This is a genomic window from Nannocystis exedens (assembly GCF_002343915.1).
In the GTDB taxonomy this organism is placed as follows: domain Bacteria; phylum Myxococcota_A; class Polyangia; order Nannocystales; family Nannocystaceae; genus Nannocystis; species Nannocystis exedens.
Genome location: NZ_NETK01000001.1, coordinates 8091466 through 8203493, shown reverse-complemented (window position 1 = coordinate 8203493; position 112028 = coordinate 8091466). Strand labels below are relative to the sequence as shown.

The window sequence follows — 112028 nt, the reverse complement described above, 5'->3', positions numbered from 1 at the left end:
GGTCGGGGCCGGCGGCGTCGAGGCGCTGGGAGAACTGCCTGCCGAGGTCGTCGATGGTGCGCTGGTACGCCTTGCGCAGACGCGCGCGGATCCGGTGCAGCGGATCCGCGATGCCGGGCACCTCGCGGAAGAGCAGCTCGCCGGCTCGCTCGAGGCGCCAGAGGTCGTGGGCGTAGGCGAGGATCATGTCGCGCGCGGTCGCCCACGAATGTTCGATGTCGCGGAAATGGGTCAGGGTGCAGGCGGCGTCGGCGAGCTCCTTGAGCTGACGCCAGGCGACCGGATGGGTCGCGCGGCTGCCCCAGAAGCCCTGCGCTCGCCCGGCGATGTCGCTGAAGCCAGCGGCCAGCTCGCGCGCGAGGAGGAAGACATCGTCGATCGACTCGAAGCGATCGATCTGGTGGCGCAGCAACGCCTCCTCGACTGCACGGGAGGCCGTGGTGCGCGGCGGGCTCGACTGACTGCGTGCCCAGGTGTCAAGGCCGAGGTGGCGCTCGGCCTCGTGGACGGCCCGCTCGAAGCCCGCGATCAGGCGGATGTCGTGCATGCACCGCTGCAAGAGCTTGAGGGCGTATTCGCGTACGCGGCCGGCGGGCAGCTCGCGCGCGCCAAGCGGCGGTGTTCCGCCGCTGTTGGCCGCTTCCATGAGCAGGAGCCGCCGCATGGACTCGATGCGCCAATCCGGCTCCGGGGTCTTGTCGGGGTCCGAAAGGCCGAGGTCTTCCATCACGCGACCGGCGAAGACGGCGAAGACACCCTCGGCGCGGAGGTCCGGGAACATGTCGCGCTCGGCGGTGAGGACTTCAAGGAGCCGGCCGTCGTCGAAGAGGGCGCCCTTGGCGGCGCTCGGGGTCAAGTCGTCCCAGGCCGAGCGCGGCTGGTCGAACAAATTGCGGGCCTGGAGATGGAGGATCGGCCGTAGCTCGGCCTCGTGACGGCGCGCGACCGGCACGCCGTAGTCCGAGAGGGCCTCGGCGAGGCCCCGGATCCACACGTCGGCCTCGAGCTCATAGACCTTGAAGTAGGTGATCTCGGCGCGAGTCCGGGGAAGCCAGACGATCCGTCGGCGGCGCGGTTCGCGGTGGAAGCGGTCGCGCAGGGCCAGCTCGTGCGGGTCGGGCTCACCGGGCGCGGGGGCCCAGAGCTCGACGCCGGCTGCGTCCGAGGCGATGCGCAGGAGTTCGATCCACTCGCGGTCGGGGTCGCACCAGATCATGAAACGGCCCGCGCCGCCCTTGGCCGGCAACGCGGACTTGATCTGGCCGATGAGCCACGCTCGAAGAGAGGTATCCTGCGACATGAGTGGGTTACTCCTCGTCGCCTTCCGAGAGTGGTTCTTTCAGGAAGACGCACTGTTTCTTACGAGATGTCAGCGACGATCTCGATCTGCGTAAATCCAGCGGCGAGGCGACGAAATGGTTTTGGTAGAAACTCGACGGGCCGCAGGCTTGTAGGCCAGATCACAAGAATTTCTGGTCGAGCGTAGCCGGGCCGGAGGCGTGTCCGGAGATTGGCGCCGCGTGGCGAGGCCGGGTAGCGGGGAGGCGCCGGAAAAAAAAACGGGGACGCCGGGATCAAGAGTTGGCGCTCTCCGGCGTCCCCCAACAACCTCCCCCAGCGACATTGTCGAAGAGACAGGTCGCGTGAAGGCTGCCACAGGACGGTGGGATCCGCAACGGGGACCGGCACGGAGGTGTCGTCGATCGAGAGCCGAACGAGCCGCGGGAGCCGAGGGGGATCCCGCTGCGCTGTGGAGCGTGCGGGAGCGCGACGTGGGTGTGCGACGCGTGCTGGTGCGGGCGGCGCTACTGCGGGCCGGGCTGCGCCAGGCAGGGGCGGCTGCGGAGGCAACGGGCGTCGAATCGACGGTATCAGCAGTCGAGGAAGGGTCGGCGCAAGCACGCTCAGCGACAGGCGAAGTATCGAACGGCGCAGCGGGCGAAGAAAGTGACGGAGCAGTGTCTCCCGCAGGACGGCGGAGACGGCGATGACTACCGGGACGCGGGATCGATCAGCGTGGAGCTGGTGACCGCGTCAGAAGGAGATTCATCGCATGAACATCGGGACATGGTCGATGAGGCTGAGGCCGCGACCGACGACGATCGAGCTGAGGCTGCAAGCGCGGGGGCAGGAGCTGCTGCGGGCGATCCTGCCGCGGCCCTCCCATCCGCGGGCGCTGGTGGCGCTGCTCGAGGGCCTCGCGCTGTGGCAGGGGGATGCGCTGCGCGTTGCTGTGTGTGTGGACGGCAGCTGCGATTCGTCTGGGCTCACGGGTCTGGGACTCTTCGGCGCGACTCTGGATGATCCCGGGAGCCCGCTGGTGCACGCTTACGAGCTCGCTCCCTTGCGTCTTGTCCTCCGTCTCCGACGACCACGGCCGCCGTCGACCGTGCAGTGGGATCTCGATCTGACCGGAGGTGAGAAGTGACGACGTCGGCCTTGACTCGGGCGAATGTCCTGCGGCTGTTTCACGCCGAGGGCTGGCGGATCGGCACGATCGCCGCGCAGCTCGGCCTGCACCACGGCACGGTGCGCAGGATCCTCCAGCACAACGGCGTGAAGCTGCCGGCGCCGAAGCGGCGGACGAAGGTGGATCCGTACCGCGCCTTCATCCGCGAGACGCTCGAGAAGTACCCGAAGCTGCGCGCGACGCGGATCCTGCAGATGGTCCGCACGCGCGGCTACACCGGCCAGATCTCGCGGCTGCGCGAGGTGGTCCGCGAGCTGCGACCCCGCCGGGCCGAGGCGTACCTGCGCCTTGCGACCTTGCCCGGAGAACAGGCCCAAGTGGACTGGGCCGACTTCGGCAAGGTCCAGGTCGGCCGGGCGACGCGCAAGCTGATGGCCTTCGTCATGGTGCTGAGCTGGTCGCGCGCGCTGTTCGTGCGCTTCTTCTACGACGCGCGGATGCCGAGCTTCCTCGCTGGCCATGTGCATGCATTCGCGTACTTCGGCGGCGCCGCGCGGGTCGTGCTCTACGACAACCTGAAGAGCGCGGTGCTCGAGCGACAGGGCGACGCGATCCGCCTCCACCCGACGCTCGTCGAGTTCGCGGGGCACTACCGCTATGAACCCAGGCCGGTCGCGCCGAGGAGGGGAAACGAGAAGGGTCGTGTCGAACGCGCGATTCGCTACCTGCGCGACGCATTCTTCGCCGGCCGCACTTTCGTCGGCCTCGACGACCTCAACGCGCAGGTGCTCGCATTCTGCCAGACCCTCGCCATGCAAAGACTGTGGCCCGACGACCGCGCCCGCACGGTCGAAAGCGCCTTCGCCGAGGAGCGCCCCTTGCTGCTGGTGGCGTCCGGCGAGCCGTTTCCGTGCGCCGAGCAGCAGCCCGTGCGCGCCGGCAAGACCCCGTACGTGCGCTTCGATCGCAACGACTACTCGATCCCGCACACCCACGTCTGCAAGGAGCTCGTCGTCGTCGCCGACGCCGAGCGCGTGCGCGTCGTCGACGGGACGCACGTGATCGCCGAGCACGCCCGCTGCTACGGCGCCGGCGAGGTCCTCGAGGACAGGTCGCACATCGACGCGCTGTGGTCCGAAAAGACCGGCGCCCGGACACATCGGGAGCTCGATCGCCTGCGGCGCGCGGTCCCGCGGAGCCAGGACTTCCTGCGCGCCCTCGCCGAGCGCGGCGAGCCGCTCGCCCGCGCCACCCGTCAGCTCGAGGAGCTCCTCGACGCCCACGGCGCCTGTCTCTTGGAGCAGGCCATCGACGACGCGCTCGCACGCGAGTTGCTATACATCCCGGCGCTGCGCAAGGCGATTGAGCAGCTCGCCCCGCCAGGACACCGGGAGGCGCCGGAGCTCCCGACGCGCCTGCGCGCGATCGTCGTGCGCCCGCACGACCTCCGCACCTACGACGCGCTCACCGCCGAGGAGAACGACGATGGCGACGAAGACACCTGACGCGACGCTGCGCGAGCGCGCCGCCGCGCTCGGGCTCTACGGCCTGCTCGCCCGCTGGCACGCCATCGAGGCCGAGCCGTGGCTGCGCCCGCTCATCGAGGCCGAAGAGGACGAACGCTGTCGACGCAGCCTCGCGCGTCGCCTCGAGGGCGCCAAGATCGGCGCCTTTAAGCCGATCGCCGACTTCGATTGGACGCACCCGCGGAAGATCGACCGCGAGGCGATCGAGGCTCTCTTCGAGCTCGACTTCCTCCGCGAGCACACCAACGTCGTCCTGATCGGCTCGGGCGGCGTCGGTAAGACGATGATCGCCCGCAACCTCGCCCACCGCGCGATCCGGGCCGGCCACACCGTCCGCGTCGTCGAGGCCGCCCAGATGCTCGGCGATCTCGCGGCCCAGCCCGACACCACGCGCCTGCGGAAGCGCCTCCGCCGCTACACCTCTCCCGCGCTCCTCGTCGTGGACGAGGTCGGCTACATGTCCTATGGGCAAGGCTACGCCGATCTGCTCTTCCAGGTGGTCAGCCAGCGATACCAACGACTCTCGACAATCGTAACCACCAACCGGATCTTCAGCGAGTGGCAGGAGGTGTTTCCGAGCGCGACCAGCATCGTCGCCGTCATCGACCGCCTGTGCCACAACGCCGAGGTCCTCACCATCGACGCCGAATCCTACCGGAACAAGGAGACCGTCGAACGCAACACGACCCGCAGAGCCGCCAGGCGCTCTCGTCGCAAATCCTGAGCCGCCACGGTCACCCTCGCTCGACGCCGGCCTCGCCGGCGTTTTCTGCCGCCGATTTTCGCCGCTGATTTCTGCCGCTGGATTTACGCGGATCTACGCCGTCGTCAACACGAGACACGGCGACAGGGAAAAGCTCATCCATGTCCTCGATAAAGAAGCCATCGCCCACTGGCCAAGCAGCGAAGATTCGGTGGCATTGCATCAAATATTCTCTCCATTCTTCTGGCACGGCTTTCGAGGCCAGAAAGAGCAGCTTGGCTTCGCGCATGTACAGCCACCTGTACTCATGTAGCTGGGCGACCGCCGCTCGAACATTGTCGCGCCAAGAGCGCTCATCCGCGATGGCTTTTGCTTGGACGATCAACGGCGGGCTCTCGAGTGCCAGGTTTATGGTCTTGCTGTTCTTCGGTGAATAGCCCAAACACTCCAGGAACCAGCAGAAACGGTTCAGCAGGTGCTCATGGGGTTTGCTGCGCACCTTGAGCTCTGCTTTGAGTTGCACTTGATAAGGGTTCTCAGATTTGGCGGAGAATGGGTGAAGCGGGGCTTCATCCCAACGAATCTCCTGGTGCTCTTGGGGGGGAGTCACTCGAAATACGTCGATCTCCGGGGTGCTCGATTCGAACGACAGACGTACCCAGAGTGCAAGATCAGTGCAGTCCGGGTGAATGCCGAGCCGTTGAAAAAGTGAGGAAACCCCGGACAGGAAACCGGTGTCGTAGTTGAGCTTCCCGCTGCTTATTCGATTGCCCTCGGCGAAGATCTTGATCCGACATGAGTATTCGCCAGGGGGCAGGAGGCCGTTCTCGTGCATCCAAGCTTGCACATCCTTCTTTGGGAGGCTTACATGGTGAGGTCCGCCTTTCACGAACCACGAGGACGTGAAATGTGTCTTCAGGACGATGGATGCCATGACGTTCTCACCTGGAAGGTGGCGAGTCCGGCCACCAGCCGGGATGCGGGAGGCGGCCGCTGCGGCACCAGCGGCGTTCGTCGCTGCGCCAGCGGGCGCGGTCCTTGAGGGCCTTTTCGAGGTCCTTCGCCGGGAGGACGTCGGCCGCGAGCAGGCGGGCGAGCTGGAGCGGGGCGATGTTGACGCGCACGCCGTCATTCAGGTCGGGGGCGTAGGACTGCTCCTGCCGGATGAAGGCGGGCAGGTCGCGCGGGGGCGCACGGCCGGGGGCGAGGGCGCTGAACTCGTCGTGGACGGCGAAGTCGCTGGCGAGGGCGTGGACGTAGTCCCAGGCCGCCGTGAGCCAGGCGCGGGCGATGGCGAGGAGCTCGGCCTCGTGGACATCGACGGCGCGTTGCTTCTTTACCGAGAAGTAGCGGCGCGGGATGTTGGTGAAGGCGGCTGCGCAGGGGTACATCGAGCGGCGCTGGGATGAGCCTCGTCACTCGCTCCGGGACCGCTCGCGGGGCGGGCGCCCCACCGAAGCCTTGACGATCGAGCCGCCGCATGTGGCTTAATCCTCGGATGCGGGGCGAACGTCACGGCGCACCACGACGCGGTAGTTCGGACGCTGACGGGCGAACGACGCCACGGACGCGTGCTCGAAAGCCGGTGATGTCGCCCGCGGGCCCGCGCCGCCGACGACCCCGGCGCTCGTCCGGACGCGGCACCAGTGCCCCGCGCCGCCCGCCGCCGTCGCCGAGGCCGCGCGCTGGCTGAGCCAGGCCCAGCGCCCGCTGATCGTCCTCGGCCGCGCCTGCCGCGGCCAGCCCGACGCGTTCCGTCGCCTGATCGAGGCCCTCGACGTCCCGTTCATGACGACCCCGCAGGCCAAGGGCGTGGTCAGCGAGGAGCACCCGCTGTCGCTGCGCAACGGCGGCCTCTCGGCGTCCTGGTGGGCGCGGCGGTACAGCCAGGCCGGCCCCGACGTCGCCCTCGCCCTCGGCACCGACCTCGACGCCTGCGCGATCGGGCCGACGCGCCCCGTGCCCGGAGACGCCGGCGCCCGCCTGATCCACGTCGACCTCGACCCGCAGGTCTTCCACCGCAACGTCCCGACCGCCCTGCCGATCGTCGCGGAGCTCGTCGACTTCGCCCGACAGCTCCGCGAGCACGTCGAGCGCGAGGGCCTGCGGAGCCCTCGCGGCCGCGCGCTGGCCGATCAGCTGCGCGCGACCAGCCCGTTCGACGTCCCCGAATTCGCCGACGACGACCGGCCCCAGCTCGCCCCGCACCGGGCGATCGCCGACCTCGAGCGCGCGGCCGGCCCGGACGCCCGGTTCGTCTGGGACATCGGCGAGCACATGCTGTTCGCGCTCCACTACCTCACCGCGCGCCGCCCGGACGCCTTCACGCTCCACCTCGGGTTCGGCAGCATGGCCTCCGGGATCGCCGGCGCGATCGGCCAGGCGATCGGCGATCCGTCGCGCCGGGTCGTGTGCATCTGCGGCGACGGCGGCATGCAAATGGCCGGCATGGAGCTCCTCGTCGCCGCCCGCGAGCGGCTGCCGATCGTCTACGCCGTGTTCAACGAAGCCCGCTACAACATGGTCCACCACGGGACCCAGCAGCTCTACGGCCGCGCGGTCGGCTGGGAGACGCCGTGGATCGACTTCGAGGCGTGGGCGCGGTCGTTCGGCGTCGCGGGCGCGGGGATCTTCATCGCCGCGATCTTGCCCTCGAGCCACGCCGAGGTGGCGAAGAAGAACCTGCGCGCCGCGCCCGGCGTACACCAGCTCCAGGCTGTCGAAGCGCAGGCCTCGATCTCTACCTGAGCGGAAACGAGGGCCGCGACGACTCGATCTGCCGCTGCGCCGTAGAACCATCGGCCCCACGCCGGTGTCGCGTCACTTCCGGGTCGCTCCTCCCCGCTCATTCGACGGCCAGGCTCGAGCGCGAGAACGAGAACACCAGCGAAGTCTCGATCCGGCTCACCTCGGGGCGGCTGGTGAACGAGCGGATGGTGAGGACGCGCAGGTGCTCGGTGTCGCGGCACGCGACGTGGACCAGGAAATCGGTCGCGCCACCGAGGCAATACACCGCGACCGTCTCGGGCAGCGAGCGCAGGTGATCGCCGATGCTGTTGAACGCCTCGCCGACGTGGAGGCGGAGCTGGACGGCGATCAGAGCCTGCAGGTCGAGGCCCAGCGAGCGCGGCGCGAGCTCGGCGCGGTAGCCCGTGATCACGCCCTCGGCCTCGAGCCGGCGCACGCGCGCGAGGCACGACGACGGCGCGAGGCCGACCGACGCGGCCAGCTCCTTGTTGGAGATCCGAGCATCCTTCTGCAGGAGGCCGAGAAGGGCGCGATCAATTCGGTCGAGGGTGGGCATCTCCGGCTCCGGTTCGAATTCTATTCGATAGAATATCGGGTAGTTCGAGAATATTCTTCGGCGTCGATGCTCATGAACCGACTTTTTGCCGGTCTGCTCGCCCTCGCCTCGCCCCCGGTGCCCCGGCCCGGGACGGTCTCGCTCGAACCCGCGGCGGTCACGACTGCCGCGGGGGAGAAGGTCCAGTTCGAGCTCGGCACCCTGCACGTGCTCGAGAATCGCGCCGCATCGAACAGCCGCGTGATCGACGTCGGGTTCGCGCGGCTGCGGGCCGCGCGACCGACCCGCGCGGCCCCGATCGTGTTCTTGCCCGGCGGGCCGGGCAACAGCTACCTCGACGCGTTCACCGAGACCGGCGAGAACGCGCGTCGCCGGCTCGAGAACTTCCGCCGCTACAGCGCGGTCGCGGACGTCATCGTGCTCGATCAGCGCGGGTTCTCGCGCCGCGGCACCACCCTGCGCGTGCCCGATGCCGTGCCCGCCCCGCTCGATCGCCCGAGCTCGGTGGAGGCGGAGAGCGCGGCCTATCGGGCCTTCGCGGCCGCGGCGATCGCCGCCAACCCGGACCACGATCTGTCCGGCTACCACGTGCGCGAGTGCGTCGAAGACGTCGCCGAGCTGCGCCGCGCCCTCGGCTACGCCAAGCTCAACCTGCTCGGCGGCAGCTTCGGCTCGCAGTGGAGCTTCGCGGTCCTGCGGCTGCACCCGGAGATCGTCGAGCGCGCCGTACTGTACGGCGTGGAGCCGCTCGACGACGGTATCGACATGCCGTCGTACCTGTTCGCCGCGCTGCAGCGGATCGCCTTCGACGGCGACCGCGCGCCGAACCTGCAGCCGTACCTGCCTCCCGGTGGATTGATGGCCGCGGTCCGCGAGCTCCGCGACCGCTTCGCCCGCGCTCCGGTCACCGTGAAGGTCCGCGTCCCCGAGACCGGCAAGACCGAATCGGTCGTGCTCGGCCTCGCCGACCTGCAAAACGCGCTGCTCCCCGACGACGCCGAAGCGTGGCCGGCGTTCATCCTGTCGCTGTATCACGGCCACTACGACGAGTGGGCGCGGGAGGAGCTGTCGCGCCGCCGCAGGTCGAAGTTCTCCTCGGTGATCCTGCCGCTGATCGATTCGGGGCTCGGCGTCAGCGCGACGCGATCACACCGCCTGCACACCGATCCGGCGACGCACTACCTCGGCACGTGGAGCTTCGAGCCTTACGAGAGCTCGCGCCCGGCCTGGCCGACCCCCGATTTCGGCGACGCGCTGCGCGCTCCGGCGCCGAGCGAGGTCCCGGTGCTGCTGGTCAACGGCGACTGGGACACCTCGACGCCGATCGAGAACATGCTGCAGATCGCGCCCTACTTCCCGCGCGGCCGCGTGATGATCGTGCACCGCGCCGTGCACGAGCAGCTGACCCGGATGACCCGCCACCATCCCGAGGTGTTCGACGCGATCCTCGAGTTCTATCGCTCGGGCGCGACCGCCAAGTTGCCGGCCGAGCTCTCGCTGCCGGCACCGACCTTCGCGACGCCGGCGTTCCCGCCGCCCGCGCGCCGCTGAGCGCCTCTGCAGGGTTCAAGCTCCCGTTCCAGCTCGCCCGGCGCCTGGCGCTGATTCGACATGTCCATCGAGACATGACGGATCGACGGGCTCTGGCTCATCGCCCACATCAGGGCGGCGGTCGCCACGGTGGGCAGGCGGCTGTAGGTGACCACCCGTCGGCCACGTCGTCCCCTGGTCTCCGCCGACGGCCGCGCGCCCGCAACCCTCGTCGATCCCTCGACCGTCCCCGTCCGCCTCGAGGTACCGCTCTCCGATTTGCCAAACCGATGCCGAGAAGGCGGCCGCCTTCTACGCTGCCATGGCCACCAAACGGCGACCGGCGGCCACAATTGAGCAGAAGCCCGGCTGCGGGCCCAACTGACGCGGAACTTCGATTCCGCGACAAAATCGAATTTTTCGCGACATCCGGGAGATCGCGCTGTCGCGCATCAGGGCCTTTAAAGCGTTCCTGACCCCCCGCTTGACCAAGCTTTTAGGCCGCCGGCCTCCGAACCGCCGAGACAAGCGGAACGTCCACGTCCGCCCAAACCGCGCTCGCGCGCGAGCTCGGCGCAGACCTTGAAGTCATGCACCGGATTAGCACCGCTGACGGCAAGTCGGCCTCGCCGTCGCGCCCCAACCGCCGCCCGAGCGAACCTCGCGTGCTGCTGCCACGAGGCCGGTGAGGTGCTCGCTCAGGAAGGCGCTGGCGGTGTTGTGAGGCAGCTCGAAGGTCGCCACTGTCCGAGCGGTGAACATGTCCGAGGATGGCGGTACGTCGAGATGCAATTCTACGCGGTCGGGCAGTCCCTCTCGCCAGCTGTGTGCGACGATCTTTTTGACGAGCACGCAGCGTGACGCGTAGTCCTTCCACGCGTCGCGCTCCAGGCAGCGCTTCGCTGCGTCGTCGACGGTGCCCAGAACGCGCCCTCGGTCGTCCTGAGCGGCCGAGGGCCCCGGGAGCCGCGCTCGAATTTCTCGTCGACCCGGAAATCGGCCGACCCGGTGACGCGTTGGCGGCCCAGGGTCACATGAGCCGCACGAACGAGCACATCCACGGGGACCGCCGCTGCGCTCTGGCTCTGGGCCTGAGCGGAGCGGCGCTGGCAGGGTTGATCTACTTCGAGGGTCTGCCCGCCCAGGCAGAGGCCGAGTCGGCCGTTTACTTCGAAACCGAGGCGGACGAGGCGGACGAGGCGATCGAGTCCATCTCTCTGCAGCCCGAACCCGTCGTCGCAGCGCCGGCCGAGTCCTCGATCCCGGCCCCGGCTCCGACCGACACACGCCTCGCCATGGCGACCGTCGCCGAGGCCGACGCCGCGGCGCTGCCCGTCGCCCCGCCCGCCCCCGCGCTCGTGATCGTGCCGTCCATCGAGGGCCTGAGCCTGCACAAGGCCAGGAAGCAGCTCGCGGCGGTCGGCCTCAAGCTCGCGGTGCGCGACGAGTACGGCGAGAAGATCGAGCGCGCGTACTGGAGCGAGTACGAGGTGCGCAAGCAGAAGGTCGACGCCGGCGCCGAGGTCGAGCCCGGCTCGACGGTGAAGGTGAAGGCGCGCGTGCGGCTCCGCTACGCGTCGGGGTACTGAGTCGATGGGCGACGCGATCGTACGGGTGCTCGTGTTCACGGCGCTGGCGGGTCTCGCCTTCGCGCCGCTCGAGCACCTGTTCGGTCGTCACCGCGGCCCCCGCCCCGGCCGCCTCGCCGACCTCGGCTTCGCCACCTTCGGCGGTCTGCTCGTCCATCTCGGCGTCGCCACGCTGGTCGGCGGCGCGCTCGCGAGTCTCGACGGCCTCTCGCTCGAGAGTCCGCTGTTCGCCGGCATCGGCAGCCGCACCGCTCGCACCGCGCTCGAGGTCGGCGTTGGGCTCGTGATCTTCGAGCTCGTCGGCTACGCGTACCACCGCCTCGCCCACGCGATCCCGTGGATGTGGCGGCTGCACGCCGTGCACCACAGCTCCGAGCGCATGGACTGGCTCGCGTCGTTCCGCCAGCACCCGCTCGAGATCGTGCTGGTCACCCTCGCCCAGAACGCGCCGCTGGTGCTGCTCGGCCTCCCGCTCGGCTCGCACGCGCTGGTGCTGCTCGCGCTGCGGCTCAACACCGTGTTCGTGCACGCCGACCTCGAGCTGCCGCGCGGCCGCGCGATGCAGTGGTTGAGCGAGCTGCTCGCCACCCCGGCGTTCCACCACCGGCACCACCAGCACGCCGGGACGCCGCGCAACTTCTCCACCCTTTTCCCGTGGATCGATCGGCTGTTCGGCACCCACGACGCCGCGCCCGCGGGCCCCGTGGGGCTGTCCAAGCCGACGCCGCGGAGCTTCCTCGGGCTGCTCGTGCTGCCGTTCCTGAGCCCGGCCGCGGCGCGCCGGATCGCAACGAAGTAAGCGAAGCTCAGCGGAGCGCGAGCGCGAAGCTCTCGGCGAGGCGAGCGACGAACGCCTGCTCGTCACTCGCGTCGATCTCCTCGGTGACCTCGTTCATCAGCGTGTAGAGCGTCGACACGAGGAACGCCATCGGCGGTGTCCGTCCTTTGGCCAGAATGCGGGTCCGTCCGGGGCATGCGGGACGGGATCCGAGCGACAAGTGGGAGTTGAGCCGGCGCGGGGAGCGCGCAAGACCTGGGACATGGAAGGCTCACTGAACTCGCCGTCCGTAGCCCATACGGGCCGCGCACGGAACCCCGATCGGCGAGGTTGACGCGTGGTCCTCGGCTCACCGGCGATCCATGGGCGATCGCGGGACCGCATTCCTCTGCCCGCATCTCCGAAAGAGCCCGCCGCATCGGTGCTCCACGCGGTCCGATCGCCGACGCGACCCGGCTCATCGACGGCGCGACACGCGAAGTCCGCTCGCTCGGGGCGCCTTCCGCGCTCCTCGCCGCCGCACTCTCCGCCAACTTCCCCATACCCGCGACTGACACCGCCTCGCGGCTGCCGCGCATCGGCTCCGTCCAACGATAGATTACGCGACCGGGTGCAGCCGCCTGGCCACCGGTTACGCCTCGGCCGCGCTCCCGCAATCTATTGGTTACGCAAACTCTTTGTAAGCAGGGCCATCGCCGCATGGTACTCGATGACGCAACGTATCGGCCGTACGTGGCGCGATGTATCGCCCGTGGCCGCGCGCCCCCATGAAACGGTGACACGTCAGGAGCAATGATGACTCACGACGAGATCGTCGAGCGCTTCCTCGACGGTGATGCCCGCGGCGATGTACCGGCACAGCTCGAGGAGCTGCTCGCGGAGCACTACCGCGACTATTGCCCGATGACGCCCGAGCTCAACGCAGCGTTGCACCGCCTGCCACCGGCGCGCTTCGAGCGGTTCGCCGAGCGCATGCGAGACGCGCTCGCGTATCGCGAGACGCAGCTCGCCGATTCCACGTCGGCGGACCTCGCCGAGTTCGCGCCGCCCGCCGTCGCGGAGGCGTTCCTCGAGAACCTCGTGCGCAACGGCAGGTGGGCGATCGAGCGCGATGACTTCGACGGCACGTACCAGACGTTGTCACGCGTGTGCGAGGGCGCGCTCGGCGGCGGTGCGCACACGGTGCAGTTGATCGAGCGTGCGCTCGGCGAGCTCGCCGGCGTCGACGGCTTCGCGACGAAACGCGCCGGCGCGCGGCTGCGCCTGCTGCTGCGGCGGGTCCGCTTCATGGCCCTGCGTGGGACGGAGCGCTCGCTCGAGCTCGTGCTGCCCGGCGACGACCTGCGCTGGGTGGATCGCATCGACGACGCCCTCGGCCGGCAGGAGCCGCTGAAGGGCCTCACGCCGGCGCAGCGCGACACGCTGTTCGCGGCGTGGAGCGCGCTCGACTGGGACGACACGCTCGGCGTGGCCGCGCTGTTCGAGCGCGACGCAGCCCAGCCCGCGATCGAGACGCGCCCATGGGCCGAGCTCGTCGCCGCGGCGGGCACGACGTCGCTGGTTCGCCTCGAACGCGGCGAGCGCGACGGCGGCAGCCTGACCAAGCTGTTCGCGCGCCCCGAGCCTCTCGCGGATCGCATCGCCCTCGCCGAGCAGCTCGCGGCGTTCGCGTCGAAGTACCCCGCTGCGGGCCGCGATGCGATGACGGCGTTGCTCGCGGCGCTCGTGCCGCAGCTCGGAGGCCGTGTCGCGCTCACCGGCGCGCTCGAGAAGGTCGCCGCGGAGCTGTATCGCAAGGGCGAGCTCGACGCGGTCGCGGACGGACTGGAGCCCGCACAGCGCGCCGCATGGGACAAGCCGGCTGCGAAGCCGAAGGCCAAGTCATCGAGCCGCACGCGGTGACGGAGCCAGGCCGGCCACGCCGAGGCCACGCGAATCACCTACAAAGAGTTTACGAAACGCCTCTTATCGGACGCGGCCCGGGCCGCCGTCAGCCCTGGGAGCGCCAAGACGTCCCAGCAAAACGCAGTTTGTTCTTCCTATCCTCCCCCCATTAACCACGTCCTGCCGATGCAGATGGTTCACGCGCAACCTCGGGGCCTCCACTCGCGGTCGTTGCACGACCTCTCCATCGGAGAAGGAGCCCGAGCCATAGAGGAAGAGCGCGAACTGAGCAGCGTCCCGGCAGCGTCCCGAGTCCACATAACCGACGTTCAACTGTGATCGATTAAGGAGTCGATTTCTTCTCCGAGTTAAAGACACCAGCGACGGCGCGATGAGGAAGCAGGCGGCGGCGGTTGGGGTCTGGCGCCTCTCGACGAAGGACGGTGAAGGCGGCGCGTTCGAACAGGGCGCGGAGACGGCGCTCCGCCCCGTATGCGGCGGCGTTTTGGATGGCGAAGGCGTTGGTGACGGCGAGGTCGAGCTCGCCGTCGGCGTCGAGGTCGGCGGCGAGGAGCGGGCACTCTCGGCAAACACGCCGGCGCCGTCGCCGAGGAAGACCGATACGTCGCGGGTGGCCGAGTTCGCGGTCGCGACGTCGAGCCGGCCATCGCTGTCGAAGTCGCCGAGCGCGACCGCGGTCGGAGGCGATCGAGGCGTTCTGGAGCTACCAGATCCCCGGCCTCGACGGGTTCGCCCGGTGGGTGGGCGCGCCGAAGGATCGCTGACGCCGCGCGTCCGGAGGACCCGAGCGCCCTCGCTTCGCCGTGAGCGCTTACACTACGTGCATTCCGCGAGCTGACGGATCAGCGCGGCGGGCGGCAGCTGCTCGTCGAGGCGCGTCAGCACGGCGTCGAGGATCGCGTCGGCGTCGTGCGGGCCGCCGCTGATCGCGTGATGCCGCAGCGAGCAGTGCAGGGCGGCGCAGAGGATCTTCAGCATCTCCTTGCGCCCGTAGTCGAGTTGGACGTTCGCGCGGATCGCTTGGAGCGCAGCGACGCCGACCCGTCGCTGTCGCGCCGCCGTGATCTGCTCGTACATCGCATAGATCGTGGCGCGGTCGATCGTCCTGTGCAGCTCCTGCTCGCGATCGAAGGCGCGGGCGGGCATCGTCAGGTCGAGCAGATGGTTGGCGGGTCCGAGCCAGTCGAGGCCGCCCTCGATCGGGACCGTGATGTCCGCCAGCACGCCCGCCTCGGCCGGGCAGAGCGGCGCGATCAGGGCGTGCCAGCGGCGCAGGGCCCAGGTGGCGACGAGCGCGAGACGAGCGAGCTGTCGCGGCCGGGCCCGCCGGCGGTTGCGCGGGGGCGCGAACGCGGCCGCGTACGTGCGCGCCAGCGCCTGGGTGGCCTCGTCGAGCCCGGACAGCAGCCAGTTGGTGACGGGGCAGGCGTCGGCGCCGAGCGGAAGGGCTGCACGGGCTGCGAGCTCGGCCGGATCGGCGACGCGAAACCGCCGGGGGTCGACGCCCGGGCCGGCGACCAGCACGCTGACGGCGCCGTCGACGTCCTTGCCGGCGACGGCCGCGAACCACCCGTCGCCGGTCTCGAGCGCCATGACGGGGCGGCCCAGCAGCCCGCCGAAGCCGGTCGACGCGTGGCTGGAGTTTCCGGGCCCGGGCGGCCGGGCCGCGTCCCACACGCCGAAGATGCCCGAGTCGACGCCGGCGGTCGGAACGGAGACCCAGGTGACCACCCGCGTCGCACGCACGCCGACCAGGATGACGGCGCCGCCTTCGTCGTAATTGTCGTCGTGCTCGTAGCCCCGCCGCGGCACGTCGTGCAGGTCGACCCGGACCGCGGGTACGCCGAGTTGCACGTGGCCCGCCGTACCGGTCAGCACGTCGCCGATCGCCAGCGCGCCGGTCGACAGCGCCAATTCATGGCCGTGAGCGTCGCCGCTTCCACGCACCAGGTCGTTGCCCGCGCGGGCGATCGCCCCCATCGGTGGTGGCCTCGGCATCGTCCTTGCCTATCAGAACCGCGGGCCGCGGGCCAGTAACCCGCCGACACCGGCCCCGGGCCCACCCGCATCGGCGGCGACGGAGCTTTCACCATCCTGCTCACCGGCTTCTTCCCCTACACCGGCGGCATGAGGCCCGTCCTGCTCGCGCGCGTCCCCCAGGCCGTGGTCCTGTCCACCTCCGGCGCTGCTCCGCGGCTGGGGAGCGCAGCCACCATCGACCTCATGCTCGCCGAGATGCCTCTCCCGGCCCCGCCAGCACCCTCATCCTCCAGCGCCTCGTCGACGTCCTGTTCGTCCAGGTGCTCCGCTACCTCCCGACCCACGAGGGCTGCGGCCTGGTCGAGGCCCTCTCCGACCCCCCCGTGCATCACGCCTTGAACCTCATGCACGCCCGCGTGAGCGAGCCCTGGACCGTCGCCAAGCTCGCCGCGCTCGTCCGCCTCTCCCGCTCCGGCTTCGCCCAACGCTTCACCCAGCTCGTCGGCGACCCGCCGCGCCCTCTTTGACGCGGCCGATCGCCCGGTCGCCGGATGGTCACGTGCGTCTGCCATAGTTCACGGCAAGTGGGACGAGCACCGCCTCGTGCGCGAGCAGCCACTGCTTGGCCGCGAGGCCGCCAGCGTAGCCGGTCAGCGAGTTGCCGGTGCAGCCGATGTCGGCGAGCGCGCGCTAGCCGGCGCGCTGGAAGGCGGTGCCGCGCGGCTCGAGTGCCACGGTGAATCCGCGGCGACGGCCGGCGGCGGTCGCGGGCGCGGGCGCGTCGTAACAGGCGTCGCGATCGAGCTGCACGCGATGGATCTAGCTCGGCGTCGGGCGGTCGCTACCACGGACTGCTACGACAAGCTCCAGGTCATCGGCGTCGGCGCCAGCGCGATCGTCCATCGCGCCTCGGATCGCCGGCTATCACGCGAGGTTGCCCTCAAGGTGCTGCGCAGCGCAGATCCGGGCGAGGACGACGTGATCCGGTTCCTGCGCGCGGCCAAGATCCTGTCGGCGCTGAACCACCCCAACATCCCGCGGATCTTCCACTGCGGCGAGGCGGTCATGCGCGCTGGCGTCGGCGGGTCTGCATGCAGGAAGCGCATGCCCTCGCCGAGGTCCTCGAAGACGCCGTCCGTGACCAGGCCGTGCAGGTGGACGTAGAGACCGAGGTCGCTGCGGAATCGCTGCACCGCGACCATGACGCCGGCGCGCAGCGGCGTGACCGAGGCGAGGCTGTGCAGCTGCTTCACGGCGCGCCGCATGTCCTGCACCACCGCCCGCGCCAGCTTCTCGCAGACCGCGGCGAGCAGGTCGGTGTCGTAGCCGAGCCGCACCGCCAGCGGGCCCTGGAACGAGAGGACCCACTGTCGGTACCCGACGGCGGGCAGCACATGGTCGACCAAGAGCGCCGCGCCCTCGGCCATCCGCCGGCCCATGCAGGACGGGCAGAAGCCGCGTCCTCGACGCGCGAACGGCACCCGCAGCTCGTCTCCGCAGGTGCGGCAGGCTGTCCGCACGAGCGACCAGTCGCGCTGGCGCACGGTCCCGTCCGCCTCGAAGTCGAGGCGCACGACGAGCGGGACGACCCGGTCGCTCTCATGCCCCTTCAGGTCGAGCTGCAGCTCGCGCCACGGCTCGCCGGCCGTCGCGGTGCCCCCGGTCAACACGCGCAGCGAGTACTTGCCGGGACCCCAGTGCCAGGTGTCGAACTGGCTGGTCCCGTTCTGATACGCCAACCGCCACTCCCCGGGGACCCTGCGCGCGAAGCTGGCCATCCGTCGGCCGTTCTGGTAACGATGGTCGATGCTCGGTCTTGAGATCTTACTCGTCGGCGGTGTCGTGTACCTGGCGCGCAGGGCCTACGAACACCTTGCCGCGGATCCCGCGAAACCCGACTCTGGCGCCGCGCCGCCGGAGGACGACATTGATGCTGCGAACGCGGCGGCGATCGCCGAGGCCGAGGGGGTACGCGAAAGTCATGCCCTGGCGGTGACCGGGCTCGGTTTGGCGGCGACCGGCGCCCTCGTGTGGGCGCCGGCGACGATCCTCGGGATCGGATGCATCGTCTACAACACGGTCGACGTGCTGCGCACGGGGTGGCGCAAGTGGCAGGTGGAGCGGCGAGTCGGCGCCGAGTTCGTGGACACCTCGGCGGTGATGATCGCGCTCGGCGCCGGACTGTGCGTGCTCGCAGGGTTCGCGCAGTGGGTCTACTTCGTGGCGATCCGGCTGCGCCTCGCGGCGAAGGGTCGCCTGCGCGGCACCATCGAGGGGGTCTTCACGGAGGCGCCGGCGATCGCCTGGCGTCTCGTCGACGGGTCCGAGGTCGCCACGCCGCTCGACCGCTTGCAGGTCGGCGACTTCGTCGTCGTCGGGGCCGGCGAGCTCATGCCGGTCGACGGCGTCGTCGAGCGCGGCGAGGCCGCCATCGACCAGCAGTTCCTCACCGGCGAGGCCCAGCCGGCCGAGAAGACGCCGGGCGACGAAGTGCACGCGGGCACCGTGATACTCCGCGGGCGGCTCGTCGTCCGTGTCGCTCGCACGGGGTCGGATACCGCGGCGGCCCGCATCGAGGCCGCGCTCCGGCGCACGGTCGCCTACGAACAGCAGCTCGAGCTGCGCAGCGAACGCGTGTCGGACAGCACGACCGTACCGACGTTCGCCGTCGCGGCGGCGGCCGGCGTCCTGCAGGGGGCGCCGGCCATGCTCGGGATCCTGTCGTCGAACTTCTCCTCGATTCTGCGGCTGCTGAGCCCGTGGTCGATGCTCAACTACATCGAGACCGCCGCGGGCCGCGGCGTGCTCGTCAAGGACGGTCGCTCGCTCGAGACGCTGCCGCGGGTCGACACCGTCGTGTTCGACAAGACGGGCACGCTGACGCTCGGCGAGCTGAAGGTCGTGGCGATCGACCCGCTCGGCGACGCGGATGAACGGACCGTCCTCTCGTACGCGGGATCCGTCGAGCAGCGCCAGACCCACGCGATCGCACAGGCGATCGCGGCCGCTGCGGCCGCTCGCGGAGTGGAGCTCGCGCCCACGACCGAGGTCGAGTACACGCTCGGGCACGGTGTCCGCGCCGCGGTCGGCGGCGCGGTGGTGTTGACCGGGAGCCGACGTTTCATACAGCAGCAGGGAATCGCGGTGCCCGACGCCGACGACACCGGCGCGGGGATCCATTCGCGGGTGTGGGTCGCGGTCGGTGCCGCAGTGATCGGGAGCCTCGTCCTCGCGCCGGTCGTCCGGCCCGAGGCCCGGGCGCTGATCGACCGCCTGCGCGCGCGGGGCCTCGCTGTCCATGTCCTGTCGGGCGATCGCGAGGCCCCGACCCGCGCCCTCGCGGACGCGCTGGGGATCCCGAACGTCCACGCCGAGCAGCTGCCAGAGGACAAGGCGCGGCTCATCGACACGATGCAGGTCGCGGGGCGGACCGTCTGCTTCGTCGGCGACGGCATCAACGACGCGATCGCGCTCAAAAAGGCGGCCCTGTCGGTGTCGCTGCGCAACGCGGCGGCTCCGGCGGTCGACAGCGCCCAGGTCGTCCTCATGGACGGGACGCTGCGACGACTCGCCGACGTGTTCGACCTCGGCGACGCCTTCGCCCGCGACCAGCGCCACAACCTGATCATCACGATGGGCTCGTCGGTCGCGTGCGTGGCCGGCGTGTTCATCGCCCACATCAGCCTGGCCACGATCAACCTGGCGTTCGCCGCCAGCGCGGGGCTCGGCATCGCCGTCAACACCCTGCCGACGTGGTCACGTCGAAGCCCGGCCGACGGCGAGCGCGCCGCCGACGGGCCGCGACTGGAGGGGGCGTCGCCTTGACCGGCATGATCGGCGTGATCGGCACATTCGCCGGCTTCACGATCCGGACCGCCACGCCGGCGGACGTGCCCCTCCTGGCGGCGCTGGACCGCGCAAAGTTCGGCGGCGCCGGAATGGAGGTCTACGGCGAGGAGCACTTCCGGTGCTGGCTGGACGTGAACCCCTCCGGGTTGCTCGTCGCGACCCATGCCGGCCACGTCGTCGGGTACCGCTATTCGCAGTACCTCGACTTCGACCTCGGAGACATCGCCGGGCTCACGACCAACGCGGCATTCACGGACCACGGGTTCACGCGGCGGACGCACCGGGCCGCCGGCAACTCCATCAACGGGATGAGCGTGTGCTCGTCGATGCCCGGGGCCGGCCGCGCCCTGTTCGAGGTGATCTTCGAGCAGTTGCGGCGCGAGGGTCGTCGGTACTACTTCGGCTTCGCGCGCATCCCCGGCTTCGCGGCCTACTGCGAGCGCCTGGGGACCGACGCGTCCGGGATCGATCGCAGGCAGCTGGCGACCTGGTACGCGCTCGGTTGCGCGCGTCGGGTCGGGGGACTCGTGCACGACGGCGTGGCATTTACGGCGAACCTTCGCCCGCGCGAACCGGAGGCTCCCGATCCGGTGCTCAGCAAGTACCTGAAGCATCCGGGGTTCGGGATCGCGGCCGTCTTGCCCGACTGGATCGAGGATCCGGCGAGCCTGAACGTCGGCGTCATGGTGCTGTACAAGAATCCGGACCTCGCCGGCGGCGGTGCCTCCGGGGCCGGCGGGCTCCGGCGGTGACGGAACCGCCCTGTCGCTGCGCTCGCCGGCGGTCGTCAGCGAGCTCGGGTAGGCCCTCCGGCCGGCTGTCTCCATCCCTACGCCCGGTCGCGGAGCCGGATCGCGGAGTCGCCCTTCGTGGTCGCCCTCCGTGGTCGTCTTCCGTATCGTGGGCGCGACTCGAGGGAGCCTTGTCATGAGCATTCGCATTCCCGCGGATATCCAATCCTTGGTCGAGGCGGAGCAGCTGCAGCGAGCCACTGCCCTGCCCTCGCTTGTGCGGACGGCGGTGATTCTCGGGGGCTGCGTCACGGCGTCGCTCGTCGCCCTGTGGGCCTCCCATCCCGTGGTGTGGGTCGTGGTCTGGGGGGCGGAGGCGGTCGTCCTCAACGGCGCGCTATCTGCCTCGCACGAGGGGGTGCACGGCAACCTGGCCCGGCACAAGGGTCTCAACCGCGCGCTGGCCGAGCTGTGGTGCCTCTTGCTCCCGCTCAATTTCTCCCTGTACAAGGCGTTTCATCTGGAGCACCACCGCTGGACGCGACTCGCGGGCGACCCCGAGCCGCAGGCCGAATTCCATTCCGTGTGGGAATACCTCGCCGCCGCGCCCTTCACCGGCCTGGTCATGTTGTTTCAAATGTGGAAGCTGTCGCTCTTCGCCCTCGTCGGCCGCTTCCCCGGGTTCGTCCGTACCCGTCGCCAGCGCCGCGCCGTCCGCCTCGACGCCCTGTTGGTGCTGACGGTGACGGCGGGCCTGGTCGCCGCGGCCGTGGCCGCGCCCCGGTTGGTGCTGCTGCTGTGGGGCGTGCCCGTGCTGCTGATGTCGCCGGTCTTCACGCTCACCGCCCTGCCCGAGCACTACGGCTGCCCCCGGGTGCCCGAGCCCCTCGGCGCCTCCCGGTCCACCGTGTCCAACCGGCTCTTCAGCTACCTCTACTGGGAGAACAACTTCCATGCCGAGCACCACCTCCTCCCGGGCGTCCCGTACCACCGCCAGCACCGGATCCGGGCCGCGCTGGGCGACCGCGTGGTCAACTCGTCGCCGTCGTACCTGCGCTGGCATCTCGCCCTGATCAAGGAGCTGTGGCGGACGCCGCCGGAGCGTCGCGCAGGCCGATGACGGTGGGGCGAGCGCTGGCACTTGCGGGTCGACACGCCGATGAGCAGCGGCTCCACCGCTCGCGCTCGCCGGCGTTCGTCAACGGGCCCGCAAGCGGGCCCGTACGGGGCCGCTCGGGCGGAGCGTGATCGAGAACAGCGGCGTCGGCTGGTCGCGCGGCGCGATCTCCGGGCGCCAGCGCTGGACCAGCGTCGCCAGGACCAGCACGGCCTCGAGCATCGCAAAGCCGCTGCCGATGCACTGCCGCGGCCCGCCGCCGAACGGGAAGTAGGCGAACCGCGGCAGCCCGGCCTTGAGATCGCCCTTCCAGCGCTCGGGCAGGAACGCGAGCGGCTGCGGGAAATAGCGCGGGTTGCGGTGCGCCGCCCATTGCACGATCCACACCTGCGTCCCGCGGGCCAGCGTCAGTCCGTCGAGCGCGACGTCCTCGAGCGCCTCGCGGCCGATCGTCCACACCGGCGGGTACAGGCGCATCGACTCGAGGATCACCGACTCGGTGTACACGAGCTTCGGTACGTCCTCGGCGGTGGCGTCGCGCGTGCCGAGCACCGCGTCCACCTCGCGCGTCAGCAGGTCCCACGCGTCCGGCCGCCGCGACAGCAGCGCGAACGCCCACGACAACGCCATCGCAACGGTCTCGTGCCCGGCGAGGTAGAAGATCAGAACCTCGGCGCGCAGCTGCTCGTCGCTCATCTGCGCGGGATCCTCGTCGCGCGCCGCCATCAACATCCCGAGCAGGTCGCCGCGGTCGTCGCACCCGCTGCGCCGCCGTTCGGCGATGACGGCGTCGATCTGCGCGTACAGCCGCTGGCGCGCCGCCGCGAACCGGCGGTTCTCCGGCAGCGGGAGCCGGGCCAGCCAGGGAAACACCGCGTGGCGCCAGTCGGCGTAGCGGGCCATCAGCGTCTCGAGGGCTTCGCCGAACTCGTCGGCGTCCTGCACGGGACTGCCGCGGAGCAGGGTCGCGGTGACGACGTCGCGGGTCAGTCGCATCAACAGCGCGAATAGGTCCACGGCCTGTCCTTCGCGCCATGTGGCCGCATGACGCCGCGCCGTCTCGACCATCTGCCCGGCATAACCGGCGATCCGCTCGCGGTGAAACGCCGGCTGGGCGAGCCGGCGGTGACGGCGCCAGGGCTCGCCGTCGCTGACCAGCAGCCCCTCGCCGAGCAGCGCGGCGAGGTCGCGGGTGATACGGTCCTTCATGAAGCTGCGGCCGTGACTCACGAGCACCTGCTCGGTCAGCTCCGGCGACCGCACGAGGACGACCTGGTCACCGCCGAACCGCGCTCGCACCGCATCACCGCGGGCGAATGCGCGGGTCATGAACCGGTCCGTGTCGAGCATCAACGCCAGGGTGTTGCCGTGGCGCGTCAGACCGCGGAGCTCGGGCACGAAAGAGGGTGACACCTGGTCGATCGTACCTTCTTTTCCGCGCGCAGCGGAAGCGACCGGTGAGACGCGCGAGACCCGTGGACTCCGTGCGTGCGGACCCCGCGCACGGCTGGTGCGCCGACGGCACGTGGCAGCAGATCGCCGCCGTCCTCGCGCTTCCCTCGACCGAGGTCGGGCGCGAGCCCGGCCACCGGCCCGGTCGGTCGAGGTGGTGGCCCGGATGTAGCCGACGAGCGGCCGCCCGCCGGTGTCGCCGCCGGCGGCGGTGTCGGCAGCTACACGATTTGTCCTGCACCCGTTGCCCAAAACTCCCAGTGCCACGGCTCGCCGGGGACCGTGTTGTAGAACCCGTGCTCGGCGGCGTGCGCCGACAGCCACGCGAAGACGCCGGGCGCCCTCGCGTTGAGATCGAGCGCGCGGCCGGACTGGTGCTGACTGTGGCCGGGCGCCTCGGCGTAGTTGCAGTTGTTGCAGCTGCACGTCACGTAGCACTCGCGGAGGCGTGATTGCTCCTCCATCGTGCGGAAGCCGCCGACGTTCTCCAGCTGCACGCCGTCTCTCGCCGCCGCCTCGCGCATGCGTCCCAACGCCGCGGCGGTCGTCACCTCGACCGGCTTGCCGTCGAGCTCGACGACCTGTAGCGCGATCGGCTTGCCGTCAACGTAGCCGACCGCCGGGCGCGGGTGGGTCGCTTCCCACCGGCGCACCAGTCGGTGAAGACCGACGCCTGCCGCGCCAACAAGCACAACAGCCCCCGTGGCGCGGATCCATCGTGATGGACGCGTGGCGCTCATGTTCGCGACGAGCGGGCCGAGACGAGGGCGAGCCTGACGAGCGCCCCCGCCGTGGTTCCCATGGCGAGGCCCCGTCCTTGGCGGCGAACGAGAAGCAGGCCGAGGAGGCCGCCAACGAGCGCGCCCCCGCCGATGAGGATCTGCGGCGCATCGTGCTGGAGGTGCCCGAGCGGATCGCAGGCGGGATGGACGCGATCGACGTGCGCCTCCCAGCGGTCGGCGTACTCGTGGACATGCAGTCCCCGACACCCCGGCGTCGGCGGGAAGCGCCAGTCCGCAATCTGTCCCCGGGGCCATCCGAGACTGCGCACCGCGCCCTCCATGTGCGGGTGAACGATCGACGCCCGGGCCAGTCTGATCCACGCGCCCGCCGGTTCACGCTCGAGCATCAGCCTCACATCCATCCAGCCCCCCATCGCGCCAGGGCGGACCGTCGGGTCCGTGCGCGGGCGATCGCTCGCGAACGCGCGGGCCGGGGCGGCGCGAAGATTTTTTCGGCGCGGTGACGGACCGCCGGCGAGCCGGGGAATGGAGGCTGTAAGGAGCTCACGACATGCACTTCGAGCACCTGGCTTGTCTTCCCTGCTCGCTCGTCCTCGCGGCGTGCATCGCCTCGAAGCCCGTCGGCGAGGACCCGACCGCGGGCGCGACCGAGAGCGCGACGACCGAGAGCGCGACGACCGAGGCCGCGACGACCGAGGCCGCGACGACCGAGGCCGCGACGACCGAGGTCACCACGACCAAGCCCGTCGATCCGGGAGAGACGGGCCGGGGGAGACGGGCCCGGGGCCGGGAAACTGCCCGGCGAACGGTTCGTTCTTCTGCAGCGAGCCCTTCGATTGTCCCGACGACAGCGAGTTCTGCGGCGGCCTGTTCAGCGCCTTCGACGCGTCGGGCTGCCTGCGGGCGACGTGCCGCGACGACAGCGACTGCGCGCCCGACGAGCGCTGCTTCGCGGCGAGCGACTGGGGCGGCTGCGTGTCGAGCAACTTCGAGTGCGAGGAGTTCGATCGCGGCGAGTGCGGGTGCAGCTCGACCGACGACTGCGAGGGCCGCTATTGCGTGCCGCGGGCCGACTCCCCGCCGGCGCTCTGCCCGGCGTTCGACACCGTGGAGGCGTGCCTCGCGGCGCAGTGCCACGCCTTCGAGTTCGACGGCGTGCTGCTGACGCTCACGGGCGACACCTGCACCTGCACCCCGGGGCAGCAGCTCTGCGTGTGGCAGCCGAACGACGCGACGGGCGCAGGCGGGGACCCGAGCGCGATGTTCAAGGTCGAGACCGGTGAGGTCATGGTCTTCAGCGCGACCTACACCGAGCCGCCGCTCGGCTGGGAGTCTTGCAGCGACCCGTCGGCGCCGCCGGCGTGCGCGTGCTTCACGCCGGGTGAGACGCCCTGCGAGTGAGCGCCGGCGCGGAGGTCACTGCGGGATCGTGCAGGCGCACGCGTCCTTGTCGCCGTCCATCGGCACGTAGTCGTGGCACAGGGTGCCGTACTCGTCGCACAGCCAGGCGTGGCCGTTGCCGCAGACGGTCAGGACCGCGTCGGGGTTGGTGATCCCGCCGCCGATCATCGGCGGCAGGCCCTGACCCGTCGGGGCCGGGCCGACGATGACCTCGCCCTTCGGCGTGAGGATCGCGGACTGGATCCCCGTCGTGCTGAGGACCAGGAAGTTGTCGCTGCCCGCGATCAGACTGATGCCGTCGGGGCGCGGCAGGCCGACGGCCGCGAGGTCGATGCGGTCGAGCTCGGTCTGGCCGTCGCGGGTCATCACGACGACCTCGTCGGTGAAGAAGCTGGTCACATACATGCTGCCGTCGACGCCGATCGCGACCCCGGCGCAGGTCTGGAGGCCGAACTTGACCACGTCGAGCTGGAGGACCTCGAGCGTCTCCATCGTCACCGGGTCGATGTCGACGACCGCGCAGCCCTGGGTGATGAGCATGCCGACGCGCTTGATCTGGTCGAAGCTGGCGCCGTCGAGGGCGGGCAGGGCCTCGGGCGGGGCCATGACGTCGCCGAGCGGCGTGCCGTCGAGGCTGTAGCGGCGGCCCGGCCCGAAGTACGAGAAGAACACGATCTCCTGGGCGTCCTGGTTGTAGAACGAGGCCTGGATCGTGTCGATCGGCGCGAGGTCGATCGACTTGGTGTACGTGAAGGCGAGCGTGTCCTCGACGTCGCCGATGACGCACCCGTGTTCGCCGGTGTCGCTCGATCCGCTCGACTCGCCGGCGCTCACCGGCCCGGTGCTGCTCGTCGCGGGCTCGGGCGTCGTGCTCGCGGCGGTCGGCTCGTCGACGCTGCCGGTGGTCGAGGTCGAGGCGTCGCCCCCCTGGCCGACGGTCGAGCCGTCGGAGGTCGTGGGCGTGGGGCCGGTCGAGCCGCCAGGGGCGGCCGTCGAGACGCCGGGCCCGTCCGTGGCCCCGGCGCTGTCCATCGCGCGGCCGCTGTCGCCGCACGCACCGATCAGGGCAGCGATCAGACAGACCGAGAATTTCAAATCACGCATGCGGCGACGGTGCCCGCGGCTGCACGCCCGGTCAAGCGCTCGCTCGCGCGGCGCTCGTCTCGCTCGCGCCGGGCGCGCGGACCGTCGCGCGCCCGGCCGGGTTTCGGCGCGCCGCGAATCATTCGATCTGCAGGGTCGCGCCCGCGCCGGCGGAGACGACCGCAGGCACGTCCTCCGCGGGGATCGGCGAGTAGGAATACGGCGGGGTGAAGTCCCCGGGCGGCGTCTCGAATCAGGGGCTCCACCGTCTTGACGAAGATGTTGCTCTCGGCGTTGGTGACGACCCCCGGCCCGCCGACCGCGCTCGAGTATCCGGTGATGGTCGGGATCGACGGGCTCATCCCCTCGCCCTCGAGCAGGCTGTGATCGAAGTAGCAATGGCCGATCCGGACCTGCGCGTTGTCCCGCAGCGAGATGCCGTTGCCGATGTGACCGGTCCGCGCGGTGACCCGCGTGTAGTCGTTGAAGACGTGCGCCTGGGTCATCCCGACGTAGGGCCCGCGCTCGCGAAGGGCGGTCTTGATTTTCGCCCAGGCGAGCTCGATGGGGTTGAGGTCGGGCGAGTACGGCGGCTGGTAGACGACCGTCGCGCCGCGCGCCTCGATGCGCTCACGGACGCCCGTTGCGTGATGGGCTCCGAGGTTGTCCATCACCACGATGTCGCCCAGACGGAGCTTGGGCGCCAGGTGCTTGTCGATGAACTCGAGGAAGACTCTGGCCGTCGTGCCGCCCTTGACGGTCATCAGCGATTTTTTTTCTCGTGAAGCCGAGCTCCGTAAGCTCGCGGCACATGTGGACCGGCTGACCTGGACCCCGGCCCGCACTTGCAGCGCGAAGCACAACTCGGCGAGCGTCGCGTCAGGCCGCGCCCGGCACCGAGGTCGGTGGCGCCGCGGAACTGCCCGACGATGGCGATGCGGCCGCTGGCCGGGTCGAGGGCGAGGCCGCCGAAGGCCAGGGCTGCAGCACTGTGGTCCTCCGCGATCTCGCCGACGACCCCGAGCTCGTGCCGTCTGACCGGCCAGGGGTTCGTCCCGGTGCCGCTGATCGAGCGCTACCTCGTGCAGCTCGACTGGCGCGGCGATCCGCTCTCTCCCGGGTCCGCGAATCATCGGTCGGCGGATGCGGCTCGTGCCGACCATGAGTCAGGCCCACGAAGCGGCGACCGGCCGCGTCTCCCGTGGTGCATCTGAACGCAGGTCCTCGCATTGTCGTCCACCGGAGCGTGGCGGCGCGCTTGCGCGGCCGTCTGCGCCCTTCTATGCTGTTCAATCGCGAGAATGTCGTGACGTGCCACGGTGGTGCGCCGCGATGGGGTGTATCGCGGCATTGTTTCCACGTGGGGGTATCATGGAAATACGCACATTCCTGAAAATCGGCGTCATCGTCCTCATGGCCGCATTCGTGGCCTGTATGGAAGATGCGGACCCGACTGAATTGCGCGGGGCCTCGGGGTCTCACGGATCGCCGGCCGCGAAGAAGGACTGGGCGATGGCCCTCCACGACGCGCGCGGCAGCGGCTACAACGACGGCGAGAAGCTGCTGCGCCCGAGCACTGTCGGCGCGCTCGAGGTGAAGTGGCGGTTCGACGCCGCCGACGCCGGCCACGAGGTCGGGCCGATCCACGCCTCGCCGGTGGTCCTCGACGATCGGGTCTACGTCGGCTCGAACCTCGGCCGCTTCTACGCCATCGACCGTGACGGCGACATGTCGTGGACCTACCTGCCGCTGCAGCCGAACCCGCTGCTCGCGTCCCTGGTCGTGCCGTCGCCGATCGGCTCGCCGATCGAGGCCGTCGCCACGCCGATCGTCGGCGCCGCCGTGCTCCCGAGCCACAAGCCCTACGTCATCTTCGGCGACATGGACGGCAACCTGTACGCGCTGCACCGCCAGACCGGCGCGCCCGTGTGGGTGAAGCCGAACGTCGACGGCCACGACCTCGGCGGCGTGATCGGCAATTCGATGGTGCTCGCCGGCGACACCCTGATCGTCGGCTTCTCGTCGATCGAGAATTATGGGCTGATCCTGGCCCAGCAGGGTTACCCTTGTTGCACGTTCCGCGGCATGGTCGCCGCGTTCGACGTCGCCACCGGCGCGGAGAAGTGGCGGTTTCGTACCATCCCCGACGGCGAGCAGCAGGCGCTCCCCGCCTCGCTCGCGCCGTTCACCTTCGGTCCGTCGGGCGCCGACGTGTGGGGCCAGCCCACCTACGACGAGCACACCGACACGGTGTACTTCGGCACCGGCCAGAACTTCTCCCCGCGGCCCGACGGCGGCGGCGGCGACTACAGCGATTCGATCGTCGCCCTCGACGCGCACACCGGTGAGCTCCGCTGGTCGTATCAGGCGACCGCCGACGACGTCTGGGCCGAGGGCCTGCCCAACCCGGACCCCGAGGGCCGCTACCACGACCTCGACTTCGGCGACTCGCCGAAGCTCTACAAGCTCCCGGGGCTCGGCCGGGTCGTCGGTGCGGGCGACAAGGCCGGCGCCTACCACGTGCTCGACGCCGAGACGGGCGAGCTCGTCCTCCGCACCCAGCACCTCGCCACCGCCAGCGCGCTGGGCGGTTTTCAGAACCTCGGGGCGACGGCCCACGGCCTCGTCTATCAGCACGGCCTGGACCGCATCGGCCCGGTCGGCAGCACCGCGTTCAAGGGCAAGGTCCTGGCGCTCACGCCCGACGGGAGCGACGTGGTGTGGAGCGTGTCCCGCCCGGGCTCCGAGATCGTCGGCGGCCTCGCCGTGGCCCATGACGTGCTGTACTTCCAGTCGCCGCGCGAAGAGAAGGCTCCGGGCGATCCGCCGGCGTGGGCGCTCTACGCGGTGCACGCGAAGACCGGCGCCGTGCTGAAGCGCGTCGAGCTCCCCGGCCGCGCGGTCTCGAGTCCGGTGGTCTCGCGCGGCCGGGTCTACATCGGCGACGGCAACTCGGCCGTGGCGATGCTCGGCGTCGTCGAGAACGGCGGCCTCTTGTGCCTCGGTCTGCCCGGCAATCCGTGAGCCGTCCGGCCGCCGCGAGCGTCCGCAGCTCGCCACGAACGGGGCCCCTGCATGTCACGCCGGTGTCCATGTCCCCGGTCGAATTCGTCGGACTCGAAGCGCTGGCCGAGCTGGCCGAGCCGTCGTCGCCGCCGCACGCCAGTCGATGAGTCCGACGAGTGCGGAGGTGCATGCGCGCGGCGCGATCGTCAACCACCTCGCCTCGCGATGACGGCGCGAACGGCGACGGAAACCTCAGTTCCCGCATGACGGCGGACAAGAACATGATCGGTCCAAGCGCTGACGCGACCCTGACGAGATCAATCCGTGCTCGGCCCACCCTCGGCTTCGGGAACGAACCGACCGATCTTCGCCAGGAGCCGCGGGAACTCGATCGGCTTGGTGTCGTAGTCGTCGCAGCCGGCCTCGAGGGCACTCTCGCGGTAGCTCCAACTCACATGTGCCGTGAGCGCAATAACAGGAATCCTGGCGGTCGTCTCGGTGTTCTTGAGGATCCGTGTGGCCGCGCAGCCGTCCATGTCCGGGAGGCTAAGATCCATAAGCACGACATCTGGCCTGTCCCTCTTGGCGAGAGCGATCGCCTGAGAGGCGTCGATCGCAATGAGCACCTCATAGCCCCGCCGACGCAGCCGGCGTGAGAGCATGTCGCGGCTGAGTTCGTTGTCCTCGACGATCAAGAGCTTAGCCAATACAACCATTGTATCACCTCGGAAGACGGATGAGCGGCTTGCCGCGGAGGCAGCGGCATGGCGGTGCTCGGTGTTCTGACGACCATGACATCCTCCAACGTGAACTGTCCGCAACATCTCCGTAGCGCGCGGCGTCTTGCGCGTGAAGATTGTAGCAGCCTAGGTGCTGCCCGGGGTGCAATTGGTGTCGATCGGATCACGAGCGAGCCAGCGCGCTCAGGACCCTGCACGGGTCGTAGAAGGTGCCGGCGAGGTTGATGTAGGCGATGTCGACGTGCCAGTGCCGATGCGGGCCTTCGGCGCTTGCATACTATGCCGTGTGGAAGGGCGCTGGCGCTGTTCGAGACATGCGGCAACTGCAGACACATACGCGTCGCGCGGGTTGGCGAACACGCGCACGCGGGCAAGGTCGACGCCGATGGCGACGATCCTCCGGGCGATGTTGGGTGGATGCCGGTGAGGACGCCCTCGCCGCCGAGCAGGCGGATCGCCCGGGTCAAGCCGATCAAGTGGCTGGCGGTGCCGGTGTCGACGACCTGCACGCCGGTGAGATCTGCTGGGCTCGTCGTCCGCCGCGATTCGTTCTTCGACCCACTCCCGGTCCTCGCGCAAGCACGGGCCCGGCTCGTCCCAAGCTGGCCGGACCGCGACGTCGCGCTGCGGCCAATTCGGGGGCTCGACCGTGTGGTCCAGCGCGCGGCCATCGACCGCTTCAAAAGCGGAACCCCGTGACGAGCATCCCGCCGCCGAGCTGCGGCGCGAGCGCCACGTTGAACCGGCGCAGCGCGGTCTTGCCATCGTCGCACTGACGGCGGAGGCGGACCCCGATCACCACGCCGAGCACGATCACCACGCTGGCGAGCAGGCCCGCGGTGATCCCCGTGCCGATCACCGCGCGACGGCGGACCTCGCCGAGGTCGCACAGGCCCGTGACCGCGGAGTTGTTACCGCTGCGGGCCTGAGCGCAGATATCGCCGTTGATGTCGATGTCGTTGTTCGGATCGGCGTCGGTCAGCGTCAGTTTGGCCTTCGCGACCAAATTGTCGCGCATCGCCCCGCGCAGGTTGCCGAGCAGGCCCATCGAGGTGCCGAACAGGATGGCCGTGGCGCCCGCCGTGAGCCCGAGCCCGGCCCACATCCACTTGCCGACGGGTCTGGATAGCTGGGGTCGCTCGGCGCCGCCCCGGAGCCGCCCGTCGGCGTCCGCCCGCGCGCCTGCGTCGACGTCCGGCAGCTTCCCGTCGACCGAGACGCCGACGTCGCCCGTCGCGCCCTCGATCCGTCCGTCGACGTCGCCCTCGATCCGCCCGCCGACCTCGCCCGCCACGTCCCCGCTCCGTCCGCCGACGTCGCGGGCCGTGCCCTCGATCCGTCCGCCGACATCGCCGGCCACGCCCCCGATCCGTCCCCTGGCGTCGACGTTGGCGTCGGCGTCGGCGTCGACGTCGACATTGCCCCTGCCGCCGGCGTCGACCGATGGCGCCTCCGCTCTCACCGCCGTCTTCGGGCACGGGACCGCCATGGCGGGCAGCGAGATGGAGGCGCACGACATGACGACGACGAACTGTGTCGAAAGGCTGGTGCGGATTCGTGTTGGCATTGTCAGCTCTTCACTTTATCGGCAAGGAGGCGTAGGTGTTGAACGCACGTTCATTCCGTGCGCCGACGCGCCGCGCCGCGCGAGGGAGCAGGGTTATGACAGGCGACGAGGTCACGATTCCGACTCGGCGTCATCACTATCGCGGCGCGCGTTCGCCGAAGTCTTTCGCCGGCAGGCGACGCCCCCTACGGGCCCACACCACACGCCGTGGCGCACTCGCCGGTGACCATGTGCTCGGACACCCGACATGCACAATCGTGGGTATAGTCGGCCATGTGGATGCAGTCGCCGTCCAGACATTCGCCGGCGCGGAAGCGACCCCCGCCGAACCAGAGGCCCGGCGGTGCGTCGCGCCCACGCCCGGGTGCGCGTCATCGAGATGTGCGAGCCGGACTCGTCGAGGAAGCAGGCGCTCCGGGTCGCAAGACTGCATCTGCGCGGCGAAGGCGTCGCGCATCGCAACGACACCGGCGGTACATCGCTCCCTGGCCACCAGCGATTTTTTCCGCGTGAGGCCGAGAAGCCGGAGATCACGGCTCATCGTCGAACGGCTGATCCGCAAGCCCGCCCGCAGCTCCAGCGCGATGCACGAACCGCGGCGCACTTGCTGTGAGCCCGGACCCTCGATGAGGTCCACCGCGACGATCGCCGTCCGCCGTTGGGTGTCGGGGCGGATGGGGGGTCGGTGGCGCGAACGGATAGTAAATTGACACCCGTTGCGAGTGTGGACACGCTCCGCGACGCCTACATTGGGTCGCAGGAGATTCACCGCATGACCAAGACGATTCTCATTACCGGAGGTTCGAGCGGTATCGGCCGCGCCACGGCCACGCATTTTCACGCAAGGAGGTGGAACGTCGTCGCTACGATGCGCAACCCCGAAGGCGAGGAGGAGCTCATTCGGCTCGACCGGGTGCTCGTCACCCGTCTCGACGTGCAGGCCTTTGCCTCCATCCAAGCCGCCGTCGACGCGGGCATCTCGGAGTTCGGGCGCATCGACGCGCTCATGAACAGCGCGGGCTACGGCGCGTACGGACCGCTCGAGGCGACTTCGCTCGACAAGGTCCGTCGCCAGTTCGACGTGAACGTCCTCGGGGTCCTCGCCACGACGAAGGCGACCCGCGAACCCGTGCGTCCGATCGAGGTGACGACCACGGTGCTGCCGTCGCCGATCGGGGCCTACGAGCAGTTCCTCGGCGCGCGCATGAGAAGGAACATCAAGCACCGTGTGTCGTGCACGGCCGCTGATGCGCTTCGGCCTTTTCTGACCTCGGACGACAGCCTGTGGCGGATGTTCGAGTCGACGTTGCGCCACCGTCTCGCCGACCTTGACTCATCTGCGCCGATTTCGGAGCGTGTGAGCGCCGCCAGACCAGGCCCGGCGCCCTGTTTGATCGGCGAGGCTGGTGACGACAGAACTTGTCTTGCTTGCCGGCGTAGTTCTCCTGCCGGACCGCGACGAACGCGCGAAACACCGGATCTTTCATCGCATAGGCGTGCGCCGACATGGCCCACTCGGCGTAATGGGCCTGGTGGCACAGACCGCAATCCTCCGCCGAGGCGAAGCTGTCGAGCGCGACCGTGGGGGCCCGGGGCATCGACAGCTCGTCCGACGGCGGATCGTCCGAGCCGCTCCAGGCGTCGCCGCAGCCGCAGACGAACGGAATCAGAGTCAGGCTCAAGCGGAGCGGTTTCACGCGGCCTTGGGGGCCCGACGCCGATCCGCGCCGAGCTGCCAGAATGCTCGCGCCCAGACGTAGCACTCGCACTCTTGCGGGCAACGGACGCGCCAGCCGCCGGTGAGGGCCGGCACGGCGCGCCATTCGCCAGATCACGCAGGATGTCCCAAAGGACATACAAAAGAAACGGTGGGCTCCGGGGAGACATGTCCATCAAGACGTGCCATTTGCGCGCGCGACAATACGCCGACCCCAATGCCCTGGGTGGGGCCAGCGCGCCGCGCGTGCCGCTCCGGGGCGCGTCGGCGTGATGCGCTCGTCGCTCCGGGACGGTCGCTGCGCCGCAGCTGCGCCGAATCATCCGACCCGCTCCGTGATCGCTTGCGCCGCCCCGGCGCCGAGTGACCAAAGGTAGACCGAAGGGTTTGAGCGCCGCCCCGTCATACCTTCCGCCGCCGCACCGCACTCGCGCTCGGAGCGAAGGTACGTGTTCCAGAGGACATATGACTATTCGGCGCCGCGGCGCCCTTGAGCGCGTGTGCCCGAGGACTGTGACCTCGGCCGCCCGCCATCTGCACGCGCTTGCCACGCCGAGGCGGGACGGCGATGGGCTGCTACTACCATTGATGTGCCTGCTAGGAGCTGTCGCCCGTGAGTCCGATTTCGCCACTGTCCGCCCGCGCGTCCGAAGCCGAGCCCGCCGAACTCGACGGCTGGTCCCCGACCTCCTGGCAGTCCCGGCTGGCGCTCCAACAGCCCGAGTACCCCTCGGCCGCGGCGCTCGAGGCCGTGCTGCGCCAGCTCGGCCGCCTGCCGCCGCTCGTCACCTCCGGGGAGATCGAGGCGCTGCGCAGCCAACTAGCGGAGGCCGCTCGCGGCGACCGCTTCCTCCTCCAGGGTGGCGACTGCGCCGAGCAGTTCGCGGAGTGCGACCCCGTGGTCATCGCGGGCAAGCTCAAGATCCTCCTGCAGATGAGCCTGGTGCTGGTGCACGGCGCCAAGAAGCGGGTCATCCGCGTGGGGCGCTTCGCCGGACAGTACGCGAAGCCGCGCAGCGAGCAGGTGGAGGCGCGCGACGGCGTCGATCTGCCGGTCTACCGCGGCGACCTCATCAACGGAATCGCTTTCGAGCCTGCGGCGCGCACCCCCGACCCCGAGCGCCTGCTGCGGGGCTACGAGCGCGCCGCGCTCACGCTCAACTTCATCCGCGCGCTCATCGACGGCGGATTCGCCGACCTCCACCATCCCGAGTATTGGGACCTCGAATGGGTGCAGCATTCGCCGCTCGCCGCCGAGTACCAGCGACTCGTGGAGTCGATCGGCGACTCGCTGCGCTTCATGGAGACGCTCTCCGGCGAGCCGGTCGGGCAGACGACCCGCGTCGACTTCTTCACCTCCCACGAGGGGCTCCACCTGCTCTACGAGCAGGCGCAGACGCGGCAGGTGCCGCAGCGCGACGGCTGGTACAACCTCTCGACCCACCTGCCCTGGATCGGCCTGCGGACCTCGCAGATCGGCGGCGCCCACGTCGAGTACTTCCGCGGCATCGCCAACCCGATCGCGGTGAAGGTCGGCCCGGGCACGACGCCCGAGGGGCTGCTCGAGCTCGCCGCCGTGCTCGACCCGCGCAACGAGCCCGGTCGCCTGACGCTGATTCACCGCTTCGGGGCGCGTGCCATCGCCCGCGGGCTGCCGCCGCTCGTGCAGGCGGTCGAGCAGGCGGGTCGCCGGGTGCTCTGGGTCTGCGACCCCATGCACGGCAACATCGAGCGCACCGCCGAGGGGTTCAAGACGCGCAAGTTCGAGCACATCCTCAGCGAGCTCGAGCAGGCCTTCGAAATCCATCAGCGCGCCGGGACCTACCTCGGTGGGGTCCACGTCGAGCTGACCGGCGAGAACGTCACCGAGTGCACGGGAGGCGCCCGCAACCTCTCCGAGGGAGACCTCGCGCGCGCCTACCGCTCCTGCGTCGACCCGCGGCTCAATTACGAGCAGGCGCTCGAGCTGGCGATGCTGATCGCCCGGCGTATGCGCCATTGAGACGCTGACAGCGCGACGCAGCGGCGTCGTCGGTGCATTGCCGGACGCGGGTCGCCGCGCGCGCTCAGCCAGCCGGTGCGCGTCCGGAAGCGGCGCGCGAGCGGGGCTCGGCGGATTGCTCGGTCGACGGGACCCCGGAGCTCGTTCGGAGGAGTGAGCGCCTCGACGTCCCTGCCCGAGGTGGTCGAGCTCGTCCACGCCGATCTCACGCGAGACGAGCGCTCCGATGTCGGACGATCGGGATCGTCGGTGGATCAGGCGCTTCGAGCTCTGGTCATCGAGCAGATGAACGGGTTCGGCTACGAGGAGCTCGAGCCTCATCGTGCGGGCTCGAGCTCCTACCGGGCTTTCCGCGGTTTCGAGGAGCACGACGCGCCGGTCGAGCGCTCGACGCTGCAGGAGAACATCGAGAGGATCACGCCGGAGACGCTGGTGCGCGTCGACCGGGCCTTGATGGAGTACGCGAGCGCCAGGTTCTACGGCGCCGCGGTCCGCGGCCCGGATGGACCGGATTAGCGCTTGTCATCGTGTGGATAGCATCACCTGCCGGACCTCGCCGGCAGCCGCGCTGCCGGACCCGCGTTATGCTATGCGTCGAGGGCCAGCGCCCGGATCTTCTCTTGGATGAAGCTCTTGAGCGCCTCTCGAAAGGGCCTACACATGAGCACCATGCCTCAAACCGACGTGCGCCAATCCAATCGTCAGATCGTCCGACAGTACATGGAGACTCGCGGACAGGCCCGCCTGAAGCGCCACGAGCTGTTCACCGCGGACGGCTGCGGCGGCCTGTGGACCAGCGATACGGGCGAGCCGATCATGATCCGCGGCAAGGACCGCCTCGCCGCGCACGCCGTGTGGTCGCTGAAGTGCTTCCCGGATTGGCAGTGGTACAACGTCTCGATCTTCGACACCCAAGACCCGAACGTGTTCTGGGTCGAGTGCGATGGCAAAGGCGCCATCCGCTTCGAGGGCTACCCCGAAGGCTACTACGAGAACCATTTCATTCATTACTTCCAGTTCGAGAACGGCAAGATCAAGCTCCAACGCGAATTCATGAACCCGGTCCAGCAGTTCAAGGCGCTGGGCCTCCCGGTCCCGAAGATCGTCCGCACGGGGATCCCGCTATGATGCACACGGTAAAGCCTCGCACTGAGGACTACGAGCTGCACGCGCCCGAGCTCAGCGCGACGAACATCGTCACCTGGGCGCAAGACGACCGCCGCAGCCTCCTGCTCGTCCACGACATGCAAAAGTACTTCCTCGATCTGCTCCCGCAGTCGGTGCGCCGGAGCCTGGTCGAGGGCTGCAGGAAGCTCGTCGCGTACGCGCGCGCGCACGACATCCCGATCTTCTACACCGCGCAGCGCGGCGACATGTCGCCGAAGGAGCGCGGCCTGCTCTACGACATTTGGGGCAAGGGGATGAGCAGCGCGACCACGCACACCGCGATCCCCGAGGAGATCGCGCCGCTGCCCCAAGAGACGGTGCTGGCGAAGTGGCGATACAGCGCCTTCTTCGCCACGACGCTCGGCGAGGCGTTCCGCGAGCACGAGCGCGACCAAATCATCATCTGCGGCGTCTACGCCCACATCGGCGTGCTGGCGAGCGCCATCGACGCCTACTCGCGCGACATTCAGGTCTTTCTCGTCCAGGATGCCATCGCCGACTTCTCGAAGCAGGCGCACGCGCAGGCGTTGAAATACGCGGCTGAATGCTGTGCGAAGGTTCTGCCCGTGAGCGAGGTGTGCAAACAATGACGATCCTGCAAAGAGCTATCGAGGGGCGGCTCGACGCCTACGCGCTGGTCTTTCGCCCCGACCGGTTCAAGGTGTCCACGCTCGAGGTGATGGCGGGAGCGGAGCGCATCCTGGCCGAGTTCGACGAGCTGGACCAGATCCAGGCCGAACAGCGCGCAAAAGGTCGTTGGGGGACGCTCGTCGTCGCGCCCTACCGCCAGATCGCCGAGCGCGGCTTCACGGTGAAGGACGACCAGAAGCCGACTCTGGCGCTTTGCGTCGAGGAGTATGAAACCCTTCCGCTCGAGGCGGCGCTGGCGGTGCTCCCCGACGCCCAGGTCAATCTCCGCGACTGCGCGTTCACGCCGGACGACGCCGCCTACGCGGACATCGTCGAACGGGTCATCCGCCAGGAGATCGGCGCCGGCGAAGGGTCGAACTTCGTCATCAAGCGTACGCTCACCGGCGGCCTCGACGCATACGACGACCGCGTCGGGCTGACGATCTTCCGCAACCTCCTGCGGCAGGAACGCGGCGCGTACTGGACCTTCTTCATCCGCATGCGCGGCATCACGTTCGTCGGCGCCTCGCCCGAGCTGCACATCAAGCTCGCGGCGAAGAACGTCGCCATGACGCCGATCAGCGGCACCTACAGGTTCCCCGCGCTCGGTCCGACGCAGGAAGGCGTCCTCGAGTTCCTACAGAACGGGAAGGAGGAGGACGAGCTGTCGATGGTCCTCGACGAAGAGCTGAAGATGATGACCGACATCTGCTGTTCGGATGTTCGGGCCCACGGGCCCTACCTGATCCAGATGTCGCGGCTGGCGCACGTCGGCTATCGCATCGAGGGCACCACCGAGCTGCCCGTCGCCGAGATCCTGAAGCGCTCGATGTTCGCGCCGACCGTCGTCGGCAGCCCGCTGGAGAACGCGACGCGCGTCATCGCCCGCTACGAGACCTGCGGGCGCTCATACTACAGCGGGCTCGCGGCGATCGTCGAGGACGACGAGCGGGGCCCTCTGCTCGACTCGGCGATCCTGATCCGCACAGCCGAGATCGAGAACGACGGCAAGCTCGCGATCGGCGTCGGAGCGACCTTGGTCCGCGAGTCGGATCCCCAGTCCGAGACGAAAGAGACTGCGGCGAAAGCGGCCGCGCTCCAGAATGCCATCGGCGGCAACTCGCTCGGCGACCTGACCCGGAAGGACGCGGTCGCGCAGGCGCTCGGCAGGTGGAGCGGGCGCCTGTCGAGCTTCTGGCTCGGGAAGGAAGCGCGGGCCCATCGTCCGCGCTCGCGTCGCAGCGACGCGCCCGCCATCGTCATCCTCGACAACGAGGATTCATTCACCTCGATGCTGCAGTATCTGCTGCGCGAGCTCAGCTTGAACGTAAGGGTCGAGTCGTACGCGACCATCGGCGAGGTCCGGGACTCCGAGCTGCTCGTCGTCGGGCCGGGCCCCGGAGACCCGTGCAAGCTGACGGACCCGCGGATCGCGACCAGCCGGCGGTTGATGTTCGCCGCGATGGAGGCGGCCCGGCCGTTCATCGCGATCTGCCTCGGGCACCAGATGCTGAGCTCGCTCCTGGGGCTGCCTATCCAGCGGCTCCCTGCCCCGAACCAGGGCCTCCAGAAGCAGATCTCGATCTTCGGCAAGCTCGAGACGGCCGGCTTCTACAACACCTTCGCGGCCATCTCCGAGGCCGATCACCTCGACAGCCCGTGGGGCACGGTGAGCGTCTATCGCGACCCCGTGTCGAATCAGGTCCACGGGCTGAAAGGGCCGAGCTTCTGCTCCATGCAGTTCCACCCCGAGTCCGTGCTGACGAAAGACGGGCCCCGGATCCTGCGCGACGCCGTGTTCTCGCTGGGAGGCTTGGCGCATGCGGATTGAAGTGGCGTGGTGGGACCTCGGCGCCGGCGATCCCGACGCCGACGAATTGGCCGCGAGCCCGGCGATTCAGCAGGCGTTCGCCGAATGGGAGCGCGTCCCGAACCTGACGACGAAGCTCTGGCTCGTCTCCAAGGACGCGCGCCGCTGGGGGGCCTTGATGCTCTGGCACGGCGAGAAGCCGGACCGGGCGAGCCTGCCGCGCAACGTCTCCGCCGAGCTCATCGGTAGGCCGCCCGACCATCGCATCGCATTCGAAGTCGTGGAGAGAGCACGATGCACCGATACACCGTAGTCAACGCCTTCGGCCAGGAGCGCTTCACCGGCAACCCCGTCGCCGTGTTCTTCGCCTGCGACGATCTGGACGACGGTGACATGCAGAGCCTCGCCGCCGAGCTCAACCTGTCGGAGACGACCTTCATCCGCGCTCCGCGGAAGGGCGGGACGGTCGAGGTCAGGGTCTTCACTCCCGTCAACGAGCTGGGCTTCGCGGGTCATCCGCTGCTCGGCACCGCCGTGGCGCTGGCGGAGGCACGCGGCCTGACGGAGATGCAGTTCGAGACGCGAAAGGGCACGTTTCGGTTCGCCGTCGAGCGCGTCAAGGAGCAGCCGTTCACCGCCTACGTGCAGATGGAGCAGCCGAGCCCCATCGTCTCCCGGTATGAACGCGAGCTCGAGCTCCTCGAGGCCTTGGGCCTGGACGAGAGCACGTTGCCGGTCGAGATGTACGACGTGGGACCGCGGCACGTGTTCGTAGGGGTGAAAGACGTCGCCGCGCTCGCAGATGTACGGCCGGACCTCAAGAGGCTGGCGAGCCACCCGGACATGGCGGCCCTGTGCTTTTGCCCGGACGGCGCCGGCGGCTGGCGCATGCGCATGTTCTCGCCCGCTTACGGCGTGAACGAGGACGCCGCCACAGGCTCGGCGGCAGGCCCGCTGGCGCTGCACCTGGTACGGCACGGTCGGGCGGCGTTCGGCGACAAGATCAGGATCACGCAGGGCGTGGAGATGGGCCGAGCGTCGCGCATGGATGCGACCGCCCGCATGGAGCGGGACGGACCGCGCCTCGAGGCGGGAGGCTACGGCTATCGTATCGCCGTCGGCAGCTACTTCATTTGAGGAGCGCTCATGAGCAGCAAGCTCGAAAGCATGACGGGGAAGGCGGACCTCGCCTTTCCCGAGTACGACGACCCACCGGACGACCCGATCGCGCTGGGCCAGCGTTGGCTGCGCGAGGCGATCGAGGAGAAGGTCTGCGAGCCGCGCGCAATGGTGCTCGTCACGGCGAACGGCTCGGGGCTGATGTCGTCGCGCGTCATGGCCATCCTGGAGTTCGCCGGCGTCGGCATCGTCTTCGCGACCCATGCCACGAGCCGCAAGATCAAGGACTCCATGGAGGTCCCGTATGCGTGCGGCCACTTCTACTGGCGCGAGCTGAGCCGCCAGCTCTCGGTGAGCGGCAAGATCGTGGCGCTATCGCGGGAACGGGCCGTGGCGGAGTGGAACAAGCGGCCGGTTCCTTTGCACTCGATGTCGACGGCTTCGCGCCAGAGCGAGCCCCTGGTCTCCTCCGAGGTGCTCCTCAACGAGGCGCAGCGGCTCGCCGAAGCGGGCGCGCTGCCGTGTCCGGAGCGCTTCATGGTCTATGCTCTCCAGCCGCTCGCGCTCGAGTTCTGGGCGTCGAGCTCCAACCGACTGCATCGCAGGCTGCGCTTCGACCTCGCGCCAGAGGGCTGGAAGAGCGCTCGCCTGCAGCCTTGATCCAACCCGAGGGAGTACGACACATGGCCCTGCATGCCGCCAGGAGCAACGACACCATCGCCGACATCGTGATCGCAGGGGCTGGGATCGGAGGCCTGACCGCCGCCCTTGCCCTGCACGCCCGCGGCATCACCACGACCATCCTGGAGGCCGCCGTCGAGCTCCGCCCGCTCGGCGTCGGGATCAACATCCAGCCGGCCGCCGTCGCCGAGCTGACCGCCCTCGGGCTGGGGGACGCGATGGCGGCGACCGGCATCCCCACCCGCGAACACCGCTACGTCGACCACACCGGCGTCACCCTGTGGACCGAGCCGCGCGGCATCGCCGCAGGCTACCCGTGCCCGCAGTACTCCATCCACCGCGGCGAACTGCAGACGCTGCTGCTGAACGCGGTCCGCGAACGGCTCGGCGCCCACGCCATCCGCACCGGGGTGCGGCTGCACGACCTCCGGCAGACCCGCGGCGGCGTCCGCGTCCACGCCCACGACCGGGTCCGCGGCACCGACGTCATGTTCGAGGCCGCTGCCCTGGTCGGCGCCGACGGGCTGCACTCGGTCGTCCGCTCCTGCCTCCACCCCGAACGCGGAGCGCTCCACGGGGCCGGGGTGGTCATGTGGCGCGGCCTGACCGAACTGGACGGCTTCCTCGACGGCCACACGATGATCCTGGCCAACGACGAGCGGGCCACGCGCCTGGTCGCGTACCCGATCTCCGCCCAGCACTCCGCTCGCGGCAAGGCGCTGCTCAATTGGGTCCTGCTCGCCCGCACCGGCACGCCGGGGCCGGTCGGCAGCGCGGGCTGGGACGTTCCCGGCCTGCTCGCCGACATTTTGCCCCACGTCGCCGACTGGGAATTGGGGTGGCTCGACGTCCGCGACGTCTTCGAGCGCAGCGCGCAGATCCTGCGTTACCCCATGATCGACCGCGAGCCGTTGGACCGATGGGGCCAGGGCCGCGTCACCCTGCTCGGCGACGCCGCTCACCTCATGTACCCGATCGGCGCCAACGGCGCATCTCAGGCCATCCTCGACGCCGTCGCCCTCGCCGCCGAACTCTCCCGCGGAGGCGACGTGCCCGCTGCTCTGGAGCGGTACGAGAACGACCGGCGCCCGGCCACCACCGCGATCATCCTCGCGAACCGGCAGATGGATCACGCCGAGCGGGCGACATCCACCCGCCCTGCCGACGACAAGGCCGCCGAATTGGCCACCATCACCGCCGAGTACCGCGCCGTCGTGGAACAACGCCGCCCCACCTCCTGACGCCCTGCCGGGACGTCGACGGGCTTTTCGTGGGTCTGTCACGCAGGTCACGCCACCGAGGGCGCCCGGAACCGGTGGAGCTCTGACCCCGCGGCCCGAAGCGAGGCTGGACCCACCATGGCTCGAGCGTAGGCGATACGCGACAGCGCCGCGGGTGCCCCCGCGGGCGCCGCCCAGGACCATCCTTGGAGCTTCTGGAGCGGCGGGCTGCGGTCGCTCGGGGCCCGCGTGGACGAGTCCGACGCTCCCGGACATGCCGCGATGGAGCGATTCCGTCGTACGAGGTCTGCGACCGGCTCGAGCTCCGTCACGTCGCCGCCGCGGCTCCAGATTTTTGTGACGCACGAATGACCGCACGAGCCCCGATTCATCGATCGGAGCCCTGGCGGAGCGCATTGCCAATGCGATCGTGCCGGGAGGCGCCTCGGCGTCGGCGCACAGCCGTGCGACGGCCGTGATCTGCGGTCGAGCGATCGGGCGGAGTTAACGAGGCCTTGCGGCGGTCTCGTGCCGCCCGGGGGTGGCTGTGCGGGTGATAGCCAGCACCCCCACTGCTTGCCGGGGTGGTGGAGTCCCCGCATCGTCGGGGGAGCCGGTAGATCGGGGCCAGAGTTGCACGGAGGTAGATCCTGACATGTCCATTCATACGAACGCGATCGTGATCGGCTCGCTATTGGCGAGCCCGATCGCAGGTTTTTTACAGTGTGATAGCGTCGAGCCCGAAGACGAGCCGGAGCTCATCGCCGACACCGGCGTCAGCGCCGAATTCGCGGCCGACGACGCGCCGGAGGAGGAGGTGCCGCTCGAATCGCTGTTCGACGGCGAGGCCCCGACGGCCCGCTCCTTCAACTTGCGGGAGCTGAGCCTGAAGCAGCTGGGCAAGTTCGTCTTTTTCGACAAGATCTCGGTGCCGGCGAAGAAGCAAGGCTGCATCAGCTGCCATGACCCGGCCACCGGCTGGACGTTCCCCAACGACAAGATCAACAAGGGGCAAGTGGCGGCCCCGGGTGCGGTCCTGGGCGCGGTGGGCACGATCAGGCCCCCCAGCAACGCCTACGCGCGCAACATCCCGCTGCAGACCGGGTGTGGTCCGCTCGGCTTGCCCTGCGGCGGCGTCTTCTGGGACGGCCGCGCCGAGGGCAACGTGGGGCCGGTGTTCGCCGGGGCGACGACCCACATCGACGACGAGGTGTTCAAGGGCAAGTCCCTCCTCGAGGACCTGTTCGCGGAGTTCCTGGGTCCAGTGGCCGATCAGGCGCTGCAGCCGTTCCCGAACCCGTTCGAGCAAAACATCAGCGCGAAAGCGGTATGCACCCACGTCTCGCGGGCCCCGTACGCGTTGCTCTACCGGCTGGCCTGGGGCGAGAAGATCGACTGCACCAACGCCGGCTTCATGCTCAGCTTCAAGCGGATCGCGGTGGCGCTCGCGGCCTGGCAAGCCTCGGACGAGGTCAACCAGTTCAGCTCGAAGCGGGACAAGGCCCTCGCGGCCGAGGTCAAGCTGGAAGGCGCGAATGTGGCGTTCCCGCTCAAGGGCCTGACGGCCCAGGAGAACCTCGGGCACGAGCTGTTCTACGGCAGGGCCAACTGCGCGCTCTGTCACAGCAACGAGCCGGTGCTCGCCGTCGCCGATCCCAACAAGGCCGGCCTCGATCCGGACGAGCTCTACACCGACGCCACCTTCCACAACATCGGCGTGCCGCGCAATGCCAAGATCCCGGGCCCGGAGGGCAGCGCGGGCCTCGGCGCTCGCCCCCTCGTGATCCCGGACCCGGACGACGATCCGACCCGGAGGCTCGGGCAGCACAAGACCCCGACCCTGCGCAACGTGGACAAGCGCCCGTACAAGGGCTTCGTCAAGGCCTACACCCACAACGGATGGTTCAAGAGCCTCGAGAGCCTCGTCCACTTCTACAACACCGCGGACGTCGACGGAGCCACCGCCGCCGCATTCGGAGTCACCCGGTGCGACACGACCAAGACGGACTGGACCGAAGCGGAGGCGCTGGCGGCGAATTGCTGGCCCGAGCCGGAGGAGCAGGGCACGCTCGCCATCGGCTTCGTGATGGGCGACCTCGGTCTGACCCTCGCGGAGGAGGCCGCGATCGTCGCGTACCTCAAGACGCTGACGGACACCAAGACGGTCAAGCCGCCGCCGCTGCTCGAGTGAGGCCGCCGACCCGAAGGATGAGCGCCGGCCTCGTGCTGCGCGAGCGCGGGCGAGTCGTGCCCGACGGTGTGCGCCGAGGTGTCGATAGGGGTTTTGCGGTGCTCGGTGCCGACGGCGAGCATCGCCCCGGTCCACGGGTCCCCGATGGACGCGCCGGCGCTCGCGCACCGCGGGCATCGGCTGTGAGCATTGGACCGGGCCGATGTTGACAGGCGATCGGGGGCGTACCGACCCGAACGGTTGCGGTCCTGGCCTGCCGGGCGGGGAGTCGCTATCCTCGGCCGGCATGATGCTCGCTCGGGACGCCCTCCGCGAGTCGACGACGCGCACGCTGCTCGTCGGGCTGCTCCTGTCGTGCACCGCCACCGCGCCGACGGGCGATCGCCCGGCCGAGGTCCCGGCGCCGCCCGTCTTGCCCGCGGCGTCTCCCGCCGTCGAGGTCCCCGAGGCCCCGACGAGGGCGTCGACGGTGCTGTTCGTGAGCGGGAAGGACGGCGCGTTGGTGCCGGTCGCCTGCCACCTCGGCGACGCGCTCGAGAGCGACCCGGAGCGGTGCCTCGCGGGCGTGGCGGTCGGGGACGAGGTCGCCTCGGAGGGCCTCCTGAACGCCCCTGGCGGCCAGACGGCGACGGTGCTCGGCCGCGTCGTCGCGCGCACCTGCGAGCCGGCGCCGGCGCTCACGGTCGCGGTCCCGGCGACGCGCTGGGGGCGGTTCCAGATCTGGCCGGCGGCGCGTTCGGGCGCGATCCGCCCGCTCGCCGATCATGCGCCGTCCGACGCCGAGCGGGCGCAGGTGCTCGCGTTGATCCCCGCGGAGGCGCGCCGGATCGCGGTCGAGAACGCGTCGAGGTACGATCCCATCACCGCCGGGCGGGTCGACCTCGACGGCGACGGCCGTGACGAGCAGCTCTACAGCATCGACGTCGCCTCGACCTTCGACGCGCAGGAAGAGGGCCTCCCCGGCGGCTTCGTATTCGACGCACTCGCCGTGCGGTGGAGCGCGACCGGCGAGCTCGCGCTGTCCCTGACTTTCGACGGCTCGATCCGCATCGATCGGGTCACCGACCTCGACCACGACGGCCGCGCCGAGCTCCTCTTCATGGACGCCGGGCGCTATCAGCTGATCGTGTCGGAGGGCCGGACGCTGCGCCGGCTCGGGACGCCGCGCTGCGTGTTTTGACCGGCCCCGGCGTTGCGCCAGATCGCCGGGCTCTCGGCGATGGGCCATGCGGCCCCGCTCGCTCGTCCTCGCGTCCTCGTCCTCGCGTGCAGGCCGACGCCGCAGCAGACCGCGGCGGTCACGCTTGAACGTCCTCGGCCGGCCTCAGGAACCGGGCGGCCGATAACGGCGAGCGTCACGACGCGCCGTCTCGGCACGAGCCTGCACCTCGGCATCCGCGCTGCCGGCCACGACCTCGGCGCCGACGCGCATCTTCGTCGTATGCCCGGGTGGTCCGGGCGGAGGCAGCACCCGATCGAAGCCGGCCCAGATGCGGGTCATCAGCCCCGGCGCGGCGCCCTGAGCCCGCGCCGCGAGCCACGAGCCGGGGGAGATCGCGCGCTGGCGGTCGCCGTGGATCGCCGCGTCGACGACGATCCGCGCGGCGCGGTCCGTGCTGCTCGCCGACCACCTCGAGGTCAGGCCGCGCGCGAACCACTTGAACTCCTCCTCCTCGCGGCCGTTGAAGTGGGTGTACAGCGGCGCGCCGTTGGCGAGCGGCGGCGGCGTGATCGTGCTGACGAGGATGCCGTCCTTGCGCAGCTCGACCGTCAGCACCTCCGACCAGCCGGTCGCGGCGTACTTGCCGACGACATAGGCCGCGTGATGGGGGATCGGGATCTTGCCGGCGACCGACGTGATGTTGACGATGCGGCCGAAGCCGCGGGCGCGCATGTGGGGCAGCACCGCCATCGTCGGCCGGTAATGCACCCAAAGGATGTTGCGAATCGCCGCCTCGAGATCGTCCGGGTGCAGCTCGGCGACGGGGCCGAAGAACATCTGCCCCGCGTTGTTGACGAGGACGTCGAGCGCGCCGAATGTATCGAGCACGCCCTTGATGAATGCCTCGACCTGGACCGGGTCGCTGGCGTCGCAGGCCATGCCGAACACGTCGGCGCCTCGCCGGCGGAGCTCGGCGACCGCGCGGGCGATCTCTTCGCCGTCGCGGCCGCAGATCGCCAGCTTGCAGCCGTGGCGCAGGAACTCGCGCGCGATCGCGTAGCCGAAGCCACGGCCGCCGCCAGTGACGACGACGACGCGGCCCTGCAAGGTGATGCGTCGCCGTCGACGCGAGATCATCCACGCCCCCGCTGCGACGCCGAGCGCCCCTCCTGCGATCGCCGAGATCTGCCGGAACATCCCCAGTCCGTGGCCGAGGAACGCGGCCTCGCAAGCGAGGGCCCGTCCGGGCCGCGAGGATCGGGCGAGCTCGCCCGGCGGCGATCGGGTGAACGATCCGGGGGGAGTCCGCGGCGGAGAGAGCGCGGTGCGTCCCCACGAGGAAAAGGCGCGAGAGACGCCCGCCGTCGGGCGTGGCGCAGCAGGCGGGGGGTGCATCACCGGGTCATGCCAGCGCGTACGCGTGCCCGTCCTCGGCGGCACCGAGGCGCCCGGTGCGAGTTCTACCGCGCCGGCCTGCCGCTCGTCGGCTGGCAGCTTTACGACGGGTACGAGCCGAACGACGACGCTCCTCCTCGCGGAGATCGAGCGTCGTCGGCACGGACGCCATCGCCGACGTCGCGGCGAACGACGTGTCCTCTCCGCGAGGGCGCCGGGCCAGCGCTTCGTGCTGTTCGATGGAATGGGCCCGCGCGGCGTCCTCGAGACGACCGGCGAGCGGTGCCCACCGGGGCGCGACGACTGCATCGTCTGCGGCGACGACGATCCCGAGCGACGCCATTGGGCGCATGGTTCCTTCCGCGCCGCGGCTCCTGTCCTCTGCATCCACGCAACGACGCGGGCGCCGGCCCGGTGCGCGGCAGCGCGATCCGCACCGCCTGGCTGACCAGGGACCTGGAGACGCCGAGCGCACGCGCTGCGCTGCTGAAGTTGCCCAGCGGCGCCAAGGTCCGCCATTCCTGGAGCGCGGAAGTTCCGGTGCGGCAGAAAAAACGAGCGGATGGTCGCAACGTGAACCGCTCGTTCCGCTTGGCCTGGACGCTCCTTGCCACAGCCAGGCCTGCTGGCGCAGACATTGCCCTCTTATGCTATGAGAGGGCATGGACCGGCTGGACGCCATGTTCGTTTTCCTCGCTGTCGTCGACGCGGGCAGCCTGTCGGCAGCGGCCCGGCGCCTGGGTGCGCCGTTGCCTACGGTCAGCCGCAAGGTCGCAGACCTTGAGCGTCACCTCGGCACGCAGCTTCTGATCCGCACCAGCCGCCGCGTCGAGCTGACGGAGGCGGGACGCGACTACGCGATCGCGGTCCGGCAGATCGTCGAACAGCTGCAAGAAGCGGAGTTGACCGCGGCAGGCGAATATCAGGAGCCCCGCGGCGAGCTGACCGTCACGGCCCCGACGATGTTCGGCGAGTCGCACGTGCTGCCGATCGCCAGCGAGTTCCTGGCGGCGCATCCGAAGATCGACCTGCGCCTCCTCCTGACGGACGTCATGGTGAACCTCGTCGAGGCGCATGTGCACGTGGCGGTGCGAATCGGCGAGCTCGAGGACAGCGGGTTGATCGCGCGGCGCGTCGGGGTCACCCGCTCCATGACGTGCGCGAGCCCCAGCTATCTGCGGACCTTCGGCACGCCTGAGGCGCCGGAGGACCTCACCGAAAGGGATGGCGTGACCTATCGTGGATTCATCGCCGTCCCATGGCGGTATGTGCGCCACGGCGTTCACCTGAGCGCCGAGCCCCGCGCCCGCGTCGCCGTGAACTCGCCCGCCGCGGCCGTCGTGGCGGCGAAGGCGGGGTTGGGGATCACGCGGGTCCTGGACTATCAGATCGCCCCGGACCTTCGGAGCGGAGCTCTGACCCCGCTCCTCGAACGCTTCGAATTGCCCCCGCTCCCGATCAACCTCGTCTTCTCCGGTCAGGGCCGCCTGCCGCTGAAGCTGCGGGCCTTCCTCGACTGGATGGCGCCCCGGCTGCAGGCGCGGCTGGCGGCGGAAGGGGTCGGCGCGCCGCCCGAAAAGAACGGGAACCGCGGAGCCGGCCCTCGCTGAGATGCCAGCAGCCTCCCGTTTTTCGAGAGGCTGCATTGCGACCTGTCCCTCTGCAGCCCCGTCCAGAGAGCCGCTAAATCTTTGCAGCGATGAATGACCGTCGATGTGAAGGAGGCGCGACATGACAGGTACAGCCCCTAAGACACTGGAGCGTTCCGAGGCCCCTCAGGCGCCGCTCAACGCGCGCATGCTGCGATGGGAGCTCGAAGCGCCGGGCGTTCGGAACCTGGCGCTCCGGGAGGCCGCCAGGCCCGAACCTGGGCCCGGCGAAGTCCTGGTCCGGGTCCACGCTGTGTCGCTCAACTACCGCGACCTGCTGATCTGGGAGGGCCGGATGGGCGAGCTCGCGAAACCATTCATTCCGGGAAGCGACTTCTCCGGGGAGGTCGTCGAGGTCGGGCCGCTCGTCACACGGTTTGGCGTAGGGGATCGGGTGATCGGCCTGGACGTCGAGGACTGGGTCGACGGCGCGGCCCCAGGACTCCGCACCAACACCGTCGCGGTCTCAGGGCGACTGGCCGAGTTCGCGGTGGTGCGAGAAGACATGCTGGTGGCGGCGCCCCTGACCCTGGGTTGGGGCGAGGCGAGCACCCTGCCGACCGCCGGCCTGACCGCCTGGATGGCGGTCGTCGAGATCGGAGGGGTCCGCGCCGGACAGACGTGGGTTGTGCAGGGCACGGGCGGCGTCTCGCTCTTCGCCGTGCAGTTCGCGGCAGCGCACGGAGCGAAGGTTATTTTGACCTCCAGCAGCGACGAGAAGCTCGCGCGCGGGCTGGAGCTGGGCGCAAGCGCCGGCGTCAACTACCGCACACATCCTGACTGGGACCGCCAGGTGATGGCGCTTACGAAGGGGCGGGGCGCGGACGCGGTGATCGAAATGGCCGCCGGCGAAAACCTCGCCACCTCGGTCGAGGCCCTCACCTACGGCGGGAGGATCCTGCTCGTCGGGCTGCTGGGCAGCGATCGCGTGACGACCCCGGTCGGCCCGCTGCTCCTGCGTCGGGCGACCCTCTCGGCCATCGGCGTCGGGCCCCGGCGCGCGCTCGAGGACATGATCCGGGCCATCGACAGCCTCGGGATCCGCCCTGTCGTGGCCGCCGCGTATGACTTCGCCGATCTTCCAGCCGCCGTGGCGCACCTGCAGACCGGCGCCGTCGGGAAGGTGGTCGTGCAAGTCCAAGCTTCGCCCGGGGTCCCGCGACGCCTCCATGGAGGCACTCTCGCTCTTCGTCACTGAACTCAAGGTTCCATTTGCCCACCGTTGATTCCGAAGGAGCAAGAAAATGAACGCCATGACCTGGTTTATCACCGGAGCGTCGAGCGGCCTGGGAGCCGCCCTCGCGAACGCCGCCTTGGGGGTCGGCCATCATGTGGTCGTCACGGCGCGGGACAACGCCCGCCTCAGAACGCTCGCCGACGCGCATCCGGACGCTGTCCTGCCCCTATCGATGGATCTGAGCCGGCCCCACGAAATCGAGGCGGCCGTGGCCGCCGCCGAGGCGTGGGGCGGGGGCATCGACGTGCTCGTGAACAACGCGGCGGTCGGCTATCTCGCCGCCGTCGAGGAAGGAGAGGATCAGAAGATCCGGACGCTGTTCGAGACCAATGTCTTCGGCGTAGCGAAGACCATACGGTCGGCCCTGCCCGGCATGCGCGCGCGGGGGCGCGGGGCCATCATCAACATCACGTCCATGAACGGCGTCGTCGCCATGCCCGCGCTCGGCTACTACAGCGCGTCCAAGTTCGCGCTGGAAGGCCTCACCGAGGCGCTCTCGCAGGAGGTGGCGCCGCTCGGCATCAAGGTGATGTCCGTCGAGCCGGGCGGGTTCCGTACGGGCATCGTCGAACGCAACCTCCGCAGCCCGAAGATCGACGCCTATGGCGCGACCGCGCATGCCATCATTGACCTCCTGGTGAACGACAAGGAGGGCGCGCTCGCCCCGGGTGATCCCGACCGGATGGCGAAGATCCTCGTTCGACTGGCGACGTCGGGCGACACGCCTCAGCGCCTCAGCCTCGGCGCCGACAGCTGGACCGCGATCATGGCGAAGCTCGACGCCCAGCGGGCGGAGTACGAGGCGTGGAAGGACGTCTCGCACAGCACGTACTTCGAGTGACGGATCGGGCGTCGGGGCCGTCGTCGTCGCCCTCGTCTGTCCGCGGCGGCCCGACCCGTGGGTGGCCCGCGCTCGCCTCATGGACGATCGGCGCGGAGAGGACTGGCCGACGCGCTTGTTGCCGGTGCCGGCGAGACCGACGAGTCCCGGCACCGCGCCGACGCGGGCGAGTGGCCCGGCTCGCGTCAGCCGTGGCGGCCCCTGCGCTGCTCGAAACATGCCGCTGCCCCGCTTCGGGTGATGGAGCAGTCGGCCGAACGGTGCGGCTGTCCCTTGGGATCGCTTTCCTCAGCCGTCGTCGACGGTGGCGGGCAGACCGCGGTGCGACCGACGAGCTTGCCCTCCGTCGCGCTGCCGCCCACAGAAAATTCATGCTGCCCGTGGCGGAAGATCCAGCGCCAGCGGCGCCGTTCGTCGGTCGAGATCCCGTCTGTGGCCTCGCCGTCGAGGCGAACGGCCGGTATCGGGCCTACCTGGGCGAGCATACGTATCAGTTCTGCAGCGCCGCATGTCGCGCCAAATTCGAGGCGGCGCCCGGGCGGTATGTCAATACTTCGCCGGGGACGGCCAGCACCGTGGTCATGCCGGCGTACACCTGCCCCGTCCACCCCGAGGTGCAGCAGCCGGGCCCGGGGACGTGCCCGAAGTGTGGCATGTCTCTCGCGCCACTCGGGACCTCGGCGGCGATGCGTCGCCTCGAATGGACGTGCCCGACGCATCCGCAGATGGTCCGCAGCGAACCCGGGCCCTGCTCGATCTGCGGCAGGGCGCTCGAGCCTCGCGGCATCCCGCGCCCGGGGGCCGAGGAGAGCCCCGAGCTGCGCGCGATGAAGCGACGATTCTGGATCGCCGCGCTGTCGACCGTTCCTCTGCTCATCCTCGCCGTCAACGATTTCCTGCCCAGACGCGGGGCGTTCCTGTCGATGCGCACCAGCGTCCTGGCCCAGCTCGTCCTCGCCTCTCCCGTGTGCCTGTGGGCTGCGTGGCCGCTGCATGCCTGCGCGGTGTCGTCGTTGCGGAGCCGTCGCGTCGGCGTGTTCACGTTGATCGGGCTCGGCGTCGCGGTGGCCTATGGCTATAGCCTGGTCGCCGCGCTCGCGCCGCAGCTCTTTCCGCCCCCGTTCAAAATGGGCGACGGACAGGCTGGTGTCTACTTCGGCGCCGCGGCCGTCATCGTCACGCTCGGCTTGCTCGGTCAGGTGCTGGAGTTGCTGGCGCGTCACCGGCCCGCGGCAGCCGTTTCCAGGATGCTCGACGTGACCGCAGCATCGGCGCGCCGGCTCGTCGCGGGCGACCGCGAGGAAGAGATCCCGCTCGAGACGGTCCAGGTCGGCGATCGCCTGCGGGTGAGGCCCGGCGACAAGATCCCGGTCGACGGCGTGGTGCTCGCGGGCCACAGCTTCGTCGACGAGTCGATGGTGACGGGCGAACCGAACTTCGCCGAGAAACGTGCCGGCGACTTCATCATCGGCTCCACCGTCAACATCGACGAAGCGCTGGTCGTCCGCGCCGAGAAGGTCGGCGCAGACGAGCTGCTCGCGCGGATCACGACCACGGTCGACCAGGCCCAGCGCAGCCGCGCGCCGATTCAGCGGCTGGCCGACGGCGTCGCGGCGTACTGGGTGCTGAGCACGGCGGTCGTGGCAACGCTGACCTTCGTCGTCTGGGCGGTGTGGGGCCCCGAGCCGCGGATGACCTACGCGCTGATCAACGCCGCGTCCGTGCTGATCATCGCCTGTCCGTGCGCGCTGGCGCTGGCGACGCCGATGTCGCTCATGGTCGCGACCGGTCAGGCGGCGAACTTCGGCGTGCTGTTCAAGAACACCGAAGCGATCGAGGCGATGCGGAGCGTGGACACCCTCGTCGTCGACAAGACGGGCACCTTGACCGAGGGCCGGCCCAGGCTCGTCGCAATGGTGCCGACGACGATCCTCGGGGAGACGGAGGTCCTGCGCCTCGCCGCGAGCCTCGAGCGCGGCAGCGAGCACCCGGCGGCGGCGGCGATCTTCGAGGCGGCGGCGTCCAGAGGGCTCGAGCTCGCGACCGCCGAGGAATTGTCGGCGGTCCCAGGCGAGGGCGTCACCGGCCTCGTCGAAGGCCGTCGCGTCGCGGTCGGCAACCCGGCGCTGATGCAGCACCTCGACGTCGCCCCGGGAGCGAGCGTCGAGCTCGCCGAGGCACTACGGGCCGAGGGGCACTCCGTCATGCTCGTCGCCGTCGACGGGGCGGTCGTCGGCCTCGCCGGCGTGAGCGACCCGATCAAGGCCAACACCCCGGAGGCGATGGCCGCCCTGCGCGCCGAGGGCCTCCGGGTCGTGATGCTCACCGGTGACGACCCGACGACCGCGGACGAGCTGGCGCGCAAGGTCGGCATCGACGAGGTCCTGGCAGGAGTGCCGCCAGCTCGAAAGCCCGGGGCGATCGCGGGGCTGCAGGCGCAGGGCCGAGGCGTCGCGATGGCCGGGGACGGCATCGACGACGCGCCGGCCCTGGCTCGTGCGAACGTCGGCATCGCCATGGGGACAGGCGCCGACATCGCGGTGGAGAGCGCCGACATCACCCTCGTCAAGGGCGACCTCCGCGGCATCGCGCGCGCGCGCAGGCTCAGCCGCGCGGCGATCGCCAACATCAAGCAGAGCTTGCTCTTCGCGCTCCTCTACCATGCCGCGGGCGTGCCGATCGCTGCAGGCGTGCTCTACCCGGCGTTCGGGATCCTGCTTCACCCGCTCGTCGCCGTGGCGGCGCTCTCGCTGAGCTCGGTCTCGGTGATCGCCAGCGTGCTCCGGCTTCGACGGCTGCAGGTGTGACGCAGAGGCGAATTCGCTGCGCTGATGGGCTTGTCGGCGAAAACCAGCCTCTCCATGATGTCGCCTGGAGGAGGAGTCAATGTCAGGACAGGACGATTCGAAGGATCGCGTCGAGCAACCCCAGCGTCCGAGCCGGAGCCCCGAGGACCGCGAACGCGACCAGCGGCGGAACCGGCGCCATCAGCACGAGACCGACGAGCGCGACGATCCGGGCGGGCAAGTTCAGGACGGGCGCAAGCGCGTGAAGTCCCCGTTCTTGCCGCGGACATGAGCGCGCCCCACGAGCCGGCGGGCGCCGCGATTCGGGATCACCGTCCTCGAGCACCTCGGGCGCGGCCACGTTGACGACGGGGTGATCGAACCCTGCGCCTGTGGCGCGAGCGGCATTGCGGAGCAGGTTTGCGCAGACCCGGGCCGGCCGGACGATGTCGGCGACCACGAACACGGGCTCAGGCAGGGCGCTCCATGGTGAGCTCGTGGCGGCCCTCGATCCGCGGATGGACCTGCGCTCGCCCGCTCGGTCGTGGGCCCCTGCAGGTCTATCCGCTCATGAGCACCGGACCTCCCCAGACTTCTGTCGTGGTGCCTTGACCTGGAAGGACCTCCCAGTGACCCTCGAGGGTCACGCGGTACAGCTTGCTGTCCCGGACGATATAAAGGTTATCGTCTCCCCGAGTGGTGGTGATCCCGGTCGCTCCGCCCCAGACGGCGACATTGCCGTACTGATCCGGGAGCACGACGTAGTCGCCGTCGAGGTCCACGCGATGCAACCGTGAGTGTTGCACGATGTACAGATGGTCCTCCCGGGCGGTCATCACGACCGGCCCTCCCCAGACGGCCTCATGACCGTTCTGGTCGGCCAGGACCTCCCAGCGGCCGTCGAGATCCACGCGGTGCAGGCGGTCGTTCTGCACGATGTACAGGTCGTTGCTGTCCCAGGGGACAGCCATGGCCTTGGTGCCGTGCCACCGCGCTGTCAGGCCCTGCTGGTCCGGGAGAACCTGCCAGCGGCCGTCGAGATTCACCCGGTGCAGGCGGCTGTTCTGCACGATGTACAGATGGTCCCCCACTGCGGCCATGGAGGTCGGTCCTCCCCACACGTTCGGCGTGCCGGTCTGATCCGGAAGTACCTTGTAGCTCCCGTCCGCCGGGCTCACCTCGTGCAGCCGATCGTTCTGAATGATGTACAGCGCCTTCAGATCGGGCGCCCATCGGGCCGTCATCGATGTCGCATCGGGCCACACGGGACCGCCGAGCACGGTCCAGAAGCCGTTTTCGGGGTTCACCAGGTGCAATCGGTCCCACTGAACGATCCACAGCGGCTCATCGACGGGCGGCGGCTGGTCCGACGGCTCGGCGCAGAGCGGCGAGTTCGCCTGGTAGAGCCGATTCGTGCGCTCCCCGACGATGTTCGGACCGTCACAAATTTTCTGCTCGATGGGCCCGAGCTCGTACTCGCAGCTCACGTTCCCCGTGCTCAGGTGCCCGCCGGACCCCTTGATGATGACCTTCGTGCTCCTGGCGAGGTTGTCGATGGTGAAGTACTCGATGATGTTTCCTTCGCCCATCCTCACCTCGAGCGGCGTCTTCGCCGTCGCGTTGACCGTATCCCACTCGAGGTCGAGTGTTAGGGGCAAAATCGGGTTCGTGCGCGTGTATTCGACGTAAAACGTCAACCCCTCCTCGTCGGCACTCATGCGGCCGTAACAATCGAGGATCGTCGTCTCGTCCGCGCTTTCGACGCACTTGAGCCATGCCTGGACGATCCCTTGATCGGCCGTCCGGATGACCTCCGTGCGGGCGGTCTGGAGCCCGTGAGACTCGACGCCGCTCCAGCAATTGCTCTTGTAGAATTCCTCGCGCCGGGCTCTCCGCGAAGACTCTGTCGTGCACCAAGAGTCGACGTCCGTCGTCTGCCAACTGCCGCTACCACCGACCGGAATCATCCCGAAGACGAAGTTGACGCCGGCGTCGACGGTCTTCGTGTCGGCGTCGCTACCGCAGTCCTTCTTGAAGGCGCTCTGGTCGGTGCTGTTCCACGTGTGGAGGACCGCGCATGCCGAGGCGATCACGACCTTGTATTGGTCGTAATTGAACGTCCTGTCCGCTTTGTTGAAGATGCCCTGGCTGAGGATCTGGTCGCAGTGAGCGTAGCGGTCGCCGGGGGCCCACGAGGGCGAGGCCGGCGCGGCGAGCTCGAGCGTCCCCGCGTCGATGCCCTCCCCCTGTCCAGGGACAACGTCGTCGGACTCGTCATGGACGTCGTGCAGAGGCTCCTCGGCCTGGATGGGCTCGCCACAACCGCCGTGCACGCCGCCAGCGCTACAGAGAAACACCGACGCGCTCGCAACGCCGAGCGGACGCCACGACTTCTTGAAGCTTGAGACAGACATGCTCCCCACCGCACTCCTTCGCTGTGGCGAGTGGATTAAAGGTCGGGATCTGCAATCCCACCACGAGCGGCTGACCGCGTAACTCGCGGCGGAGCGGTTCGGCCTGGATGCACCGGCAGCCCGCGGGCCCGCCGCGGGTGCAGCTCGTCGAAGCGGGAGCGCCACCCCGGAAGTCAACAGACTGGCGAAGCATGGCCAGACACGGCCATTGTCACGTCGAGCGATGGCAGCGCCGCCTTGACCCGGTTCGTGTCGCCCCGGCGCCCGCGACCTCAATACGCCGCGCCCCTGGTCCTGAAGGGGCTCTGGTGCCAGCTCAGCGGGGGCGCGGGCGCGGCACCGGCCGCGACCGGTCGCGACGACGCCGATTCGCCTGGGCGTGACGACCACGGCCCGCGGTGCGCGCTGCTACTCGTAGGAAGCGAACACCGTGTCGTACGCGAGCCAGCCGCCGTGACCCACCTCGACCGGCCCGGCCCAGCGGTGCGTGCCGTCCCTCCACCCGTCGTGCCTGTACCACTGCAGGTTGCCGCTCCCATCGACACCGTAGATGACGCCCTCGCCGCTGGCGAAGAGACGCTTGTACTCGAGCCATCCGCCGTGACCCACCTGGATCGGGCCGGACCACTGGTCCGTACCGTCCTGCCAGCCGTCGTGACGGTACCACTGCAGGTTGCCGCTCCCATCGACTGCATACAGGATGCCGCCGCTGGTGGCGATGACCCGCTCGAAGCCCAGCCAGCCGCCGTGCCCCACCTCGACCGGGCCGGACCACTGGTCCGTACCGTTTTGCCAGCCGTCGTGCCGATACCACTGCAGGTTGCCGCTCCCGTCGATCCCGTAGAGGATGCCCTCGCTGCTGGCGAACGTCCGCTTGAAACCGAGCCAGCCGCCGTGCCCGACCTCGACCGGGCCGGACCAGAGGTGCTCGCCGTCCTGGCGCCCGTCGTGTCGGTACCACTGCAGGTCACCGTTCCCGTCGATCCCGTAGATGACACCTCCGCTGCTGGCAAAGATGCGTCGATAGCCGAGCCAGCCGCCGTGACCCACCTGAATCGGGCCGGCCCAGCGTTCACTGCCGTCGCGCCACCCGTCGTGTCGGTACCACTGCAAATTGCCGCTCGTGTCGACTCCGTAAATGTACATGTTCGTCCTCCGCCGGGTGCCTGGGCTCAACGGCCTGAACTTCGGTTCTATCACGCGGCCCCGGCGCAGCTACCTCCATTGGCTTCTCATGTGATCGGGTCGACACGGCGGACGTAGACCGCGACGCCCCGCGCGTGGAGACGCGCACGATGGTGACGCAGCGCAGCGGCTCCCGGCCACGGTCTCGCGCGCGCGATACCGCGAATGGACCCGCGTGCGGCGCGGTTTCGGGGCCCATGGGCGCATGCTCGCCCCTTCGCTAATTGTCGCGTGCGCCGAGCAATCGCGTCATGCCATGGACCATCCGGGTGCGATGAATCGTTCGATCGACGCCAGCCCCGGCGGCGGATCGGCGGCGAACTCGCTGCGGAGGATCTGCGGGCTCGTGAAGAGCTTGAAGCCGTGGATCCACATCGGCTGCTCGCGGTCGAGCTCGTGCGCCGGCGGATCGACGGCGAGACCGAGCGCCGCGTCGATCTCCCGCAGGCAACGCTCGAGGCGGGGCCCGTTGCGGTCGGCGAGCTCGACTTGCCACTCGAAGCCGAAGCTGCGGTCGAGCGCGATCGGCGTCCACAGGCTCTTGCGCGTGCCCACCGAGTACGTGCGCTCGTGCAGGCGGAGGTCTTGCAGGAAGATCAGGCCGTCCTGTCGCACGCGGGTGCCGTCTGGGCGCTCGACCCGGCCGTGGCCTGCGATCTCGTCGAGGTAGGGGCCGAGTTCGCCGGTCTCGAGCAGGGCCGAGAGTCGGTCGATGAACTCCTCGGCAGAGTCGGCCTGCAGCGCGATCCGCCGCCCGCGATCTTGCACCTGGGACGGGATCAGGAGCTCGTGTCGCGCGGTGATGGCGAGGATCGCCCGCAGATCGCCGAGCAGCGGCGGTGGCGCCTGCGCGGGCCGGGCCGGATCGGGCTCGAAGCGCCAGCCGACCGAGAAGAAGCTGTCGGGATAGGGTTCATGCGTCGGATCGACGGTGAGATCGACGGCCATGCCGCGAGCGAGGGTACCGCAGATGCGACCACGCCGACGACGAGGTGGGATGCACAGGTCCGCATGTGGGCCGGCGTCGAGCCGAGGTCGGTGTGCGACACTCGTCGGCATGTCGTCCGTCGACGGGCGCCCGCACGCCGAGCATGCCGGCTTCTACCGCGGCCTGTTCCTGATCGCCGCGGTCGCGGTGCCGACGTTCGGCCTGGTCGAGTGGCCCGAGGCTTACGACTCCTTCCCCGTGCGCCTGCTCTTCTCGGGCGTCGCCCTCGCCGTCGTCGCCGCCTCGTTCCGCTCGGCGGCGCTGCGTCGCCGGCTCCGGCTCGCCGCGCTGCTGTACTGCTACGCCCTGTTCGCGTGGTTCTGCTACGTCGGCTACCGCCACGCGATGACCCTCGAGGACATCCTCGGCCTCTTGCCGGTGGTCGTCGGCGTCGTGGTCAACCTCCGCCGCGCGCGGGAGCTCGTCCTCTTCCTCGGCTACATCGCCGCCGTGCTCGCCCTCGTCTACCGGGGGCTCGATGCGCCGGCGGTCCCCTTCAGCGTGCCCCTGTCGATGTTCGCGGTGTTCGCCGGCGTGGTCGGGTGGATGAGCATCTGGCGGACCCGGCTCGAGGAGGCGCTGCAGGTCGCCAACGCCACGCTCGAGGCGCGGGTCGCCGAGCGCACCGCGCTGCTGGAGCGCGAGGTCGCCGAGCGGGTCGTCGCCGAGCGCCGGGCCAACGCCGCCAGCGAGGCCAAGTCGCGCTTCCTCGCCAACATGAGCCACGAGCTGCGCACGCCGCTCAACGCGGTGATCGGTTACGCCGAGATCGTCGAGGAGGAGCTCGCGGCCTCCGACCGGGCGCACCTGTGCGCGGACCTCGACAAGGTCGGCCGCGCCGCCAGGCACCTGTTGACGATCATCGACGACGTCCTCGACCTGTCGCGCATCGAGGCCGGCTCGCTGGAGCTGCGGCGCGAGCGGGTGGCCGTCGCCGCGGCCCTCGACGACGCGCTCGTGCTGGTGCGGCCGCGGATCGACGCCCGCCGCGACCGACTCGCGGTCGCGGTCGCGCCCGCGCTGGCGATCGTCGGCGACCACGACGCGCTGGTCCGCGTGTTCGCCCACCTGCTCGGCAACGCGGCCAAGTTCACCGAGGGCGGGACGATCACGGTCGCGGCGACCCGCGTGGGCGACGAGATCGAGGTCCTCGTGCGCGACACGGGGATCGGCATCCCCGCGGCGGCCCTCCCGCAGATCTTCGAGCGCTTCACCCAGGCCGACGACAGCTCGACGCGCCTCCACGGCGGCGCAGGCCTCGGCCTCGCGCTGTGCAAGGAGCTGGTCGAGATGATGCACGGCGCGATCGCGGTCGCCAGCGTGATCGGCGAGGGCAGCTCGTTCACCGTCCGCCTGCCCGCGGCTTGACTCGACGACCGCGATTCATGGCGCATCGGTCCACGCGCGCAGCGTCGCGCCGAGCCGGGCCACCGCCTCGGCGATCGGCCCCGGGGCCTGATTCGAGAACGACAGCCGCAGGTGGTTGCGCGGCGCGTCGGTCGGGAAGAACGCGGCCCCCGGCTCGAACGCCACCCCCTCGTCGATCGCCCGGGCGAGCAGCGCGTCGGCTGCCAGCGCCTCCGGCAGCGTCACCCACACCGAGAAGCCGCACGTCGGCCGGGTCCACCGCACGCCCCCGGGCATGTGCTCCGCGAGCGACTGCAGCATCACGTCGCGTCGCTCGCGGTAGCGCGGCAGGCAGCGGGCGACGTGCGAGCCGAGGTCGTGCCGGTCGAGGTAGCTCGACAGCGCCATCTGCCCGAGCGTGTTGGTCTGCAGATCGGCGATGCCCTTGAGCAGCACCAGCTGGGCCGTGACCGCGGGCGGCGCGACGATCCACCCGACCCGCAGCCCGGGCGTCAACACCTTCGAGAACGTGCCGACGAGGATCACCCGCTCCTCCGCGCCGGGGTAGCTGCGCAGCGGCCGGCGTGCCCCTTCGAACTGGATCCGCCCGTACGCGTCGTCCTCGACGATGAGGGCGTCGTGCTCACGGCAGAGCGCGACCAGCTCTTCGCAGGCCTCCGCGGTCAGCGACGAGCCGCTCGGATTGTGGCCGGCGGGCGCGAGATACAGCAGGCTCTTCTCGCCGCCGCGCACCAGCTCGCGCACCGCCGCCATGTCGAGTCCGTCCTCGCCGCGCGCCAGCGGGACCATCCGCGGCCGCTGCAGCCCGAACACCTCGATCGCCGCGACGTAGGTCGGGGACTCGATGCCGAGCACGTCGCCCGGGCGCAGCAGCAGCCGCGCCAGCAGGTCGAGCGCTTGCTGGGCGCCGCTCGTGATCAGAAGCTCGTCCTGCGCGACCTCGACGCCGCGGTCCCGCAGCATCGCCGCGACCTGCTCGCGCAGCGGCCCGTAGCCCTCGCTCCACTGGTACTGCAGCGCCTCGCGGCCGTGCTCCCGCATGACCTCCTCGAGCGCCTCGGCCAGCGCCGCGCGCGGGAACAGGTCTTCGCCCGGCAGACCGCCCGCCAGCGAGAGCACTTCTTTTCGCGTCGCCGCCGACTTCAGCAGCCGCTCGACCTCCGGCGGTTGACGCGGCGAGATCCACTGCTTGAACGGGAACCGGACGGCCACGCCCGGGGTTTTGGGGCAGCCCCACGAACTGTCAAGTCGCAGCCGGGAGCCGACGGCGCCGGCGCCCGCCGCGACGACCCGGGCTCGACCACCGCGAGTCCGCAGGTCCGAACGACCCGGCGCCCGAGCTCGCGGCGCAACTCGCGGCGAGGGGCCGGATCCGCGTCGCGGCCGGCGATCGCGAATCCGGCGAACCCGAGCGAGGCGTCATCGGGCTGTCCTGCCTGTCAGCGCGAAGCGGAGCTTCAGCAAATGGGTGAACAGCCGGAACTGCGCGCGGAACCTCAGCCGCGCTCGCTCGTCCGTGTCGCCGCGGGCCGCAGCGGGCCCCGTAGATCATGCCCTGAAGTCGAGCACCAGCCGGCCGCGGACGCCCCCGGCCTCGAGCAACCGGTGCGCCTCCGCGGCCTCCGCGGCCGGGAGCACTCTGGCGACGCGCAGGGTCAGCTTGCCCTCCTCGGCTTGCTGCCGCAGGTGTTCGAGCTTCGCCGTGTCGGTGAGCCCCGTGCCGACGAAGACCGGGTGCGCGACGATCCCTCGCTCCGTCGGACCCTTCCATCCGCGCACTGTCACGATCCCGCCGCCGTCGACGATCGCCGGCAAGATCCGCTCGTGGAGCATCGCCGCGTCGATCACCGCGTCGACCCCCTGCGGGACGACCTCGCGGATCCGCCGCGCCAGGTCGTCGCCCCGCTCGAGGATGACATCGGCCCCGAGTCGCTCGACCAGCCCGTGATCGGCCGGCGATGCGTCGGCGATCACTCGCAGGCCGTCGGTCTTGGCCAGCTCGATCGCGTAGCCACCGACCGCCCCGGCCGCGCCCGTCACGGCGATTGTCTGTCCGGGCTGCAGGCCGAGCGCGTCGAGCCCGAGCCGCACCGTGAGCGCGTTCATCAGCAGCGTCGACGCGGCCGCCAGGTCGCTGCCTTTCGGCGCGCGGACGACCGAGGCCGCGGGCGCCACGACCTGCTCGGCGTACGCGCCCTTGTGGGGACCGTAGGGCGTGACGATGGCGATGACCTCGTCTCCGATTTTCAGGCGATCGTCGCTGCCCGGCCCGACCGCGTCGATGACCCCTGCCGCGTCCATCCCCGGGATGTACGGCGGCGGCGGGATCTGCGGGATCAACCGCGCGATCTCCCCCGAGCGCAGCAACACGTCGGTCGGATTGACCGCGGCCGCGTGCACGCGGATCCGGACCTCGCCCGGGCCGGGCTGCGGCTCCGGCAACTCGATGATTTTCAGGACCTCCGGCCCACCGAACTCTTCGACTGCGATGGCTCTCATGCGACCGGTCATAGTCCGCCGCTCGCGTCCCGGCAAGGCGCACACCCTCGGGCGATTCGCGCATGGCCCGTTCGCGCGTGATCCTCACGCTTCGAATCGACGACGTCCGACCTGGGACCCGCGCTCCGTGCATGAATCCCCGCGACGCGGCGGACTCGTCCGTCGAGCGCCGCCCCAGGCCAGAATCGTGGACCGCCGGCATCGCCGACGCCGCGGAAGGCGCGCGAGGCCGTGCGACGGCGAGCGCCGGGCCGCCGCCGGATCATCGGCGAAGGCGCCGCCGATTCGTGGTCGCTCGCGACGATCGCACGCCGCTCGTCGGGAATGGACAAGATCGGCGAAACGACGTGCCTTCATTGATCATACTGCTTATTTCCTCGGACATCAGCGCTCACGGCAATCAGCCGCGCGCTGTGATGATTCGATCGCCGTCGCATCGTTCTCTGCGAGACGCAGCCGAGGAGCGCCGCGCCGGGTCGTCGCCGCGCGACGAGCGGCCTCGAGTCGCGTGCCGATCCCGCAGAGCCCCTCGGCCCGAGGACACGCTCGATCGAGAGGAAGCGGGACCCCTCGCCGCTGACGACGAGCTCTTCGGGCGCGCCGTCCTCGCGCCGGACGGGAGCCATGTCGCCCCGCCGCGGGGCGTTGCGGCTCCATGAGCGCTGCGCCATCCTCCCCCGGTGTCTCGCCCCCTGTCCCGCGCGCCCGCGGTGCTCGTGCTCGCCGGGTTCGCTTCGACCGCCCAGGCGGCGAGCGACCGCGTCGCGCTGCGCTGGGACGGGCCCGACGACTGCCCCGAGGACAGCTTTCGCGCCACCGTCGATCGCTACCTGGGCCCGCGCGCCGGCGACGGTCCGCCGCTGTCCGTGCGCGTGCGGGTCCGCGAGCACGCGCCCGGGCGCTGGTCGCTCGACCTGGACGCGGCCAGCGCGGCGACCACCGGCACCCGTCACCTCGAGGCCGAGAGCTGCGAGACCGTGCTCGACGCGGCCGCCTTCGTCGTCGCCCAGGCGATCGCGGCCGCCGGCGCCGAGGCGGAGCCGCCGGCCACGACCGGCGAAGCGCGCGACCGCGCGCTCGTGCCCGAGCCCGGCGCCGCGGAGCAGCCCGCGTCGTCGCCCCCCGGCGACGCGTCCGCGCCGCTCACGGGCGCCGGGGCGTCGCCGGGGACCTTCGAGCCCGCCGAGGCGCCGCCGCCGGACGACCCGCGGGCGAGCGACGGCCCCGAACCGACCCCGACGGGCGACATCGCGCCGGTCGGGCCCCGGCCACCGCGCCTGCGCGCCGCGATCCGCGTGACCGGCGGCATCAGCGGGGTCGCCCTCCCCTCGCTCGGCGGCGACTTCGGGCTCGCCGTCGGCCTGCTCGGCGCGCGCTGGCGCGCCGAGGTCGTGGGCCACGGGCGCCTGCCCGCGCGGGTGCGCGCCCCGGCCGAGCCCTCGGTCGGCGCCGACCTCTCGCTGTGGGCCGTGGGTCTGCGCGGCTGCGCGGTTCCGCGCATCTCACGCCCGGCGCCGTCGTTGCGGACCGTCGAGTTCCCGCTGTGTGCCGGCGCCGAGCTCGGCCAGGCCATCGGCCGGAGCGTCGGCCTGACCCCGCGCGGCCGGGCCAGCGTGGTCTGGGCGGCGCTCACCGCCGCGCCGGGCGTGCTGTGGGTGCCCCGCCCGTGGCTCGCCGTGGGCGTGCAGGTCGAGCTCGCGGTGGCGCTGCTGCGCCACGACTTCGTGATCCGCGGCCTCCCGCCGCTCCACAGCCTCGGCCCGGTCGAGGTCCGCGGCGTGGTCGGCATCGAGTTCCGCCTCGCGCGCGGGGGCGCCTCCGCGCGCGGGCGTGGGTCGTGACGGATCCGGGCGTCGGTGGGAAATCCGAGCATGCCGCCGCCCCGCGAGCCCGCCGTCAGCCCTGCAGGGGCGCACGAGGACGCGCGGGCCCGGCTGGGTGCCTTGTACCAGGCCCACGCCGACTTCGTGGTCCGCATCAGCCGCCAGCTCGGGGCTCCGGCGGCGCAGCTCGAGGACGTCGTCCACGACGTATTCCTCGTCGTGCACCGGCGCCTGGGCGAGTACGACGCCGGCCGCGGCTCGCTGCGCGCGTGGCTGTACGGGATCACCCGCAACGTCGTGCTGCACCGCATCCGCGGCCAGGCCCGCGCCGAGCGGCGGCTTCGCCTGCTGCCGGATCCGGAGCCGCGGCCCGAGCCCGACGAGCGGCTGGCTCGCAGCCACGCCGCCTCGCTGGTGCAGCGCTTCCTCGACCAGCTCGACGAGGATCGGCGCCTGGTCTTCGCCCTGATCGAGATCGAGGGCATGAGCGCGCCGGAGGTCGCCGAGGCGCTCGGCGTCAAGCTCAACACCGTCTATTCGCGGTTGCGTCTGGCCCGGCAACAGTTCAAGGCGATTGTCGACCGCCTGCATCACGGGCGAGGAGGATCCCATGGAGGAGCTTGACCGGAGCGCTCACGAGCTGCTGCGCGAGTACCGGGTCGGCGCCGGCCTCGACGCCCCGGCGCGGGCGCGCGTGTGGCAGCGCCTCGAGGATTCGATCGAGGCCTGCCCGCTCGCGGATGTCCCGCCGGCTCGCCGCCCGCGCGACCGCAAGGTGATCGCCGTCCTCGTCGGCTCACTGGCCGCGGCGCTCCTCCTCTTCGTGTGCGACCGACGGGGGCTGCGCGAGGCCGGGCGAGGGACCGACGCCGAGGCGGCCGCCTACGCGGCCGAGCGCGCGGCCGGCGAGGCGCGCGAGCGCGGGTCCTCGAACCGACCGGCGCAGGAAGAGGCCGGCCCGACCCCGGCGGCCACGGACACCGAGGCTGCCGCCCCTGCGCCTGCCGCCCCCGCGGACGACGACGGCGCGGCCCGGCTCCGTGGCGGGCGCGGAGGCCCCCGCGCCCGCGGCGCTGCCGAGTCGCCCGATCGAAAGGACATGCCGGAAGAGACAGGTCCTCGGGGCCAGTCCGGGCTCGCCGCCGAGATGGCGCTGCTGCGCCGCGCGCGGGCGGCCCTGGACGGCGGCGATCCGGGCGCCGCGTTGCACGACCTCGCGGCCCACGAGCGCGCCTTCGCGGCCGGGCAGATGCTGCAGGACCGCCTGCTGCTGCGCATGGAGGCCCTGTGCGCGCTCGGCAAGGGCCGCCAGGCGCGGGCCGAGGCGGCGGTGTTCCTGCGCACCTACCCCGAGTCGACGCATACCGCCCGGGTGCAGACGATTTGCCCGGAGTCGCCGAATGGCGTGACGGATTGAGGGGGGCTCGGGAAACCAGCGCACCATGATTGATCGACTTCGACTTCGTCCCCACGCGCTGACGCGCGCCCTCGTGCCTTGCCTGCTGCTGTCCGCCTGCCCCGGCGAGGAGGGCCTGCTGACCGACTACGACCCCTCGACCACGAGCACCACCACGGAAAATGCGACCGGCGACGCCTCGAACTCCGGCGATGGCCCGAGCACCGCGGACGCCGAGACCGAGACCGCGACGACGGGCGAGACCACGGACCTCGGGACGACCACCGCGACCACCGGCGACACCGTCGACCCCCTGCCGGAGACCGTCACGTCCTTCACCGGCGGCGAGGAGAGCGACACCGACGGCACCGACGGCGACACCGGCGTCGGTCCCGGCGAGAGCGACTGCACCGAGGAGTCCGGGCCGTTCGGGGCCGATCTGAGCAGCATCTACCTCGACGAGCTCCAGGGGGCCGGCACCTACGATTGCGCGGTCGTCTCGGCCGACAACGCCACCCCCACCCACCTCTATCTCGAGTTCGACTGCCAGGGCGCGAACGCCTTCTTCAACATCAACGGGCTGCCCGACGACTTCAAGACGGACTTCGACGGGGTCACCGAGATCTCCCTCGATCTCGAGGTCGACGGGTTCGAGGGCGATTACGGGCTCACGGTCCGCGACAAGGCCGACGGCGCGCTCGTCCTCGGCGTGTTCGCAGCCGACGACTCCGGGGTCGTCGAGCCCGACTTCACCCCGCTGAGCTACGACTGGGTGGCGAGCTGCGGGAACTCGTGCGAGACGTTCAGCACGGTGAAGTTCGCCCACGAGGAAGGCGCGTCGATCGAGCTGTACCCCGGCCAGCGCGGCCTCGTGACCGGCGGCGGGCGCGACTACGACATCGTCCTGATCACCGCCTACACGAACCTGTGCGAGGACCACAGCGACTACCACGCGTGGGTGATCGGCGCGGCCCCGGCCGGTTGAACCGACCGTCGCGCCGCGAGCGCGCGGCTCGTACGATGAACGAAAGGCCATGTCCTCACGGACATGGCCTTTCAAACCTATGGCCTTAGCGCTCACAGCGCGTCGGACCGCTCGAGCCGGGCCCCGGCCGCGCGCGCCAGCGCCACCGCCAGCGGCAGCGCGAGCAGCAGGCTCAGCGGCCCCAGCCAGCCCAGCGTCCCCTCGTGCCACAACAGGCTCGGCATCGCCAGGCCGTGGAGGGCCGCCGGGCGCCCGACGAACGCGTCCGGCCGGTACAGCAGCACCGCCGTCGGCATCATCGTCCCGAACCACGCCCCGCAGGCCACCAGCAGACCGGTGAAGGGGTCGCTGATCCGCACGAACGCGACCTGCAGCGCGGCCAGCAGCACCACCGTCAGCGCGGTCAGAAACAGCCCGCCGCCGAGGGCGCCGAGCGCCGACACGCTGGTGCCTATCCCGGCGTGCGCGGCCATGGCCACGGCCATCGCCGCCGACGTCACCGCCCCCACGCCCGCCGTCCACGCCAGCACCGGCACCGCCCGCGCCGCCACCAAGTCGGCCGTGCGCACCGGCTTGGCCAGCAGCAGCTCGAGGCGGTGCTCCTCGCGGGCCAGCAGCACCACCCCGAGCGAGCCGGCCAGGCCGACGAAGAAGGTCGGGAAGTACACCCCCATCAGGTCGTTGAGCGCCAGCACCCCGGCCAGGTCGTCGAGGCGGAACCCGACGCGCATGAACGCGATCGCGCGCTCGGGGAACAAGGGCAGCACCAGGTGATTGAACACCACGCAGAGGACCCCGACCAGCATCATGATCAAGGGCCCGCGCCGCGGGGCGAAGCGCCACTCGCGGCGCAGGTGTTGCGAGAATTCGAGCGATGCAGCCGACATGATCACGCCTCCACCTTTCGTACCACCCACGCCCCGATCGCGATCGTCACCGCCGTCAGTCCGGCCAGCGCCAGCATCGGCGGCAGCAGCAGCGACGGGCTCAGGTGCTCGAGGTCCCGCATCGCCAGCGCGCCGAGGGTCAGCGGGTTGGCCAGCGTCATCGCGTACCAGTCGGGCTGGTAGAACCCGACCAGCGCCAGGCCGACCAGCAACCCGAGCAGCATCAGCGCCACCAGGGCGCCCGCCCCGCGCCGGCCCACCGCCACGGTCACCGTCGCCGCCAGCGCCGTGGCGAACACCGCCGCGAACGCGTGCAGGCTCATCGCCGCCAGGAACGTCCCCGGCCGGAAGCCCGCGACCCGCCCGGGGAACCACGCCGCCCCCAGCAATTGCGTCGCCGCGTACAGCGTCAGCATCACCGCGCACGTCGAGGCCGTGCGGACCACGAAGTAGCGCGACAGCGTCAGCGGCTTGGCCGCCAGCAGCCCCAGCACCCCGGTGTCGCGCTCGCGCAGCACCACCCCGCTGGCGAGGATCACCGGCACGAACGCCACCACCTTGTTCATCACCAGGTCGATCCACACGAACATGAACACCGCGAACGGGTCGGCGTCGTGAAACCACGCCGCGATCGCCTCGCGCACGTGCGGCGGCGGGTCGGCCAGCAGCAGCGGGATCGCCAGCACCGCGTAGACCAGCATCGCCGCCGCGATCCACGTCTTGCGCTCGCGCAGCGCCGCCAGGTAGTCGAGCCACAACAGCCGCGTCATGACGCCTGCCTCCGCACGAGGTTGAGATACAGCTCGTCCATCGTCGCCGCCCCGTGCTCGCGCTTGAGCGCCGCGATCTCGCCGCACGCGATCAGCCGCGCGTGGTGCATCGCCGCCACCCGGCGGCACAGCGTCTCGACGTCCGACAGGATGTGCGACGAGAACACGATCGTGACGCCCTGCTGCGACAGCCCGCGCAGGTGCTCCAGCAGCTCGTGGCGGCCGAGCGGGTCGAGGCCCGAGGTCGGCTCGTCGAGGAACAGCACCTGCGGCTCGTTGATCAGCGCCTGCGCCAGCCCGACCTTCTGCGTCATCCCGGTCGAGAACCCGCGCAGCTTGCGGTCGGCCGCGCCTTCGAGGCCGAACCGGCGCAGCAGGTCCTCGCCGCGGGCCCGCGCCGTCGCCGGGGGGATGGCGAACATCGCCGCCACGTACTGCAGGAACTCGCGCGCCGTCATGTCCGGCGGCAGCGCGTACGAGGCCGGCAGGTAGCCGGCTGCGCGGCGCACCTCGAGCGTCGCAAGGGTGACGTCGTGCCCGAGCACCGTCGCCTTGCCGCGGGTCGGGCGCGTCAGCCCGAGCAGCATCCGCAGCGTCGTCGTCTTGCCCGCCCCGTTGTGGCCCATGAAGCCGAAGATCTCGCCTCGCTCGACGGAGAAGTTGACGTCGTCGACCGCCTGCACCGCGCCGAAGCGCTTGCCCAGCCCCTCGACGGTGATCGCACTCGCACTCATGACTGCCTCCTCACCTGTTTACGTGTGGTCTTCTTCTTGCTCGCGGCCCGCCGCGGCGCCGGTTTCGGCGGCGCGGCCAGGCCCGCGAGGAACAGCTGCACCAGACCCTCGAGCACGCGCTCCTGCGACACCGCCACCAGCCCGCTGGTCAGCGCGAGCTGCTGGGGCGCCGTGCGCAGCACGCCGATTGCGAACGGCACGACGTAGCGGTCGACGTCGGGGCGGATCTCCCCGAGCGCGACCCCCTCGTCGACCCAGCCCGCCAGCTGCTCGATCTGCGCCCGCGCGGCCCGCCCGTCGTCCTCCTGCGAACCGAGGCCGAGCGCCTTCAGCTCCGGGTCCTCGCGCAACAGCCGGCCGAACAGCGGCTCGCGCGCGTACTGGCGGTAGGCGAACCGCAGCGTCTCGCCGAGCCGCGCGAGCGGCGACGCGATCGCCATCACCTCGGCCGTGAAGCTGCTGCGGATCGCCGCGAACGTCTCCTCGACGACCGCGCGCAGCAGCGTCTCCTTGTCGGCGAACTCGAGGTAGAGCGCCCCCTTGGCGCAGCGCGCCTCCTCGGCGACCGCGTCGAGCGTGGTGCCCTTGAAGCCCCGCTCGGTGAAGTGGCGCTTGGCCACGTCCAGGATCCTCCGCCGCCTCGTCGGGTCTCGCGCTGCCATGAAAAGGAGCGTGGCTTAAATGACTGCCAGAGTCAAACCAGTCATTTTGAGGACGTCCGCATCGCTCGCAATCGCGCCGCCGAACCGCCCCGTCGAGCCATTCACGGCACGGGCAATTGCCGCGAATTCATGCGGCGGATCGGCCATACGTCATTTGCTCGCGCTCGCCCGGGTGCGACCCATCCCCGGTGAGCACGACCCGGATCCACCGTCACATTCAGGCCCCGCGCGCGGCCGTCTATCGCGCGCTGCTCGACGCCGACGCGATTGCGAAGTGGCGGGTGCCCCCCGGCATGACCTGCGAGGTCCACCGATTCGAGCCGCGCGAGGGCGGGGCGTTCCGCGTCTCGCTCACCTACGACGCCCCCGACCGGGCCGGCAAGACGTCGGCCCACACCGACACGTACCACGGCCGCTTCGTCGCGCTCGTGCCCGACGAGAAGGTCGTCGAATCGCTCGAGTTCGAGACCGACGATCCGGCGCTGCGCGGCACCATGACGATCACCACCACCCTCGCCGACGCCGCCGGCGGCGGCACCGACCTCCTCGGCGTCCACGACGGCCTGCCGCCCGGCGTGCCGCCGGCCGACAACGAGGCCGGCTGGCGCGAGTCGCTCGACCGCCTGGCCCGGCTCGTCGAGGCCGGCAGCGCCGCGTAGCGGCCGCGCGCCCGCGACCGCACTTTCGGCCTTGAATTCCGGCCGCCGAGGCTTTATCGTCATTTCACGATGAACTCGGACGACCCGGCGGTCTGCTGTCCGCCCGCCGACGACCGCCCCGACCTGCGACCGGTCGAGGGCGACGAGGCGGATCACGAGCTCGCCGCGCTGGCGAAGGCGGTCGGTCACCCCGCGCGGGTCCAGATCCTCCGCCTGCTGTCGCGCCGCGCCTCGTGCGTCTGCGGCGAGATCGTCGACGTCCTGCCGCTCGCGCAGTCGACGGTGTCGCAGCACCTCAAGGTGCTCAAGGACGCCGGCCTCGTCCGCGGCGAGATCGACGGCCCGCGGACCTGCTACTGCCTCGACCCCCGCACGATGCGTCGCTTCAAGGCCCTGCTCGGCGGCCTCTAGCCCGCTAAATCGTAATATCACGAGAACCAGGCTTCCGCCCATGCGCACCTCGAACCCTCTCGGCATTTTCGAGCGCTACCTCAGCCTCTGGGTCGCGCTCGCCATCGCCGCCGGCGTGGCGCTCGGCAACCTCGCGCCCGGCGCCTTCGCGTTCGTCAGCGGCCTCGAGCTGGCCAGCGTCAACCTCGTCGTCGCCGCGCTGATCTGGGTGATGATCTATCCGATGATGATCCAGATCGACTTCGGCTCGCTGCGCGACGTCGGCCGGCGGCCGCGGGGGCTCGTCGTCACTCTGGTCACCAACTGGCTGATCAAGCCCTTCACCATGGCGGGGCTCGCCAGCCTGTTCTTCCTCCACCTGTTCGCCGATCTCCTGCCCGCCGCCGAGGCCCGCGAATACGTCGCCGGCGCGATCCTCCTGGGCGTCGCCCCCTGCACGGCGATGGTGTTCGTGTGGAGCCAGCTGACCCGCGGCGACGCCAACTACACCCTCGTCCAGGTCGCGGTGAACGACCTCGTCATGGTCGTCGCGTTCGCGCCGCTCACCGCGCTGTTGCTCGGCGTCAGCGACATCGCCGTGCCCTGGACGACCCTGCTGCTGTCGGTCGGCCTCTACGTCGTCGTCCCGCTGGTCGCCGGCGCCGCGACCCGCCGCGCGCTGGCCGGGCGCACCCGCGACCGCGCCGCGATCGCGCGCTTCGTCGCCGCCCTCAAGCCCGTCTCGGTGCTGGGGCTGCTCGGCACCGTGGTCCTGCTGTTCGGCTTCCAGGCGACCACGCTGGTCGAACGGCCGCTGACGATCGCGCTGATCGCCGTGCCGCTGCTGCTCCAGTCGTACGGCATCTTCGCCCTGGCCTACCTGTGGGCGTGGGCCTGGCGCCTGCCGCACGCCGTCGCGGCCCCGGCGGCGCTGATCGGCACCTCCAACTTCTTCGAGCTCGCCGTCGCGGTCGCCATCGGGCTGTTCGGCCTGCAGTCCGGCGCCGCCCTGGCCACCGTCGTCGGCGTGCTGGTCGAGGTACCGGTGATGCTGTCCCTGTGCGCCCTCGCCAACCGCACGGCCCACCGCTTCCCCGCGTGAATGTCATGAGCGTCCCCGCCTTCACCAGCGTCCTGTTTCTCTGTGTCGCCAACTCGGCCCGCAGTCAGATGGCCGAGGCCCTCGCGCGCGCCCGCTGGGGCGACCGCGTGCGGGTCGCCAGCGCCGGGTCGCAGCCCACGCGCGTGCATCCGTACGCGATCGAGGTGATGCGCGAGCGCGGCCTCGACCTCGGCTCGCATCATTCCAAGCCGGTCCTCGAGATCGATCCGTCCGCGGTCGACCTCGTGATCACCCTGTGCGCCGACGAAGTCTGCCCGCTGTTCCTCGCCGACGTCCCGCGGCTGCACTGGCCGCTCCCCGATCCGGCCGGCGCCGATCCGTCGCTCGCGCGCGACGATCTGCTGGCCCGCTTCCGCCGCACCGCCGACGCCATCGAGGCCCGCCTCGCCGAGCTCGACCGCGAGCGCGCCGGCGTCCGGGAGGACCGCGAATGAACGCCCCCAGCCTCTACCGCCGGCCCTTGCCGCCGCAGTTGGTCGCCTTCGCCTCGCCCGAGGGCCGCGCCCTGTTCGACGCGGCGCGGGCGGCCGGCGGCCTCGAGTCGTTCTTCCCGCTGATCGAGCAGTTCCACACCCAGGCCGATCCGGCCTTCTGCGGCCTCGGCACCCTCGTCGTCGCCCTCAACGCGCTGGGCGTCGATCCCGGGCGCTTGTGGAAGGGCCCGTGGCGGTGGTTCAGCGAGGAGCTGCTCGACTGCTGCAGCCCGCTCGAGCGCGTGCGGGCCCAGGGCATCACCCTCGACGAATTCGCCTGCCTTGCCCGCTGCAACGGCGCCAGCGCCGACGTGTACCGGCCCGACGCCTTCGGCCTCACCGACTTTCGCGCCGCCGTCGCCGCGGCCGCGCGCGCGAGCGTCGACCCGGCGCTGGTCGTCAGCTACGACCGAGGCTCGCTCGGCCAGACCGGCTCGGGTCACTTCTCGCCGATCGGCGGCTACGACCCCGCCAGCGATCACGTCCTCGTGCTCGACGTGGCCCGCTTCAAGTACCCGCCGCACTGGGTCGCCCTGCCGGCCCTCTACGCCGCCACCCAGCCGGCCGACCCGGCCACCGGTCGCCCGCGCGGGTGGGTCGCGCTGCGCCGCCACAGCCGCCCGCCGAGCCTCCTCTTCACCGCCCGCTGCCTCGGCGACGGCGGCTTCGAGGCCCTCGTCGCCGCGCTCGACGACCTCGCCGCCGCGCTCGCCCGCGTCTCGTTCGCCGGCCTCGACGACGCCCTGCGCGCGCTGTTCTCGGTCCTCCCCGGGCTGCCGCTGACGATCGAGCGGCGCCCGCTGGCCCTGTCCGAACAGACAGGCGCCGCCGAGGCCCTGCTCGCGGCCCTCCGCGGCCTCCCGCTGCACGCCCGCGTCGCGGCCCTGGGCCCGCCCTGGCCGTCCGACGCGGTGACCCTGTTGCTGCTCGCGCTGCCCGCCCGGGCGTGGTCGGGGCTCGGCGCCGACGCGCGCGCCGAGCTCTCGCCCCTGCTCGACCCCGACCGGCTGCCGCCGCCCGTGCGGGTCGAGGCCGACCACGTGCGCCGCCAGCTCGCCGACCTGTGCGCCCTGGCCCGCGGCCCCGCGTGCGACCGCTGCGAGCCCGGCTGCGATTGAGTGCATGGCCTTTCGGACATGCCCAAGGCGGCATGCCCGATTGGACATGACCTCAAGGCCATTCCCGAAGGAACACCCGCTGCGAGCGCCCGCGACCGCAGCGCGGACCTCGTCCCTCGCACGCCCCGTCGAACATGCCTTTCGGGACATGTTTAGAAAAATAACACCTGCCCGAGCCGCCGCGAGCAGGGCGCGGACCTCGTCTCCCGCGACCCGCCGGCCCTGCCCGGCAGCCGACCCGCGGGGCCCTTGCACGGCCTTCGCGCGCTCCGGAGACCGAGCGAAGCGTCCATCCCGGCCGATCCTCGACCAGGTCGGCCGCCTGAGCTGCAGCCCCGGGCCGCGCCGGCCGACACCTTAGGGCGGCGCCGAGGAGCCTCGCGCTCCGACGCGGACGCCCGCGCCCTGCCCGTCCGCCGGCGACGCGTGACCGGACGCGCGCTCGCGCGGCCGCGTCGACGCGCGCCCTGCGATATCCTGCCCACGTGACCGCCGGCAACCCGCTCCTGTCCGACCGCGACGTCGCCTTCTTGCTGTACGAGGTGCATGACGCCGCCGCGCTGCTGCGCCTGCCGGCCTTCGCCGACCACGACCGCGACACCTTCGACCTCTTCCTCGCCAACGCGCGGAGCTTCGCCCGCGAGGTGCTGTACCCGGCCTACCGGCCGATGGACGAGGCCGCGCCGACCTTCGAGGGCGGGCGGATCCAGGTCCACCCGCGCATGCGCGCGATCTGGCCGCGGCTGCGCGAGCTCGGCGTGATCACGGCCTCGCGGCCGGTCGAGGTCGGCGGCCAGCAGCTCCCGCGCACCGTCGCCGTGCTGGCCGAGGCCTACCTGATGGCCGCCAACCTCGGCGCCTACTGCTACGCCGGCCTGACCGCCGGCGCCGCCCATTTGATCGAGGCGTTCGGCTCGGATGACCTGAAGGACAGGTACATGCGGCGCATGTACGCCGGCGAGTGGACCGGGACGATGGCGCTGACCGAGCCGCAGGCCGGCAGCAGCCTGGCCGACCTCCGCACCCGCGCGGTCCCCCGCGAGGACGGCACCTACGCGATCCAGGGCGGCAAGATCTTCATCTCCGGCGGCGACCACGACCTCGCCGACAACATCGTCCACCTGACGCTCGCGCGCATCGACGGCGCCCCGGCCGGGATCAAGGGCATCTCGCTGTTCGCGATCCCCCGCCTCTGGCCCGGACCCGACGGCCTGGTCGACAACGACGTCAGCACCGCCGGCATGATCCACAAGATCGGCTGGCGCGGCCTGCCGAGCCTCGTCATCAACTTCGGCGAGCGCGGCGCCTGCCGCGGCGAGCTCGTCGGTGCTCCGGGACATGGCCTTTCGTACATGTTCCAGATGATGAACGAGGCCCGCCTGATGGTCGGCCTCAACGGCGTGGCGACCGCGGCGGTCGCCTACCACGAATCGCTGGCCTACGCCCGCGAGCGCCGCCAGGGCCGCTTGCCCGGCCGCCGCGACCCGCACAGCCCGCCGGTGCCGATCATCGAGCACGCCGACGTGCGGCGCATGCTGCTGCGGCAGAAGGCGATCGTCGAGGGCGGCCTGTCGCTGCTGGTCGAGACGGCGCGGCTGACCGACCTGGCCCACCACGCCGACGACGAGGAGCTGCGCCGCCGCTCGGCCTTGCTGCTCGATCTGCTGACGCCGATCGCCAAGAGCTTCGCCGCCGAGCGCGGCTACGACAGCAACGCGCTGGCGCTGCAGATCCACGGCGGCTACGGCTATTCGAGCGAGTACCTGCCGGAGGCGTGGCTGCGCGACCAGAAGCTGAACAGCATCCACGAGGGCACGACGACGATCCACGGGCTCGACCTGCTCGGGCGCCGCGCGCTGGCTCCTGGAGCCCTGCAGGCGCTGGGCCGGGAGATCTTGCAAACCTGTTCGCAAGCGCAGGCGGCGGGCGTCGACCTCGGCGACGTCGCCGCGCTGCAGGAGGCCGCCGGCGCCGCGGGAGCGCTGATCGCAGAGCTCGCCGGACATCACCTCGCCGACCCGGAGCGCATGCTCCGCCACAGTCATGACGTCCTCGACATCTTCATGACGATCACCGTGGCCTGGCAGTGGTTGCGCCAGGCCACGGCGGCTCGTACGGCCCTGTCCCGGGGGACATTGTCGACAGGCGACGACGCGTTCTACCGCGGCAAGCTCCAGGCCGCGCAGTACTGGCTGCGAACCGAGCTGCCCCGCGTGGCCCCGCTCGTGCGCCTGTGTCGCGACGAGGAGGACTCGTACGCGAACACCCGTCCGGAGTGGTTCTGAGCGCGTCCCCGCGCGACGCAACGCCTGAGGGTCGGCCCGACGCGCCGTTTGCATATGCGCGCCGACTCACGCGCCTGCGCGGGCCGTGACAACCCCGGTCGCCCGCGGCACACTGCCGTCACGATCGGACTCGAGCATGCCCACCGTCCAGGAACTCGAGGCCGAGATCGCAGCGCTGCGGGCGACCACCGCCGCGCTGCAGCAGGCCCACGAGGAGCAGCGACGGCAGCTCAGCCAGACCGCCTCGCTGCTGCGCGCGATCGCCGAGTACGCGCCGATGGTGCTGTACGCCAAGGACCTCGAGGGCCGCTTCACCCTCAGCAATCGCCTGCACGCGACCCTGCTCGGGCGCACCCCTGACCAGGTGGTCGGCAAGCTCGAGTCCGACCTGCTCGACACCGAGGTGGCGGCGGAGATCCAGGCGGTGATGGACAGGGTCCTCCGCACCGGCACGCCGAGCGTCAGCGAGTTCGAGATCCCGATCGACGACCGCGAGCGCGTGTTCCTCGAGCACATCTTCCCGCTCGGCGGCAGCAACGGCATCGGCGGCGTGGCGATCGACGTCACCGAACGCAAGCGCGCCGAGGAGGCGGTGCGCGTGTTCGAGGCGCTGGTCCACCACTCGCCCGACGGCGTGCTCGTGCGCCCCAACACCCCGACCGCGCCGATGTTCTGCAACCCGGCGCTGCGGCGGATCCTCGCCCTCCCGCCCGACGCCGCCGCCGAGGACGCGGCGGCGATGCTCGCGGACATCGTCCCCGGCACCACCGAGTTCATGCGCATCGACGGCGTGCGCGTCGACCTCGAGCTGACCACCTTCGCGATCCCCGGCGCGGCCGGCGGACGCGGCGCCGTGGCCACGCAGATCCGCGACGTCACCCGCCTGCACAACGCGATCCGGGAGCGCGAGCGGCAGGACAAGATCATCCGCCAGCAGCAGGCCGAGCTGATCGCCGAGATGTCGGCCCAGATGCTGCCGATCGCCCACGGCGTCTTGATGCTGCCGCTGATCGGCACGCTCGACGAGTCACGCTCGCTGCACGTGCGCGAGGCGGTGCTCGACGCGATCGTCCGCCACCAGGCCCGCGTCATCATCCTCGACCTCACCGGCCTGCGCGCCGTCGACACCACCCCGGCCGGTCACATCATTCAGCTCGTCGAGGCGGTCAAGATGATCGGGGCCCGCACCGTGCTCACCGGCATCCAGCCGGCCGCCGCCGTCGCCCTCGCCGAGCACGGCATGCAGCTCGACGGCTCGCTCATGGTCCTGGGCACCCTGCAGGACGCCGTCCAGCTCACCCTCGCCATGGCCCGCAAGCGCCGCCGCTGAGCCGCCGCGGCCGGCGATTCACCGGACCTGTCCCTCGGGTCATATGCTCGGTCCCCGTCACTTGGCGCACCAGAACTCGTACTCGACCAGCTGATGGTCGAACGCCAGCGCCTCGACCACCCGCAGCGTGCCCGCCGTCGGCTTCACCACCTCGGCCGCCAGGAACTCGGCGATCACCGCGAAGATGGCGTTGAACGAGCCGCGCGGGACCTCGCGCGTGAACGTGTACTCGATGCGCACGATGTCGGCGACCTCGTAGCCGGCCTCGGCGAGGAAGCCCGGGACCTGCTGCAGGACGTAGCGCGTCTGCGCGACCGCGTCGCCGGGGAACTGAATCACGCCCCTGGCGTCGTGGGCGCCGATGCCCGACGCGATGTACAGGTCGGAGACGTTCTTGAGGCTCATGCCCCAGCTGAACAGTCGGCTGAAGTCGGGGCCCTTGGCGTACGGATACACTGTCTTTTGCAGCGCCATGACGGTCTCGCCCCCCGCGGTCCGGGAGGACCGCACTCTTCATAGCAAGAACGTACCCCGGGACAAAGTCCACATCGGCGCCGGGGGACAATCATCATCGATGCCGACATCGACGCACGTCGGCACCAATGACAGCTGTCCGCAAATCACAACGACAGCTGTCCGCGAGTCACGGCGCGCCGCTCTTCACCCAATTGACGAGGACGCACTTCTGCGCGTCGGTCAGCGTGCTGCCGAGCGGCATCGCCGAGCCGCCGCCGCCGGGCACGTTATTTTGCTGACCGAGGATCTTGAAGAGTAGATAGCTCTGGTCGACGTCGCCGGCGGTGACCAGGTCCATGTCGGCGTTCGCGGCCGCGACGCCGACGGTGTTGCTCTTGAGGGTCGCGGCGCTGTTCAGCGTCAGGCCGCCCGCGCCGTTGCCGTGGCAGCCGCACTTCGGCTGCACCACCTCGGTGAACGCCTGCGCGGCGTCGACGTTCGCCTCCGCGCAAGCGGGCAGCATCAGCTTCACCGCGCCGCACGTGCCCGCCTCGCAGTTGCCGGACTGGCAGTCGGCGCCGACCATGCACGCCTGTCCTTCCGAACAGGGCATGCACGTCGGGCCGCCGCAGTCGACCGCGGTCTCGCCCCCGTTCGCCACCTCGTCGGAGCAGGTCGCCGCCTGGCAGGTGTTCGAGCAGGCGTCGAGGTCCTCGTCGTTGCCGTCGTCGCAGGCCTCCACGCCGGCGTGGACGACGCCGTCGCCGCAGCTCGCGAGCAGGCAGCTGTTGAGGCAGGCGTCGCCGTCGACCTGGTTGCCGTCGTCGCACTCCTCGATGCTCTCGAAGACCACGCCGTCGCCGCAGGCCGCGACCTTGCAGGCGCTGGTACACTCGTCGTTGTCCTGGTTGTTGCCGTCGTCGCAGAACTCGCCGTCCTGCACCACCCCGTCGCCGCAGAACTCGACCAGACAGTTGCCGGCGCAGCCGTCCCCGTCCTCGTTGTTGCCGTCGTCGCAGTTCTCGCCGGGCCCGGTCAAGCCGTCGCCGCACGCCGCCGGCTGACACACCACGCACTCGTCGTTGTTGTCGCGGTTGCCGTCGTCGCACCCCTCGACCCCGACCTGCACCAGCCCGTCGCCGCACACGGCCACGGCGCACGCGCTGGTACACGCGTCGCTGTCGTCGAGGTTGCCGTCGTCGCAGGCCTCGCCGCCCTCGACGATCCCGTCGCCGCAGATCGGCGCCCCGGTGGTCGTCGGCTCGACGGTCGTCGGCTCGACGGTCGTCGGCTCGATCGTCGTCTCGGTCGTCGGCCCCGGCGTGGTCGGGTCGGTCGTCGTCGATTCGTCGCTGGTGTCGGTCCCCGCGGTGCCGTCGGTCGTGTCCATGCCGTCGGTGGTCATGGCGGGACGGGTGGGCCCGCAACCGACGGCGAGCAGCGACAGCGAGACGGACAGCGCAAGGGAAGCACGAATCATGGCAAGCAGCTCCGGAGGCGGGCCGAGGATGCCCGCCCGCGAGCGCCGCGCCAAGCCGGAAGATCGATGCCGTCGCCGGCCCCCATCGGCCGACCTGCCGGCGCTCCGCGGCGCGCGGGCGCGACGGTTCCCCTGCCATCAATCACCACTCCGGGCCACGACAATGAGCAACGACGACTATGCACAATCCCGATCTTTGCCAGCGATCGCCGCCGCACCCGCGACGCGACCTTCGCCGCCATCGACACCGCTCGCGCTCGCCTCGGCCGGCGCCCGCCTGTCGCGCGCATGCGCCCGCCATCGCTCCCCGCTCTTTGAAAAAACGAGCCGCTGGATCGGGTTTCAGCCGCGCACGGGCCGCCGGCGCTGCGCGTCACGAGCCCGTCGCCCGCGCTCCGCCGATCGATCGCCCTCCGTCGCCCCGATCGGGGTCGATCGTCCGCGCGTGACCTCCGGGCCGTGCAGGGGGGCCTCCGCTTGCAAGCGCTTGCCGCCTGGGCGTACCGTGCTGCTTGATGCGCGTCCTCGCCCTCACCCTCATCACGCTCGGCGTCCCCTGCCTGTCCGCCTGCAGCGACGACGGCCGCGGCGGAGACACCGATCCGACCGCCGCGCCGACCCTGGGCGGGCTCAGCAACTTGACGTTGCCGGGCGACAGCTCGAGCACCGGCGGCACCGACACCGTCCCGACCGGCAGCGGCAGCACCGACGCGAGCACCAGCGAGCCCGCCACCAGCAACGCCGACAGCGGCCCGGCGCCGAAGTTCGACATCGGCCTGACGCCGGACGGCGGCCTGCCCGAGCCCGACACCGGCTGCAAGAAGGTCGACCTGCTGTTCGTCATCGACAATAGCGGCAGCATGGCCGACGAGCAGATCAACCTCGTCAACAGCTTCCCCGACTTCGTGTCGGAGATGCAGACCCAGCTGTCGAACACCGAGAGCTACCACGTCGGCGTGATCAGCAGCGACAGCAACATCTACAACGGCGCCGGCTGTCAGATGTACGGCGGCCTCGTCAACAGCACCGGCGGCGCCAACTCGAGCAACGCCACCTGCACCCCCTACGCCGGCGGCAAGAACTGGATGAGCGAGGCCGACGACCTCGGCACCAAGTTCGCCTGCGCCGGCCAGGTCGGCACCGGCGGCGACGGCAACGAGCAGCCGATGTACGCCATGCTGCAGGCGGTCCAGCCGCAGCACAACGCCCCCGGCGCCTGCAACGACGGCTTCATCCGTGACGACGCCCTGCTGGTCGTCGTCCTCATCACCGACGAGGAGGACGACCACGAGGTCGCCGCCTGCCAGCAATTGCCGCAGTCCGGCTCGCCCGGCGAGCCCGGCGACTGGTACAACGGCCTCGTCGCCGCCAAGGGCGACGTCGAGACCAACATCGTCGTCCTGTCGCTGATCGGTCCCGTCGATCCGATGTGCCCCGCCCTCGACAAGTGTAACGGCGGCATCACCGGCGCCGAGCTGTCGCCGCGGATCGTCCAGTTCACCGAGATGTTCACCAACGGCTTCATCGGCCAGATCTGCGCGCCCTCGTACAAGCAATTCTTCTCTCAGGCGATCGGCCTCATCGACGAGGCCTGCGAGAACTTCATGCCCCCGGGCTGACCCGGCGACGAGCACCGCTCGCCGCCGGGCCCCGCGCGCTCAGCCCATCGCGGTGCCGGCGAGGCCGTAGCCCATCTCGCACAGGTCGCTGGCCAGGATCGCCACCGCGCAGCTGGTCGTCAGCGCGTTGGCGGCCTTGATCTTGCTGTTGTCGACGCCGTCGAGCAGGCGGTAGAGCCCGCGCAGGCTCCAATTCGCCATGCGGTAGCTGAACTGCGCCCAGAACTCGTCGTCGCCGAGCTCGCCCTGGGCGAACACGACGATCGCCGTCGCCAGCTCGCCGCAGCCGATCACGACCTCGATCACCCCGTCGACGATCGCAATCACCCCCTCGCCCTCGGGCCAGGAGATCGCCCAGGCGGTCGACCCGACCATCCACAGCCCGCCGCACAGCGCCAGCACCCCGTGCGTGATGCCGAACCACCGCGTCTCCTCGTCGTCGAACGCCGCCGCGGCCCCGATGTCGAACGCCGCCGCGACCGCCGACGTCGCCCCGCCGATCGCGCTGAACGTCCACACGCCGACGAAGTTGCCCTTCCACTCGCTCGCGCTGCGGGCGATGAACATCGCGGAGTTGACGAGGCTGATGCCGAATTGCGTCCAGCGGACCGCCTCCTCCGCCTGCGACTTGGCCGACTTCTGCAGCGACCCGGTCGACTTGTTGCCGCCGCTCGCCAGCACCGCCGGCACCGCCCCGAGCAGCGCGATCAGGCGCAGCATGTCGAGCTTGCGCCCGCGCAGGATCGCCACCTCGATCACGGCGGTCAGGTACGGGATCGTCAGCCGCGTCGTCAGCGTGCGCTTGGCCTGCTCGGCCAGGTCTTCCGTGCGGTCGGCGATCCAGCCCGTCAGCTCCGTCGTCACCGAGCGGCCGGCCGCCCACGTCTTCTTCGGCAGGTCGAGCAGCGCGTCCATCGACGTGTCGAGCACGTCGCTCGCGTCCAGCAGCGCCTTCGGCAGCGCCGCCGTCGTCGCCTCGTTCTCGGCCTCGGTCGCGCTCTTGTCGAGCTGCGTCGGCCCCTGCTTGCCCTTCGGGTCGTCCTCGAGCTTCGGCGGCGAGCCGGTGAACGCCTCCTCGATCACGTCGACCAGCCACTTGAGCTCGTCGAAGTCGGGCAGCTCGAATTCGCCGACGCCGAACGCCCGGCCGAGCGACTTGCCGGACAGCCCGGACCGCACCGGTTTGGCCACCAGCTGATCGAGCAGCGCCGGGATGTCGCGGATCTGCGCCGCGTAGTCGTCGAGCTTGGCGAACTGCTGCTTCGCCAGGTCGTACAGCTCGTCGGACTTGGCGAGGAACTTCTCCCAGTTGAACAGCATCGCCAGGAATTCGATGAAGTCGCGGATCGCCGCGCCGATCCGCTTGAGGAACGCCTCGATCGCGCCGGCGACCTCGAGCGCCCCCACCACGATCGTGCGGAACATCTTCTTCGACCCGTCGACCACCATCTCGCCGACCACCGTCACCGCGCCCCACGTCGCCCTCGAGGTGTCGACCGCGAGGTCGCGCGCGTCCTCGATGCAGCTGCGGACCACCTGCTCGCCGGTCCGCACCGCCGCGCCGGCGGCCTTGTTGGCCAGCTTCTTCGCGTCCTCGGCGGTCGAGATCGTCAGCTTCGCCACGTCGCCGCCGAGATCGACGACCGCGCTGCCGAACGCCTCGCCGGCCTCCTCGAGCGGGCCCCAGACGTCGCTCCACGACAGACCCTTCTTGATCGGCACGGGCGGGGACGTCGGCAGCGCGCGGGCCGTGTCGCGCATGAATCGAGCCACCGCCTCGGCGTCGTCGTTCGGCATGCTGCTCTTCAGCACCGGCGTCTTGCCGGGCGGCGGCTGCTTCAGCGCCGCCGCGCGCAGGCTCACCAGCTGCCGCTGCGCCCCGTCGGCCGGGCGCACCACGGTCCAGCAGTCGGCGTCCATCCCGGCCGCGCGCAGCCGCAGCGACGGGCAGTCGAGCGACTTGGCGGCGAGCACCCGCACACGCGCGCGGCCGCCGTCGCTGACCACGACCTTCACCGCCGTGCCCGGCTTCCACTCCTCGATCCGCAGCTTGCCGCCGTCGCTGCGGACCACCGTCACCGGCGCGTCGACGCGGACCTCGACCTCGCCCGCGAGCTTGCTGCCGTCGGCCCGGCGCGGCTCGATCGCCACCTCGTACACCGCGCAGCGGACCAGCGACCCCTTGACCGTCCCGTACTCCCCCGCCGTCGACGACACCTCGACGCCGACGTGGCCGAAGCCGCCGACGCTGACGCCGGTCCTCTCCTTCGGGAACAGCGACACCGGCAATTCATCGAGCAGCAGCTTGCCGGCCGCGCGCACGTGGACCCGGCGCGCGTCGTTCAGCGCCCGCAGCGGCAGGCCGGCGCCGTCGCCCCACGTCAACCTGCCCATCGGCCGCGCGTGCTGGCGGCGCGGCCCGGCGTCGATCGCCCAGCCCTCGGCGAGCGTGTCGAGGTGATAGCAGAGCGCGAGCTGCGGCTCGTCGCCGCGAGCGCGGCGCAGCCACAGCGCCCGCACGTCCTCGAGCGAGCGCCCGCCCTGCCACACGCGCAGCTCGGCGAGCTCGCCCAGGAACTCCTTGCCGATCGCCCCGCCCGTGCGCGCCCCGTCGCGCGCGACCGCCGGCGCCGCCACCTGCTGCTCGTGGACGGTACGGCCGTCGACGAACACTCTGCACATTCCGCCGCCGTCGACCGAGACGCACAGGTGCTGCCATTCGTCGCCGCGCACCACCCCGGGCAGCTTGATCGCCGGCGCGCCGGTCTTGGCCACGAAATCGACGACCAGCGCCCCGTCGCCCGGCCGCAACCGTACGTTGAAGAAGTCCGGGCTGCCGAGCGCGAGCAGCAACATGTCCTTCGCGGTCTTGCGCGGGCGGATCCACGCCTCCACGGCGATCCCGCCGGTGAAGTCGGTCGTCATCGGCGGCAGCTCGAGCAGGTCGTCGTGCTCGTCCCACACCAGCGCGCCCGGGCTCGGGCTGCGCAGGACGTCGAGCTCGGCGACCTCGACCGCCTGGACCGCGCCCACCCCTTGCCCGTGCCGCCCGTGCGGCCCCGCGTCGCGCACGCTCGTCCCGTCGAGCTGGCCGGCGTAGTGCGCCAGCAGCCCCTGCGGCTCGGCCGACGGCGCGCGCTCGTCGGCGGTCCGCGCCCGCGCCAGCAGCCGCACGTCGGCGAACGAGAAGCCCGGCCCGCCCGGATCGGCGAGGCGAATCGACGGCGTCGCCGTCAGCTTCGGCAGCGTCCCGGCCGCCGCCCGGACCCCGTCGACGAACACCGCCGCCGCCCCGTCGGCCGCGAACTCGACGGCGACGTGCGTCCACCGACCCATCGTCATCGCCCCGGGCGCCAGCAGCTTCAGCACCCCCACGCGCAGCTCGAGCGAGCCGTTCGGCAGCATGAGGAGCAGCGGCCCGCCGTCCCCCGAGACCCAGAGATACCCGGCCTTGCCCGTCGGCCTCGCCCACATCTGAATGGTAAACCCCCCGCCCGTCTCCCCGGCCGAGAGGCCGGGAATGTCGATATACCCCTTCGCCGCAACATCGATCGCTCTCATCGTCGACTCCTCGTTCGAACCGCCGCCATGTCTAGCCGTTCCGCCGCCGCCGCGTCGGACCTTTCGCCGGCCCTCCATGATTCCTCCACAATGCGCAATCGTGCCACCACCCCCGCGCACGAGCGCGCCGGCGATTCTCCGGGCCATGACACGAGCGCCCGCCTCGCGCACCGCCTCCATCGAACCTCCACAGCTCGAGCGAACCCCTCTCGCGCCCGGTCCGCGAGCTCTGCAGCGATCCTCCACGATCTCCAGGGAAACCCTCGCGCGCCCGATCGCGCCGACCACGACATCGAGGGTTCTCCGTCTCGCGCCCGCTCGCGCTCCATGGATCCTCCACGACTTCGACCGAGTCCTCGTCTCGCTCCCCGCCCCGCTCGCCCGCTCGCGCTCTCCCCGACATCGAACGGGCGGCCGGCTCGGGGTGCGGCCTTCGCTCGCGCTCGATCGATTCTCCACGCTCGCAGGCGAGACCCGCCTCGCGCACGGCCCCACGCTCCTTCGCCCGACCCGCGCTCCCTTTCTTCAGTATCGAACGCTTGTTCGCCTCACGCACCGTCTCCGCGCTCCATACATTCTCCACGATCTCGCGGGCCCCCTCCTCGCGCGTTGGCCTGCGCTCGGGCTCCGCCTGTCCACGGTGCGCAATCGTGGCTCGCCCCACCCGGGGATGTCCCCGCCGCACGCGTCGATCGGCTGTTCGTCGCTCGCGTCCCGGGGGCAATCCACTCACATGCTCGAAAGCACATGTCCATCGGAACATGGCCCTCATGAACCGCGTTCGCTGGCCCCGACCCCGGTTTCGCACGGGCTCGCGCGACAGGCGGACCGTCGCGCCCGCGACAGCCCGGTCGCCGCGTCTCACGCTCGTCCTCGGCGCCACCACCAAGGTGACCCCCTCGCTGCGGCCACGGGCGCCGCGATCCCGCTCCGCAATCGGCGACCGCGCGCGGGCCGCCGCGCGGCTCGTGACTTCGCGCCTGTCACCTTTCTCGCGCCGGCCCGTACCCTGCCGACAGACATGCAGCTCCCCTGGCCGCTGCGCGACGAGCTCCACGCGCGTCGCCTCGCCCGCGCCCGCGACGGCGACGGCGAGGCGTTCCGCGCGCTGTACCGCGACCTCTACCCCGATGTCGTCCGCTTCGTCGCCCGCCGCGTGCCGGCCCGGGCCGACGCCGAGGACCTGACCGCGCGGGTGTTCGTCGCCTTCGTCGAGCGGCTCGGCGACTACGACCGCGAGCGCGGCAGCGTGCGCGGCTGGCTGCTCACCTTCGCCCGCAACGCCGTCATCGACCACCTGCGCCGGTCACGGCCCGCGGCCGCCCCCGAGCTGCTCGACCTGCTGCCGAGCGACGCCGTCGGCCCCGAGGGCGGCCTCCTCCGGCGCGAACAGCTCGACCAGCTCGCCGCCCTGGTGCGCGAGCTCCCGGCCGACACGCGCGAGCTCCTCGCCCTGCGCTTCGCCGACGGCCTGCGCCACCGCGAGATCGCCGAACTCCTCGGCCTGCAGGAGGCCGCCGTCAAGCAGCGCGTGTCGCGGGTCCTCCGCGACCTCCGCGCCCGCCTCCGCCCCGCCGCGAGCAAGAAAGGAGCCGAAAGTGCCCTGGCCTGATCGCCTCCCCGCCGCGCTCCGGCGCCTCTACCGCGCCGGCGTTCCCGAAGGACATGCTCTTGAGGACATGTCTGTTCCGCCACCGTCCTTGGAACAGGACCTCATGGCCAGGTTCGCCCGCCGCCACCCCGCGCCCGCGCGGCCCGGCTTCGCCGGGTTCGTCCGCGGCCACCGCTGGGCGCTGACGACCGGCCTGGCCGCGGTCGCGGTCGCCGCGGCCTGCCGCATGCCCTACGACTACGATCGTGGCTTCGGCGCGACCGTCTGGTGCGAGACCCGCGGCGACGACCTGCTGGCCGGCCATCGTCTGCGCGGCCTGGCCGACCGCCTGCAGCAGCGCGCCGGCGCCGATCAGGTGACGATGCGGGTCCACGCCGAGCACACCGGGCCGGCGACCGTCCGCATCGACCTGTGGGGCGAGGACGCCGCCCTCGTCGGCGACGAGCTGCTGGCCGAGGTCGAGGGCGTGCCGGAGCTGCAGCCCGAGAGCTGCCGGATCGAGCCGCTGGTCGAGACGGTCCACGGCACGCTCGGCGGCCGGCTCGGCCTCGAGTGGTTCGACCTCGAGCTGCTCGACAAGGACGACGCCGAGGCCGCGCGCGCCGAGATCCTCGAGCGCCTCGAGGCTCGCGGTTTCCGCGGCGACGCCGAGGTCGAGATCTCCGACGACGGCGCCGGCCGCCGCGAGATCAAGATCCGCATCCAGGCCGAGGGCGAGCACACCGGGCCGTGATCGTCGCGGGCGAAACAACATGTTTCAAAGGACATGTATGACGGCGACTCGTCCGGCTCGCGCGCCGGGGCCTTCGGTTCGTCCCCGGGCGCGACGCGCCCCGGCGCTCGCGTCCCGGGCGCCCGGCGGCGCGCCGATCGGATGTGCTAAGGTCGCGCGCGCCCGGCTCCTCGCCGGCTGCCGCGTCCGTCCGTGACCACCGTCGTCATCGCCGAGAAGCCCTCCGTCGCCCGCGACATCGCCGCCGCGCTCGGCGTCACGGGGCGGCGCGCGAACTACTTCGAGGGCGGCGGGTACGTCGTCACCTGGGCCATCGGCCACCTCGTCGCGCTGGCCCAGCCGCACGAGATCGACCCCGCGTGGAAGCGCTGGAGCCTGCACACCCTGCCGATGCTGCCGGCCCGGTTTCCGCTGGTCGTCATCCCCGACACCCGGGCGCAGTTCGAGGTCGTGCGCCGGCTCCTGAGCGATCGCGCGGTCACGCGGGTCGTGTGCGCGACCGATGCCGGCCGCGAGGGCGAGCTGATCTTTCGCTACATCTACGAGGCCGCCGGCTGCACGAAGCCGGTCAGCCGGCTGTGGATCTCGTCCCTGACCCGCGAGGCGATCCTCGACGGCTTCTCGCGCCTGCGCAGCGGCGCCGACTTCGACGACCTCGCCGACGCCGCCCGCGGCCGCAGCCGCGCCGACTGGCTGGTCGGCATGAACCTGTCCCGCGCCTACAGCCTCGTGCTCGATCGGGACATCTCGGTCGGCCGCGTGCAGACGCCGACCCTGGCGATCCTCGTCCAGCGCGAGCTGGCGATCCGCGACTTCGTGCCGGAGGACTACCGCGAGGTCGTGGCCCGCTTCCAGCCGATCACCGACGCGACGCCGCGGCCGGGCGCCTACGAGGGCACGTGGTTCCGACCGCCCGCCCCGGGCGAGACCGACGACGAGCCGGCCAAGCGCAGGCGACTCCCCGCCGACGGGGTCGAAGCAGCCGCGATCGTCGCCCGGGCGCTCGCCGGTCGGGCCGCGATCGCGTCGATCAAGGCCGAGACCCGCAAGCTCCCGCCCCCGCTGCTGTACGACCTCACCGAGCTGCAGCGCCACGCCAATCGCCTGTACGGCATGAGCGCGCAGAAGACCCTCGACGTCGCCCAGGCGCTGTACGAGCGGCACAAGCTGATCAGCTACCCGCGCACCGACAGCCGCCACCTCTCGACGGCCGTCGCCGCGACCCTCGAAGGCGTCGCCGCGGCCGTGAGCGGCCGCTATCCCGGCCTGCTCGCCCCCGGCACCGGCAAGCGCCCCCTCGGCCGCCGCTTCGTCGACGACCCCCGGGTGACCGATCACCACGCCATCCTGCCCACCGCCAAGTCGGCGAATGAGGCCACGCTGACCGCCCTCGAGCAGAAGATCTACGACCTGATCTGCCGCCGATTGCTCGCGGCGTGGCACGACGACTACATCTATTCGGCGACGACCGTGGTCACCACGATCACCTCCGCGGACGAGCCCGCGATCGTCGATCATTACGAGAGCCGCGGCACCGCGGTCCAGCAGCCCGGCTGGAAGGTGCTCGAGGTCGGCCACGGCAAGCCGGCCGCCAAACCCCGCGGCAAGGCCGACAAGGCCGCGAGCGAGTCGGACGCCGGCGATCAGGCGCTGCCCGCCGGCCTCGCCCGCGGCCAGCCGCAGCAGGTGCTCGACGCGAAGGCCGTCGACAAGCAGACGCGCCCCCCGCCGCGTCACACCGAGGCCACCCTGCTCACCGCGATGGAGACGGCCGGCCGCACGCTCGAGGAGAAGGAGCTGTCGGACGCGATGCGCGACCTCGGCCTCGGCACCCCGGCCACCCGCGCCCAGATCATCGAGACGCTGCTGCGCCGCGAATACGCGGTCCGCGAGGGCAAGTCGCTCGCGGCCACCGACAAGGGCATTCATCTGATCTCGGTCGTCCACCCCGACGTCAAGAGCCCGGCGATGACCGGCGAGTGGGAGGCCAAGCTCAAGCGAATGTCGCGCGGCGACGGCGAGCTTTCGACCTTCATGGCGGCGATCGAATCGTTCGTCACCACCGTCGTCGCCCGCGTCACCGGCGGCCCGCTCCCGAGCCCCCCGGACGGCGCGAACGAGCCCCGCCCCCGCCCTGCGCGCCCGAGCGAGGCTCCTTCGGCGCCTGCGTCTCACCGCCGACCGGCGAGCGATCCCATGGCTGCCTCCACCACGACCGCGCCTCGCCGGAGAATCAGCGGTGATCTCTTCGCGACCGCGCCCGCGAGCCCGCCTCGCCGCATTGCTGCGAGCGACGCGGCCGAGGCTCCTTCGGCGCCTGCGTCTCGCCCCCCCGCGGCGAGCGATCCCATGGCTGCCTCCACCACGACCGCGCCGCGCCGGAGAATCACTCGTGATCTCCTCACGACCGCGCCCGCGGGCCCGCCTCGCCGCATTGCTGCGAGCGACGAGCCCGAGGCGTCCTCCGTGACCGCGTCGCGCCCCGGGACCTCGCTCGACGGCCTTGATTCTCGCTCCCTCTCGCCCGCCCCTCGCATCGCCGCGAGCGAGGCCGACGGCGCATCGTTCGCGACGCTCCCTCCCCGCCGCGTTCCAGGCGACCTCTTCGCTTCCACTGCCTCGACCTCGTCTCGACGCCCCCCTGCGAGCGAGCCGATCCAGGCGTCGCCCCCTCCTCGCCGCGAAACCCCGGGCGACCTCTTCGCTTCCGTCCCCGCGACCACCCCGCCTCGCGCGCGAGCGAGCGCGCCCTCCGAGCCGTCTTCCGCGACGACCCCTCGCCGCGGGACCACGGGCGACCTCTTCGCGTCTCGGCCTCTCGGCGAGAGCGAGCGAGACGAGCCTCCTCTGCGCCGCGGAACCACGATCGACCGCGTCGAAACCTCCCCCGCGCTCGCACCTCGCCGCATCGCTGCGAGTGAGCCCCATGAAGCCTCACCTGCGGCCTCGCCTCGACGCGGAACGGCGAGCGACCTCTCCGAAGTCTCTTCGGCGCCCGCGCCTCGCCGCAGCTCCGCGCGCGACCTCTTCGAGACCGCACCCGCGACCTCGCCTCACCGCCCACCCGCGAGCGACCGCATCGAGAGGGCCCCCGCGCCTCCGCGCATCGCTGCGAGCGAGCCGCTCGACGCGGCTTCCCGCGCCCGGGGCGACGACCTGCTCGGCCTGTTGCGCTCGCGGTTCGGCTTCTCCGGCTTTCGCCCCTACCAGGAGGCCGTCTGTCGCGCCGCCACGCTCGGCCGCGATCTCCTGCTCGTCATGCCGACGGGGGCCGGCAAGTCGCTCTGCTATCAGTTACCCGGCATCGCCCGCGGCGGCACCACTCTGGTGATAAGCCCGCTCATCGCCCTGATGGAAGATCAAGCGACCCGGCTCGCGGCCCAGGGCTTTCGCGCCGAGCGGATCCACTCCGGCCGCAGCCGCGCCGAATCACGCCAGGCGTGCCTCGATTACCTCGCCGGCGCGCTCGACTTCCTGTTCATCGCACCCGAGCGCCTGCGGGTGCCTGGCTTCCCGGAGATGCTCGCCCGGCGCACCCCGGCGTTGATCGCCGTCGACGAGGCCCACTGCATCTCGCAATGGGGCCACGACTTTCGCCCGGACTATCGCATGCTCGGCCAGCGGCTGCCCGCGTTGCGCCCGGCGCCGATCATCGCCCTGACCGCGACCGCCACGCCCACCGTCCAGGACGACATCGTCGCCCAGCTCGGCCTGCGCGACGCCAAACGCTTCATCCACGGCTTTCGCCGCACCAACATCGCCATCGAGGTCATCGCCCGCAACCCGGGCGAGCGCGCCGCGGCGATCTGTGAGCTCTTGTCCGAGCGCGCGCGCCGGCCCGCGATCGTCTACGCCGCCACCCGCAAGAGCGCCGAGGAGCTGGCCGACGCGCTCGGTCCGCGGCTCGCCGCCGCCTACCACGCCGGCATGAGCAACGACGACCGCGATCGCGTCCAGGCGGCCTTCCTGGCCGGCCAGCGCGAAGTCATCGTCGCCACCACCGCGTTCGGCATGGGCATCGACAAGGCCGACGTGCGCACGATCGTCCACGCGGCGCTGCCCGGCAGCCTCGAGGGCTATTATCAGGAGATCGGGCGCGCCGGCCGCGACGGCGCGCCCGCGCGGGCGGTGCTGTTCCACGCCTACGTCGATCGCAAGACCCATGAATTCTTCCACGAGCGCGACTACCCCGATCCGCTCGAGCTCGAGAAGATTTTCAAGAAGCTGCCGAACACGCCGACGAACCGCGCGGCCCTCACCAAGAGACGCAGCCGCGCCGGCCGCGAGGCGTTCGAGCGCGCCCTCGAGAAGCTGGTCATCCACGGCGGCGCGCTCGAGAGCGGCGAGGACGCGATCAGCAAGGGCGCGCCGACCTGGAAGGCCGGCTACGCCGCCCAGCGCGAGCACAAGCAGGTCCAGCTCGAGGGCATGGCCCGCTTCGCCGAGGGCCACGGCTGCCGGATGGTGCGGCTCGTCCGCCACTTCGGCGACCAGGAGGACCGCGGCGAGCCTTGCGGGATCTGCGACGGCTGTGCTCCCGATCGGTGCATCGCCCAGGAGTTCCGCGCCCCCAGCCCGAGCGAACAGGTCCACGCGTCGCGCCTCCTCGCCGCGCTGGCCCAAAAAGACGGCCAGGCCACCGGCCGGCTCCACCGCGACACCTTTCCCGACGGCGACGTCGATCGCCGCTCGTTCGAGCACTTGCTCGGCGGCCTGGTCGCCGCGGGCCTCGTGACCCTCGAGGAGGCCTCGTTCACCAAGCGCGGCAAGGTCATCCCGTTCGAGCGCGCGACGCTGACGCCCGCCGGCAAATCGCACGACATGACGGCCGCCGGGCTGATGCTGCCGAAGCAGTCGCCGACGAAGAAAGCCGGGTCGGCGACCCGGCGCCGGCGCCCCGGCCGTCCGACCGGAGCCGGGCGCAAGGCGGCGAAACGCAAGACCGCCAAGCGCACGAGCACCGGCCGGCGCGAGCGAGCGCCGGCCGGTGACGACGACTGAAGCGAGATCGAGGCGCCGCGACTGCCTCCATTTCTCGCTCCGCGGAAGCGAGGCCGAGGCGCCGCCGCGGCTATCGACATTCGGTGATCAGTGGACCTCTTGCTTCTCGATCTTGACCTCGATCCGACGGCCGTCGGCGCCGTCCTGGATCTGCACGTCCACGTGGCCGTCGACGCCGTCGGCCTGGAGTTGGTCGAGGATCTCCTGCTTCGCCTCCTCGGGCGAGAGCTCCTTGCTCACCTCGATCGCCGGCAGGTCGCCGACCTGGCCCGCCGCGGGGGCGGTCGTGATCGTCGCGTCCGCAAGGGCCGGGAAGGTCGTCTTGAGGTCGGCGGTCAGCGCCTCGGCCGGGGGCAGCGACTTCGCGTACAGCTCGATCTCGAGCGACGACCCGCCCTGATCGTCCTTCTTCATCCGCACCATCGCCGCCCCGGTGTCCACGGCCTTGGCCTCGAGGTGCTTGGCGATCGCATGGACCTGGGTGTGGTCGAGGTCGGCGCCGGCGATCTTGACCGCCACGCCGGGCATATCGGCGAGCTCGGCCGCGCGGGCCTGGATGTCGGGTTCGGTTTGGCAGCCGGTGAGGGTGCCGAGGAGCAGGGCGAGCGAGGCGATGGTGGTGCGCAGCATGTTGTCTCCGTCGCCTCGCTTTACGGGCGCCGACGAAAAAGGTGACAGCCGCCGTGCTCGCCACCTGGGCGCGCGGACTCGCGCCACCCATCATTCCACCGGCAATGGTGACACCCGGGGCTTGACCGCGCGCCGTCGCTCACTGGTCGCGTGGGCGCCGCGATCCATCCTTCACAAAACGCCATGGACCACTCGCTGCTCGCGCGACGCCTCGGCCCGCTGCTTTTCGCCGGTGCGACCGCCCTCGCGACCGTGTCGGTGCGGGCCGCACCCGAGCCGGTGCTCAGCGCGGCGGCCGACGGCGCGCTGCGGCTGCGCGGGCGGATCGTCGACCGCGACGGGCGGCCGCTCGTCGGCGTCACCGTCGAGGCGGTCGACTTCGCGGCGACCAGGCGACCGCCCCGGGTCGTCAGCGGGCCCGACGGACGCTTCCTCCTGCCCGGCCTGCCGCGGCGCTCGCTGCTGCTGCGGCTCACCCACGGCTCGCACTACCGCGAATCGATCCCGATCGACCTGCAGCGGCCGGCGCGGCTCGCCACCCTCGACGTCGGCGAGCTCGAGATGACCGCGCGCCGGCCGTGGCGCGTGCGGCTGATGTTCGTCGGCGACACCATGTTCGGGCGCCGCTTCGTCGACGGCGACGAGGACGGCGTCGAGGGCGAGCCCGGCGACCTGATCCGCCCCGGCTCGCGCGCCGCCGACGCCGAGCGGGTGCTGCGATTCGTCCGCGACGTCCTCGCCTCCGCCGACTACACCGTGGCCAACCTCGAATGCGTGGTCACCGATCGGCCCGACACGCCGCACCCGTACAAGCCCTACGTCCTGCACTCGCACCCCGACGCGGTGCAGGGTCTGGTGAACGTCGGCGTCGACGCGGTCAGCTCGGGCAACAACCACGTGTTCGACTTCCTCGCGCCCGGCGTCGCCGACACGCTCGGCTTCCTCGCCGCCGCCGGGCTCGACCGCACCGGCGCGGGCATGAGCGAGCGCGAGGCCCGGCGCACCGCGATCGTCCGCCGGCTCCACGACGTCGACGTCGCGCTGCTGGGGCTGTCGCAGATGCGGTTCGACGGCCTCGACCTCGCCGACTATCACCTCGTCGCCGAGGACCCGGCCAAGAGCGGGGCGCTGTACGCCTCGCCCGAGAACCTCGGCGAGTTCCTCGCCGACGCCGGTGAGGCGTTCGCGGTGCCGATGCTGCACGGCGGCGCCGAGTACGGCCGCTACCCGACCGCCGACATGCGGGCGCTGTTCGTCGACGCGATCGCCGGCGGCGCCGGCCTGGTGGTCGCCCATCACCCGCACGTGCTGCAGGGCGTCGGCGTGGCCGAGGGGCCCGACGCGCGGCGGTTCGTGCTGATGTCGCTCGGCAACTTCCTGTTCGACCAGACCACCCACGACACCGTCGAGTCGGTGATCGCGGTCGTCGACGTCGACGCGCGCGGCGGCGGCCACGAGGTCGAGCGGGTCGAGCTGATCCCCGTGCGGCTCGACGGCTACGTGCCGCGGCTGCTGGCCGGCGAGGCGCTGGCCCGCGTCGGCCGGCTCGTCGCCCACCTCTCGACCAACCTGCCCGGCGGCGTTCGCCGCGGCGAACGCGACGGCCTGCGCGGCGCCGTCGTGTTCCCCTCCCGTCACCGCGTGCTCGCGTTCGCCGACCCGCGCCGCTACGCCTTCGCCGACACGCGCGAGCCGGTGCGCCTCGCCGTGCTCGGCCGCGACAGCGGCGCGGTGACGTTCGCCCGCCGCGGCCCGGCCGACAGCCTCGCCCGCGTCGACACCGACGTCCCCGCCGACATCGTGCTCGGCCGCGACCTCCTCGACCACGGCGACTTCGAGGACCTCGACGTCGACGGCGAGGTCGGCGACGCCTTCGGCTGGGAGCAGCGCGCGGCGGCCTTCGTCCAGGGCCGCACCGTCCGCCACGGCGTGCGCGCCGCGGCCCTGCGGCGCGCGGCCGACGACGACGAGACCACCTCGCTCGTCACTCGCCGCCGCGTCCCGATCGACGGCGACAAGCCGATCACGATCCGCGGCTACCTGCGCGGCGAGGCGGCCGGCGAGGTGGTCGTGCGGGTGCGCTTCTTCGTCGACGCCGCGCTGCTCGGCGAGCAGGTCGTGTTCACCCAGAAAGCCGGCAGCTACGACTGGGCCCGCTTCGCGGCCACCGTCACCCCGCCGGCCGGCGCGCGCGGGATGCACCTGTCCTTTCGGCAAGATCGGCCGCCGCGCGGCGCCGGCGTCGCCTTCCTCGACGACGTCAGCGCGATCCAGTGGGAGCGCACGGTCGCGTCGGGCGAGGCGATCCCGACCCCCAACAAGTGGGACTTCGTCCGCTTCCGCGACGTCGCGCCGAACATCACCCGCATGGACGCGGTGTTCACCCACCGCCGCTACGTGGCCCGCTGAGGCTCACACGCGCACGGTCGGCGCCGGGGCGTGCCAGGTCGGCGCCTCGCTGGCGCGGAACACCTCGCGCAGCTCGCCCGCGGTCTGGAACCGGCGCGCCGGATCCTTCTCGAGCGCGCGGAGGATCAGCGCCTCCCACTCGACCGGGATGTCGGGGCGGAGCAGCCGCGGCGCCGGCACCGGATCCTGGCAGTGGGCCAGGCCGAGCGCGATCGGCGACGGCGCGGCGAACGGCGGCCGGCCGGTCAGCGCGTGGTAGAGCATCGCCCCGAGCGCGTAGATGTCGGTGCGGGCGTCGACGTGGCCGCCGCGGACCTGCTCGGGCGCCATGTACTCGGGGGTCCCGACGACCATGTTGGTCGCCGTCATGCCGGCCTCGGTCAGCGGGCGGGCGATCCCGAAGTCGATGATCTTGACCGTGCGATCGCCGGCGAGCAGCACGTTGGCCGGCTTGAGGTCGCGGTGGATGACGCCGGCGGCGTGCGCGGCGGCGAGGCCGTCGCACAGCTGCTCGGCGATCGGCCGCAGCTGCGCCGCGGGGATCGCCCCGAGCCGCTTGAGCCGAGCCGCGAGGCTCTCGCCGGCCACGTACTCCATCGACAGGAACAAGAGGCCGTTCTCCTCGCCGATGTCGTGCAAGCGCACGACGTTGGGGTGGGAGATCCGCCTGGCCGTGCTGGCCTCGCGGCGCAGGCGATCGGCGGCGCCGGGGTCGAGCAGGCCGAGGCCGGCGACCACCTTGAGCGCGACCTCCTCGCCGAGCTGCTCGTCGCGCGCGAGGTAGACGGCACCCATGCCGCCGGCGCCGAGCAGGCGGGCGACGACGAAGCGGTTGGCGACGCGCTGGCCGGGCCGGACCTGGCCGGCGATCAGGCTCTCGGCCTCGCCGGTCGCGGCCGAGATCGCCGCCCGCTGGGCCGGCGCCGGCCCGAGAGCGGCGATGCTCTGGGTCGCGACCGCGAGCCGCTGCAGCTTGGCGTTGAGCTCGAAGTCGACGTTGCAGACGATGGTCTCGAGCGACTGCACGCGCTGCTCGAGGGCCTTTCGCTCCGCGAGCAGCGCCTTGCGCTCTTCCATCAGGGCCTTGAGCTGGCCGGCTTCACCGGCCCCGGCCTCGAGCTCCTTCATCCGCTGCTCGTGCTTGAAGCGGAGGTACTTCGGGCCGAGCAACACGCCGAGCACGGTGACGAAGAAGAAGAGCGGGACGAGGATCTCGACCATGCGCGCTTCCTTCTTACATCGCGGCTCCGGCGGGCGGACGCGTGAGCGGGCGGCGATCTCGTCGCCTGCTCTTCCGGCTCAGATCTTCTCGCCGCGGGCGCGGATCTCCGCGAGCACGGACTCGATGCCCCGCTTGTCGATCACGCGCAGGCCGTGAGCGCTGACCCGGAGGGTGACCCAGCGGTCCTCGCTCGGCACGAAGAAGCGCTTGCGGTGCAGGTTGGGGATGTTCCGCTTGTGCGTGCGGATGTGCGAATGCGACACGTTCATGCCGCCCTGAGGGCGCTTCCCGGTGACCTGACAGACTTGCGACATAGCGAGCGGCCTTGCTTTGGAGGGCCGGGAAGGTAGCCGCGGGTTCCCGGGGGTGTCAAGCGAGAGCCCGCCGTCGCGGCCGCCCCCGAGGTGCGGCGCTCCCGCGATCTTCGTGGGCCCGGCCCGGCCGCCGCCGCCCATCGGACGCCCGAATGCCCTGGAAGCCCGGATGCCGCCCCTGCGCGCCGGGCCCGCCCTGTGCGCTAGCGCTCGTGTTCGCGACCGGTGCTACCTTCCCGGCCGCCAAGGAGAGCGACCGATGAGCGATTCCAAGTACGCGCCCGCCGAGTACAAGGCGAAGGATTATTCGCACCTCAGGGGGCTCGTCGGGATCACCGACGAGCAGATCGAGGTCCACCTCAAGCTCTACGGCGGTTACGTCAACCGCACCAACGCCCTGTTCGCCAAGACCGCGGGCCTGAGCAACGAGGGCAAGACCGGCGACTCCAGCTTCCAGGAGCTCAAGCGCCGGCTCGGCTGGGAGTGGAACGGCATGCGCCTCCACGAGTACTACTTCGACGGCCTGACCCCGAAGGCCGGCGAGCTGCGCGCGGACAACCCGTTCGCCAAGGCGGTCACCGCGCAGTTCGGCAGCATCGAGGCGTGGAGGGCCGATCTCGCCGGCGTCGCCAAGATGCCGGGCGTCGGCTGGGCCCTGACCTACCTCGACCCGAACAACGGGCAGATCTGGAACCACTGGGTCGAGGACCACCAGGACGGCCACCCGGCCAGCGGCCGCCTGCTGCTCGCGCTCGACGTGTGGGAGCACGCCTTCGCCGTCTACCGCAAGCCGCTGCCGCCCGAGCGCGCCGCCTACATCGAGGACTTCTTCGCCAACGTCGACTGGGACGTGGTCGCGAAGCGCCTCGCCTGATCGGTGAAGGCCTCCGGAGCCATGTCCCTCGGGGCATGTCTCCAAGACCCAGCAGAAAAGGGCATGTCCGTTCGGACATGCCCTTCGCCTTCAACGAGCGCGGGCCGGGCTCAGGGCGCGGCGCCCTCGTCGATCCACTGCTCGACCAGCGCGATCAGGTCGTCCGACAGCGGCGCGCCGCCCTTCGGCATCTGCGCGGCGTTGCCGTTGAACGGCGCCTCGCCGCTCGTGCCCTTGAGCTTGGCCAGGAAGTACGAGTTGGCCGAGTCGCCGGGGACGACGCGCTTGAAGCCGGCGGCCTGGGTCGAGTCGACGTCGACCAGGTTCTGGTACGAGTCCTGCGCGCCGGTGATCGTCAGGCCGCCGGAGCCCTGCTGATGGCAGCCGCAGTTGCCCTCGATGGCCGCGGGGAACACGTCGGTCTCCCAGCTGAGGCCGTCGCCCGTGGTGGTCGTGGTGGTCGTGGTCTCCGGCTCGGTCGAGGTGCCGGGCTCGTCGGTCGTGGTCCCGGGCTCGTCGGTCGTGGTCCCGGGCTCGTCGGTGGTCGTGCCGGGCGAGGTCGCCGTCTCGGTCGCGGTCGTCGTCGTCGTCGGCTCACCGGTGGTGGGCTCGGTGGTCGCGTCCGTGCCGGTGGTCGTGCCGGGCGTGTCGGTCGCGGTCCCTGTGGTCGTGTCGTCCGCCGTGGTGCCCGGCGTGGCGTTGGCGTCGGTCGCGTTGCCGTCGTCGCCACACGCGACGAGCGGCAAGGCGAACAGGGAGCACGTGAAGATCAATCGAATCGAGGCGTACATGGCGGCGGGACACTATCACAAGACCGCAGCGTCCCGACGCGCGCACCGCCGCTCGCTCGGGGTCGTCCCGAGCGCGGCGGCGGGCCACTTCATTTGCGACGCATGAGGTCGCACGCACCCATCATCACTCGGGCGCGCCGGCGTCGATCCACGCGCCGATCTTCTCGAGGTCGCCGCTGCTCAGCATCGCCGCGGGCGGCGGCGGCATGGCAGTGCCGTTGCCGCCGACCTCGACGTGCGTGTTGTTGATCTTGTGCCACAGGTAGCTGTTGTCGCGATCCATCGGCGCGATGAGCTGCATCGACGCGAGCTCGAGCGACTGCTTGCCGACCAGCGCGCCGTGCGAGTCGCCCGGCGTGATCACGAACCAGCCCGAGGCCGAGCCGCCGGCGACGTGACAGCCCGTCGTGCAGTTGCCGTCCCAGATCGGCTGAATGTCGGCCTCGTAGTCGACCGCGCCCGCGCCGGTCGTCGGCGTCCCGGTGTCCTCCGTCGTCGTGCCGTCGGTGGTGTCGGTCGCGTCCGTCGACGTCGGCTGGTCGGTGTTGTTGGTGGTCGCGTTGGTGGCGTCCGTGGTCGTGTCGTCGGTGTCCGAGGCCGAGCCGCCGCCGCCGTTGTCGCACGCAGCAGCGACGAGGATCAGCGCGGCGAACGACGCCTTGCGGGCGCTCGCAATCCAGGGGATGGAAACACTGTTCATAGCGCAACAATCGATACCATTTCATCACTGCTGCGATCAAGCGTCCAATCGCGGATGGGGCGCGAAAGCCCCAGGGCCGGCCCCGAAACAGCTGGCCTTCAAGACAGGCTCTTCGTGACAGGCGGATGCGGAGAGCCCGCGAGCGCCCCGTGCTAGCCTCGCCGTCGTGAGCCTCCTGCGCGCAACCACGGCGATCGGGCTCGCGCTCGCGCTCGCGGGCTGCGGCGCGCCGCTCGCGTACACGCGCTTCGTCGCGGCAGTGCCGTACAGCACAGCGCCGCTGCCCGAGCGCGCGCACGTGTTCCTGGTCGCGGGCGGGTCCGACGTCGCCAACTTCGCCGCCGAGGTCGCTGCGCAGCGCGAGTTGTTGCGCACCCGTGGCGTGCCTGCCGACGAGATCGTGTGCTACTGGGCGAAGCCCACGCGCGAGGCGTTCCGCCGCGACCGCGCGCAGTACCGCCGCCTGGCCGCCGAGCTGGCCGACTGTTACCCGGCGGCGACCGCGGTGGTGCGCGAGCACCTGGCCCGCGCGGCCGCCCGCCGGCCGCCGTTCCTCTACCTGTACGTCACGACCCACGGGCTGAGCTCGCTGCTGCCCCCGGATGTCCCGAAGGACCTGCTTGAAGCGCCAGATACGGCGATGCTCGACCAGTACGCGCTGCAGCTCGCGGCCGGGCCGGGCCGCGGGTTCCACCCGGCGTTCCTGATGGCGGCCCGCCGCGCCGGGGCGCCCGCCGACGACCTGGTGTTCTCCCCGGCGATGCTGGCGCGCGCGCTGCAGGCGTTCCCGGCCGCGACGCCGAAGGTGGTGGTGCTGCAGGCCTGCCACGCCGGCGGCTTCGCCCCCGCCCTGGCCGAGGTGCCGGGCCTCGTCGGCCTCGCCGCGGCCCGCCACGACCGCACCAGCTTCGGCTGCGACCCCGGCCCCGACATGACGACCTTCGGCGCGATCTACATCGGCCTGCTCGCCGACCGCCTGACCACCCCGTCCGCCCTGCCCGCGCTCGACTGGCCGGCCCTCTACCAGCAGCTCCAGGCCCAGGTCGCCGCCGCCGAGGCCGCCCAGGGCGCGACGCCTTCGCTGCCGGTGTACCTCGACAGCCGGCCCGCGCCGGCGCCGTAGCGGCGCGCGGACACGTCCTCGGAGACATGTCGCAGCGCCGCGCCCGAGCACGCGCCTCGACGGCGCGGCCGCGGCGCGCGGACATGTCCTCGAAGACATGTCGCAGCGCCGCGCCCGAGCACGCGCCTCGACGGCGCGGCCGCGGCGCGCGGACATGTCCTCGAAGACATGTCGCAGCGCCGCGCCGGAGCACGCGCCTCGACGGCGCGGCCGTGGCGCGCGGGACATGTCCTCGGAGGCATGTCGCAGGACCAGGCCCGGGAGCGGCCCCGTCGAGCCTCGCGCCGGCGCCGCAACGGCACCGGGGACATGTCCTCGGAGACCGATCGACGGCACGGCCTCCGGGCCGTGGAGAAGCCCAGGCCGAGGCCGCGCCTGCCCGCCCGAAGCGCTGTCCTCGCCAACCGCCCCGCGCCCGCGGCGTGGCGTCGCTCGGGACATGCCCTTCAAGACATGCCCTCATCAACAGGTCCCTTTGGACATGCCCCTTCGTAAAAAATCAGCCCTGGCCGGCGATCCAGGCCGAGATCGCGGCCGCCAGGGCCGTCTCGCCGCCGGCGGAGGCCTCGCCGAGGGCCTGGCGCGCCAGCGCGACCGTCTGCGCCCGGCTCTCGGGGCCCGTCTCGCCGGCGGCCAGGTCGGCGGCGGCGCGGGCCTTGGCGAGGGCGAAGCGGGCCAGCGCGACCTGGGCCGGCACGGCGGCGCGGGTCGCCAGGGCCAGCGCGCGGGCGCAGGCGCCCTGGGCCGCGGCGTGCTCGCCGAGGGCCGAGTCGACGGCGCACAGCCACGTCAGCGGCTCGACCAGGCGCGGGTGCTCGGGGCCGAGGACGTGCTCCCAGGCCGCGAGCGCGCGCCGCAGGTCGCCGGCGGCGTCGGCCCACCGGTGATCGGCGGCGGCCGCCAGCCCGCGGCCGACCAGCGCGAGGGACATGTCCGGATGGTCCTGTCCGTAGATCTTGGTGTAGATGGCCAGGGCGTCGTCGTAGCGCTGGCGCGCGGCCGCGGTGTCGCTGCGGGCGCGCGCGAGGTCGCCGGCGACCACGTGGACGCGGGCGCGGTCGGGGTGCTCGGGCGGCAGGCGGGTCGCGGCCAGCGCGTCGGCGCGGGCGACGTGGCCGCTCGCCTCGCGGTCGCGACCGCCGCGCTGACACGCGGTCGCCAGGTCGAGCAAGATCGGGAGCAGCCGCGGGTGCTCGCGGCCGAGGGTCTCCTCGCCGCGGCGCAGCGCCGCCGTCAACTCGACGCGCGCGGTCTCGACGTCGCCCTCCTGCAGCAGGGCCCGGCCGTAGCGGCCGCGGGCGCTGGCCTCGCGGCGGCCGTCGTCGCCGAGCCGCTGCAGCGCGGCCGACAGGCGCGGCCACAGCCGGCGCGCCTCGCCGCGGCGGCCCAGGTCCTCGCACTCGACCGCGAACTGCAGCGTCAAGGCGTCGGCCGCGACCTCGTCATGGCGGCTCGCCTCGGCCGCCCACAGCGCGTCCGCCAGACCGCGCGCCGCCGACTCGGCCCGCCCCAGCGCCCGCTCGATCGCCGCCCGCCCGTACAGCGCCTCGGCCCGGGCCGGCAGCCACGTCTCGTCGTCGGTCGCCAGCGCGCGGGCGATGTCCCACGCCCGCGGGGCGTCGCCCAGCGCCAGCACCGCGGCCGCGTAGTCGAACTCGGCCCGCAGGCGCTCGACCTGGGCCCGCTGGTCGTCGTCCTCCGGCACCGGCACCACCGCCGCCAGCCGCCGCGGGTCGTCGCAGTCGCGCGGGGCCGGCAGGGCGTCGAGCGCCGTGCCGGCGCGGTCGAGCCCCGGGCCCGAGGCCTCGGACAGCGCGCGCGCCAGCCCGGCGAAGGCGCTGCGCCGGCGCTCGAGGCAGGCCCGCCGGCGCGCCGCCGCGTCCCCGCCCTCGCTCTCGGCCTGCGCGTTGCGACATGTCTCCTGGTACATGTCTCGAAGTTCTTGGGCGTGGTGGTCGAGCTCGGCCAGGGTCGGCCCGGTGAACACCGCCCCGCCCGGCCGCTCGGTCAGGGCGCGGCCGAGCGCGGCCCGGCGGGCCTCGTCCCACCCGAGGTCGGGCACCTTGCACATGCCCGAAAGGACAGGTTTCTCGGAGCGGGCGGCGACCACGTCGTAGACGGCGAAGGCGGCCCCGGCGAAGGCGACCGCGAGCCCGGCCGCGAGCGCGAGGCGGCGGCCGATGCCCCGCGGCCGCGGCGTCTCGTTGAGGTGGTCGAGCAGCTCGTCCATCGACTTGAAGCGGTCGGCGGGGCGGACGCTGAGGCCGCGCAGGACGATGCGGTGCAGCCAGGCCGGGACGTCGGTGTCCTTCGGGACCTCCTGCACGCGGCCGGCGAGCACGGCCTCGCGGACCACCGGCACGCGGTCGCCGACGAACGGGCGCTGGCCGTAGAGGCCCTCGTACAGGGCGACGCAGAAGCTGAACTGGTCGGTGCGCGCGTCGGTGGCCTGGCCGAGGTACTGCTCGGGGGCCATGTACGCCGGCGTACCGGTCATGCCGCCCGTGCGGGTGATCCGCATGTCGAGCAGGCTCTTCTCGGCCATCGCCTTGATCACCTCGGTGTAGGTGTCGGGCCGGGCCAACGGACCGAGGCCGTGGCCGGCGCGGGCGAGCCCGAAGTCGCCGACGCGCACGCGGCCCTCGGCGTCGATCAGCACGTTGTCGGGCTTGAAGTCGCGGTGGATGATGCCGGCCTTGTGCGCCGCCGCCAGCCCGCGGCCGGCCTGCATGAACACCAGCAGCACCTCCTTCCACCCGCGCCGCCGCGGCCCGTTGGGGCCCTCCGCCGAGCGCAACCACTTCGTCAGGGTCACGCCCTTGACGAACTCCATCGCGAAGAAGATCTCGTCCTCGATCGAGCCGACGTCGAAGATCGCGATCACGTTCGGGTGCGACAGCTGCGCCATCGCCTGCGCCTCGCGCATCAGCCGGTGGCGCGCCTTGTCGCGCTTGCTGCGGCTGACGGCGGCGGTCCGCAGCACCTTGAGCGCGACCTTGCGGTCGAGGTCGCGGTCGTAGGCGACGTAGACGACGCCCATGCCGCCGGAGCCGAGCCGCTTGAGCACGTTGAAGCGGCCGATCCGGCTCGGCAGCGGCTCCAAGTCGGCCGAGCAGTCGTTGGCCGGCTCGCCGTCGACCGGCGGCGTCAGCGGCGTCCCCGCTTCGGGCGGCGGGCTCGCGTGCGACAGGACCGGCGTCAGCGGCGTGTCCAGCGTCAGATCGGCGGGAGAAGACACGAGTCTGGGGGCATCGTACCACGGCCCTTGCGGCGGCCTCATCGGCCCGGATAGCTTGGCAGCGATGCCCCGCCCTGCTCGCGTCTTCGCGCTCGCCGCTCACCTCGCCATCGGGATCGCGGCCTGCGCGGGTCAGCGCGGCGGTCCGGTCGCGCCCAGCCGCGCCGAGGCGCCCCCGCCGTTCGCGGTGGCCCCGGACTTCCGCGTCCCCGACAGCACCGGGACCCCGCGCGGGCTGGCGGATCTCGCCGGCCCCCACGGGCTGGTCCTGGTCACGTATCGCGGCCACTGGTGACCCTTCTGCAGGGCGCAGCTCGGGAAGCTGCAGGAAGTGTTGCCGCAGCTCCAGGCCCTCGGCGTGAACGTCGCGGCGGTGTCCGCCGACGACCTCGAGGGCGCGAAGATCATGATCGAGCGCCAGCACCTCACGTTCCCGATCCTCAGCGACCCCGAGGGCGTGATGCTCAAGGCGTGGTCGCGCTGGGACTTCGGCAACGGCGTCGGCCTCGCCGGCACCTTCATCCTCGACCGGGACTTCAAGCCGGTGTTCTTCGAGGACGACGGCGAGCGGTTCTACAAGCGGCCGCGGGTCGACCGCGTGCTCGACGTGGCGCGCACGCTGGCGCGCTGACGACAACCGCGGCCGCCTTCGCGCGAGGCGCCGGGAGCTTCTCACATTCGCGAATGTGGGCAGCCGATCACATCGGCAGCAGCGGCAGGCGCACCGTGAAGGTCGTGCCCTCGCCCGCCTCGCTCTTGACCTGGATGTCGCCGCCGAGCAGGTGACACAGCTCGCGGCAGATCGCCAGGCCGAGGCCGGTGCCGCCGAACTTGCGGGCGATCGAGCCGTCGGCCTGCTGGAAGGCGCTGAACAGGCTGCCGATCTTGTGCGCCGGGATCCCTGGCCCGGTGTCGGACACCACCGCGACGAGGAAGTCGACGTCGTCCTCGCGCTCGAACGACACGCGCAGCTCGATCCACCCGCGGCGGGTGAACTTGACCGCGTTGCCGAGCAGGTTGAGCAGGATCTGCTTCAACTTGGTGCGGTCGATGACGATCACCCGCTGCGGCTCGTCGCACAGCACCTGGATGTGGTTGCCGTTCTTGACCGCCGCCGGCAGCACGGTGCTCTGCAGGTCGTCGAGCAGCGGGCCGATCACGCAGCGCTCGCGCGTGACCTCCATCTTGGCCGCCTCGATCTTCGACAGGTCGAGGATGTTGTTGATGAGCTCGAGCAGGTGGGTGGCGGCGCCGTGGATCCGCCCGAGGTCGCGCTGCAGCTCGTCCTCGGCGTCGCGCTCCTCGGCCAGCAGCTCGGTGTAGCCGATGATCGCGTTGAGCGGGGTCCGCAGCTCGTGGCTCATGTTGGCGAGGAAGATGCTCTTGGTCCGGCTGGCCTCGAGCGCCAGCGTCTCGGCCCGCCGCCGCTCCTGCACCTCGAGCGTGAGCTGCTCGGTGCGCTCGGCGACGCGGACCTCGAGCTCGTCGCGGGCGCGCCGTAGGTCCTCCTCGACCCGCCGGCGCGCGGTGATGTCGGTGATCGCCACCAGCGAGCCGCGGTGCTCGCCGTTCGGGCCGAACAGCGGCTTGGCCGAGACGATGGCCCAGAAGTCGGCGCCGTCCTCGCGGCGGAAGCGGAAGTCGAACTGGTCCTCGGCGCCCTGCCGCCTGCGCTTCAGGTTGGCCCGCGCCGCGGCGGCGCTCTCGTCGTCCATGTAGTCGAAGATCCGGCGGCCGATCATCGCCTCGGGCGTGGTCGCCAGCATGGCCGCGAGCCGCGAGTTGACGAAGTCGATCGCGCCGTCGGGGTCGTTGACGAGGATGCCGTCGTTGATGGTCTGCAGCAGGGTGTGGAAGTACGAGTCGTCGCGCTTGAGCTCCACCGAGGAGGCGCTGCGCACGGCGCGGACGAGGCAGAGGAAGCCGACCGGGCGCGCGTGCTCGTCGAGCCACGGCACGATCGTGTGCTCGGTCCAGCGGACCGGCGCCTGCGGCGGCCGCCAGCGGAACATCGACGTGCAGGGCGACGCGCCCGCGATCGCGTCGTCGTAGCGCTCGAGGTCGTCGTCGTGGATCAGCGCGCGCAGGCCCGCGGGGTCGGCGAACAGCTCCTCCGGGTCGCGCCCCGACAGCTCGCGCACGGCGCCGGCCAGCTCCTCGATCTGCAGCCGCGGCGCCAGCCGCACCCGCGCCAGCAGCAGCTCGGCGGCGTTCCACAGCGCCGCCACGTCGGGACCCCCGAAGCCGACGTGCGCGCTGCCAAGCTGCCCCGAAGGTCCCGACCTCGCGGTCATCTCTCGTGATAATAACACCCGGAACGGCGGTCAGGACGCGTCAGCCGCTGCTTCGCGCGCCTCCCGCCGTGCAGATGCAATCGCGCGTACGCTCGTCCGCGCCGCCGCGGCAGCGCTCGCTCTGCAGACCGCCGGCCCGCCGCCGCGTCAGGGCAGCGCGAGGCCCCAGTCCGGCACCGACAACGAGAGCAACGCCGGCTTCGGCGTGCCCGGCACCACGCCGAGGTAGCGATTGATGGCGAAGCTGGTGACGTAGAGCTTCTTCTTCGTCAGCAAGGTCTGCCCGAACACCACGCTCGACGGCGCGTCGAGCAGGCCGCCCTGGGCCAGCACGTGGACGTCGCCGTCGTCGTCGACGCGCACCAGCCGGTCCTGCCCGTTGACCGCGACGTAGAGATCGCCGTCGGCGTCGAAGGCGATGCCGTCGGCGCCGGCGAGCTTGTCGTAGTCGTCGACCCAGACCTCCGGCTCGCCCGGCTCGCCGTCGCACTCGATCGGGATCCGCACGATCGTGCCGTAATCGAGGTTGCCGACGTAGAGGTTGCGCTTCCACCGGTCGAACGCGATGCCGTCGGCGCCGAAGCTGTGGAACGGCAAGAACGGCGTCACCGTGTCGCCCTCGAGCGAAGGATCGGCGAGCCACACCTCGGCGTCGCCGTCGTCGTCGATCTTCCAGATCAGGCCGAGGAATGGGTCGGTGACGTAGAGGTCGCCGCGATCGTCGAACGCGAGGTCGTTGGGGAAGCCGAGCGGATCGAGCGCGGCGTACTCGGTGGTGTGGCCGGTGACCGGGTTGATCCGCCACACGAACGCGGCCGACGGCTCGGGCGCGAACGAGCCGCTGCCGGCGTAGAGCCAGCCGTCCTCGCCGAACTTGAGCCCGAGCATGAAGGTGCCCGCCGGCACCGGCGGCGTCGCCAGAGTCGTGAACTGGCCGTTCGGCTTCAGCTTCTTCACCACCGGGCCCATCGACATGTAGAGGTTGCCGGCCCAGTCGGTCGTGATCGACTCCGGCAGCTCGCCCTGCGCCGGGTCGAACGCCCGCACCAGCGACGGCCCGGCCGCTGCCGCCTCGCCCGCGCCGCACAACACCGCCGCAACCACCACGCCCGCAATCGTCTTCGCCATCGACCTATCCCCCAGGCCAACCTACGGGCCGCGAGCGCGCGGCGTCAACTATCAATAATGAGACAGCGAGTCGCTGCATCCAGGGAGGCGCGACCGGGTGTAGGCGCCGCTGCCATGTCGACACATCAGCAAGCGCATGACGGGCGGCACCGAGGAGGTGGGCCGCGGTGCCGTGCTGTCGCAGCCCGGCGGACCACCCGGGCCGGCGCCGCGTAGCGAGCCGGCTTTCGCGCCGCAATTGCAGCCGCCCTCAGTTGACGTTGGCGACGCTGACCTGAAACGGAAAACCCGAGGCCTGCAGTTCGCCGGCGAACTCGTGGTCGCCCATGCCGTCCTCGCCGGGGCCGTAACTGGCGCCCTGCGGCCCGCATCCGCCCTCCTGCCCGTCCTCGATCTTGACCCAGCCGAACCGATAGCTGAGCAGCTTCTGGCCGTCGAAGTCGGCGACGGTGCGCACGTCGGCGCGGTCCGAGCACCACACCGCGACCGGGTCGTTCATGCGGCTGTCGCGGATCTCCTCGTAGACCTCCACCTCGTCCTTCCACGCGACCACGTGCTGGAGCGCCCGCTCGCCGCGGCACATCACGATCACGCCGTCGTTCATGCCGCGGATCTCCTGCGTCTTGTCGTCGACCTTCTCCGGCACGATGTCGAGGAAGGTCGAGTGATCGCCCTCGAGCCCGCGGTGCATCACCAGCGTCGTCGGGGGTGGCAGATCTGCCCGGTCGCCACCAGGGCCGGCTCGCCGGTGGCCTGCTCGCCCTTGCGATCTCGAACCAGCTCGCCATCAGCCGCCAGGGCGTGGACACGTGCAGCACCCCGTCGTCGCCCGCGGCGTAGGCCTTCCACACGTCGACGCCGTCGGTCGGGCCGTAGATCGCCTGGCTCTTGTCGAGGCCGACCCGCACCGCCCGCGGCGCGGTCACGTCGAACACCGCGGCCACCGTCGGCCGCGCGCTCTCCGGCGCGACCTCGAAGGTGTAGGGCCACACGTCCGCCGGCGCCTGCGGCAGCACCTGGCCGGCGGGCTGCGCCTTGTCGCACACGAATTGCGACAGGTCTCGCCGCAGCTCGCCTCGCTGCCGAAGTACATCGAATGAAAGTAGTCCAGCAGCGGCGCCAGGTCGACGAACACGACCTTGTTCTCCCACTGGCTGGCGACCCGCGCGTAGCCCTTGCGCGCGGCCAGGTGCTGCAGCCAGCCGCCCTCGGCGAAGGCGGAGATCGACTGCTGATTGTTCGGATCGGACATCTGCGCCTCGCTGGTGAAGCAGGTGTCGACCATCGTGTCCTTGTGCGGCCCGGGGAACGAGACGCGGCGCGTCGACTTGCCGTTGGCGTCGTCGGGGTTGGTCCAGCCGTGGGTGGTGACCGCGGCGAGCGAGGTCGGGGTCGCCGCCGGCAGCGGCACGGTGCCGAGGAACTTCAGCTCGCGCACGCCGCCGGCGTTGAACAGGCCGTGGTACCACCACGAAGGCGCGGTCGGGGTCGGCCCCGCACCGACAGCACCGACAGCACCGCCAGCTCGCCGCGGATCTCCTCGGTGTTCCACAGCGTGACCAGCACGAATTCGTTGGTGCTGGTGATGGTGACCGCGCTCGGCACGAGGTGCGGCGGGAATTGATAAGAGGCGCCGACCGAGCCCGAGGTCGCGGTGCCGGCGGTGCCCACCGCCCCGCCGGCGAAGATCGCCACGCCGTCATTGGTCCAGTGGCGCTCGCTGCGGGCGATCGCGATCGGCCGGCCGAGCGAGGCCGGGTCGTACTCGGGGCGCGTGACGTACGGTTCGGGGCTGTCCCGCAGCTTCGGGTGGCTCGAGATGGCGCCCTGCTCCCACGCGTGGGTCTGGATCCGGTCGACCCCCGGCGTGGCCGCGTCGACGCCCGCGGCCGGCACGCAGACCGCCTGACCGGACACGCTGCCGTAGCAGCCGCCGCCCTCGGGGCACACGCCCGCCTGCGCCGGGATGCCCTGCGTCAGGTAGCCGCCCTCGCAAATCTGCCCGCGGGACCCCACACCTCGGGCGCGTCGTTGACGGTATCACCATTGTGCAATCCGGCCCACGTCGGCCCGAGCCGACAACGCACCGCCTCCTTGCTCCAATCCCCGGCGGCCTGCTCGTAACGCGCAGCGTCGATCTCCCCGCTCACGCTGTCGACAATGCCGGCGCCGCAGCGCGCGTACGGGCCGCTCGCCGCGATCGCGGGACGTTCGGCGCCCGCCGCGATCGGAGCCTCCGCGGGGTACGTCGGACCCACGCGGGGAGCCTCGCCGCCGCCGATCGTTCATCCTCGCGCCACGACAGCGCGAACCCGTCGCCCGCGCGTCCTCGTTTGCGCCTGTCCGATCGGACAGCCCGAGCCGTCGCCGCAGCGGTCGTCAGCGCAGCTCGAGGCCGAGCCGCGAGAGGCGCGGCACGATGTCGCGCTCGACCGTCTGAGCGAACACGTCGACGTAGTCCCCGCGGGCCAGGAGGCCCCACGCGCGCTCCTCGGGCCGGGGCAGCGGCGCGGCGGCGATCGCCGCGGCGTCGCCGAAGTAGTCGCGGCGGCCGGCCACCAGCGCGGAGAACTCGGCCTCGACGTGCGGCCGCAGCTCGCTCGCCAGCGGGCCGCGGACCAGCCACTCGAGCGTGACCCACCCGAACTCGCGGTGCCGCACCTCGTCGGCCAAAAATTCGTCGATCAGCTCGCGGACCGCGGGGACCCGGCAGCCGCGGCGCATGGCCTGGAACATGCGCACCGCGGTCGTCTCGTCGAGGCAAAACGACTGGATGCAGGCGCGCAGCACGTCGCGCCCCAGCGGCACGTCGGCGCGCCGCGGCAGCTGCAGCGTCTCCTGCCGGAGCAGCGGCAGCGGCGGGGCGTCGAAGCCGGCCAGCAGGGCCCGGCACGACTCCGCGTGGCGCAGCTCGTCCTCGACGACGTCGAGGCCGGCGCGCAGCAGGTCGGGCGAGGCGCCGAGCTGCATGAGCCACAACGTGAAGTGATGCGCCAGCGCGCCCGAGCCGTACTCGAGGCCGCTGCGCGTGGCCCACTCGCGCAGGACGCGAGCCGTCGGCAGGCTGTGAACCGATTCGCGGTCGTCGCTCATGGCCCCGTGCTCTCGCCGGTCTCGCCGGTCGTCGAGCCCTCGGTGGTCGCGCCGCTCGTCGTCCCCGCCTCGGTCGTCGTCGTCGTCCCTGTCTCGGTCGACGTCGCGGTCGTCGACGTCCCCTCGGTCGTCGTCGTCGTGTCGGTCGTCGTCGGCTCGGTGATGCTCGTCGTCAGCGTCGGCGGCTCGCCGGTGCTCGGCGGGTCGGTGCTTGCGAACGTGTCCGTGACCGGCTCGCAGACCACGTTACAGACACCTGCCGTCGGGTCGTTCCCCGACGTGGTGCCCTTGTCGCCGCACCCGAAGCTCGCGGTGAGCACCACGGGGCTGGCGAGAGCCGCAAAGGAAAGGCGAGCACGACGGCGCGGACGATCGGTCACGCCGCGACGCTACCACACGACATCGTTTCGCGGACGAGACGCGGGCGCACGAGGGCGAGGTCGCCAGACCCCGGAATGTTGCCACGCCCCTCCCTGCATTCTCGGCGCGGCGCCGCGGCTCGTTCGCGCCCGCGCCCGCACAGCCGTCGACGCTGCCGGGAAGGCGCCGCGCGGCTGCGGTCGCGCGAGCGCGATGAACAGGGGCGACTGCGCCGCGACCTCCGCGCGGACGACTCCGATCACCCGGGGGTACCGTGAATCGAGGGCGCTCCCGAGGAACGTGCCGCGCGACGGGAGCCCGCTGTGAATCGTCGCAGGCGCCCGCAAGAAGTCGCACGAATCACCGCAGTACGTCATGCACGAATCTCGTCATTGGCAGGACGGATCACAGCGGGCCGGCGCGAGGTTCGGCGCACGGACCCGGCCGCGTCTCCGTCCGGAGCGATGGCCCGCAAGATCGCCACCGACACTTTCGGCCATGTCCCTCAGGACATATCATTACCGGCGCCTCGCCCGTCCGCCCGGCGCCCGGCGGGTCGAGCTCGGTGTCGGCCCGAGCCCAAGCCGCGCGGCGGAACAGCGCTCTCGGCCGCCAGGTGCGTCCCGGGCGGCAATCGGCGGCGAGCGGCTGCAGCCCCGTGGACGCGGGCCCGGGCGCGCTCTAGACTGCCGCGGCTATGGCACGAAGCAAGACCAGCAAGTGGGTGGGCCTCGGGCTCGCGGCGACCGTGGGCCTCGGCGCGTACGAGTTCGGGCTGTTCGACTGCGCGAGCACCAACGGGGTGCAGCACCTCGCCAATCAGGTGTGGATCGAGCGGCTCCCGCAGAACGACCGCGACCAGATCCATCACCTCGTCCTGCTCGAGCAGGGCCGCGACCGGTTCGGCGGGTTCGGCAAGAGCTCGCAGTGGCGCCACTTCCTCGAGATCTTCGCGTGGCACCGCGAGCAGAACCGCCTGACCCTCCACCTGCCGCAAGACCGCGTCCGCCTCGACCTCGAGGCCCGCGTGTGGGAGTGCGAGGACGAGGCGCCGGCCCCGTTCGAGCTGTGCCTCGAGCTCAAGGGCGAGCGCGGCCACACCGCCCGCTACTACAGCCGCTTCGACTGGGTCATCGAGGGCGGCAAGGCGCCCCACATCGAGGGCCTGCCGGAGCTCGCGCCCCACGCCGCGCCCGCGCTGCCGGCGGACCTCGAGTTCACGCCCGACGCCGACGCCCAGGCGCTCCTGGCCCGCTGAGGCGTGGTCACGGTCGAACTCTACGGCGTGCCGCGCCTGCGCGCGGGCGCCTCGCGCGTGGAGGTCCCCGCGGGCACGCTGGCGTCGATCCTCCACGCGCTCGCCTCGGCCCTGCCGGGCCTCGTCCCCGACATCGTCCACGACGGCCGCCTCACCGAGCACGCCCTCGTCGCGATCGACGGCCGTGAGATGATCGCCGACCCGGAGCTGCCGATCGCCGACGGCTCGGTGCTGGTGCTGCTCTCCGCCGCGGCCGGCGGCTGATCGCTCGGCCACCCGCCGACCGCTCGCTCCGGCCAGGCAACTTCCCGGGCGCGTCCGGGCCCCAGGTACATCAGCCGGCCCCGCGGCGCGCACCTGTTCGCGCAACCCGTCGCGTTGCGAGCCCCGCTCGCGCGCTGCGGCTCCCCGCGCGAGCCGAGCGCCGGGCGCACGCGACCGATCTCGGTGCGGCGCGCGCGACGCCGGCGTCCTTCCGCGTGATCGACGTCGCGCCGGTCCGGGCGCCGCGCGCGGCTCCGTGTTCGCGCCGGCGAGCGACCGCGCTAAAACCACTCGATGCGCGGCAACTTCGGCCGGATCTTGCTCGTCGAGCTGCGGGGCGACCGCGTGGCCGTCGAGCACGTGCCGCTGCCGGAGGCGGTGTACCAGGCGTTCGTCGGCGGCGTCGGGCTCGGCGCCTACCTTCTATGGCGGTTCGCCCCGGCGGGCGTCGACCCGCTGGCGCCCGAGGCGCCGCTCGTCTACGCGTTCAGCCCGCTGCTCGGCACCCCGCTGACGACCACCGCCAAGTTCGCCGTGCTGTGCAAGAGCCCGCTGACCGGGCGGATCAGCGATGGCCTCAGCAGCTCGCGCTTCGCCCTCGCGGCCAAGCGCCTCGGGGTCGACGCGATCGTCGTCCGCGGCGCGCTCGACCGCCTGAGCTGGCTGCACCTCGACGAGGACCCGGCGGCCTGCCGCGCGGAGCCGTGCCCGGCGTGGGCGGGGCTGTCCGCGCATGAACTTTCGGACATGGCGACAAAGCAAGGTCTCTTCCGCCATGTCTCGGCGATCGGGCCGGCCGGCGAGCGGCAGGTCCGCTACGCGACGATCTCCAACGACGGCCGGCACGCCGGGCGCGGCGGCGCGGGGGCGGTGCTCGGGGCCAAGCGGGTCAAGGCGATCAGCGTGCGCGGGGCGGCGGTCGCCGGGGTGGCCGACGCGGCGAGCGTGCAGGCGCGGGCCCGCGACCTGGCGGCGCGCAGCGCGGGGGCGGCGACCGAGAAGTATCGGGCGCTCGGGACCGCGGCCAACCTCGAGACCTTCGACCGCCTGCGGATCTTGCCTCGGCGTAACTTCCAGACGGTGTCGATCGGCCAGGCGGCCGCGCGGCGGCTCGCGCCCGAGGGGCTGGCCCGCGCCGCCGAGCACGTGCGAGACAGCTGCGCCGGCTGCACGATCGGCTGCGACCACCGCTACGGCGGCACCCGCATCGAGTACGAAACTCAGTTCGCCCTCGGTCCCCTGATCGACGTCGACGACCCCGCGCGTCTCATCGCGGCCGCCGGCGCCTGCGACGCGCTCGGCCTCGACACGATCTCGGCCGGCGGCACGCTGGCGTTCGCGATGGAGTGCGCCGAGCGCGGCCTCGTCGACTGGCCGCTGCGCTTCGGCGACGACGTGCTCCCGTGGCTCGGCGCGATCGCCCGTCGCGAGGGCGCGGGCGACCTCCTGGCGGAAGGGACACGTCGCCTCGCGGCCGTGATCGGCCAGGGCAGCGAGCGCTTCGCCTGCCACGTCAAAGGTCTGGAGCTGCCGGGCTACGAGCCGCGGGCGATGCAGACGTTCGCGCTCGGGCTGTGCGTCGCCAGCAGGGGCGCCGACCACAACCGCAGCGGCGCCTACCAGGCCGACCTCCAGGTCGGCGTCGACCGCTACCGCGCCGACGTGGCGCGCGCGCCCGCGCGAGTGATCGAGAGCGAGGACAACGCGGCCCTGCTCGACTCACTGATCCTCTGCAAGTTCTTGCGCGGGGCGATCCGC

100 protein-coding genes and 4 pseudogenes (2 of these 104 only partly in view) are annotated in these 112028 nt (G+C 71.3%); 59 read left to right on the top strand and 45 right to left on the bottom strand.

Annotated features, from left to right (window positions below):
• A protein-coding gene (locus NAEX_RS32305; RefSeq protein ID WP_096331335.1) for a PglZ domain-containing protein crosses the window boundary here: on the bottom strand, positions 1-1300 show its 5' portion. It extends 1193 nt beyond the left edge of the window; only the first 1300 of its 2493 coding nucleotides appear in the window; its start codon is at positions 1298-1300; its stop codon lies beyond the left edge, outside the window.
• Between the two features lie 753 nt (positions 1301-2053).
• Between NAEX_RS32305 and NAEX_RS32300 the strand changes: the two genes are divergently transcribed.
• From NAEX_RS32300 to istB, 3 genes are read left to right on the top strand one after another with little or no spacing between them, the layout of a single operon-like run.
• Positions 2054-2428, top strand: coding sequence for a hypothetical protein (locus NAEX_RS32300; RefSeq protein WP_096327535.1), 375 nt, complete (start codon positions 2054-2056; stop codon positions 2426-2428).
• Complete coding sequence (gene istA, locus NAEX_RS32295) at positions 2425-3915, top strand: IS21 family transposase (RefSeq protein ID WP_096325671.1); 1491 nt, start codon at positions 2425-2427, stop codon at positions 3913-3915. The genes NAEX_RS32300 and istA overlap by 4 nt, the downstream gene beginning before the upstream one ends.
• Positions 3896-4660, top strand: a complete 765-nt coding sequence (gene istB, locus NAEX_RS32290) for an IS21-like element helper ATPase IstB (protein WP_096325670.1) — start codon at positions 3896-3898, stop codon at positions 4658-4660. The genes istA and istB overlap by 20 nt, the downstream gene beginning before the upstream one ends.
• Before the next feature lie 10 nt (positions 4661-4670).
• Here istB and NAEX_RS48595 read toward each other — a convergent pair whose 3' ends face one another.
• Positions 4671-5573: a hypothetical protein gene (locus tag NAEX_RS48595; protein ID WP_143140489.1), complete on the bottom strand. Its 903-nt coding sequence runs from the start codon at positions 5571-5573 to the stop codon at positions 4671-4673.
• A 7-nt stretch (positions 5574-5580) separates the two neighbouring features.
• Positions 5581-6030, bottom strand: coding sequence for a hypothetical protein (locus tag NAEX_RS32285; RefSeq protein WP_096331334.1), 450 nt, complete (start codon positions 6028-6030; stop codon positions 5581-5583).
• Positions 6031-6319: 289 nt separating this feature from the next.
• On the opposite strand from NAEX_RS32285, the pseudogene NAEX_RS54005 reads away from it, so the two are divergent.
• Together NAEX_RS54005 and NAEX_RS32275 are read left to right on the top strand one after the other, a co-directional pair.
• Positions 6320-6706: pseudogene (locus NAEX_RS54005) on the top strand (5-guanidino-2-oxopentanoate decarboxylase); the annotation flags it as partial.
• Positions 6683-7387: a thiamine pyrophosphate-dependent enzyme gene (locus tag NAEX_RS32275; RefSeq protein WP_275937656.1), complete on the top strand. Its 705-nt coding sequence runs from the start codon at positions 6683-6685 to the stop codon at positions 7385-7387. The pseudogene NAEX_RS54005 and the gene NAEX_RS32275, both read left to right, overlap by 24 nt.
• Positions 7388-7484: 97 nt before the next feature.
• Here NAEX_RS32275 and NAEX_RS32270 read toward each other — a convergent pair whose 3' ends face one another.
• Entirely contained in the window at positions 7485-7943 is a 459-nt protein-coding gene (locus NAEX_RS32270) for an Lrp/AsnC family transcriptional regulator (protein ID WP_096331331.1), read from the bottom strand.
• Between the two features lie 72 nt (positions 7944-8015).
• Here NAEX_RS32270 and NAEX_RS32265 point away from each other — a divergent pair, with 72 nt between their 5' ends.
• The 3 genes from NAEX_RS32265 (at position 8016) to NAEX_RS32255 (ending at position 11861) form a co-directional block, all read left to right on the top strand.
• A complete protein-coding gene (locus NAEX_RS32265) occupies positions 8016-9494 on the top strand; it encodes an alpha/beta fold hydrolase (RefSeq protein WP_170136168.1) in 1479 nt (492 codons plus the stop codon).
• 1013 nt (positions 9495-10507) lie between these two features.
• Entirely contained in the window at positions 10508-11062 is a 555-nt protein-coding gene (locus NAEX_RS32260) for a PASTA domain-containing protein (protein WP_100792926.1), read from the top strand.
• Positions 11063-11066: 4 nt separating this feature from the next.
• Positions 11067-11861, top strand: a complete 795-nt coding sequence (locus NAEX_RS32255) for a sterol desaturase family protein (protein ID WP_096331328.1) — start codon at positions 11067-11069, stop codon at positions 11859-11861.
• Between the two features lie 7 nt (positions 11862-11868).
• Here NAEX_RS32255 and NAEX_RS54000 read toward each other — a convergent pair whose 3' ends face one another.
• Positions 11869-11991, bottom strand: coding sequence for a hypothetical protein (locus tag NAEX_RS54000; RefSeq protein WP_256254040.1), 123 nt, complete (start codon positions 11989-11991; stop codon positions 11869-11871).
• 641 nt (positions 11992-12632) lie between these two features.
• Between NAEX_RS54000 and NAEX_RS32250 the strand changes: the two genes are divergently transcribed.
• Positions 12633-13742, top strand: a complete 1110-nt coding sequence (locus NAEX_RS32250; RefSeq protein ID WP_096331327.1) for a hypothetical protein — start codon at positions 12633-12635, stop codon at positions 13740-13742.
• A gap of 373 nt (positions 13743-14115) precedes the next feature.
• On the top strand, positions 14116-14583 hold the full coding sequence (locus NAEX_RS51030) for a hypothetical protein (protein ID WP_170136167.1): 468 nt from the start codon (positions 14116-14118) through the stop codon (positions 14581-14583).
• On the opposite strand, the gene NAEX_RS32245 is transcribed toward NAEX_RS51030, so the two are convergent.
• Positions 14562-15743 (bottom strand): hypothetical protein, encoded by a 1182-nt coding sequence (locus NAEX_RS32245; protein WP_143140490.1) that lies wholly within the window; start codon positions 15741-15743, stop codon positions 14562-14564. The genes NAEX_RS51030 and NAEX_RS32245 overlap by 22 nt on opposite strands.
• A 302-nt stretch (positions 15744-16045) precedes the next feature.
• On the opposite strand from NAEX_RS32245, the gene NAEX_RS32235 reads away from it, so the two are divergent.
• Positions 16046-16252 (top strand): hypothetical protein, encoded by a 207-nt coding sequence (locus tag NAEX_RS32235; RefSeq protein ID WP_096331324.1) that lies wholly within the window; start codon positions 16046-16048, stop codon positions 16250-16252.
• 327 nt (positions 16253-16579) lie between these two features.
• Here the strand turns inward: NAEX_RS32235 and NAEX_RS32230 are convergent, their stop codons facing one another.
• The gene (locus NAEX_RS32230) at positions 16580-17503 is read right to left on the bottom strand and encodes a transposase zinc-binding domain-containing protein (protein WP_096331323.1); all 924 of its coding nucleotides are present in this window, start codon (positions 17501-17503) and stop codon (positions 16580-16582) included.
• 214 nt (positions 17504-17717) lie between these two features.
• Between NAEX_RS32230 and NAEX_RS32225 the strand changes: the two genes are divergently transcribed.
• From NAEX_RS32225 to NAEX_RS32215, 3 genes are all read left to right on the top strand, one after another.
• Positions 17718-19550 (top strand): heavy metal translocating P-type ATPase, encoded by a 1833-nt coding sequence (locus NAEX_RS32225; protein WP_170136166.1) that lies wholly within the window; start codon positions 17718-17720, stop codon positions 19548-19550.
• A gap of 5 nt (positions 19551-19555) precedes the next feature.
• A complete protein-coding gene (locus tag NAEX_RS32220; RefSeq protein WP_096331321.1) occupies positions 19556-20326 on the top strand; it encodes a GNAT family N-acetyltransferase in 771 nt (256 codons plus the stop codon).
• A 175-nt stretch (positions 20327-20501) separates the two neighbouring features.
• The gene (locus NAEX_RS32215; protein ID WP_096331320.1) at positions 20502-21425 is read left to right on the top strand and encodes a fatty acid desaturase; all 924 of its coding nucleotides are present in this window, start codon (positions 20502-20504) and stop codon (positions 21423-21425) included.
• Positions 21426-21503: 78 nt separating this feature from the next.
• Here NAEX_RS32215 and NAEX_RS32210 read toward each other — a convergent pair whose 3' ends face one another.
• The 4 genes from NAEX_RS32210 to NAEX_RS51015 all read right to left on the bottom strand — a co-directional run bounded on the left by NAEX_RS32210 (position 21504) and on the right by NAEX_RS51015 (position 24603).
• Complete coding sequence (locus tag NAEX_RS32210; RefSeq protein ID WP_143140492.1) at positions 21504-22835, bottom strand: cytochrome P450; 1332 nt, start codon at positions 22833-22835, stop codon at positions 21504-21506.
• 260 nt (positions 22836-23095) lie between these two features.
• Positions 23096-23527, bottom strand: coding sequence for a M15 family metallopeptidase (locus NAEX_RS51025; RefSeq protein ID WP_170136165.1), 432 nt, complete (start codon positions 23525-23527; stop codon positions 23096-23098).
• An 83-nt stretch (positions 23528-23610) separates the two neighbouring features.
• Positions 23611-24003, bottom strand: coding sequence for a hypothetical protein (locus NAEX_RS51020; RefSeq protein ID WP_170136164.1), 393 nt, complete (start codon positions 24001-24003; stop codon positions 23611-23613).
• A 342-nt stretch (positions 24004-24345) separates the two neighbouring features.
• Complete coding sequence (locus NAEX_RS51015) at positions 24346-24603, bottom strand: hypothetical protein (protein ID WP_170135315.1); 258 nt, start codon at positions 24601-24603, stop codon at positions 24346-24348.
• Between NAEX_RS51015 and NAEX_RS51010 the strand changes: the two genes are divergently transcribed.
• Positions 24593-25018, top strand: coding sequence for a hypothetical protein (locus NAEX_RS51010; protein ID WP_170135314.1), 426 nt, complete (start codon positions 24593-24595; stop codon positions 25016-25018). The genes NAEX_RS51015 and NAEX_RS51010 overlap by 11 nt on opposite strands.
• A 15-nt stretch (positions 25019-25033) precedes the next feature.
• Here the strand turns inward: NAEX_RS51010 and NAEX_RS32195 are convergent, their stop codons facing one another.
• The gene (locus NAEX_RS32195; RefSeq protein ID WP_143140493.1) at positions 25034-26122 is read right to left on the bottom strand and encodes a hypothetical protein; all 1089 of its coding nucleotides are present in this window, start codon (positions 26120-26122) and stop codon (positions 25034-25036) included.
• 506 nt (positions 26123-26628) lie between these two features.
• Positions 26629-27234, bottom strand: a pseudogene (locus tag NAEX_RS53995) (transposase); the annotation flags it as partial.
• A 379-nt stretch (positions 27235-27613) separates the two neighbouring features.
• Here NAEX_RS53995 and NAEX_RS32185 point away from each other — a divergent pair.
• Positions 27614-29125, top strand: a complete 1512-nt coding sequence (locus tag NAEX_RS32185) for an outer membrane protein assembly factor BamB family protein (protein ID WP_170136162.1) — start codon at positions 27614-27616, stop codon at positions 29123-29125.
• Between the two features lie 299 nt (positions 29126-29424).
• On the opposite strand, the gene NAEX_RS32180 is transcribed toward NAEX_RS32185, so the two are convergent.
• The gene (locus NAEX_RS32180) at positions 29425-29814 is read right to left on the bottom strand and encodes a response regulator (RefSeq protein WP_096333793.1); all 390 of its coding nucleotides are present in this window, start codon (positions 29812-29814) and stop codon (positions 29425-29427) included.
• Positions 29815-30264: 450 nt separating this feature from the next.
• Between NAEX_RS32180 and NAEX_RS48585 the strand changes: the two genes are divergently transcribed.
• Positions 30265-30546 (top strand): hypothetical protein, encoded by a 282-nt coding sequence (locus NAEX_RS48585; protein ID WP_143140494.1) that lies wholly within the window; start codon positions 30265-30267, stop codon positions 30544-30546.
• Here the strand turns inward: NAEX_RS48585 and NAEX_RS32175 are convergent.
• A complete protein-coding gene (locus NAEX_RS32175; protein ID WP_143140495.1) occupies positions 30527-31414 on the bottom strand; it encodes a hypothetical protein in 888 nt (295 codons plus the stop codon). The two genes, NAEX_RS48585 and NAEX_RS32175, sit on opposite strands and share 20 nt — an antisense overlap.
• A 343-nt stretch (positions 31415-31757) precedes the next feature.
• Here NAEX_RS32175 and NAEX_RS48580 point away from each other — a divergent pair, with 343 nt between their 5' ends.
• Together NAEX_RS48580 and NAEX_RS54725 are read left to right on the top strand one after the other, a co-directional pair.
• Positions 31758-32027 (top strand): hypothetical protein, encoded by a 270-nt coding sequence (locus tag NAEX_RS48580; protein ID WP_143140496.1) that lies wholly within the window; start codon positions 31758-31760, stop codon positions 32025-32027.
• Between the two features lie 159 nt (positions 32028-32186).
• Positions 32187-32480 (top strand): annotated as a pseudogene (locus NAEX_RS54725) (SDR family NAD(P)-dependent oxidoreductase); the annotation flags it as partial.
• Between the two features lie 151 nt (positions 32481-32631).
• Here the strand turns inward: NAEX_RS54725 and NAEX_RS53215 are convergent.
• Positions 32632-33096 carry a hypothetical protein gene (locus tag NAEX_RS53215; RefSeq protein WP_245913843.1) on the bottom strand — a complete coding sequence of 155 codons (465 nt, stop codon included), beginning with the start codon at positions 33094-33096 and terminating at the stop codon, positions 32632-32634.
• A 657-nt stretch (positions 33097-33753) separates the two neighbouring features.
• Here NAEX_RS53215 and NAEX_RS32165 point away from each other — a divergent pair.
• The 11 genes from NAEX_RS32165 to NAEX_RS32115 all read left to right on the top strand — a co-directional run bounded on the left by NAEX_RS32165 (position 33754) and on the right by NAEX_RS32115 (position 45131).
• Complete coding sequence (locus NAEX_RS32165) at positions 33754-35133, top strand: class II 3-deoxy-7-phosphoheptulonate synthase (protein WP_096333791.1); 1380 nt, start codon at positions 33754-33756, stop codon at positions 35131-35133.
• Between the two features lie 180 nt (positions 35134-35313).
• Complete coding sequence (locus NAEX_RS32160; RefSeq protein ID WP_170136161.1) at positions 35314-35649, top strand: transposase; 336 nt, start codon at positions 35314-35316, stop codon at positions 35647-35649.
• Positions 35650-35802: 153 nt separating this feature from the next.
• The gene (locus NAEX_RS32155; RefSeq protein ID WP_096331312.1) at positions 35803-36261 is read left to right on the top strand and encodes a PhzA/PhzB family protein; all 459 of its coding nucleotides are present in this window, start codon (positions 35803-35805) and stop codon (positions 36259-36261) included.
• The gene (locus NAEX_RS32150) at positions 36258-36890 is read left to right on the top strand and encodes an isochorismatase family protein (RefSeq protein WP_245913841.1); all 633 of its coding nucleotides are present in this window, start codon (positions 36258-36260) and stop codon (positions 36888-36890) included. The genes NAEX_RS32155 and NAEX_RS32150 overlap by 4 nt, the downstream gene beginning before the upstream one ends.
• Positions 36887-38761 carry an anthranilate synthase family protein gene (locus tag NAEX_RS32145; RefSeq protein WP_096331310.1) on the top strand — a complete coding sequence of 625 codons (1875 nt, stop codon included), beginning with the start codon at positions 36887-36889 and terminating at the stop codon, positions 38759-38761. Before NAEX_RS32150 ends, NAEX_RS32145 begins: the two co-directional genes overlap by 4 nt.
• The gene (locus NAEX_RS32140) at positions 38751-39053 is read left to right on the top strand and encodes a hypothetical protein (RefSeq protein ID WP_143140498.1); all 303 of its coding nucleotides are present in this window, start codon (positions 38751-38753) and stop codon (positions 39051-39053) included. The genes NAEX_RS32145 and NAEX_RS32140 overlap by 11 nt, the downstream gene beginning before the upstream one ends.
• Complete coding sequence (locus tag NAEX_RS32135) at positions 39035-39877, top strand: PhzF family phenazine biosynthesis protein (protein ID WP_096331308.1); 843 nt, start codon at positions 39035-39037, stop codon at positions 39875-39877. The genes NAEX_RS32140 and NAEX_RS32135 overlap by 19 nt, the downstream gene beginning before the upstream one ends.
• A 9-nt stretch (positions 39878-39886) precedes the next feature.
• Positions 39887-40519, top strand: coding sequence for a pyridoxal 5'-phosphate synthase (locus NAEX_RS32130; protein ID WP_096331307.1), 633 nt, complete (start codon positions 39887-39889; stop codon positions 40517-40519).
• Positions 40520-40542: 23 nt separating this feature from the next.
• Positions 40543-41781 carry an FAD-dependent monooxygenase gene (locus tag NAEX_RS32125; RefSeq protein WP_096331306.1) on the top strand — a complete coding sequence of 413 codons (1239 nt, stop codon included), beginning with the start codon at positions 40543-40545 and terminating at the stop codon, positions 41779-41781.
• A 634-nt stretch (positions 41782-42415) separates the two neighbouring features.
• Positions 42416-43951 carry a cytochrome-c peroxidase gene (locus tag NAEX_RS32120; RefSeq protein WP_096331305.1) on the top strand — a complete coding sequence of 512 codons (1536 nt, stop codon included), beginning with the start codon at positions 42416-42418 and terminating at the stop codon, positions 43949-43951.
• A gap of 286 nt (positions 43952-44237) precedes the next feature.
• Complete coding sequence (locus NAEX_RS32115) at positions 44238-45131, top strand: hypothetical protein (RefSeq protein WP_096331304.1); 894 nt, start codon at positions 44238-44240, stop codon at positions 45129-45131.
• Between the two features lie 144 nt (positions 45132-45275).
• Here NAEX_RS32115 and NAEX_RS51005 read toward each other — a convergent pair whose 3' ends face one another.
• Together NAEX_RS51005 and NAEX_RS51000 are read right to left on the bottom strand one after the other, a co-directional pair.
• Positions 45276-46310, bottom strand: coding sequence for an SDR family NAD(P)-dependent oxidoreductase (locus NAEX_RS51005; protein ID WP_170136160.1), 1035 nt, complete (start codon positions 46308-46310; stop codon positions 45276-45278).
• Between the two features lie 205 nt (positions 46311-46515).
• Positions 46516-46851, bottom strand: coding sequence for a hypothetical protein (locus NAEX_RS51000; RefSeq protein ID WP_170136159.1), 336 nt, complete (start codon positions 46849-46851; stop codon positions 46516-46518).
• Positions 46852-47170: 319 nt separating this feature from the next.
• Here NAEX_RS51000 and NAEX_RS32105 point away from each other — a divergent pair, with 319 nt between their 5' ends.
• From NAEX_RS32105 to NAEX_RS32095, 3 genes are all read left to right on the top strand, one after another.
• Positions 47171-48118 carry a LysR family transcriptional regulator gene (locus tag NAEX_RS32105; protein WP_096331302.1) on the top strand — a complete coding sequence of 316 codons (948 nt, stop codon included), beginning with the start codon at positions 47171-47173 and terminating at the stop codon, positions 48116-48118.
• Positions 48119-48305: 187 nt separating this feature from the next.
• A complete protein-coding gene (locus NAEX_RS32100; protein ID WP_096331301.1) occupies positions 48306-49355 on the top strand; it encodes a zinc-dependent alcohol dehydrogenase family protein in 1050 nt (349 codons plus the stop codon).
• Positions 49356-49401: 46 nt separating this feature from the next.
• Entirely contained in the window at positions 49402-50235 is an 834-nt protein-coding gene (locus tag NAEX_RS32095; RefSeq protein ID WP_096331300.1) for an oxidoreductase, read from the top strand.
• 185 nt (positions 50236-50420) lie between these two features.
• Here NAEX_RS32095 and NAEX_RS50995 read toward each other — a convergent pair whose 3' ends face one another.
• Entirely contained in the window at positions 50421-50720 is a 300-nt protein-coding gene (locus tag NAEX_RS50995) for a hypothetical protein (protein ID WP_170135313.1), read from the bottom strand.
• Between NAEX_RS50995 and NAEX_RS32090 the strand changes: the two genes are divergently transcribed.
• Positions 50607-53042 carry a heavy metal translocating P-type ATPase gene (locus NAEX_RS32090; protein ID WP_096331299.1) on the top strand — a complete coding sequence of 812 codons (2436 nt, stop codon included), beginning with the start codon at positions 50607-50609 and terminating at the stop codon, positions 53040-53042. The two genes, NAEX_RS50995 and NAEX_RS32090, sit on opposite strands and share 114 nt — an antisense overlap.
• Before the next feature lie 82 nt (positions 53043-53124).
• On the opposite strand, the gene NAEX_RS48575 is transcribed toward NAEX_RS32090, so the two are convergent.
• The 4 genes from NAEX_RS48575 to NAEX_RS32075 form a co-directional block, all read right to left on the bottom strand.
• A complete protein-coding gene (locus NAEX_RS48575) occupies positions 53125-53487 on the bottom strand; it encodes a hypothetical protein (protein WP_143140499.1) in 363 nt (120 codons plus the stop codon).
• A 94-nt stretch (positions 53488-53581) separates the two neighbouring features.
• Complete coding sequence (locus NAEX_RS32085) at positions 53582-55435, bottom strand: SMP-30/gluconolactonase/LRE family protein (RefSeq protein ID WP_100792928.1); 1854 nt, start codon at positions 55433-55435, stop codon at positions 53582-53584.
• Positions 55436-55843: 408 nt separating this feature from the next.
• Positions 55844-56581, bottom strand: coding sequence for a tachylectin-related carbohydrate-binding protein (locus tag NAEX_RS32080; RefSeq protein ID WP_096331297.1), 738 nt, complete (start codon positions 56579-56581; stop codon positions 55844-55846).
• A 288-nt stretch (positions 56582-56869) separates the two neighbouring features.
• Complete coding sequence (locus NAEX_RS32075; protein WP_096331296.1) at positions 56870-57568, bottom strand: hypothetical protein; 699 nt, start codon at positions 57566-57568, stop codon at positions 56870-56872.
• 109 nt (positions 57569-57677) lie between these two features.
• On the opposite strand from NAEX_RS32075, the gene NAEX_RS32070 reads away from it, so the two are divergent.
• On the top strand, positions 57678-58976 hold the full coding sequence (locus NAEX_RS32070) for a sensor histidine kinase (RefSeq protein WP_170136158.1): 1299 nt from the start codon (positions 57678-57680) through the stop codon (positions 58974-58976).
• Between the two features lie 15 nt (positions 58977-58991).
• Here NAEX_RS32070 and NAEX_RS32065 read toward each other — a convergent pair whose 3' ends face one another.
• Entirely contained in the window at positions 58992-60188 is a 1197-nt protein-coding gene (locus tag NAEX_RS32065) for an aminotransferase-like domain-containing protein (protein ID WP_170136157.1), read from the bottom strand.
• A 336-nt stretch (positions 60189-60524) separates the two neighbouring features.
• Positions 60525-61475 carry an NADP-dependent oxidoreductase gene (locus NAEX_RS32060; RefSeq protein ID WP_096331293.1) on the bottom strand — a complete coding sequence of 317 codons (951 nt, stop codon included), beginning with the start codon at positions 61473-61475 and terminating at the stop codon, positions 60525-60527.
• Between the two features lie 680 nt (positions 61476-62155).
• Here NAEX_RS32060 and NAEX_RS32055 point away from each other — a divergent pair.
• The 4 genes from NAEX_RS32055 to NAEX_RS32040 are packed head-to-tail and all read left to right on the top strand — an operon-like array spanning position 62156 to position 65679.
• Positions 62156-63316: a hypothetical protein gene (locus tag NAEX_RS32055; protein WP_143140500.1), complete on the top strand. Its 1161-nt coding sequence runs from the start codon at positions 62156-62158 to the stop codon at positions 63314-63316.
• Between the two features lie 30 nt (positions 63317-63346).
• Positions 63347-63922, top strand: coding sequence for an RNA polymerase sigma factor (locus tag NAEX_RS32050; protein WP_096331291.1), 576 nt, complete (start codon positions 63347-63349; stop codon positions 63920-63922).
• On the top strand, positions 63909-64715 hold the full coding sequence (locus tag NAEX_RS32045) for a hypothetical protein (RefSeq protein WP_096331290.1): 807 nt from the start codon (positions 63909-63911) through the stop codon (positions 64713-64715). The genes NAEX_RS32050 and NAEX_RS32045 overlap by 14 nt, the downstream gene beginning before the upstream one ends.
• Before the next feature lie 25 nt (positions 64716-64740).
• Positions 64741-65679, top strand: a complete 939-nt coding sequence (locus tag NAEX_RS32040; protein WP_143140501.1) for a hypothetical protein — start codon at positions 64741-64743, stop codon at positions 65677-65679.
• Between the two features lie 92 nt (positions 65680-65771).
• Here the strand turns inward: NAEX_RS32040 and NAEX_RS32035 are convergent, their stop codons facing one another.
• The 4 genes from NAEX_RS32035 to NAEX_RS32020 are packed head-to-tail and all read right to left on the bottom strand — an operon-like array spanning position 65772 to position 68690.
• The gene (locus NAEX_RS32035) at positions 65772-66566 is read right to left on the bottom strand and encodes a hypothetical protein (protein WP_143140502.1); all 795 of its coding nucleotides are present in this window, start codon (positions 66564-66566) and stop codon (positions 65772-65774) included.
• 2 nt (positions 66567-66568) lie between these two features.
• A complete protein-coding gene (locus tag NAEX_RS32030; RefSeq protein WP_096331287.1) occupies positions 66569-67336 on the bottom strand; it encodes a hypothetical protein in 768 nt (255 codons plus the stop codon).
• A complete protein-coding gene (locus NAEX_RS32025; RefSeq protein ID WP_096331286.1) occupies positions 67333-68070 on the bottom strand; it encodes an ABC transporter ATP-binding protein in 738 nt (245 codons plus the stop codon). The genes NAEX_RS32030 and NAEX_RS32025 overlap by 4 nt, the downstream gene beginning before the upstream one ends.
• Entirely contained in the window at positions 68067-68690 is a 624-nt protein-coding gene (locus tag NAEX_RS32020; RefSeq protein WP_245913839.1) for a TetR/AcrR family transcriptional regulator, read from the bottom strand. Before NAEX_RS32020 ends, NAEX_RS32025 begins: the two co-directional genes overlap by 4 nt.
• A 230-nt stretch (positions 68691-68920) precedes the next feature.
• On the opposite strand from NAEX_RS32020, the gene NAEX_RS32015 reads away from it, so the two are divergent.
• From NAEX_RS32015 to NAEX_RS31985, 7 genes are all read left to right on the top strand, one after another.
• Positions 68921-69391, top strand: a complete 471-nt coding sequence (locus NAEX_RS32015) for an SRPBCC family protein (RefSeq protein ID WP_096331284.1) — start codon at positions 68921-68923, stop codon at positions 69389-69391.
• A gap of 69 nt (positions 69392-69460) precedes the next feature.
• Positions 69461-69802: an ArsR/SmtB family transcription factor gene (locus NAEX_RS32010; protein ID WP_096331283.1), complete on the top strand. Its 342-nt coding sequence runs from the start codon at positions 69461-69463 to the stop codon at positions 69800-69802.
• 40 nt (positions 69803-69842) lie between these two features.
• Positions 69843-70883 carry an ACR3 family arsenite efflux transporter gene (gene arsB, locus NAEX_RS32005; RefSeq protein WP_096331282.1) on the top strand — a complete coding sequence of 347 codons (1041 nt, stop codon included), beginning with the start codon at positions 69843-69845 and terminating at the stop codon, positions 70881-70883.
• Between the two features lie 5 nt (positions 70884-70888).
• Positions 70889-71338 (top strand): arsenate reductase ArsC, encoded by a 450-nt coding sequence (locus NAEX_RS32000; protein WP_096331281.1) that lies wholly within the window; start codon positions 70889-70891, stop codon positions 71336-71338.
• Entirely contained in the window at positions 71335-72495 is a 1161-nt protein-coding gene (locus NAEX_RS31995) for a phytochelatin synthase family protein (RefSeq protein ID WP_096331280.1), read from the top strand. The genes NAEX_RS32000 and NAEX_RS31995 overlap by 4 nt, the downstream gene beginning before the upstream one ends.
• A 485-nt stretch (positions 72496-72980) precedes the next feature.
• Entirely contained in the window at positions 72981-74780 is a 1800-nt protein-coding gene (locus NAEX_RS31990) for an acyl-CoA dehydrogenase (RefSeq protein ID WP_096331279.1), read from the top strand.
• 136 nt (positions 74781-74916) lie between these two features.
• Positions 74917-76110 carry a PAS domain S-box protein gene (locus NAEX_RS31985; protein ID WP_096331278.1) on the top strand — a complete coding sequence of 398 codons (1194 nt, stop codon included), beginning with the start codon at positions 74917-74919 and terminating at the stop codon, positions 76108-76110.
• A 57-nt stretch (positions 76111-76167) separates the two neighbouring features.
• Here the strand turns inward: NAEX_RS31985 and NAEX_RS31980 are convergent, their stop codons facing one another.
• Together NAEX_RS31980 and NAEX_RS31975 are read right to left on the bottom strand one after the other, a co-directional pair.
• Positions 76168-76584 (bottom strand): Rid family hydrolase, encoded by a 417-nt coding sequence (locus NAEX_RS31980; protein ID WP_096331277.1) that lies wholly within the window; start codon positions 76582-76584, stop codon positions 76168-76170.
• Positions 76585-76753: 169 nt separating this feature from the next.
• Positions 76754-78046: a DUF4215 domain-containing protein gene (locus tag NAEX_RS31975; RefSeq protein ID WP_143140504.1), complete on the bottom strand. Its 1293-nt coding sequence runs from the start codon at positions 78044-78046 to the stop codon at positions 76754-76756.
• A gap of 515 nt (positions 78047-78561) precedes the next feature.
• On the opposite strand from NAEX_RS31975, the gene NAEX_RS31970 reads away from it, so the two are divergent.
• Complete coding sequence (locus NAEX_RS31970; protein ID WP_096331275.1) at positions 78562-79665, top strand: vWA domain-containing protein; 1104 nt, start codon at positions 78562-78564, stop codon at positions 79663-79665.
• A gap of 39 nt (positions 79666-79704) precedes the next feature.
• On the opposite strand, the gene NAEX_RS31965 is transcribed toward NAEX_RS31970, so the two are convergent.
• Positions 79705-83226: a LamG domain-containing protein gene (locus NAEX_RS31965; protein WP_170136156.1), complete on the bottom strand. Its 3522-nt coding sequence runs from the start codon at positions 83224-83226 to the stop codon at positions 79705-79707.
• Between the two features lie 1021 nt (positions 83227-84247).
• Between NAEX_RS31965 and NAEX_RS50990 the strand changes: the two genes are divergently transcribed.
• The 3 genes from NAEX_RS50990 to NAEX_RS53210 all read left to right on the top strand — a co-directional run bounded on the left by NAEX_RS50990 (position 84248) and on the right by NAEX_RS53210 (position 90572).
• Positions 84248-84838: an RNA polymerase sigma factor gene (locus NAEX_RS50990; RefSeq protein WP_170136155.1), complete on the top strand. Its 591-nt coding sequence runs from the start codon at positions 84248-84250 to the stop codon at positions 84836-84838.
• 103 nt (positions 84839-84941) lie between these two features.
• Positions 84942-85571, top strand: a complete 630-nt coding sequence (locus NAEX_RS31955; RefSeq protein WP_143825667.1) for a hypothetical protein — start codon at positions 84942-84944, stop codon at positions 85569-85571.
• Positions 85572-85763: 192 nt separating this feature from the next.
• On the top strand, positions 85764-90572 hold the full coding sequence (locus NAEX_RS53210) for a DNA topoisomerase 3 (RefSeq protein ID WP_245913838.1): 4809 nt from the start codon (positions 85764-85766) through the stop codon (positions 90570-90572).
• A gap of 87 nt (positions 90573-90659) precedes the next feature.
• Here NAEX_RS53210 and NAEX_RS31945 read toward each other — a convergent pair whose 3' ends face one another.
• Positions 90660-91202, bottom strand: coding sequence for a hypothetical protein (locus NAEX_RS31945; protein ID WP_096331272.1), 543 nt, complete (start codon positions 91200-91202; stop codon positions 90660-90662).
• 183 nt (positions 91203-91385) lie between these two features.
• On the opposite strand from NAEX_RS31945, the gene NAEX_RS31940 reads away from it, so the two are divergent.
• Complete coding sequence (locus tag NAEX_RS31940; protein WP_096331271.1) at positions 91386-93611, top strand: CapA family protein; 2226 nt, start codon at positions 91386-91388, stop codon at positions 93609-93611.
• 3 nt (positions 93612-93614) lie between these two features.
• Here NAEX_RS31940 and NAEX_RS31935 read toward each other — a convergent pair whose 3' ends face one another.
• The gene (locus NAEX_RS31935; protein WP_096331270.1) at positions 93615-94832 is read right to left on the bottom strand and encodes a serine/threonine-protein kinase; all 1218 of its coding nucleotides are present in this window, start codon (positions 94830-94832) and stop codon (positions 93615-93617) included.
• A gap of 78 nt (positions 94833-94910) precedes the next feature.
• Positions 94911-95147 carry a 50S ribosomal protein L28 gene (gene rpmB / locus NAEX_RS31930; RefSeq protein WP_096331269.1) on the bottom strand — a complete coding sequence of 79 codons (237 nt, stop codon included), beginning with the start codon at positions 95145-95147 and terminating at the stop codon, positions 94911-94913.
• A 259-nt stretch (positions 95148-95406) separates the two neighbouring features.
• On the opposite strand from rpmB, the gene NAEX_RS31925 reads away from it, so the two are divergent.
• A complete protein-coding gene (locus NAEX_RS31925) occupies positions 95407-96021 on the top strand; it encodes a superoxide dismutase (RefSeq protein ID WP_096331268.1) in 615 nt (204 codons plus the stop codon).
• 110 nt (positions 96022-96131) lie between these two features.
• Here the strand turns inward: NAEX_RS31925 and NAEX_RS31920 are convergent, their stop codons facing one another.
• Positions 96132-96812, bottom strand: a complete 681-nt coding sequence (locus tag NAEX_RS31920; protein WP_143140506.1) for a hypothetical protein — start codon at positions 96810-96812, stop codon at positions 96132-96134.
• Between the two features lie 124 nt (positions 96813-96936).
• On the bottom strand, positions 96937-97512 hold the full coding sequence (locus tag NAEX_RS31915; RefSeq protein WP_096331266.1) for a hypothetical protein: 576 nt from the start codon (positions 97510-97512) through the stop codon (positions 96937-96939).
• Between the two features lie 166 nt (positions 97513-97678).
• On the opposite strand from NAEX_RS31915, the gene NAEX_RS48570 reads away from it, so the two are divergent.
• On the top strand, positions 97679-98635 hold the full coding sequence (locus NAEX_RS48570; protein ID WP_143140507.1) for a C13 family peptidase: 957 nt from the start codon (positions 97679-97681) through the stop codon (positions 98633-98635).
• A 499-nt stretch (positions 98636-99134) separates the two neighbouring features.
• On the opposite strand, the gene NAEX_RS31905 is transcribed toward NAEX_RS48570, so the two are convergent.
• Positions 99135-101873, bottom strand: a complete 2739-nt coding sequence (locus NAEX_RS31905; protein ID WP_170136154.1) for a serine/threonine-protein kinase — start codon at positions 101871-101873, stop codon at positions 99135-99137.
• Positions 101874-101937: 64 nt separating this feature from the next.
• Between NAEX_RS31905 and NAEX_RS31900 the strand changes: the two genes are divergently transcribed.
• Together NAEX_RS31900 and NAEX_RS31895 are read left to right on the top strand one after the other, a co-directional pair.
• The gene (locus NAEX_RS31900; RefSeq protein ID WP_096331264.1) at positions 101938-102168 is read left to right on the top strand and encodes a thioredoxin domain-containing protein; all 231 of its coding nucleotides are present in this window, start codon (positions 101938-101940) and stop codon (positions 102166-102168) included.
• Positions 102169-102180: 12 nt separating this feature from the next.
• Positions 102181-102504, top strand: a pseudogene (locus tag NAEX_RS31895) (redoxin domain-containing protein); the annotation flags it as partial.
• A gap of 67 nt (positions 102505-102571) precedes the next feature.
• On the opposite strand, the gene NAEX_RS31890 reads toward NAEX_RS31895, so the two are convergent.
• From NAEX_RS31890 to NAEX_RS31880, 3 genes are all read right to left on the bottom strand, one after another.
• Entirely contained in the window at positions 102572-104167 is a 1596-nt protein-coding gene (locus tag NAEX_RS31890; protein WP_096331262.1) for a PAS domain-containing sensor histidine kinase, read from the bottom strand.
• 147 nt (positions 104168-104314) lie between these two features.
• Positions 104315-105295 carry an SMP-30/gluconolactonase/LRE family protein gene (locus tag NAEX_RS31885; protein ID WP_100792929.1) on the bottom strand — a complete coding sequence of 327 codons (981 nt, stop codon included), beginning with the start codon at positions 105293-105295 and terminating at the stop codon, positions 104315-104317.
• Between the two features lie 250 nt (positions 105296-105545).
• Entirely contained in the window at positions 105546-105986 is a 441-nt protein-coding gene (locus NAEX_RS31880) for a hypothetical protein (protein ID WP_096331260.1), read from the bottom strand.
• 17 nt (positions 105987-106003) lie between these two features.
• Between NAEX_RS31880 and NAEX_RS53985 the strand changes: the two genes are divergently transcribed.
• Positions 106004-106135 (top strand): hypothetical protein, encoded by a 132-nt coding sequence (locus NAEX_RS53985; RefSeq protein ID WP_256254043.1) that lies wholly within the window; start codon positions 106004-106006, stop codon positions 106133-106135.
• 82 nt (positions 106136-106217) lie between these two features.
• Here the strand turns inward: NAEX_RS53985 and NAEX_RS31875 are convergent, their stop codons facing one another.
• From NAEX_RS31875 to NAEX_RS31860, 4 genes are all read right to left on the bottom strand, one after another.
• Complete coding sequence (locus tag NAEX_RS31875; protein ID WP_096331259.1) at positions 106218-106733, bottom strand: hypothetical protein; 516 nt, start codon at positions 106731-106733, stop codon at positions 106218-106220.
• Positions 106721-107311, bottom strand: coding sequence for a hypothetical protein (locus NAEX_RS31870; RefSeq protein WP_096331258.1), 591 nt, complete (start codon positions 107309-107311; stop codon positions 106721-106723). Before NAEX_RS31870 ends, NAEX_RS31875 begins: the two co-directional genes overlap by 13 nt.
• Positions 107312-107674: 363 nt before the next feature.
• Positions 107675-108388, bottom strand: a complete 714-nt coding sequence (locus tag NAEX_RS31865; RefSeq protein WP_096331257.1) for a ferritin-like domain-containing protein — start codon at positions 108386-108388, stop codon at positions 107675-107677.
• Entirely contained in the window at positions 108385-108768 is a 384-nt protein-coding gene (locus NAEX_RS31860) for a hypothetical protein (protein ID WP_211302508.1), read from the bottom strand. The genes NAEX_RS31865 and NAEX_RS31860 overlap by 4 nt, the downstream gene beginning before the upstream one ends.
• Positions 108769-109445: 677 nt before the next feature.
• Between NAEX_RS31860 and NAEX_RS31855 the strand changes: the two genes are divergently transcribed.
• The 3 genes from NAEX_RS31855 to NAEX_RS31845 all read left to right on the top strand — a co-directional run.
• Positions 109446-110006, top strand: a complete 561-nt coding sequence (locus NAEX_RS31855) for a hypothetical protein (protein ID WP_096331255.1) — start codon at positions 109446-109448, stop codon at positions 110004-110006.
• Positions 110007-110009: 3 nt separating this feature from the next.
• Positions 110010-110270 carry a MoaD/ThiS family protein gene (locus tag NAEX_RS31850; protein WP_096331254.1) on the top strand — a complete coding sequence of 87 codons (261 nt, stop codon included), beginning with the start codon at positions 110010-110012 and terminating at the stop codon, positions 110268-110270.
• A gap of 294 nt (positions 110271-110564) precedes the next feature.
• Positions 110565-112028 carry the 5' portion of an aldehyde ferredoxin oxidoreductase family protein gene (locus NAEX_RS31845; protein WP_096331253.1) on the top strand. It continues 351 nt past the right edge of the window, so only the first 1464 of its 1815 coding nucleotides appear in the window; it begins with the start codon at positions 110565-110567; the stop codon falls past the right edge of the window.

What these genes read in the sequence shown, in the direction of transcription:
- NAEX_RS32285 (WP_096331334.1), bottom strand. Translation starts at nt 6,030, where the DNA reads ATGTACCCCTGCGCAGCCGCCTTCACCAACATCCCGCGCCGCTACTTC.
- NAEX_RS31880 (WP_096331260.1), bottom strand. Translation starts at nt 105,986, where the DNA reads ATGCACCGCGGGCTCGAGGGCGATCACTCGACCTTCCTCGACATCGTG.
- NAEX_RS51020 (WP_170136164.1), bottom strand. Translation starts at nt 24,003, where the DNA reads ATGCTCGAGCGTGAACCGGCGGGCGCGTGGATCAGACTGGCCCGGGCG.
- NAEX_RS32115 (WP_096331304.1), top strand. Translation starts at nt 44,238, where the DNA reads ATGATGCTCGCTCGGGACGCCCTCCGCGAGTCGACGACGCGCACGCTG.
- NAEX_RS32215 (WP_096331320.1), top strand. Translation starts at nt 20,502, where the DNA reads ATGAGCATTCGCATTCCCGCGGATATCCAATCCTTGGTCGAGGCGGAG.
- NAEX_RS32095 (WP_096331300.1), top strand. Translation starts at nt 49,402, where the DNA reads ATGAACGCCATGACCTGGTTTATCACCGGAGCGTCGAGCGGCCTGGGA.
- arsB (WP_096331282.1), top strand. Translation starts at nt 69,843, where the DNA reads ATGCGCACCTCGAACCCTCTCGGCATTTTCGAGCGCTACCTCAGCCTC.
- NAEX_RS50995 (WP_170135313.1), bottom strand. Translation starts at nt 50,720, where the DNA reads ATGCTCGCCCAGGTAGGCCCGATACCGGCCGTTCGCCTCGACGGCGAG.
- NAEX_RS32085 (WP_100792928.1), bottom strand. Translation starts at nt 55,435, where the DNA reads ATGTCTGTCTCAAGCTTCAAGAAGTCGTGGCGTCCGCTCGGCGTTGCG.
- NAEX_RS32040 (WP_143140501.1), top strand. Translation starts at nt 64,741, where the DNA reads ATGATTGATCGACTTCGACTTCGTCCCCACGCGCTGACGCGCGCCCTC.
- NAEX_RS31975 (WP_143140504.1), bottom strand. Translation starts at nt 78,046, where the DNA reads ATGATTCGTGCTTCCCTTGCGCTGTCCGTCTCGCTGTCGCTGCTCGCC.
- NAEX_RS32000 (WP_096331281.1), top strand. Translation starts at nt 70,889, where the DNA reads ATGAGCGTCCCCGCCTTCACCAGCGTCCTGTTTCTCTGTGTCGCCAAC.
- NAEX_RS32230 (WP_096331323.1), bottom strand. Translation starts at nt 17,503, where the DNA reads ATGGCCAGCTTCGCGCGCAGGGTCCCCGGGGAGTGGCGGTTGGCGTAT.
- NAEX_RS32025 (WP_096331286.1), bottom strand. Translation starts at nt 68,070, where the DNA reads ATGAGTGCGAGTGCGATCACCGTCGAGGGGCTGGGCAAGCGCTTCGGC.
- NAEX_RS32080 (WP_096331297.1), bottom strand. Translation starts at nt 56,581, where the DNA reads ATGTACATTTACGGAGTCGACACGAGCGGCAATTTGCAGTGGTACCGA.
- NAEX_RS32135 (WP_096331308.1), top strand. Translation starts at nt 39,035, where the DNA reads ATGCACCGATACACCGTAGTCAACGCCTTCGGCCAGGAGCGCTTCACC.
- NAEX_RS31935 (WP_096331270.1), bottom strand. Translation starts at nt 94,832, where the DNA reads ATGGTCGAGATCCTCGTCCCGCTCTTCTTCTTCGTCACCGTGCTCGGC.
- NAEX_RS51030 (WP_170136167.1), top strand. Translation starts at nt 14,116, where the DNA reads ATGAGGAAGCAGGCGGCGGCGGTTGGGGTCTGGCGCCTCTCGACGAAG.
- NAEX_RS51005 (WP_170136160.1), bottom strand. Translation starts at nt 46,310, where the DNA reads ATGTTCCGGCAGATCTCGGCGATCGCAGGAGGGGCGCTCGGCGTCGCA.
- NAEX_RS31915 (WP_096331266.1), bottom strand. Translation starts at nt 97,512, where the DNA reads ATGAACAGTGTTTCCATCCCCTGGATTGCGAGCGCCCGCAAGGCGTCG.
- NAEX_RS32145 (WP_096331310.1), top strand. Translation starts at nt 36,887, where the DNA reads ATGACGATCCTGCAAAGAGCTATCGAGGGGCGGCTCGACGCCTACGCG.
- NAEX_RS32010 (WP_096331283.1), top strand. Translation starts at nt 69,461, where the DNA reads ATGAACTCGGACGACCCGGCGGTCTGCTGTCCGCCCGCCGACGACCGC.
- NAEX_RS31885 (WP_100792929.1), bottom strand. Translation starts at nt 105,295, where the DNA reads ATGGCGAAGACGATTGCGGGCGTGGTGGTTGCGGCGGTGTTGTGCGGC.
- NAEX_RS32300 (WP_096327535.1), top strand. Translation starts at nt 2,054, where the DNA reads ATGAACATCGGGACATGGTCGATGAGGCTGAGGCCGCGACCGACGACG.
- NAEX_RS32075 (WP_096331296.1), bottom strand. Translation starts at nt 57,568, where the DNA reads ATGGCCGTCGATCTCACCGTCGATCCGACGCATGAACCCTATCCCGAC.
- NAEX_RS32100 (WP_096331301.1), top strand. Translation starts at nt 48,306, where the DNA reads ATGCTGCGATGGGAGCTCGAAGCGCCGGGCGTTCGGAACCTGGCGCTC.
- NAEX_RS32035 (WP_143140502.1), bottom strand. Translation starts at nt 66,566, where the DNA reads ATGTCGGCTGCATCGCTCGAATTCTCGCAACACCTGCGCCGCGAGTGG.
- NAEX_RS31945 (WP_096331272.1), bottom strand. Translation starts at nt 91,202, where the DNA reads ATGCTGCGCACCACCATCGCCTCGCTCGCCCTGCTCCTCGGCACCCTC.
- NAEX_RS32175 (WP_143140495.1), bottom strand. Translation starts at nt 31,414, where the DNA reads ATGCCAACACGAATCCGCACCAGCCTTTCGACACAGTTCGTCGTCGTC.
- NAEX_RS32260 (WP_100792926.1), top strand. Translation starts at nt 10,508, where the DNA reads ATGAGCCGCACGAACGAGCACATCCACGGGGACCGCCGCTGCGCTCTG.
- NAEX_RS31955 (WP_143825667.1), top strand. Translation starts at nt 84,942, where the DNA reads ATGGCCAGGTTCGCCCGCCGCCACCCCGCGCCCGCGCGGCCCGGCTTC.
- NAEX_RS31965 (WP_170136156.1), bottom strand. Translation starts at nt 83,226, where the DNA reads ATGAGAGCGATCGATGTTGCGGCGAAGGGGTATATCGACATTCCCGGC.
- NAEX_RS50990 (WP_170136155.1), top strand. Translation starts at nt 84,248, where the DNA reads ATGCAGCTCCCCTGGCCGCTGCGCGACGAGCTCCACGCGCGTCGCCTC.
- NAEX_RS32030 (WP_096331287.1), bottom strand. Translation starts at nt 67,336, where the DNA reads ATGACGCGGCTGTTGTGGCTCGACTACCTGGCGGCGCTGCGCGAGCGC.
- NAEX_RS32045 (WP_096331290.1), top strand. Translation starts at nt 63,909, where the DNA reads ATGGAGGAGCTTGACCGGAGCGCTCACGAGCTGCTGCGCGAGTACCGG.
- NAEX_RS31940 (WP_096331271.1), top strand. Translation starts at nt 91,386, where the DNA reads ATGGACCACTCGCTGCTCGCGCGACGCCTCGGCCCGCTGCTTTTCGCC.
- NAEX_RS32140 (WP_143140498.1), top strand. Translation starts at nt 38,751, where the DNA reads ATGCGGATTGAAGTGGCGTGGTGGGACCTCGGCGCCGGCGATCCCGAC.
- NAEX_RS32155 (WP_096331312.1), top strand. Translation starts at nt 35,803, where the DNA reads ATGCCTCAAACCGACGTGCGCCAATCCAATCGTCAGATCGTCCGACAG.
- NAEX_RS32245 (WP_143140490.1), bottom strand. Translation starts at nt 15,743, where the DNA reads ATGCCGAGGCCACCACCGATGGGGGCGATCGCCCGCGCGGGCAACGAC.
- NAEX_RS32195 (WP_143140493.1), bottom strand. Translation starts at nt 26,122, where the DNA reads ATGCGTGATTTGAAATTCTCGGTCTGTCTGATCGCTGCCCTGATCGGT.
- NAEX_RS32270 (WP_096331331.1), bottom strand. Translation starts at nt 7,943, where the DNA reads ATGCCCACCCTCGACCGAATTGATCGCGCCCTTCTCGGCCTCCTGCAG.
- NAEX_RS31900 (WP_096331264.1), top strand. Translation starts at nt 101,938, where the DNA reads ATGCCCCGCCCTGCTCGCGTCTTCGCGCTCGCCGCTCACCTCGCCATC.
- NAEX_RS32255 (WP_096331328.1), top strand. Translation starts at nt 11,067, where the DNA reads ATGGGCGACGCGATCGTACGGGTGCTCGTGTTCACGGCGCTGGCGGGT.
- NAEX_RS32120 (WP_096331305.1), top strand. Translation starts at nt 42,416, where the DNA reads ATGTCCATTCATACGAACGCGATCGTGATCGGCTCGCTATTGGCGAGC.
- NAEX_RS48595 (WP_143140489.1), bottom strand. Translation starts at nt 5,573, where the DNA reads ATGGCATCCATCGTCCTGAAGACACATTTCACGTCCTCGTGGTTCGTG.
- NAEX_RS31920 (WP_143140506.1), bottom strand. Translation starts at nt 96,812, where the DNA reads ATGTACGCCTCGATTCGATTGATCTTCACGTGCTCCCTGTTCGCCTTG.
- NAEX_RS48585 (WP_143140494.1), top strand. Translation starts at nt 30,265, where the DNA reads ATGCCGGTGAGGACGCCCTCGCCGCCGAGCAGGCGGATCGCCCGGGTC.
- NAEX_RS32150 (WP_245913841.1), top strand. Translation starts at nt 36,258, where the DNA reads ATGATGCACACGGTAAAGCCTCGCACTGAGGACTACGAGCTGCACGCG.
- NAEX_RS31995 (WP_096331280.1), top strand. Translation starts at nt 71,335, where the DNA reads ATGAACGCCCCCAGCCTCTACCGCCGGCCCTTGCCGCCGCAGTTGGTC.
- NAEX_RS32265 (WP_170136168.1), top strand. Translation starts at nt 8,016, where the DNA reads ATGAACCGACTTTTTGCCGGTCTGCTCGCCCTCGCCTCGCCCCCGGTG.
- NAEX_RS32220 (WP_096331321.1), top strand. Translation starts at nt 19,556, where the DNA reads ATGATCGGCGTGATCGGCACATTCGCCGGCTTCACGATCCGGACCGCC.
- NAEX_RS31890 (WP_096331262.1), bottom strand. Translation starts at nt 104,167, where the DNA reads ATGACCGCGAGGTCGGGACCTTCGGGGCAGCTTGGCAGCGCGCACGTC.
- NAEX_RS31970 (WP_096331275.1), top strand. Translation starts at nt 78,562, where the DNA reads ATGCGCGTCCTCGCCCTCACCCTCATCACGCTCGGCGTCCCCTGCCTG.
- NAEX_RS51000 (WP_170136159.1), bottom strand. Translation starts at nt 46,851, where the DNA reads ATGGCGTCGCTCGGGATCGTCGTCGCCGCAGACGATGCAGTCGTCGCG.
- rpmB (WP_096331269.1), bottom strand. Translation starts at nt 95,147, where the DNA reads ATGTCGCAAGTCTGTCAGGTCACCGGGAAGCGCCCTCAGGGCGGCATG.
- NAEX_RS31865 (WP_096331257.1), bottom strand. Translation starts at nt 108,388, where the DNA reads ATGAGCGACGACCGCGAATCGGTTCACAGCCTGCCGACGGCTCGCGTC.
- NAEX_RS32125 (WP_096331306.1), top strand. Translation starts at nt 40,543, where the DNA reads ATGGCCCTGCATGCCGCCAGGAGCAACGACACCATCGCCGACATCGTG.
- NAEX_RS32185 (WP_170136162.1), top strand. Translation starts at nt 27,614, where the DNA reads ATGGCCCTCCACGACGCGCGCGGCAGCGGCTACAACGACGGCGAGAAG.
- NAEX_RS32050 (WP_096331291.1), top strand. Translation starts at nt 63,347, where the DNA reads ATGCCGCCGCCCCGCGAGCCCGCCGTCAGCCCTGCAGGGGCGCACGAG.
- NAEX_RS32070 (WP_170136158.1), top strand. Translation starts at nt 57,678, where the DNA reads ATGTCGTCCGTCGACGGGCGCCCGCACGCCGAGCATGCCGGCTTCTAC.
- NAEX_RS32105 (WP_096331302.1), top strand. Translation starts at nt 47,171, where the DNA reads ATGGACCGGCTGGACGCCATGTTCGTTTTCCTCGCTGTCGTCGACGCG.
- NAEX_RS31985 (WP_096331278.1), top strand. Translation starts at nt 74,917, where the DNA reads ATGCCCACCGTCCAGGAACTCGAGGCCGAGATCGCAGCGCTGCGGGCG.
- NAEX_RS32090 (WP_096331299.1), top strand. Translation starts at nt 50,607, where the DNA reads ATGCTGCCCGTGGCGGAAGATCCAGCGCCAGCGGCGCCGTTCGTCGGT.
- NAEX_RS32060 (WP_096331293.1), bottom strand. Translation starts at nt 61,475, where the DNA reads ATGAGAGCCATCGCAGTCGAAGAGTTCGGTGGGCCGGAGGTCCTGAAA.
- NAEX_RS54000 (WP_256254040.1), bottom strand. Translation starts at nt 11,991, where the DNA reads ATGGCGTTCCTCGTGTCGACGCTCTACACGCTGATGAACGAGGTCACC.
- NAEX_RS31855 (WP_096331255.1), top strand. Translation starts at nt 109,446, where the DNA reads ATGGCACGAAGCAAGACCAGCAAGTGGGTGGGCCTCGGGCTCGCGGCG.
- istB (WP_096325670.1), top strand. Translation starts at nt 3,896, where the DNA reads ATGGCGACGAAGACACCTGACGCGACGCTGCGCGAGCGCGCCGCCGCG.
- NAEX_RS32130 (WP_096331307.1), top strand. Translation starts at nt 39,887, where the DNA reads ATGAGCAGCAAGCTCGAAAGCATGACGGGGAAGGCGGACCTCGCCTTT.
- NAEX_RS31980 (WP_096331277.1), bottom strand. Translation starts at nt 76,584, where the DNA reads ATGGCGCTGCAAAAGACAGTGTATCCGTACGCCAAGGGCCCCGACTTC.
- NAEX_RS31925 (WP_096331268.1), top strand. Translation starts at nt 95,407, where the DNA reads ATGAGCGATTCCAAGTACGCGCCCGCCGAGTACAAGGCGAAGGATTAT.
- NAEX_RS32250 (WP_096331327.1), top strand. Translation starts at nt 12,633, where the DNA reads ATGATGACTCACGACGAGATCGTCGAGCGCTTCCTCGACGGTGATGCC.